The sequence below is a fragment of the Polynucleobacter yangtzensis genome (assembly GCF_027924165.1).
GTDB classification, from domain to species: domain Bacteria; phylum Pseudomonadota; class Gammaproteobacteria; order Burkholderiales; family Burkholderiaceae; genus Polynucleobacter; species Polynucleobacter yangtzensis.
The window spans coordinates 286,051-399,755 of sequence record NZ_AP026973.1; the positions used below are offsets into that span (position 1 = coordinate 286,051).

At 42.1% G+C, this 113,705-nt stretch carries 121 protein-coding genes and 1 pseudogene (2 of these 122 only partly in view); 83 read left to right on the forward strand and 39 right to left on the reverse strand.

Going from position 1 to position 113,705, the window contains the following annotated elements:
• From kdsB to QMF28_RS01575, 5 genes are all read right to left on the reverse strand, one after another.
• Positions 1-451, reverse strand: partial view of a 3-deoxy-manno-octulosonate cytidylyltransferase gene (gene kdsB, locus QMF28_RS01555; protein ID WP_281742851.1) — the 5' portion only. The gene continues 314 nt to the left of window position 1, outside the view; 451 of the gene's 765 nt are visible here — the first part of the coding sequence; its start codon is at positions 449-451; its stop codon lies off the left edge, out of view.
• Positions 452-472: 21 nt separating this feature from the next.
• On the reverse strand, positions 473-652 hold the full coding sequence (locus QMF28_RS01560; protein ID WP_281742852.1) for a Trm112 family protein: 180 nt from the start codon (positions 650-652) through the stop codon (positions 473-475).
• A 61-nt stretch (positions 653-713) separates the two neighbouring features.
• Positions 714-1,805, reverse strand: a complete 1,092-nt coding sequence (lpxK, locus tag QMF28_RS01565) for a tetraacyldisaccharide 4'-kinase (protein WP_281742853.1) — start codon at positions 1,803-1,805, stop codon at positions 714-716.
• A gap of 25 nt (positions 1,806-1,830) precedes the next feature.
• Positions 1,831-2,307, reverse strand: a complete 477-nt coding sequence (locus tag QMF28_RS01570; protein WP_281742854.1) for an ExbD/TolR family protein — start codon at positions 2,305-2,307, stop codon at positions 1,831-1,833.
• Entirely contained in the window at positions 2,304-2,945 is a 642-nt protein-coding gene (locus QMF28_RS01575) for a MotA/TolQ/ExbB proton channel family protein (protein ID WP_281742856.1), read from the reverse strand. The genes QMF28_RS01570 and QMF28_RS01575 overlap by 4 nt, the downstream gene beginning before the upstream one ends.
• 314 nt (positions 2,946-3,259) lie before the next feature.
• On the opposite strand from QMF28_RS01575, the gene xseA reads away from it, so the two are divergent.
• Both xseA and QMF28_RS01585 read left to right on the forward strand, forming a co-directional pair.
• Positions 3,260-4,480 (forward strand): exodeoxyribonuclease VII large subunit, encoded by a 1,221-nt coding sequence (gene xseA / locus QMF28_RS01580; protein WP_281742857.1) that lies wholly within the window; start codon positions 3,260-3,262, stop codon positions 4,478-4,480.
• Positions 4,481-4,548: 68 nt separating this feature from the next.
• Positions 4,549-4,725, forward strand: a complete 177-nt coding sequence (locus QMF28_RS01585) for a hypothetical protein (protein WP_281742858.1) — start codon at positions 4,549-4,551, stop codon at positions 4,723-4,725.
• A 12-nt stretch (positions 4,726-4,737) separates the two neighbouring features.
• Here QMF28_RS01585 and murB read toward each other — a convergent pair whose 3' ends face one another.
• Entirely contained in the window at positions 4,738-5,775 is a 1,038-nt protein-coding gene (gene murB / locus QMF28_RS01590) for a UDP-N-acetylmuramate dehydrogenase (protein WP_281742859.1), read from the reverse strand.
• A gap of 119 nt (positions 5,776-5,894) precedes the next feature.
• Here murB and QMF28_RS01595 point away from each other — a divergent pair, with 119 nt between their 5' ends.
• The 8 genes from QMF28_RS01595 to QMF28_RS01630 all read left to right on the forward strand — a co-directional run bounded on the left by QMF28_RS01595 (position 5,895) and on the right by QMF28_RS01630 (position 10,977).
• Positions 5,895-6,380, forward strand: a complete 486-nt coding sequence (locus QMF28_RS01595) for a YajQ family cyclic di-GMP-binding protein (RefSeq protein WP_281742860.1) — start codon at positions 5,895-5,897, stop codon at positions 6,378-6,380.
• Positions 6,373-7,296: a site-specific tyrosine recombinase XerD gene (gene xerD, locus QMF28_RS01600; RefSeq protein ID WP_281742862.1), complete on the forward strand. Its 924-nt coding sequence runs from the start codon at positions 6,373-6,375 to the stop codon at positions 7,294-7,296. Before QMF28_RS01595 ends, xerD begins: the two co-directional genes overlap by 8 nt.
• A gap of 64 nt (positions 7,297-7,360) precedes the next feature.
• Complete coding sequence (plsY, locus tag QMF28_RS01605; protein WP_281742863.1) at positions 7,361-7,993, forward strand: glycerol-3-phosphate 1-O-acyltransferase PlsY; 633 nt, start codon at positions 7,361-7,363, stop codon at positions 7,991-7,993.
• 28 nt (positions 7,994-8,021) lie between these two features.
• Positions 8,022-8,393 (forward strand): MAPEG family protein, encoded by a 372-nt coding sequence (locus tag QMF28_RS01610; RefSeq protein ID WP_281742864.1) that lies wholly within the window; start codon positions 8,022-8,024, stop codon positions 8,391-8,393.
• Positions 8,394-8,479: 86 nt separating this feature from the next.
• Positions 8,480-9,259, forward strand: a complete 780-nt coding sequence (gene folE, locus QMF28_RS01615; RefSeq protein WP_281742865.1) for a GTP cyclohydrolase I — start codon at positions 8,480-8,482, stop codon at positions 9,257-9,259.
• Positions 9,260-9,263: 4 nt separating this feature from the next.
• Positions 9,264-10,202 carry a hypothetical protein gene (locus QMF28_RS01620; RefSeq protein WP_281742867.1) on the forward strand — a complete coding sequence of 313 codons (939 nt, stop codon included), beginning with the start codon at positions 9,264-9,266 and terminating at the stop codon, positions 10,200-10,202.
• A 2-nt stretch (positions 10,203-10,204) separates the two neighbouring features.
• A complete protein-coding gene (locus QMF28_RS01625) occupies positions 10,205-10,426 on the forward strand; it encodes a hypothetical protein (protein WP_281742868.1) in 222 nt (73 codons plus the stop codon).
• Between the two features lie 242 nt (positions 10,427-10,668).
• On the forward strand, positions 10,669-10,977 hold the full coding sequence (locus QMF28_RS01630; protein ID WP_281742870.1) for a high-potential iron-sulfur protein: 309 nt from the start codon (positions 10,669-10,671) through the stop codon (positions 10,975-10,977).
• 78 nt (positions 10,978-11,055) lie between these two features.
• Here the strand turns inward: QMF28_RS01630 and QMF28_RS01635 are convergent, their stop codons facing one another.
• Positions 11,056-12,537: a flippase gene (locus tag QMF28_RS01635; RefSeq protein ID WP_281742871.1), complete on the reverse strand. Its 1,482-nt coding sequence runs from the start codon at positions 12,535-12,537 to the stop codon at positions 11,056-11,058.
• A gap of 196 nt (positions 12,538-12,733) precedes the next feature.
• Between QMF28_RS01635 and QMF28_RS01640 the strand changes: the two genes are divergently transcribed.
• Together QMF28_RS01640 and QMF28_RS01645 are read left to right on the forward strand one after the other, a co-directional pair.
• Positions 12,734-13,276 carry an HPP family protein gene (locus QMF28_RS01640; protein WP_281742872.1) on the forward strand — a complete coding sequence of 181 codons (543 nt, stop codon included), beginning with the start codon at positions 12,734-12,736 and terminating at the stop codon, positions 13,274-13,276.
• Between the two features lie 130 nt (positions 13,277-13,406).
• Positions 13,407-14,312 (forward strand): glycosyltransferase family 2 protein, encoded by a 906-nt coding sequence (locus tag QMF28_RS01645; protein ID WP_281742874.1) that lies wholly within the window; start codon positions 13,407-13,409, stop codon positions 14,310-14,312.
• A 37-nt stretch (positions 14,313-14,349) separates the two neighbouring features.
• On the opposite strand, the gene QMF28_RS01650 is transcribed toward QMF28_RS01645, so the two are convergent.
• On the reverse strand, positions 14,350-14,496 hold the full coding sequence (locus tag QMF28_RS01650) for a hypothetical protein (protein ID WP_281742875.1): 147 nt from the start codon (positions 14,494-14,496) through the stop codon (positions 14,350-14,352).
• A 135-nt stretch (positions 14,497-14,631) separates the two neighbouring features.
• Here QMF28_RS01650 and galE (QMF28_RS01655) point away from each other — a divergent pair, with 135 nt between their 5' ends.
• The 10 genes from galE (QMF28_RS01655) to QMF28_RS01700 all read left to right on the forward strand — a co-directional run bounded on the left by galE (QMF28_RS01655) (position 14,632) and on the right by QMF28_RS01700 (position 28,588).
• On the forward strand, positions 14,632-15,636 hold the full coding sequence (galE, locus tag QMF28_RS01655) for a UDP-glucose 4-epimerase GalE (RefSeq protein ID WP_281742876.1): 1,005 nt from the start codon (positions 14,632-14,634) through the stop codon (positions 15,634-15,636).
• Between the two features lie 19 nt (positions 15,637-15,655).
• Positions 15,656-16,987 carry an undecaprenyl-phosphate glucose phosphotransferase gene (locus QMF28_RS01660; RefSeq protein ID WP_281742878.1) on the forward strand — a complete coding sequence of 444 codons (1,332 nt, stop codon included), beginning with the start codon at positions 15,656-15,658 and terminating at the stop codon, positions 16,985-16,987.
• A gap of 197 nt (positions 16,988-17,184) precedes the next feature.
• Positions 17,185-18,663 (forward strand): mannose-1-phosphate guanylyltransferase/mannose-6-phosphate isomerase, encoded by a 1,479-nt coding sequence (locus QMF28_RS01665; protein ID WP_281742880.1) that lies wholly within the window; start codon positions 17,185-17,187, stop codon positions 18,661-18,663.
• A 35-nt stretch (positions 18,664-18,698) separates the two neighbouring features.
• Complete coding sequence (gene gmd / locus QMF28_RS01670; protein WP_281742882.1) at positions 18,699-19,826, forward strand: GDP-mannose 4,6-dehydratase; 1,128 nt, start codon at positions 18,699-18,701, stop codon at positions 19,824-19,826.
• Between the two features lie 17 nt (positions 19,827-19,843).
• Entirely contained in the window at positions 19,844-20,821 is a 978-nt protein-coding gene (fcl, locus tag QMF28_RS01675) for a GDP-L-fucose synthase (protein WP_281742883.1), read from the forward strand.
• A 132-nt stretch (positions 20,822-20,953) separates the two neighbouring features.
• On the forward strand, positions 20,954-21,910 hold the full coding sequence (locus QMF28_RS01680) for a glycosyltransferase family 2 protein (protein ID WP_281742885.1): 957 nt from the start codon (positions 20,954-20,956) through the stop codon (positions 21,908-21,910).
• A complete protein-coding gene (locus QMF28_RS01685) occupies positions 21,910-22,728 on the forward strand; it encodes an ABC transporter permease (protein WP_281742887.1) in 819 nt (272 codons plus the stop codon). The genes QMF28_RS01680 and QMF28_RS01685 overlap by 1 nt, the downstream gene beginning before the upstream one ends.
• On the forward strand, positions 22,718-24,064 hold the full coding sequence (locus tag QMF28_RS01690; protein WP_281742888.1) for an ABC transporter ATP-binding protein: 1,347 nt from the start codon (positions 22,718-22,720) through the stop codon (positions 24,062-24,064). The genes QMF28_RS01685 and QMF28_RS01690 overlap by 11 nt, the downstream gene beginning before the upstream one ends.
• Entirely contained in the window at positions 24,061-27,765 is a 3,705-nt protein-coding gene (locus QMF28_RS01695; protein WP_281742889.1) for a glycosyltransferase, read from the forward strand. Before QMF28_RS01690 ends, QMF28_RS01695 begins: the two co-directional genes overlap by 4 nt.
• 22 nt (positions 27,766-27,787) lie before the next feature.
• Positions 27,788-28,588, forward strand: coding sequence for a 2OG-Fe(II) oxygenase (locus QMF28_RS01700; protein WP_281742890.1), 801 nt, complete (start codon positions 27,788-27,790; stop codon positions 28,586-28,588).
• 64 nt (positions 28,589-28,652) lie between these two features.
• Here the strand turns inward: QMF28_RS01700 and QMF28_RS01705 are convergent, their stop codons facing one another.
• The 4 genes from QMF28_RS01705 to QMF28_RS01720 are packed head-to-tail and all read right to left on the reverse strand — an operon-like array spanning position 28,653 to position 32,097.
• Positions 28,653-29,069, reverse strand: a complete 417-nt coding sequence (locus tag QMF28_RS01705) for a WbuC family cupin fold metalloprotein (RefSeq protein ID WP_281742891.1) — start codon at positions 29,067-29,069, stop codon at positions 28,653-28,655.
• Positions 29,070-29,079: 10 nt separating this feature from the next.
• Positions 29,080-30,207 (reverse strand): UDP-N-acetyl glucosamine 2-epimerase, encoded by a 1,128-nt coding sequence (locus tag QMF28_RS01710; protein WP_281742892.1) that lies wholly within the window; start codon positions 30,205-30,207, stop codon positions 29,080-29,082.
• The gene (locus tag QMF28_RS01715) at positions 30,200-31,210 is read right to left on the reverse strand and encodes a polysaccharide biosynthesis protein (protein WP_281742893.1); all 1,011 of its coding nucleotides are present in this window, start codon (positions 31,208-31,210) and stop codon (positions 30,200-30,202) included. Before QMF28_RS01715 ends, QMF28_RS01710 begins: the two co-directional genes overlap by 8 nt.
• 17 nt (positions 31,211-31,227) lie before the next feature.
• The gene (locus QMF28_RS01720; RefSeq protein WP_281742895.1) at positions 31,228-32,097 is read right to left on the reverse strand and encodes a dTDP-4-dehydrorhamnose reductase family protein; all 870 of its coding nucleotides are present in this window, start codon (positions 32,095-32,097) and stop codon (positions 31,228-31,230) included.
• 160 nt (positions 32,098-32,257) lie between these two features.
• Here QMF28_RS01720 and QMF28_RS01725 point away from each other — a divergent pair, with 160 nt between their 5' ends.
• The 4 genes from QMF28_RS01725 to QMF28_RS01740 are packed head-to-tail and all read left to right on the forward strand — an operon-like array spanning position 32,258 to position 37,309.
• Positions 32,258-33,274 carry a glycosyltransferase family 2 protein gene (locus QMF28_RS01725; RefSeq protein WP_281742897.1) on the forward strand — a complete coding sequence of 339 codons (1,017 nt, stop codon included), beginning with the start codon at positions 32,258-32,260 and terminating at the stop codon, positions 33,272-33,274.
• Positions 33,271-34,446 (forward strand): glycosyltransferase, encoded by a 1,176-nt coding sequence (locus QMF28_RS01730; protein WP_281742899.1) that lies wholly within the window; start codon positions 33,271-33,273, stop codon positions 34,444-34,446. The genes QMF28_RS01725 and QMF28_RS01730 overlap by 4 nt, the downstream gene beginning before the upstream one ends.
• Positions 34,446-34,811 (forward strand): SMR family transporter, encoded by a 366-nt coding sequence (locus tag QMF28_RS01735; protein WP_281742900.1) that lies wholly within the window; start codon positions 34,446-34,448, stop codon positions 34,809-34,811. The genes QMF28_RS01730 and QMF28_RS01735 overlap by 1 nt, the downstream gene beginning before the upstream one ends.
• Entirely contained in the window at positions 34,796-37,309 is a 2,514-nt protein-coding gene (locus QMF28_RS01740; RefSeq protein WP_281742901.1) for a DUF7657 domain-containing protein, read from the forward strand. The genes QMF28_RS01735 and QMF28_RS01740 overlap by 16 nt, the downstream gene beginning before the upstream one ends.
• 20 nt (positions 37,310-37,329) lie before the next feature.
• Here QMF28_RS01740 and QMF28_RS01745 read toward each other — a convergent pair whose 3' ends face one another.
• Both QMF28_RS01745 and QMF28_RS01750 read right to left on the reverse strand, forming a co-directional pair.
• Entirely contained in the window at positions 37,330-38,388 is a 1,059-nt protein-coding gene (locus tag QMF28_RS01745; protein WP_281742902.1) for a ComEC/Rec2 family competence protein, read from the reverse strand.
• Positions 38,385-39,902, reverse strand: a complete 1,518-nt coding sequence (locus tag QMF28_RS01750; protein ID WP_281742903.1) for a hypothetical protein — start codon at positions 39,900-39,902, stop codon at positions 38,385-38,387. The genes QMF28_RS01745 and QMF28_RS01750 overlap by 4 nt, the downstream gene beginning before the upstream one ends.
• Before the next feature lie 405 nt (positions 39,903-40,307).
• Between QMF28_RS01750 and galE (QMF28_RS01755) the strand changes: the two genes are divergently transcribed.
• The 31 genes from galE (QMF28_RS01755) (at position 40,308) to QMF28_RS01905 (ending at position 71,924) form a co-directional block, all read left to right on the forward strand.
• Positions 40,308-41,318: a UDP-glucose 4-epimerase GalE gene (gene galE, locus QMF28_RS01755; protein WP_281742904.1), complete on the forward strand. Its 1,011-nt coding sequence runs from the start codon at positions 40,308-40,310 to the stop codon at positions 41,316-41,318.
• Between the two features lie 85 nt (positions 41,319-41,403).
• The gene (locus QMF28_RS01760) at positions 41,404-42,246 is read left to right on the forward strand and encodes an ABC transporter permease (protein WP_281742906.1); all 843 of its coding nucleotides are present in this window, start codon (positions 41,404-41,406) and stop codon (positions 42,244-42,246) included.
• Between the two features lie 18 nt (positions 42,247-42,264).
• Positions 42,265-43,548, forward strand: coding sequence for an ABC transporter ATP-binding protein (locus QMF28_RS01765; protein WP_281742907.1), 1,284 nt, complete (start codon positions 42,265-42,267; stop codon positions 43,546-43,548).
• Between the two features lie 27 nt (positions 43,549-43,575).
• Positions 43,576-44,568, forward strand: a complete 993-nt coding sequence (locus QMF28_RS01770) for an NAD-dependent 4,6-dehydratase LegB (RefSeq protein ID WP_281742908.1) — start codon at positions 43,576-43,578, stop codon at positions 44,566-44,568.
• Positions 44,561-45,280 carry a nucleotidyltransferase family protein gene (locus QMF28_RS01775; RefSeq protein ID WP_281742909.1) on the forward strand — a complete coding sequence of 240 codons (720 nt, stop codon included), beginning with the start codon at positions 44,561-44,563 and terminating at the stop codon, positions 45,278-45,280. The genes QMF28_RS01770 and QMF28_RS01775 overlap by 8 nt, the downstream gene beginning before the upstream one ends.
• Positions 45,270-46,136, forward strand: coding sequence for an NAD-dependent epimerase/dehydratase family protein (locus QMF28_RS01780; protein WP_281742910.1), 867 nt, complete (start codon positions 45,270-45,272; stop codon positions 46,134-46,136). Before QMF28_RS01775 ends, QMF28_RS01780 begins: the two co-directional genes overlap by 11 nt.
• 11 nt (positions 46,137-46,147) lie before the next feature.
• Positions 46,148-46,924: a hypothetical protein gene (locus QMF28_RS01785; RefSeq protein ID WP_281742911.1), complete on the forward strand. Its 777-nt coding sequence runs from the start codon at positions 46,148-46,150 to the stop codon at positions 46,922-46,924.
• The gene (locus QMF28_RS01790) at positions 46,921-48,033 is read left to right on the forward strand and encodes a class I SAM-dependent methyltransferase (protein WP_281742912.1); all 1,113 of its coding nucleotides are present in this window, start codon (positions 46,921-46,923) and stop codon (positions 48,031-48,033) included. Before QMF28_RS01785 ends, QMF28_RS01790 begins: the two co-directional genes overlap by 4 nt.
• Before the next feature lie 13 nt (positions 48,034-48,046).
• On the forward strand, positions 48,047-48,883 hold the full coding sequence (locus QMF28_RS01795) for a PIG-L deacetylase family protein (RefSeq protein WP_281742913.1): 837 nt from the start codon (positions 48,047-48,049) through the stop codon (positions 48,881-48,883).
• Positions 48,867-50,093 carry a glycosyltransferase family protein gene (locus QMF28_RS01800; protein ID WP_281742914.1) on the forward strand — a complete coding sequence of 409 codons (1,227 nt, stop codon included), beginning with the start codon at positions 48,867-48,869 and terminating at the stop codon, positions 50,091-50,093. The genes QMF28_RS01795 and QMF28_RS01800 overlap by 17 nt, the downstream gene beginning before the upstream one ends.
• 29 nt (positions 50,094-50,122) lie before the next feature.
• Positions 50,123-50,956 carry a phytanoyl-CoA dioxygenase family protein gene (locus QMF28_RS01805; protein ID WP_281742915.1) on the forward strand — a complete coding sequence of 278 codons (834 nt, stop codon included), beginning with the start codon at positions 50,123-50,125 and terminating at the stop codon, positions 50,954-50,956.
• A 32-nt stretch (positions 50,957-50,988) separates the two neighbouring features.
• A complete protein-coding gene (locus tag QMF28_RS01810) occupies positions 50,989-52,503 on the forward strand; it encodes a hypothetical protein (protein ID WP_281742916.1) in 1,515 nt (504 codons plus the stop codon).
• 13 nt (positions 52,504-52,516) lie between these two features.
• Positions 52,517-53,224, forward strand: a complete 708-nt coding sequence (locus QMF28_RS01815) for a sugar phosphate nucleotidyltransferase (RefSeq protein WP_281742917.1) — start codon at positions 52,517-52,519, stop codon at positions 53,222-53,224.
• A complete protein-coding gene (locus tag QMF28_RS01820; protein WP_281742918.1) occupies positions 53,221-54,612 on the forward strand; it encodes a GHMP family kinase ATP-binding protein in 1,392 nt (463 codons plus the stop codon). Before QMF28_RS01815 ends, QMF28_RS01820 begins: the two co-directional genes overlap by 4 nt.
• The gene (locus QMF28_RS01825; RefSeq protein WP_281742919.1) at positions 54,609-56,501 is read left to right on the forward strand and encodes an N-acetylneuraminate synthase family protein; all 1,893 of its coding nucleotides are present in this window, start codon (positions 54,609-54,611) and stop codon (positions 56,499-56,501) included. The genes QMF28_RS01820 and QMF28_RS01825 overlap by 4 nt, the downstream gene beginning before the upstream one ends.
• Positions 56,498-57,619 carry an O-antigen ligase family protein gene (locus QMF28_RS01830; RefSeq protein ID WP_281742920.1) on the forward strand — a complete coding sequence of 374 codons (1,122 nt, stop codon included), beginning with the start codon at positions 56,498-56,500 and terminating at the stop codon, positions 57,617-57,619. The genes QMF28_RS01825 and QMF28_RS01830 overlap by 4 nt, the downstream gene beginning before the upstream one ends.
• A 31-nt stretch (positions 57,620-57,650) precedes the next feature.
• Positions 57,651-58,253 carry a D-sedoheptulose-7-phosphate isomerase gene (locus QMF28_RS01835; RefSeq protein WP_281742921.1) on the forward strand — a complete coding sequence of 201 codons (603 nt, stop codon included), beginning with the start codon at positions 57,651-57,653 and terminating at the stop codon, positions 58,251-58,253.
• Complete coding sequence (locus QMF28_RS01840) at positions 58,250-58,993, forward strand: cytidylyltransferase domain-containing protein (RefSeq protein ID WP_281742922.1); 744 nt, start codon at positions 58,250-58,252, stop codon at positions 58,991-58,993. Before QMF28_RS01835 ends, QMF28_RS01840 begins: the two co-directional genes overlap by 4 nt.
• Positions 58,994-59,104: 111 nt before the next feature.
• The gene (locus tag QMF28_RS01845; RefSeq protein WP_281742924.1) at positions 59,105-60,094 is read left to right on the forward strand and encodes an aminotransferase class IV; all 990 of its coding nucleotides are present in this window, start codon (positions 59,105-59,107) and stop codon (positions 60,092-60,094) included.
• The gene (locus tag QMF28_RS01850; protein WP_281742925.1) at positions 60,091-60,933 is read left to right on the forward strand and encodes a sugar phosphate isomerase/epimerase family protein; all 843 of its coding nucleotides are present in this window, start codon (positions 60,091-60,093) and stop codon (positions 60,931-60,933) included. Before QMF28_RS01845 ends, QMF28_RS01850 begins: the two co-directional genes overlap by 4 nt.
• Positions 60,923-61,687, forward strand: coding sequence for an SDR family NAD(P)-dependent oxidoreductase (locus QMF28_RS01855; protein ID WP_281742927.1), 765 nt, complete (start codon positions 60,923-60,925; stop codon positions 61,685-61,687). Before QMF28_RS01850 ends, QMF28_RS01855 begins: the two co-directional genes overlap by 11 nt.
• Before the next feature lie 16 nt (positions 61,688-61,703).
• The gene (locus tag QMF28_RS01860) at positions 61,704-62,546 is read left to right on the forward strand and encodes an SDR family oxidoreductase (protein ID WP_281742929.1); all 843 of its coding nucleotides are present in this window, start codon (positions 61,704-61,706) and stop codon (positions 62,544-62,546) included.
• Positions 62,540-63,352 carry an FkbM family methyltransferase gene (locus tag QMF28_RS01865; protein WP_281742931.1) on the forward strand — a complete coding sequence of 271 codons (813 nt, stop codon included), beginning with the start codon at positions 62,540-62,542 and terminating at the stop codon, positions 63,350-63,352. Before QMF28_RS01860 ends, QMF28_RS01865 begins: the two co-directional genes overlap by 7 nt.
• A 5-nt stretch (positions 63,353-63,357) precedes the next feature.
• A complete protein-coding gene (locus tag QMF28_RS01870; protein ID WP_281742932.1) occupies positions 63,358-64,224 on the forward strand; it encodes a class I SAM-dependent methyltransferase in 867 nt (288 codons plus the stop codon).
• Between the two features lie 2 nt (positions 64,225-64,226).
• Complete coding sequence (locus QMF28_RS01875) at positions 64,227-66,455, forward strand: glycosyltransferase (protein WP_281742933.1); 2,229 nt, start codon at positions 64,227-64,229, stop codon at positions 66,453-66,455.
• A complete protein-coding gene (locus QMF28_RS01880; protein WP_281742935.1) occupies positions 66,456-67,304 on the forward strand; it encodes a glycosyltransferase in 849 nt (282 codons plus the stop codon). It abuts the gene before it with no gap.
• A 19-nt stretch (positions 67,305-67,323) separates the two neighbouring features.
• A complete protein-coding gene (locus QMF28_RS01885) occupies positions 67,324-68,085 on the forward strand; it encodes a DUF268 domain-containing protein (protein WP_281742936.1) in 762 nt (253 codons plus the stop codon).
• Between the two features lie 61 nt (positions 68,086-68,146).
• Positions 68,147-69,037 carry an alpha-1,2-fucosyltransferase gene (locus QMF28_RS01890; protein WP_281742937.1) on the forward strand — a complete coding sequence of 297 codons (891 nt, stop codon included), beginning with the start codon at positions 68,147-68,149 and terminating at the stop codon, positions 69,035-69,037.
• Between the two features lie 252 nt (positions 69,038-69,289).
• Entirely contained in the window at positions 69,290-70,105 is an 816-nt protein-coding gene (locus QMF28_RS01895; RefSeq protein WP_281742938.1) for a glycosyltransferase, read from the forward strand.
• Positions 70,102-71,235 (forward strand): glycosyltransferase family 4 protein, encoded by a 1,134-nt coding sequence (locus QMF28_RS01900; protein ID WP_281742939.1) that lies wholly within the window; start codon positions 70,102-70,104, stop codon positions 71,233-71,235. The genes QMF28_RS01895 and QMF28_RS01900 overlap by 4 nt, the downstream gene beginning before the upstream one ends.
• A 128-nt stretch (positions 71,236-71,363) precedes the next feature.
• The gene (locus QMF28_RS01905) at positions 71,364-71,924 is read left to right on the forward strand and encodes a sugar transferase (protein ID WP_281742940.1); all 561 of its coding nucleotides are present in this window, start codon (positions 71,364-71,366) and stop codon (positions 71,922-71,924) included.
• On the opposite strand, the gene QMF28_RS01910 is transcribed toward QMF28_RS01905, so the two are convergent.
• Positions 71,921-72,055, reverse strand: coding sequence for a hypothetical protein (locus QMF28_RS01910; protein WP_281742941.1), 135 nt, complete (start codon positions 72,053-72,055; stop codon positions 71,921-71,923). The genes QMF28_RS01905 and QMF28_RS01910 overlap by 4 nt on opposite strands.
• 102 nt (positions 72,056-72,157) lie before the next feature.
• Between QMF28_RS01910 and QMF28_RS01915 the strand changes: the two genes are divergently transcribed.
• A complete protein-coding gene (locus QMF28_RS01915) occupies positions 72,158-74,050 on the forward strand; it encodes a polysaccharide biosynthesis protein (RefSeq protein WP_281742942.1) in 1,893 nt (630 codons plus the stop codon).
• An 82-nt stretch (positions 74,051-74,132) separates the two neighbouring features.
• On the opposite strand, the gene QMF28_RS01920 is transcribed toward QMF28_RS01915, so the two are convergent.
• Positions 74,133-74,534 carry a hypothetical protein gene (locus QMF28_RS01920; protein ID WP_281742943.1) on the reverse strand — a complete coding sequence of 134 codons (402 nt, stop codon included), beginning with the start codon at positions 74,532-74,534 and terminating at the stop codon, positions 74,133-74,135.
• A 68-nt stretch (positions 74,535-74,602) separates the two neighbouring features.
• On the opposite strand from QMF28_RS01920, the gene QMF28_RS01925 reads away from it, so the two are divergent.
• Positions 74,603-76,342, forward strand: a complete 1,740-nt coding sequence (locus tag QMF28_RS01925) for a hypothetical protein (protein WP_281742945.1) — start codon at positions 74,603-74,605, stop codon at positions 76,340-76,342.
• A gap of 251 nt (positions 76,343-76,593) precedes the next feature.
• On the opposite strand, the gene QMF28_RS01930 is transcribed toward QMF28_RS01925, so the two are convergent.
• Both QMF28_RS01930 and QMF28_RS01935 read right to left on the reverse strand, forming a co-directional pair.
• Complete coding sequence (locus tag QMF28_RS01930) at positions 76,594-76,956, reverse strand: hypothetical protein (protein WP_281742946.1); 363 nt, start codon at positions 76,954-76,956, stop codon at positions 76,594-76,596.
• A 5-nt stretch (positions 76,957-76,961) separates the two neighbouring features.
• Positions 76,962-77,462, reverse strand: a complete 501-nt coding sequence (locus tag QMF28_RS01935) for a hypothetical protein (RefSeq protein WP_281742947.1) — start codon at positions 77,460-77,462, stop codon at positions 76,962-76,964.
• A gap of 200 nt (positions 77,463-77,662) precedes the next feature.
• Between QMF28_RS01935 and QMF28_RS01940 the strand changes: the two genes are divergently transcribed.
• The 4 genes and pseudogenes from QMF28_RS01940 to gspI all read left to right on the forward strand — a co-directional run bounded on the left by QMF28_RS01940 (position 77,663) and on the right by gspI (position 80,578).
• Positions 77,663-77,788, forward strand: coding sequence for a hypothetical protein (locus QMF28_RS01940; RefSeq protein ID WP_281742948.1), 126 nt, complete (start codon positions 77,663-77,665; stop codon positions 77,786-77,788).
• 15 nt (positions 77,789-77,803) lie between these two features.
• A pseudogene (gene gspG, locus QMF28_RS01945) lies at positions 77,804-78,208 on the forward strand (type II secretion system major pseudopilin GspG); the annotation flags it as partial.
• On the forward strand, positions 78,183-78,839 hold the full coding sequence (locus QMF28_RS01950) for a prepilin-type N-terminal cleavage/methylation domain-containing protein (RefSeq protein ID WP_281742950.1): 657 nt from the start codon (positions 78,183-78,185) through the stop codon (positions 78,837-78,839). The pseudogene gspG and the gene QMF28_RS01950, both read left to right, overlap by 26 nt.
• Before the next feature lie 56 nt (positions 78,840-78,895).
• The gene (gene gspI / locus QMF28_RS01955; protein ID WP_281742952.1) at positions 78,896-80,578 is read left to right on the forward strand and encodes a type II secretion system minor pseudopilin GspI; all 1,683 of its coding nucleotides are present in this window, start codon (positions 78,896-78,898) and stop codon (positions 80,576-80,578) included.
• A gap of 24 nt (positions 80,579-80,602) precedes the next feature.
• Here gspI and QMF28_RS01960 read toward each other — a convergent pair whose 3' ends face one another.
• Positions 80,603-81,178, reverse strand: coding sequence for a hypothetical protein (locus QMF28_RS01960; protein WP_281742954.1), 576 nt, complete (start codon positions 81,176-81,178; stop codon positions 80,603-80,605).
• Positions 81,179-81,256: 78 nt separating this feature from the next.
• Here QMF28_RS01960 and QMF28_RS01965 point away from each other — a divergent pair, with 78 nt between their 5' ends.
• Positions 81,257-82,042, forward strand: a complete 786-nt coding sequence (locus QMF28_RS01965) for a hypothetical protein (protein WP_281742955.1) — start codon at positions 81,257-81,259, stop codon at positions 82,040-82,042.
• Here QMF28_RS01965 and QMF28_RS01970 read toward each other — a convergent pair.
• Positions 82,039-83,058: a calcium:cation antiporter gene (locus tag QMF28_RS01970; protein ID WP_281742956.1), complete on the reverse strand. Its 1,020-nt coding sequence runs from the start codon at positions 83,056-83,058 to the stop codon at positions 82,039-82,041. The two genes, QMF28_RS01965 and QMF28_RS01970, sit on opposite strands and share 4 nt — an antisense overlap.
• A gap of 82 nt (positions 83,059-83,140) precedes the next feature.
• Here QMF28_RS01970 and QMF28_RS01975 point away from each other — a divergent pair, with 82 nt between their 5' ends.
• A complete protein-coding gene (locus QMF28_RS01975; protein ID WP_281742957.1) occupies positions 83,141-83,503 on the forward strand; it encodes a sirohydrochlorin chelatase in 363 nt (120 codons plus the stop codon).
• On the opposite strand, the gene cobA is transcribed toward QMF28_RS01975, so the two are convergent.
• The 3 genes from cobA to QMF28_RS01990 are packed head-to-tail and all read right to left on the reverse strand — an operon-like array spanning position 83,426 to position 86,615.
• On the reverse strand, positions 83,426-84,262 hold the full coding sequence (gene cobA / locus QMF28_RS01980) for a uroporphyrinogen-III C-methyltransferase (protein ID WP_281743589.1): 837 nt from the start codon (positions 84,260-84,262) through the stop codon (positions 83,426-83,428). The two genes, QMF28_RS01975 and cobA, sit on opposite strands and share 78 nt — an antisense overlap.
• A 56-nt stretch (positions 84,263-84,318) precedes the next feature.
• Positions 84,319-84,894, reverse strand: a complete 576-nt coding sequence (locus tag QMF28_RS01985) for a DUF934 domain-containing protein (protein ID WP_281742958.1) — start codon at positions 84,892-84,894, stop codon at positions 84,319-84,321.
• The gene (locus tag QMF28_RS01990; RefSeq protein WP_281742960.1) at positions 84,891-86,615 is read right to left on the reverse strand and encodes a nitrite/sulfite reductase; all 1,725 of its coding nucleotides are present in this window, start codon (positions 86,613-86,615) and stop codon (positions 84,891-84,893) included. The genes QMF28_RS01985 and QMF28_RS01990 overlap by 4 nt, the downstream gene beginning before the upstream one ends.
• A gap of 185 nt (positions 86,616-86,800) precedes the next feature.
• Here QMF28_RS01990 and QMF28_RS01995 point away from each other — a divergent pair, with 185 nt between their 5' ends.
• The 3 genes from QMF28_RS01995 to QMF28_RS02005 all read left to right on the forward strand — a co-directional run bounded on the left by QMF28_RS01995 (position 86,801) and on the right by QMF28_RS02005 (position 89,305).
• On the forward strand, positions 86,801-88,078 hold the full coding sequence (locus QMF28_RS01995) for a serine hydrolase domain-containing protein (protein WP_281742962.1): 1,278 nt from the start codon (positions 86,801-86,803) through the stop codon (positions 88,076-88,078).
• A gap of 594 nt (positions 88,079-88,672) precedes the next feature.
• Complete coding sequence (locus tag QMF28_RS02000; RefSeq protein WP_281742964.1) at positions 88,673-88,921, forward strand: type II toxin-antitoxin system Phd/YefM family antitoxin; 249 nt, start codon at positions 88,673-88,675, stop codon at positions 88,919-88,921.
• 3 nt (positions 88,922-88,924) lie between these two features.
• Positions 88,925-89,305, forward strand: coding sequence for a type II toxin-antitoxin system death-on-curing family toxin (locus tag QMF28_RS02005; RefSeq protein ID WP_281742966.1), 381 nt, complete (start codon positions 88,925-88,927; stop codon positions 89,303-89,305).
• 27 nt (positions 89,306-89,332) lie between these two features.
• Here the strand turns inward: QMF28_RS02005 and QMF28_RS02010 are convergent, their stop codons facing one another.
• The 4 genes from QMF28_RS02010 to QMF28_RS02025 all read right to left on the reverse strand — a co-directional run bounded on the left by QMF28_RS02010 (position 89,333) and on the right by QMF28_RS02025 (position 91,891).
• The gene (locus QMF28_RS02010; RefSeq protein ID WP_281742968.1) at positions 89,333-89,704 is read right to left on the reverse strand and encodes a hypothetical protein; all 372 of its coding nucleotides are present in this window, start codon (positions 89,702-89,704) and stop codon (positions 89,333-89,335) included.
• A 3-nt stretch (positions 89,705-89,707) separates the two neighbouring features.
• Complete coding sequence (locus QMF28_RS02015) at positions 89,708-89,932, reverse strand: hypothetical protein (protein ID WP_281742969.1); 225 nt, start codon at positions 89,930-89,932, stop codon at positions 89,708-89,710.
• 65 nt (positions 89,933-89,997) lie between these two features.
• Complete coding sequence (locus QMF28_RS02020) at positions 89,998-90,825, reverse strand: amidohydrolase family protein (protein ID WP_281742970.1); 828 nt, start codon at positions 90,823-90,825, stop codon at positions 89,998-90,000.
• Positions 90,826-90,895: 70 nt separating this feature from the next.
• Positions 90,896-91,891: a Bug family tripartite tricarboxylate transporter substrate binding protein gene (locus QMF28_RS02025; RefSeq protein ID WP_281742971.1), complete on the reverse strand. Its 996-nt coding sequence runs from the start codon at positions 91,889-91,891 to the stop codon at positions 90,896-90,898.
• Between the two features lie 90 nt (positions 91,892-91,981).
• On the opposite strand from QMF28_RS02025, the gene pcaD reads away from it, so the two are divergent.
• The 4 genes from pcaD to QMF28_RS02045 are packed head-to-tail and all read left to right on the forward strand — an operon-like array spanning position 91,982 to position 94,725.
• Entirely contained in the window at positions 91,982-92,797 is an 816-nt protein-coding gene (gene pcaD / locus QMF28_RS02030; RefSeq protein WP_281742972.1) for a 3-oxoadipate enol-lactonase, read from the forward strand.
• A 52-nt stretch (positions 92,798-92,849) separates the two neighbouring features.
• Positions 92,850-93,428 (forward strand): HdeD family acid-resistance protein, encoded by a 579-nt coding sequence (locus tag QMF28_RS02035; RefSeq protein ID WP_281742973.1) that lies wholly within the window; start codon positions 92,850-92,852, stop codon positions 93,426-93,428.
• A 42-nt stretch (positions 93,429-93,470) separates the two neighbouring features.
• The gene (locus QMF28_RS02040) at positions 93,471-93,647 is read left to right on the forward strand and encodes a hypothetical protein (protein ID WP_281742974.1); all 177 of its coding nucleotides are present in this window, start codon (positions 93,471-93,473) and stop codon (positions 93,645-93,647) included.
• Between the two features lie 16 nt (positions 93,648-93,663).
• Positions 93,664-94,725 carry an acyltransferase family protein gene (locus QMF28_RS02045; RefSeq protein ID WP_281742975.1) on the forward strand — a complete coding sequence of 354 codons (1,062 nt, stop codon included), beginning with the start codon at positions 93,664-93,666 and terminating at the stop codon, positions 94,723-94,725.
• Positions 94,726-94,750: 25 nt separating this feature from the next.
• On the opposite strand, the gene yjgA is transcribed toward QMF28_RS02045, so the two are convergent.
• Genes yjgA through QMF28_RS02060 form a run of 3 tightly spaced genes read right to left on the reverse strand, consistent with a single transcriptional unit; the run spans position 94,751 to position 95,970 of the window.
• A complete protein-coding gene (yjgA, locus tag QMF28_RS02050) occupies positions 94,751-95,278 on the reverse strand; it encodes a ribosome biogenesis factor YjgA (protein WP_281742977.1) in 528 nt (175 codons plus the stop codon).
• 31 nt (positions 95,279-95,309) lie between these two features.
• Entirely contained in the window at positions 95,310-95,627 is a 318-nt protein-coding gene (locus QMF28_RS02055; protein WP_281742979.1) for a helix-turn-helix domain-containing protein, read from the reverse strand.
• Between the two features lie 40 nt (positions 95,628-95,667).
• Positions 95,668-95,970 carry a type II toxin-antitoxin system RelE/ParE family toxin gene (locus tag QMF28_RS02060; RefSeq protein WP_281742981.1) on the reverse strand — a complete coding sequence of 101 codons (303 nt, stop codon included), beginning with the start codon at positions 95,968-95,970 and terminating at the stop codon, positions 95,668-95,670.
• Between the two features lie 115 nt (positions 95,971-96,085).
• Here QMF28_RS02060 and QMF28_RS02065 point away from each other — a divergent pair, with 115 nt between their 5' ends.
• The 6 genes from QMF28_RS02065 (at position 96,086) to QMF28_RS02090 (ending at position 103,660) form a co-directional block, all read left to right on the forward strand.
• The gene (locus QMF28_RS02065) at positions 96,086-97,711 is read left to right on the forward strand and encodes a GMC family oxidoreductase (RefSeq protein ID WP_281742982.1); all 1,626 of its coding nucleotides are present in this window, start codon (positions 96,086-96,088) and stop codon (positions 97,709-97,711) included.
• Between the two features lie 22 nt (positions 97,712-97,733).
• Positions 97,734-98,621 carry an EamA family transporter gene (locus QMF28_RS02070; RefSeq protein ID WP_281743591.1) on the forward strand — a complete coding sequence of 296 codons (888 nt, stop codon included), beginning with the start codon at positions 97,734-97,736 and terminating at the stop codon, positions 98,619-98,621.
• A gap of 144 nt (positions 98,622-98,765) precedes the next feature.
• Positions 98,766-99,950 (forward strand): ABC transporter substrate-binding protein, encoded by a 1,185-nt coding sequence (locus tag QMF28_RS02075; RefSeq protein ID WP_281742984.1) that lies wholly within the window; start codon positions 98,766-98,768, stop codon positions 99,948-99,950.
• Between the two features lie 144 nt (positions 99,951-100,094).
• Positions 100,095-100,973, forward strand: a complete 879-nt coding sequence (locus QMF28_RS02080) for a branched-chain amino acid ABC transporter permease (RefSeq protein ID WP_215400875.1) — start codon at positions 100,095-100,097, stop codon at positions 100,971-100,973.
• Entirely contained in the window at positions 100,973-102,901 is a 1,929-nt protein-coding gene (locus QMF28_RS02085) for a branched-chain amino acid ABC transporter ATP-binding protein/permease (protein WP_281742988.1), read from the forward strand. The genes QMF28_RS02080 and QMF28_RS02085 overlap by 1 nt, the downstream gene beginning before the upstream one ends.
• A gap of 30 nt (positions 102,902-102,931) precedes the next feature.
• Positions 102,932-103,660, forward strand: a complete 729-nt coding sequence (locus QMF28_RS02090; RefSeq protein ID WP_215348454.1) for an ABC transporter ATP-binding protein — start codon at positions 102,932-102,934, stop codon at positions 103,658-103,660.
• Positions 103,661-103,717: 57 nt separating this feature from the next.
• On the opposite strand, the gene QMF28_RS02095 is transcribed toward QMF28_RS02090, so the two are convergent.
• Positions 103,718-104,218 carry a hypothetical protein gene (locus QMF28_RS02095; RefSeq protein ID WP_281742990.1) on the reverse strand — a complete coding sequence of 167 codons (501 nt, stop codon included), beginning with the start codon at positions 104,216-104,218 and terminating at the stop codon, positions 103,718-103,720.
• A 59-nt stretch (positions 104,219-104,277) separates the two neighbouring features.
• On the reverse strand, positions 104,278-105,096 hold the full coding sequence (locus QMF28_RS02100) for a sulfite exporter TauE/SafE family protein (protein ID WP_281742991.1): 819 nt from the start codon (positions 105,094-105,096) through the stop codon (positions 104,278-104,280).
• Between the two features lie 91 nt (positions 105,097-105,187).
• Here QMF28_RS02100 and QMF28_RS02105 point away from each other — a divergent pair, with 91 nt between their 5' ends.
• A complete protein-coding gene (locus tag QMF28_RS02105) occupies positions 105,188-106,060 on the forward strand; it encodes an MBL fold metallo-hydrolase (RefSeq protein ID WP_281742992.1) in 873 nt (290 codons plus the stop codon).
• A gap of 1 nt (position 106,061) precedes the next feature.
• Positions 106,062-106,373 carry an ArsR/SmtB family transcription factor gene (locus QMF28_RS02110; RefSeq protein WP_068321975.1) on the forward strand — a complete coding sequence of 104 codons (312 nt, stop codon included), beginning with the start codon at positions 106,062-106,064 and terminating at the stop codon, positions 106,371-106,373.
• A 5-nt stretch (positions 106,374-106,378) separates the two neighbouring features.
• Here the strand turns inward: QMF28_RS02110 and QMF28_RS02115 are convergent, their stop codons facing one another.
• From QMF28_RS02115 to QMF28_RS02135, 5 genes are read right to left on the reverse strand one after another with little or no spacing between them, the layout of a single operon-like run.
• Complete coding sequence (locus QMF28_RS02115; protein ID WP_281742994.1) at positions 106,379-106,804, reverse strand: hypothetical protein; 426 nt, start codon at positions 106,802-106,804, stop codon at positions 106,379-106,381.
• Positions 106,801-107,625: an FAD:protein FMN transferase gene (locus QMF28_RS02120; protein WP_281742995.1), complete on the reverse strand. Its 825-nt coding sequence runs from the start codon at positions 107,623-107,625 to the stop codon at positions 106,801-106,803. Before QMF28_RS02120 ends, QMF28_RS02115 begins: the two co-directional genes overlap by 4 nt.
• Positions 107,622-108,194, reverse strand: coding sequence for an FMN-binding protein (locus QMF28_RS02125; protein ID WP_281742996.1), 573 nt, complete (start codon positions 108,192-108,194; stop codon positions 107,622-107,624). Before QMF28_RS02125 ends, QMF28_RS02120 begins: the two co-directional genes overlap by 4 nt.
• A gap of 8 nt (positions 108,195-108,202) precedes the next feature.
• The gene (locus QMF28_RS02130; RefSeq protein WP_281742997.1) at positions 108,203-108,382 is read right to left on the reverse strand and encodes a hypothetical protein; all 180 of its coding nucleotides are present in this window, start codon (positions 108,380-108,382) and stop codon (positions 108,203-108,205) included.
• A gap of 12 nt (positions 108,383-108,394) precedes the next feature.
• Entirely contained in the window at positions 108,395-109,309 is a 915-nt protein-coding gene (locus QMF28_RS02135) for a DUF6662 family protein (protein WP_281742998.1), read from the reverse strand.
• Positions 109,310-109,460: 151 nt separating this feature from the next.
• Between QMF28_RS02135 and QMF28_RS02140 the strand changes: the two genes are divergently transcribed.
• Complete coding sequence (locus tag QMF28_RS02140) at positions 109,461-109,703, forward strand: DUF3820 family protein (protein ID WP_281742999.1); 243 nt, start codon at positions 109,461-109,463, stop codon at positions 109,701-109,703.
• Here QMF28_RS02140 and QMF28_RS02145 read toward each other — a convergent pair.
• The gene (locus tag QMF28_RS02145; RefSeq protein WP_281743000.1) at positions 109,695-110,720 is read right to left on the reverse strand and encodes a DNA/RNA non-specific endonuclease; all 1,026 of its coding nucleotides are present in this window, start codon (positions 110,718-110,720) and stop codon (positions 109,695-109,697) included. The genes QMF28_RS02140 and QMF28_RS02145 overlap by 9 nt on opposite strands.
• 532 nt (positions 110,721-111,252) lie before the next feature.
• On the opposite strand from QMF28_RS02145, the gene QMF28_RS02150 reads away from it, so the two are divergent.
• Positions 111,253-112,221 (forward strand): transglycosylase SLT domain-containing protein, encoded by a 969-nt coding sequence (locus QMF28_RS02150; protein WP_281743002.1) that lies wholly within the window; start codon positions 111,253-111,255, stop codon positions 112,219-112,221.
• A 69-nt stretch (positions 112,222-112,290) separates the two neighbouring features.
• On the opposite strand, the gene QMF28_RS02155 is transcribed toward QMF28_RS02150, so the two are convergent.
• A complete protein-coding gene (locus QMF28_RS02155) occupies positions 112,291-112,638 on the reverse strand; it encodes an FKBP-type peptidyl-prolyl cis-trans isomerase (RefSeq protein ID WP_072583173.1) in 348 nt (115 codons plus the stop codon).
• An 87-nt stretch (positions 112,639-112,725) separates the two neighbouring features.
• Between QMF28_RS02155 and QMF28_RS02160 the strand changes: the two genes are divergently transcribed.
• Positions 112,726-113,705: the 5' portion of a DUF6352 family protein gene (locus QMF28_RS02160; RefSeq protein WP_281743004.1), read on the forward strand. 37 nt of this gene lie beyond the right edge of the window; the window shows 980 of its 1,017 coding nt (coding positions 1-980); it begins with the start codon at positions 112,726-112,728; its stop codon lies beyond the right edge, outside the window.

The following is a 113,705-nucleotide window of genomic DNA, read 5'->3' on the forward strand; positions in this document are numbered from 1 at the left end:
TCACTACGTTTGGATTGTTTATTTCATTGACATCGGTAATGGGAACCGCAACTGTGGAGATGGCGCACTGCTCATGTTTGGCTAATGTGCGTGCAACTTGATTAATAAGTTCTGGTGGAATCAGCGGCTCATCACCTTGAACATTCACAATCAGAGCGTCATTCGGAAGTTTTAATAGTTGTGCAACTTCAGCAATGCGGTCGGTGCCAGTTGGATGATCTGCGCTCGTGAGTAAGCACTCAATTCGATGCTCATCACAAGCTGCCTGTATTTCTGTTGAGTCTGTTGCAACAACTACGCTCTGCGCTAGTGATTGCTTAGCGCGCTCTGCTACACGAATCACCATCGGCTTACCACCAATGTCTGCTAATGGCTTGCGCGGCAAACGAGTAGACCCCAGTCTTGCTGGGATCACTACTAAAAAATCTGGCGCCTTGGAGTCAACGTTCATGGGAAGAGGGTGTGTAATAAATTAAGCGATTTCATCAGCACTCAGGTTGCGTGCTTCATCTACTAGCATTACTGGAACGTCATCCCGAATAGGGTAGGCCAAGCGATCCGCTTTGCAAATGAGCTCCTGTTTATTTGCATCCAAATGCAGTTGGCTTTTGCACAAAGGGCATACCAAAATATCGAGTAGTCTTTTATCCATGATTTCTTTAAGGGTGTTTCTAAATAAGTGTTGAGACAGTGTAGTGCTATGTCCGTCAAAACTACAAGGTATAGCGATAAGGGTCGGGCCTTTGCAGAATCGATTGCAGCCATTCTGCGAGGCTGTCAGGCAAGGTGAGTGACATTGGCACTACCCAAATTCGCTCATCTGTAATGCCTGAGCATTTCACAGCATCTTTTTCGGTAATCAGAATGCACTGCGCATTGATACCATTAAAAAACTCACTGGTATAGCTAGCATGATCAGGTAGTGGAATTGTTTTGCCGGCAATCCCTTGTTTTAAGAGGTCGTCAAAAAAACGTTGTGGATTACCAAGGGCAGCAACAGATGTAATCTTGTTCGGCAGGAAAGCATCCGCAATCTCAGCGAAGGTCTGTTTATTACTTGGGTTGATTAGTTGGTATGGCTTACCGAGGTTGCCTACTAATGAGAAAGCACGGCGACCTAAAAAGTATTCATCATGGGCACCACTTCTATTGGAGCTATCTTTTTGTGGAGATGTAAACAAAGTCGCATCCCGCTCTCGAGTAGCAGGTTCGCGTAAGGGACCAGCAGGCAATAGAAAGCGATTTCCTTCGCCACGCCCATCACGCACTACAAATTCGATATCGCGACCACCTTCACGGGCAGGCCAGCGGGCTAAACCGGTGTGTTGCAAGCCATCGTCGCTAATGATGACGTTGACATTAGGATCTTGTTTCAGCAGCGCACGAATGCTGCGTTGGCGTTTTGAGAAAACCCAGATCGGAAATTGGTCATGTGTGCGTTTGGCAATCAACACTGGCTCATCGCCAACTAAAGCTGGATCGGAATTGCTACTTACTTGGAGGGGGGCGCTTTGCGATGAAGCACCGTAGCCTCTGCTGATAATTCCGGGCCTCCAACCAAGTTGACTTAAGCGTTCTGCAAGCGCAATCACGATCGGAGTTTTACCTGTACCACCAACACGAATATTGCCCACAATAATCACAGGCACTGGCGCCGGACGATGTTTAATGAGACCAGTCTCTTGTACCAATTTTCGTAAACGCAAGACTGCGCCATACAACCAGGATAGTGGCCAGAGTATTAAGCTAGTCGGCCCACGTCTTTCCCAAAATTTAGGCGCTTTACGGAAAAAAGAAAATGACATGAGTGGTAGTTTCTTTATTTGAAAATTATTTCTTAGCTTGGTTATTAAATTGGCTACTAAATACAATATTGGATAGATTGGCATCGCGAGCCGCTTCTAGAGCGCTCATCACGGCTTGATGGGGCGCTTTAGCATCGGCATCAATATTGACTTGCAGTGAACTGGCGCCTTCCTTTTGATTGCCTTGTCCGCTGAGTTGATTGAGTACAGCGCTCAACTGTGAGCGATCTGTAACTTTGCCATTAATTGCAAATCGACCATCGCGACTCACGGCAATATGAATTTGCTTCATCTCTGCTTGACTCTCGCTACCATTTGCGGTGGGCAGTGTGATGGCTAACTCCTGAAAGCGCGTGAAGGTGGTGGAGATCATTAAAAAGATCAGCACCACTAAGAGCACATCGATAAAAGGAATGAGATTAATTTCCGGTTCAATAGGTACAGAAGTTGGCCCGAGCGAAAATGGTTTTCGTCCCTGTGAGTGCGTTTCAAGCCAACTCATTTTGCCGAGTCAGTTGGGTAAAGTTTTTTAAAGATTTGACGCGTAAATTCTTCGCACTCGCGCTGGCGTTGATTGGCTATTGCACGCAAGCCACGCCACGCTGCTAGTGCAGGAATGGCAATAAGCAAGCCAAATGCGGTGTTGTACAGCGCTACAGAAATTCCATGTGCTAATTGTTGCGGGCTGCCAGCAGAGCCATTAATAGCGCCTTGACTACCGAAGATTTCAATCATGCCCACGACTGTGCCAAACAAACCGAGTAGCGGTGCAATGGTGGCAATCGTTGCCAGAGCACCCAAATAGCGATCAAACTTTTGCCAAGTTGCTTGGGCGCTTGCTTGTAATTCTTCAAGCGCTGCTTCAGGGCTATTTCCATTTAACTTTTCTTTAAGAGCGCAGGCTAAAAGTGGGCTGGCAGGGGAAATGTTCGCCAAGTCCATCACTTGTGGCTCAGAAACGGCTGATTTGTCCTTAACCATCTGATTTGTCAGGGAAAAGACGCTTTCTAGGCAATTTTTAGGAAAAATATGGATTTTTCGCAAATACCAGCTGCGTTCCAAGACAATAGCAAGACCAATAATGGAGATGATTAATAGGGGCCAAATAGGCCAACCTGCGGATAGTAAGATGGAGTACATAAGCTCAGTACTTTAGCTGAATTAAAAAGCCCTTTTGGGAAAGCTAGCCTGTGGATAACTCTGTGCAAAACTTTTCTTGTATTTTCCTGTAAGTCCTTGATTGATGGTGGAATGCCGCAGAAATGGGGTACGAGGGCATATAGGAGTGTGAATAATTCATTATATAAATCAATGGGTTAGTATGTTGTTGTTGGATTTATGAGACGTTTTGGGTCAGTAATTACTTACTTATGAGTGTTCGACCAAGAGTGAATAAGCTTCTGTGGATAGTTATTGCCTTCTAAGGCTTGTGGCAGTGTGAACAAAGAGAAAAAATGTCGGAAATATCAAGAGAAATCCTTACTGTTGGCGATCTAAACCGCGCTATTGCAGCCTCCTTGGAGGATCGCTTTGACACGGTTTGGGTTAGCGGGGAGATTTCCAATTTCAAGGCTTACGACAGCGGGCATTGGTACTTCTCATTAAAGGATGAAGAAGGTCAAATTCGCTGCGTTATGTTCCGTGGTCGTAATGGCCAGGTTGGTTTCATGCCGCAATCAGGTGATTTGGTTGAAGTAAGCGCCAGCTTAGGCATGTATGTGCCCCGCGGCGATATCCAGCTCACCATTCAGACATTGCGTCGTGCAGGTATGGGCGGCTTATATGAAGCTTTCCTAAAGCTCAAAGCTAAATTAGCAAAAGAAGGTTTGTTCGACGAAGATCGTAAACGCGAAATCCCAACGCATCCACGTGCTATTGGCATTGTTACTTCGCCACAGGCAGCTGCATTAAAAGATGTGTTGAGTACATTAGCAAGGCGCGCACCACACATCCCTATTGTGATTTATCCGACATTGGTTCAGGGGCCAGATGCACCAGCCGGAATTATTGCTGCACTCAAAGCAGCCGAAAAAGAAAATGCAGTCGACGTTATTTTGATGGTGCGTGGTGGTGGCAGCATTGAAGATCTCTGGGCATTTAATGATGAGCATTTGGCATACGCAATTGCAGATTCTTCTATTCCGGTGGTCAGTGGTGTTGGTCATGAGACAGATTTCACGATTGCTGATTTTGTTGCTGACTTGCGTGCACCGACGCCTACTGGGGCAGCAGAACTTGCTGCGCCACGAAGAGATCAAATGCTGCAAGAGCTCGATGCCATCATGCAAGCGCTTTTGCAGCGCGTTAACCAACGTATTGAGCGTGAAGCACAAACCTTGGATCAATTAGCCCTCCGCCTAAGCCATGCCTTGCCTAATCCAGTTCGTATGCGTGAGCAAATTGCTAGCTGGCAACAGCGCCTTAATCAGGCTTGGTCTGTGCGAATGGAGAATTGGAAGCGCAATCAAACTCACTATCAGTCCCAGTTAGAAATGCTTAATCCGCAAAGAACGCTTGAGAGGGGATATGCGGTCATTCTCAATAAAGAGCATGATCAATTGCAGGCAGTGCGCAACACTAAAGAGTTGATGCTTGAAAAGACATATCAGGTGCGTTTGGCAGAGGGTGAAGCAGAAATACAATTTTCAAAAGTAACCCAGGGCGATAACGCATAAGGTAACAAAAACTCATATTTGCCTCAGTGTTTGCTCTCTAGTGATAATCAGCTTCATACTTGCCACCAATGCGATTAACTTCGGTGAATGCGGATATGGCCGGAAATATTTGGGCGGCAAACAATTGGAAGCCATCTGGTTTAAATGACTTGCTCTTAAATCCCGGTGGTGATGGCATGGTCATTTTTGTTGGTGTTGCTGCACCTACTAAAGCGCCAAGCTTAGGGCCAGTGCAATCACCATAAATCTAAATGGCATTACAAAATATTGGGCTCTATCTGCAGAGTGACACCAAATTTGTCATGCACTTTATCTTGGATGCATTTGGCTAGGCCTAAGATATCTTGGGCTGTGCCGCCCCCATGATTTACTAGAACTAATGCTTGGTTTTCATAAACACCAACCGCTCCCATGCGTTGACCTTTAAAACCACATTGATCAATTAACCATCCTGCTGCGAGTTTTCGTTTGCCTGGTATGTCTGGATAGGAGGCTAGATCAGCATAAGTTCTGAGTAGCGTCTCGTACTGTTCATTGGGAATGATCGGGTTCTGAAAGAAACTTCCTGCATTACCAATGACTTTAGGGTCTGGCAATTTATGAGTACGAATTTTACAAACCGCTAAAAAGATATCTTCTGGACTTGGATTGGCATCAGTAGAAAACTGCTTAGCAAGATCGGCGTAATGAATGCGAGCCTGCCATACTTTTGGCATTTTAAAAACGACCTTTGTCACAATAAAGCGTCCGGCATTTTGCTTAAAGTAGCTATCGCGATAAGCAAAGCGGCAGGCATCTTTCTGGAGTGTGACAAAGGCATGGTCTTTTACATCAAAGGCTTCGATGTGATCAATGTATTCACCGATCTCAACTCCATACGCGCCGATATTTTGAATGGGGGCTGCACCTACTGTTCCTGGTATGAGCGCAAGATTTTCAAAGCCAGGCAAATCGTTCTCTAAGGTCCAGGTAACCAGATCGTGCCAAATGACTCCGCCTCCAACTGATAAATAAGCAGCCTCTTGATCGGTTTTAATAATTTCCTGTCCCAGAATATTCATAAGGAGGGTGGCGCCAGCTAAGGTGTTAGGCAAAATTACATTGCTACCACCGCCTAGTACCCGCCAAGACATTTTTTGCTTTGCAATCTTAGACATCACTTCTGGAATTTGCTCGGCTGCGGTAATTTCATAGGCGAGCTCCGCTACAGCGTCTAAGCCAAAGGTATTGTGGTCCTTGAGTCCAAGATTTGGGGTCAATTTTGCAGGGTTGGGCGCATTTTGAGCACGAGTCATGCCACAATCTTATTCGTAAACGAATCTAGGGCGAAGATTTTGTGTTTCCGTTAAAAAATGGTCGCAATTTCCCCTTGTAATTCGTATTAATAGAATTCAAGCTTAATTAAGGAGTAGAAATGCCTTCATTTGACGTAGTGTGCGAGCCAGACATGATTGAGCTCAAAAATGCCATCGAACAATCCAATAAAGAAATTACCAATCGTTTTGACTTTAAGGGTTCCGATAGTCGCGTTGAACAAAAAGATGAAGCCTTAATTCTATTTGGCGATGATGACTTTAAATTGGGTCAAGTGCGTGATGTATTAATTAGCAAAATGGCTAAACGTAATGTGGATGTACGTTATCTCAAAGATGATAAAACTGAAACTATTGGTGGCGACAAGCGTAAGCAAACTATGAAGATTCAAAAAGGGATTACTTCAGAGCTGGCTAAAAAAGTCGTGCGCATTATTAAAGACAGCAAGATCAAAGTGCAGGCAAGTATTCAGGGTGATGCAGTGCGAGTCACTGGCGGTAAGCGCGATGATCTGCAAGAAACAATGGCCCTCCTTAAAAAAGAAGTTACTGAAGCGCCATTAGGCTTTAATAATTTCCGTGACTAATGTTGCACCAGCAATAGCCCCAGCAAGCCAAGAGGCCATTGAGCGCTTCTGCGACGCTTGCTGGTTGGAAGATGGCCTAGCTCAAAACAGCTTGGCTGCATACCGTAGAGATTTATTGCTATTGGCTCAATGGCTTTATAAAGATTCTGGTGGTGACTTATACGGTGTTACAGAAAAAGATCTCACTGCTTATATTGCTTATCGCAGAGCTGATAAAGCAACTACGGCAAATCGCCGCTTAACGGTATTCAAGCGCTTTTATCGTCATGCCTTACGGATGAATTTAGTGAAGAGCGATCCATGCATGGGCTTACGAGCAGCAAAGCAAGCACTGCGTTTTCCTAAGACCTTGAGTGAAGATCAAGTTACCGCATTACTTAATGCGCCAGATATTGAAACGCCTTTAGGTTTGCGTGACCGCACCATGTTGGAATTAATGTACGCCAGTGGTTTGCGTGTCTCGGAAATCGTCTCCTTAAAAACTGTCGCCTTAGGTTTGAACGAAGGTGTAGTCAGAGTGGTGAATGGTAAAGGCGGAAAAGAGCGCTTAGTACCTTTTGGGGGTGAAGCAGGGCAGTGGTTAAGAAAGTACTTGGCCGAAGCGCGCACTCCTTTGTTGGAAGGCAAAACTACAGATGCTGTCTTTGTGGGTCGCCATACAGGCACTGGCTTAACAAGGCAGGCATTTTGGGCCCTCATTAAGCGCTACGCCACAGTAGCCAATATTCCTGTTGCGCTTTCACCGCACACACTACGCCATGCTTTTGCTACCCACCTGCTCAACCATGGGGCTGATTTAAGGGTAGTGCAGCTACTTTTGGGGCATGCGGATATCTCTACGACCCAGATCTATACCCACGTGGCCCGAGAGAGACTCAAATCAATCCATCAGCAACACCACCCACGCGGCTCATAGTTGCCTGATCTCAAACAAAGGGCGCTAGAGCTACTTCCAGCCCATAAGTGTATAAGATAGCGGTATGGAATTGACTCTAGATCTATTACTTATCCCAATTGCCTATTTAATAGGCTCTATTTCTTTTGCGGTGGTGGTGAGCAAGTGCATGCGCTTGCCTGATCCTCACTCATACGGTTCTGGTAATCCAGGCGCAACGAATGTCTTGCGTACAGGAAATAAGTTGGCTGCGGTACTCACATTAATTGGTGATGCGCTCAAAGGATATTTCGCAGTGATGCTCGCACGCGCACTTTTAGGCGATGAGTCTTTAACTTCCACATTAAATTCATGGCTTTTATGTGGTGTGGTGATCGCTGTATTTTTAGGTCACCTCTTTCCGATATTCCATGGCTTTAAAGGTGGCAAGGGCGTTGCAACAGCTTGCGGTATTTTGTTTGGTATTAATTGGATCTTAGGGTTAGCTACATTAAGTACCTGGATCATTGTTGCTATGTTCATGCGCTACTCATCTTTAGCTGCATTAGCTGCTGCAATCTTTGGCCCGATTTATTTTGTTTTCTTGTTTGGCTTTCAGCCAATGGGTATTGCACTCCTAATTATCTGCTTCCTACTCATTTGGCGCCATCGTAGCAATATTCAGAATTTACTGAATGGCAAAGAGAGTCGTATCGGCTCTAAAAAGCAGTCTTCATAATCAAAATCCATCAGGAAAGAATTTCATCATGACCATTGCATACGCTTGCATTCTCTTTATGGGCCTTCTGCCTTATGTAGCAGTAGGCATTGCTAAAAAAGGTTTTGAGGGCTACGACAATGCGATGCCAAGACAATGGCTGGCCAAACAAACGGGTTTTAGGGCGCGCGCCAATGCTGCTCAAGCAAACCTATTTGAGTCTTTGCCATTCTTCTTTGCTGCAGTAATCATTGCCTCTGTTGCACATGCTCCGCAAGACAGAATTGACTTGTTGGCAGTGGGTTTTGTACTTGCGCGTATTGTCTACCTTATTTGCTATATCGCTAACTGGCCAACTACTCGTTCGATTGTTTGGTTGTTTGGAATCATCTGCGTTGTGAGTTTATTTTTCCAGATTTAAATTCATCAATAAAACAAAACACATCAAGCTTTTAATTCATTTATTAACAAACAAGAACAACTTAATTTCGAGACACAAGACTGCTCATGCCAACTAAAAAACCAACGGTAGCAAAAAAAATACCAACAAAAAAGACAACAGTAAAAAAAGTAGCCAGTCCGGCAAAGAAAGCCTCCAAGAAAGATGATGCTGGTTTACCTTTGTCGGTTGTCATTCGTCGCCGTATTGAGGCGCAAAAAGCCCGCTTTCATGCCAATGACAATATTTCTCAGTTCATTCAGCCTGGAGAGCTGGAGGGTTTAGTGGATGAAGTTGCTGAGAAGATGCAAGCAGTTCTAGAAAGCTTGGTGATTGATACTCAAAACGACCACAACACTAAAAACACGAGCCGTCGTGTAGCGAAAATGTATGTCCAGGAAGTCTTCAGTGGCCGTTATGTTGAGCAGCCAACGCTAACGAAGTTCCCGAATGTCAGTCGCCTAAATGAGTTAATGATTATTGGGCCAATCACAGTGCGCAGCGCGTGCTCACATCATTTATGCCCTATCATGGGTCGTATTTGGATCGGTGTATTGCCTAGCAAAGAGTCTGCTCTGATTGGTCTATCTAAATACTCACGTTTAACTGAGTGGGTCATGGGTAGACCGCAGATTCAGGAAGAGGCTGTAGTGGAATTAGCCGATATGCTGGAAAGAAAGATTAAGCCGATTGGCGTCGCAGTAGTCATGGATGCCGATCACTTTTGCATGCAGTGGCGTGGAGTAAAGGATCGTGATTCAAAAATGATCAATAGCGTGATGCGTGGAGCTTTCTTAAAAGACTCTAATTTACGTCGTGAGTTTTTGGCACTAATTGATCGAAAATAGGGCGATGAAAAAAGTTCTCATCCTTGCAGTATTGTTTGCTGTCGGTTGTACGTCTGGGCCAATGAGACAGAGTTACCAAACAAAGATGACTGAAGAAGTAGAGTCACCATTTTTTTACATTCCACCACTGAACCAAAAAGATTACGAAACTCGTACATGGATTTTATTGGCCGAATCGAAATCCAAGGTTTGGTACTACGACCCATACACACTCATCCAGAATGAGGATGACATTCTCACTTTTGATGCTTTCTTTTCTCCCAGAGAAATTAATAAGTTTACGCCTTTCAACTCAACCATGGTTGGCCCTTATCGTCAGAAAATAGATTGCTTTAGCAATCATCAATGGTCTGAAACTTTGTATACCAAAAATATGGTTGCTAAAGCACCTTTAGTCGGCGAAACCAAGCCCGTTAACGGCTCTGGCTGGGTGAAGATTGCCCCAAGAACAGCAATGGCCTATGTGCGAACTCGCCTTTGTGGTAGAAAGTTTATTGACAATCAAAATGTTAATTACTTTCTATATCAAGATGGTGCATTACCCGCACCAATTGCCCAGAAGGCACCAGTAGAGGTGTTTGATGAAAAGCAAAATAAGCAGCTTCTCATCGCCAAGCAAGAGGCAGTCCTTGATCCCGTCAATACAAAACCGCCTACTTTCTATGATGTTATCAATAACGAAATTACTATTATTGATAACAAAAAAAATATTCGCCAAATGAGCTTAAGTTCATATACATTGGGTAGGGATTTGATCAAACAAGAGGATTATATTTTTACGGCTTATTGTCAGGAAAATTCATACTCATTGGTTGCCCAAGGTCAGAGTTCAAAATCTAATTCCTCTATTGGTGCCAGAGAATCAATGCCTGCAGTTGCATTCAATCGGGCATGCGGCAATCATGGCGCTTATATGAAGTTGTTAAATAAGAGCGGGAAGTAATTATGCATAAACTAAGCCCACTTTTTAAAGCCCTTAGCATTCTCTTATTTATTTCTATTGCTGGATGTGTCAGTCTGCCAACTGAGAATCAAGATCCCTCCAAAAACAACAAGGCCACCTACAACAAAGATTTGAAAGAATGCAAAGAGGATTACCCAGAGGCAGGCTCTGGCGTTCATCTTCGCCAGTGGATGGGTTGCATGAATCTCAAGGGCTGGAAGTAGCCACTCATTCAAAATCCAGCTGTTTTGTTTTCATCGACTCGTTCTTTGCTTGAGCCAAGCTTTCAATTGCAGTGTTTAATTCTTGAGAACAATTCTCATCTATATATCCATATAAATCATTGACTTACGGAGTATGTGGAAACATTAAATCATCTCGACTATGATCAATTCTAGTTTTTAAACGGGCGCGTTGTTAATAGATGCGCTTACACATTTATTACTGATTTATTTTTGGAGAATCCATGAAAAATAGTCGTCGCCAATTTATGATTTTGTCTGCTGCTGGTGCCTGTACATTGGCATTGAACGGTAAAGTTCAAGCTCAAGCAATGGTTGCTGAAACTGATCCACAAGCTGCTGCATTGGGTTACAAAGCGGATGCCTCTAAAGTAGATAAAGCAAAATATCCTAAGTACGCTGCTGGTCAAAAATGTGACAACTGCGCACTTTATCAAGGTAAGGCCGGATCTCCAGCTGGTGGTTGCTCATTGTTTGCTGGTAAGCAAGTAGCAGGCCCAGGCTGGTGCTCTGCATACGCCAAGAAGGCTTAATGATTTTTTAGTTAATCATGTATTTATGTAAGGCCACCTATGGGTGGCCTTATTTATTTATAAATGGTTTTTAGCAGCTTAGGTAGACCTCTTCGATCTCAATGCTTGCATGATCTTTTCCAGCATCCCATCAGCTTTAAGCACCTTTATCAATATCAAAAGATACATAGTGAGGATCAAAAAAGCTTCGATGAGCCTGATTTGAAGTGATGCGTTAAAGACGGACGGAATGAGAAGGCCTACAGACAGTAAAAGCGTCCACAAAGGGAGGTGAAGGACCTTGAAATTATCGGGATTGATCTTTTTGGTGAATACCAATAACCCAATTAGGTCAATACTGACTCTAATACACCAAGCGACCGCCGCCCCTGCAATACCCCACCAATATAAGCAGGCATAAAGAAGACCCAGATAAGGTAGAACTTCGGCAAGATGAAGTTTGGCAGTCCAATCGGAGCGCCCCGAACCTTGGACTTTTGCAAAGACAATTTGGGCGGTACTGTTAATTAAGACGCCAATCGTTAGCCAGCACACTACTAGCCTGGCTTGTTCTGCAAATTCAGGTGTGAGCCAAAGGCTAAGCCAGTCAGTTGCAAAAAAGACTAGCAATACTGAGGCGGGAAATAGTAACAACAGCGTATATAAAAAACCTTGCTTCAGTAAATGGGCTGTGTGAATCGGATCCTTTTGCCATGTCTTAGAAAATAAAGGGAAGAGTACTCCAGCAATAGATCCAGGGATTATGAAAAGCTTAAAAATCACCTCAGTAGGCCCAACGTAATAACTTGTTGCGACTACACCCAAAATACTGGCAATCATGAAGCGATCCATATACTCCATGAGGGGGCTGATGATATTGCTAATAGTCATCCAGCCGCTAAATTGAAGTAGTGATTTAAGTTGTTCTAAGTTAAATAATTTTGTTTTGAAAATAAGAATTTTTGAGTGATACACGGCGTATAAATAAAGCAACCATGTAATCAAGCGGGTGATGATGAGTGAGATCACGGCGCTGGTCAGTGTTGGCGATACAAGGGATGCCAGGTAAGGCGCTAAAAAAGTTCCTACCCCCAAGACGGTTCTAATAAGGCTAGTGGATTTAAATAGATGAAGGGCATCGAGCACGGCGCGTAGCCCTGCCGTATGAACTACTAGTGGAATAGATAGTGCAAGCAACCCAAATGCTTGCAGGCTGTCAGCTTGCAGCGCATCTGAAATCTTGAGGAAGTGATTCAATATAAGTGGTGAGCAAAGCCACAGCACTAAACCACCAAGAATGCCCAAAAGCCACATTGAAATAAACCCAGTACGAATGAGTTGGGCAATCTCTTGCGGAGATTTATCTTTCGACATGTAGTCGGAAACTTTTTGGGTGAGGGCGCGAGATAGCCCCAAATCAAATAGGCTGAAGTAGCCAATAAAGGCCCAAGCTAAGGTCAGTAGACCAAATTGCTCCAAGCCGTAGGCTGCAATAATTTTGGGAAATAAAATTAAACCAGCGAGCAGAGGTGATACGTTAGAAGATAAGCTCCAAGCAATATTCTTTTTAACTGAGCTCATTCAGGGGTAAGCCTTCATTTCTTTATGTTGGGGTCCGGGCAACTTCTATGTGATTCTAGTCTTTTACTAGCTGCACCTGTCTTGCCAATGTATTGACCTTTTAATCATTGGGGACCCTATCAATGGATAATCTTCTAAATAAAGCAAAATTGAGAAAACCATTAAACGGGCTTAGAGGAAAAGGCAGGCGGCAATCATGAGGTATTTCTTCAAATCTTTACTTAAGCATTACGCCTTCTATTTGGGTGGAGACCAGCCAACTGTTGCCTGGGTGGAGCGCTGGCGCTCAGTTTTTGGGGCTTTTATAGGACTCTTGTTAGTGTTCACTACCGCTAAGTTCCTTGGTGAGCTTGGTGGTATAGGTGAATGGCTAATGGCTTCTTTGGGCGCGAGCGCTTTATTGGTATTTGTTTTGCCACAGAGCCCTATGGCTCAGCCTTGGGCTGTGATTGCTGGGAATACTCTATCTGCATTGGTTGGCATTTTGTGTTTTCAACTGCTGGGGGATGCGCTCATTACCTTGCCTTTGGCGGTGGCTCTCTCTATTTTGGGCATGTTCATATTGCGTTGCTTGCACCCGCCAGCTGCCGCCGTGGCGCTCATCGCTGTTTTGGGGCACGTAGGACATTACCGCTATGCTTTTTTCCCGGTGATGGTCGATTCGATTTTATTAATCCTGGTCGGCGCCATATATAGCAACTTAACAGGCAAGTCTTACCCTAATAAACCTCTCAGATAGTGGGTCTGGTGCAAAATCCACCATCTGGCCAAGTTAAAGATAATGCTTTTTGTGCGAATATCCTTTTAAATACTAGAATTATTAGTACTATTATGTAGTATCAATTTTTTTCATAAGCTCAATACCCATTTTGAATTCTCCCAAGATCATCGCTGTTGTTGTCACCTATCACCCTCAATGGAGTGACTTGTGTGCTCTATTGAAATTGACATTACCGCAGGTCGATCAAATTATCATTATTGATAATGGCTCGAGTAAGAAGGCCATTAAGGAGATTTCCGAGTTTTCAAAAAAGCACTCAATTGAGTTGCATTGTTTAGGCCAAAACTATGGGATTGCCGCAGCGCAAAACAAAGGCATGGTTTTGGCCAAGTCATATGGGGCGCAGTATGCCGTGCTATTTGATCAAGACAGCCTTCCAGCACCTGATTTGGTTAGTAAGTTACTAGAGGCTAGCGTCAGTAAAGAAGCCTCTGGTATCAAAGTAGCGGCTGTTGGACCATTCTATGAGGACCCGCGCCGCTTAGTACCTTCTCGTCCATTTGTTAGCCTTCATGGCTTGCGTTTAGTGCTGCAGAATAATCAGGGCCCTGAAGAAATTATTCCAGTGAGCTATCTTATTGCGTCAGCATCATTGATTTCTATTAAAGCTTTTGATGCAGTGGGACCAATGCAAGAGGAGCTGTTTATTGATTATGTTGATATTGACTGGGGCTTAAGAGCTCGTCAATTAGGCTTTCAATCTTTTGGGGTTCGAGATGCTTTGTTAGAACATAATCTTGGCGAAAAAATCCGCTTTATCTTTGGTAGAAGCTTTTGCTTTCATAGCCCGCTTCGTCACTACTATCAGTTTCGTAATGGCCTATGGCTTTATCGTCAACCCTATCTCTCCGCCAGTGAGAAGATAGGCGGCTATGGACGTCTATTGAAACGCTTTATAGCATGTGCCTTATTTTTTAAACCACGTAAGAAGAATCTCAGGATGATGTTTGAGGGATTGGTGCATGGGTTCAGTGGACGACTTGGCAAGCATTAAAAATAGCAAATACTTGCCAAGGCATTAACCCAGTGATTTATTTGATCTTGCTTGCTGCAATCGAAACAATGCAATCCTTAATGGCGTAGTTTTGATACTTTCCTGCATTTTCTTTGCGCACGGACTTGCCGCATTCGGTCACGGAATTACGTAAATTGATCTTAGGTATATTGTTTGTAGTCATTTTGCCTCCTTCTGGTTTATGTCTTAGCGGCCTTAAATGCAGCCGAGAACCATTTTAATGAATTTGCCAACAATTTGCGTCTGACGGCGTGCTCTGGAATCCTAAAAAGCCTCTATACATGGGTAAAATGTGCCCATGACTATTCTTATTACTGGCGGCCTGGGTTTTATAGCAAGCCATGCGGCTGCAAGCTTGCTTGAAAGTAATCAAGAGTTGGTGCTTTTGGATAACCTTTGCAATAGTCAAGAAAGCGTCCATCAGAAGCTTGAAAAACTCACTGATCGGAAATTCCCTTTTTACCGGGGCGATGTCCGCGATAAAAAATTACTCCGAAAGATTTTTTCAGATCATTCAATTACTGCAGTCATGCATTTTGCGGGCCTTAAATCCGTGGCTGAGTCTGTTAAAGACCCATTACTTTATTTTGATAATAATGTGGGCGGTACGATTACCTTATTGGAAGTAATGCAAGAGCTGGGTGTGTATCAATTTATTTTTAGCTCTAGCGCTACGGTCTATGGTGTGCCCGAGTACTTACCGTATGATGAATCACACCCTACTAAGCCTATTAACCCCTATGGGCAAAGCAAGTTACAGGTAGAAGCAATTCTCAAAGATTTAGCTGCATCCGACAGTCGTTGGGCAATTGCATGCTTGAGATACTTTAATCCTGTAGGCGCGCATCCAAGCCACTTGATTGGCGAGTTGCCTAATGATCAGCCCAATAATTTGATGCCTTTTATGATGCAAGTTGCAGCTAAGCAAAGACCTTTTTTAACGGTATTTGGCAATGATTATGAAACGGCTGATGGCACGGGAGAGCGTGACTATATACATGTGATGGATTTGGCCGAGGGCCATGAAAAAGCCTTGGCTTTAATTCAGAAAACCCCAGGGATGCATATTATTAATTTAGGTACAGGCAAGCCTCATAGCGTTCTAGAGTTAGTGCGCACCTTTGAAAAAGTTACCGGAGAGTCAATCCCTATGCAGATTGGCAAACGCCGCGATGGTGATTTGCCGGTTTATTACGCTAGTGCCGACAAGGCTAAAGACGTTTTGCAATGGCAGGCGACTCGAACTTTGGCTGATATGTGCCTCTCTTCTTGGCAATTTCAGTTGCAGCATTTATCTTCCTAGGTTTCTTAAATTCAAAAGCATGGCATTTCCTAAATTTTTACCTTCCACAATCGCTCGTATGGTCGATCTGTTGGTATTTGTAATTTGTGGGTTTCTCGCTTTTTATTCCTATGACGCGTACCAAGATGCGCATCTCGATATTGGGCGCTATGCACTGCTCATATTCTTAGGCGCATTAACTTTTATCTTTTTAAGTAACCGCCTGTATCGCTCATGGAGGAGCGAGGGATTTTTTAAGCTCATTCAGTCTATCGGCACAGTGATTGCTAAGACATGGATTTTGATTATCTTTGGCCTGTTCTTCACCAAGACAAATGATTACTATTCGCGCACTTGGATTGTGGCTTGGGCAATTTATGCTTTCTTTGGCTTGCTGATTGCACGCTACTTGATGTATGTGGTTCTGGGTAGATTGCGCATTCTTGGGATGAATCAAAAGCACGTAGCCATTATTGGATCAAGCGGTACGGCTAAAGAGTTGCAAGAGCGCATTGCCCGCTCACCCTGGTCAGGCTTCAAGGTGGGAAGATTTTTAACCAATCCTAAGCAAGAAGACCTAGATGATTTGGCCAAAGAATCTTTTGATGAGATTTGGCTGGCCCTAGCAATGGATGAACAGCATCAGATTGGCGTATTGATGGAAGGACTTAAAAATAGCACCGCCAATGTGCGCTTAGTTCCCGATTGGTTCTCCTATCGCTTAATTAATCACGGGGTCTCTGAAGTATTGGGCGTAGAAATGGTTGATTTATATGGCACCCCAATGACTGGTTCCAATCTCTTGGTTAAAACAATTGAAGACATTGGGCTGTCGCTCTTCATTGTGATTTTGTTGTCCCCGGTGTATTTAGTGCTGGCGATCATGGTTAAGGTCAGTTCGCCAGGCCCCATTTTTTATCGACAGCCTAGGGTGGGTTGGAATGGTGAGATTTTTGAGATTCTTAAATTTAGGACCATGCCTGTTAATACTGAGAAAGAGGGCATTGTTTGGGGTAATTCTGCACAAAAGGCAATTAGCCCAATCGGTCGCTGGATGCGTAAAACCAGCTTAGATGAGCTACCTCAGTTTTTCAATGTCCTAAAAGGGCAGATGTCTATCGTCGGACCAAGACCTGAGCGCCCCGAGTTTGTGGAAAAGTTTAAAAACGAGATACCTGGTTATATGAAAAAGCATCTCGTTAAGGCTGGTATTACAGGCTGGGCTCAAATCCATGGGTGGAGGGGCGATACGGACCTGCAAACCCGCATTGAGTATGACCTGTTTTATATCGATAACTGGTCATTAATGCTGGACCTAAAGATCATTTTCTATACCCCTTGGCGTGGTTTAGTGAATAAAAATGCCTATTAAGCTCATTAATTGAGTGTTACATAAACCCAAGAAGTGTTACGTAGTTTTACACCCTCTATTTTGATGATGGCGGCGTAGTCTCAGGCTAAAATACCTTTAATTATTAAAGCTTTAGCTTACCGATCGAATTTAAGTTTGCACTAGACATGAGATTAGTCAAGGCATGCAAAACTTAAACGCTTAATGGGGTTATCTGCATGGCATATGTTGTACCGGTCATTTTGTGTGGAGGGTCAGGCACTCGTCTATGGCCTTTATCTCGCTCGGGATTTCCTAAGCAGTTTTTAGTACTATCTGGGGATAGCTCCTCGCAAAGTCTTTTTCAGCAGGCGATTGAGCGCATTCGTTCTGTTGGTGCTGCTGATATTGCCCTTGGCAAAACTTTGGTTGTCACGAACGAAGATCATCGTTTTTTAGTATTGGATCAACTTCGAGATCTCAAGTCTATCGATGCCACTTTATTGCTCGAACCAGTTGGCCGCAACACGGCACCTGCCTTAACCGTGGCTGCGTTTTGTGCGGCTCAAAACTCCAACGAGCAAGATCCAATTTTAGTAATTACGCCTGCAGATCAAACTATTCAGAATCAAGGTGCATTTTCAAAAGCATTACAAGATTGCATTCAAGCAGTGCAGAGTAACCCACAAACGATTGCTATTTTAGGTATTAAACCTACAGCGCCTGAAACTGGCTATGGCTATATTCAGCGTTCAGGCACAAAAGATAAAAACAATGCTTATGTAGTAGATCGCTTTGTTGAAAAGCCCGATAGCAATACTGCTAAAACTTATTTAGCGAGTGGAAATTACCTTTGGAATAGCGGCATGTTTGTGCTCAGGGCCAGCACTTGGCTATCGGCCCTAAAAGAATATCACTCTGATATATTATTAGCCTCAGAAAAAGCATGGCAAGCAAAGACTGAAGATGGTTCTGGTGGTATCGGATTTATCCGCCCTGGCAAGCCAGAGTTTGAGGCTATCCCTAGCGAATCGATTGACTATGCAGTCATTGAAAAATGTCCAGGCAGCCAATCATTTCCAATCAAGATGGTCGAGCTCGATGCCGGCTGGAATGATCTTGGAGCATGGGATGCTGTATGGCAAGTAGGTCAACGGGATCAAGATGGCAACATCACTTCTGGCGATACTTTAATCACTAATACTAAGAATTCTTTAGTGCACTCAAGTAGTCGCTTAGTCAGTGCGGTCGGCGTTGAAAATTTAGTGATTGTGGAGACTGCTGATGCGGTCTTAATTGCCAATCGCAATAATAGCCAAGACGTAAAAAATATTGTCAGTCAACTAGAAGTCCAGGGGCGCGAAGAAAAGAATTTACATCGCAAGGTCGCTAGGCCTTGGGGTTGGTATGACAGTGTTGATGAGGGTGAGCGCTTTAAGGTCAAACGTATTCAGGTAAAGCCGGGCGCAAGTCTTTCGCTCCAAATGCATCATCACCGAGCAGAACATTGGGTTGTGGTGAAAGGTACCGCAGAAATTACCAATGGCGATCAAGTGATCACGCTCACAGAAAATCAGAGCACTTACATCCCACAAGGACAAGTACATCGCTTAGCAAATCCTGGAAAAGAGCCATTAGAAATTATCGAGGTTCAATCGGGCGTTTATTTGGGCGAAGATGATATTGTTCGTTTTGAAGATAGCTATGGCAGAAGTTAATTTACTGAATAGAAAGAAGACATAGAAGAGTCAATATGAGTAAACAAAAAGTCGCCCTCATTACTGGTATTACCGGTCAGGATGGATCTTATCTGGCAGAATTTTTATTGGAAAAAAACTATATCGTTCACGGCATTAAGCGTCGCGCCTCTTCATTTAATACTGAGCGTATTGACCACATTTATCAAGACCCACATATCAATCATCCTGATTTAATTCTGCATTATGGCGATTTAACTGATACAAGTAATTTAGTGCGTATTATTCAGCAAACTCAGCCTGATGAAATCTATAATCTTGGTGCACAGTCACACGTAGCAGTCTCTTTCGAATCTCCAGAATATACTGCTGATGTTGATGCTATTGGACCTTTGCGTATATTAGAAGCCATCCGTATATTGGGGTTAGAAAAGAAGACCCGTTTTTATCAAGCATCTACTTCTGAATTGTATGGCCTCGTGCAGGAGATTCCGCAAAAGGAGACGACTCCTTTTTACCCAAGAAGTCCGTATGCAGTAGCGAAACTTTATGCTTATTGGATTACTGTGAACTATCGTGAGGCCTACGGTATTTACGCTTGTAATGGTATATTGTTTAACCATGAATCTCAGCGTCGTGGTGAAACCTTTGTAACTCGTAAGATTACCCGTGGACTTGCTAATATTGCCCAAGGTTTGGAGGGATGTTTATTTATGGGCAACATTGATGCATTGCGTGACTGGGGTCATGCAAAAGATTATGTACGCATGCAATGGTTAATGCTGCAGCAAGAAAAACCAGAAGATTTTGTGATTGCAACGGGCATGCAGTTTACCGTTCGGGAATTTATAGTTCGCAGTGCCAAGCAACTCGGAATTACCTTGAAATTTGAAGGATCTGGCGAGAATGAAAAGGCTATAGTCACAGCGATTGAAGGGGATAAGACGCCCGCCTTAACAGTTGGAGACACCATTTTGCGAATTGATCCTCGCTATTATCGCCCTACCGAAGTAGAAACTCTGCTGGGTGACCCAGGCAAAGCTAAGGCAAAGCTGGGATGGGTGCCCGAAATCACACTCGATCAAATGATCTTCGAGATGACGAGCAATGATTTGGACCAAGCAAGACAACATGCTTTACTTAAAAAGCATGGGTATTCAGTGTCTGTTGGCAAAGAAAATTAATTTAACTCCTTAAAAGTATGGATATTGATTTCAACAGCAAGATTTATGTTGCCGGACACCGAGGAATGGTCGGCTCTGCAATCGTTCGAGATTTGCGGGTAAAGGGTTATCAAAATATTATTACCCGTACGCATGCAGAGTTAGATTTAACTAATCAAGCTGCTGCTCAGGCCTTCTTTGAATTAGAGCGACCCGATCAAGTTTATCTAGCCGCTGCAAGGGTTGGCGGTATTCATGCGAACAATACTTTTCCGGCTGAATTCATATATCAAAATTTAATGATGGAAGCCAATGTGATTCATCAAGCTTTTGTAAGCGGAGTAAAAAAACTCCTCTTTTTGGGTTCGAGCTGTATTTATCCAAAATTAGCAGTGCAGCCAATGAGCGAAAATGCTTTGCTAACTGGAAAGCTGGAGCCTACAAATGAGCCGTATGCTATTGCAAAAATAGCGGGCATTAAGTTATGCGAAAGTTATAACCGTCAATATGGTCTGTCTCATGGAATTGACTATCGCTCAGTAATGCCAACCAACTTATATGGTTCTGGCGATAATTACCACATTGAAAACAGTCATGTGATACCGGCCCTAATTAGAAGGTTTCATGATGCTAAAGTGAATCATTTGGCAGAAGTGTCAATATGGGGTACTGGAACCCCAAAACGAGAATTTTTGTACGTTGATGATATGGCTGCAGCCTCAATTTTTGTAATGGATCTGGATAAAATAATTTATGATCAATGCACAGAGCCAATGCAAAGTCATATTAATGTCGGCTTTGGGTCAGATATAACTATTGCACAATTAGCCGCAGCCGTTGCTCAAACTATAGGATTTAAAGGAAAGATCATTTTTGATCTCACTAAGCCCGATGGCGCACCACGTAAGCAGATGGATTCATCCAGATTAAATAGATTGGGATGGGCGCCTAAGGTTGATTTGACAGAAGGTTTGCAGCTAGCCTATGCAGATTTTTTGTCTAACAAGGCGCTATAGACTATCTAGGCGCATGTAAACTAAGTTAGGCTGCTTTCATTGCGCTAAAGAGAAGGCTTTAAAGCTCAGATTTGGCTAAATTGAGCTCATATTTTTGGCAAAATAATTTCTGTCAAAAGTTATAATTACGCAATGAGCATATTGGAGTCAACATACCCGAAAAGCAGTCTATCTGTTGCCATATTACTAGCCACATACAATGGCGAGAAATATCTGCGCGAGCAGCTGCAATCGATAGCGGCACAGGATATGACTAATTGGGGCCTGTTTGTTTCTGATGATGGATCATCTGACGCTACCAAAAAGATATTGGCAGATTTTGCTGATGAATATGCAGATCATGAGGTAAAAGTTTTTGACGGCCCCAAAAAGGGCTTTGCACAAAATTTTCTCTCTCTTGTTTGTAATCCAGATATCGGGGCAAACTTTTTTGCTTATGCAGATCAAGATGATGTTTGGATGAAAATCAAATTGAAAAAGGCGGTGCAGTGGCTTGAGAGCGTACCATCTGACTTACCGGCGTTATATTGTTCTCGAACCGAATATGTAGATGAAAACTTAAAACACATTGCGTATTCTCCTGATTATGGGCGGCCGGCAATATTTGCAAATGCTTTAGTTCAAAATATAGCCAGCGGTAACACCATGGTATTTAATGCCGCTGCCCGTCAATTACTACAGAAAGCTGGCAAAGATGCCGATATACCTTTGCATGATTGGTGGACTTATATGCTTGTCACGGGTGCTGGTGGCGTAACGCATTTTGATAAATCCCCCACAGTTTTTTATCGCCAACATAGCAATAACCTCTGGGGCATGAATGCTGGTTGGCGCGCTAGCCTGAGTCGAATTCAGAAATTATTTGAAGGTCGATTTAAGGGTTGGAATGAGCGCCATATTATTGCCTTGAACGGTGTTACTGGCTTACTTACAGCCGATGCTAAAAAAAGAATAGATCTCTTTTCTCAATGCAGGGTTAGCAGTGGACTTGTTGAGCGCCTTATGAACTTCGAAAAATCAGGTGTCTATAGGCAGACATTTATAACGAATTTAGGTTTGCGAGTAGCCATCCTATTTAGAAAAATCTAATGCAAAACTTTTCAAGCTCACCCTTAGCAATCCTCAAAAGCTTGCATAAAAATCAGGGCCTAATACATTCTTTGATCATGAGGGAAGTTTTAGGCCGCTACCGAGGTTCAGCGCTTGGTATTTTATGGTCTTTTTTTAACCCACTTTTAATGTTGCTCGTATACACCTTCTTCTTCAGCATTGTGTTCAAGGCCCGCTGGGGCGGTGAGGGTGAGTCAAAAGCAGAATTTGCTTTGGTGCTATTTGTGGGATTGATTGTCTTTAATCTGTTTGCAGAGTGCATCAATCGTGCGCCCGGCATCATATTGGCTAATGCAAATTATGTAAAAAAGGTAATATTCCCTTTGGAAATTCTTCCTATGGTTAATCTGGGAGCTGCTTGCTTCCACATGTTAATAAGCTTTTTTGTATGGCTACTTTGCTATTGCATCTTTTTTGGTATTCCTGCGCCAACAGTTTTGTTGTTTCCTATTATCTTGTTGCCGTTCCTTCTTTTAATTTTGGGCATCTCTTGGTTCTTGGCTTCCTTAGGCGTGTATTTGCGTGATGTTTCACAAGTTACGGGCTTGGCAGTAACGGCATTGATGTTTGTCTCGCCAATTTTTTTCCCAATTACCTCATTGCCGGAGCAATATCAGCGTATTTTGATGTTCAATCCATTGACTCTGGAAATTGAGATGATGAGAGGCGCTTTAATTTTAGGGAAAGCTCCAGATTGGCTGAACTATTTTCAATATCTGGCTATTACAAGTTTAATTGCATCTATCGGATTTGCATGGTTTCAGAAAACTAGAATAGGATTTGCTGATGTCATCTAATCAGTTTTCGATCGCGGTAGAGGGGCTAAGCAAGTGCTATGAGATATATGATCACCCTCGTGATCGTTTAAAGCAATTTTTCTTTCCTAGAATTAAATCCCTTGTTGGCGCCAATCCTCATCACTACTTTCGGGAATTTTGGGCGCTAAAGGATATTTCTTTTTCAGTACCCAAGGGTGAGACTGTTGGTGTTATTGGAAAGAATGGTAGTGGTAAATCCACGCTGCTTCAGATGATATGTGGCACCTTAAGTCCAACCCTAGGCTCGATTAGAACTCATGGCCGAATCGCCGCTCTTTTGGAGTTGGGGTCTGGGTTTAATCCAGAATTTACGGGGCGCGAAAATATCTACCTAAATGCAGCAGTACTGGGATTATCTAAAGAAGAGATTGACGCTTGCTATGACGATATTTTGGCATTTGCAGATATTGGGGAATTTGTTAACCAGCCGGTGAAGACATACTCAAGTGGTATGGGTGTGCGCTTGGCATTTGCAGTTCAGTCTCAGATTAATCCAGACATTTTGATTGTTGACGAAGCGCTATCCGTTGGTGATGTTCGTTTTCAGGCTAAATGCTTTGAACGTCTTCGCCAGCTTAAAGATAACGGCACTAGCATCTTATTGGTGACGCATTCGAGTGAGCAAATCGTCTCCCACTGTTCGTCGGCCATATTGCTGAACGAAGGTAGGCAAATTGAGCTTGGTGAGCCGAGAAAAGTAGTCAACCGATATAACGATCTTCTATTTGGAAAAGAAAAAAAATCATTAGAAGTTTCCATGCCGCCAGGCAAAGATCTCAGTCCGGTTACAAAAGAAGATGAATTTCAATTAAATTTGATAGAAGATGTTTTCAGTACGCATGTTGGGTTTAATCCGCATGAGTATCGTTGGGGCGACGGCTCAGTTTCTATCCTTGATTTTTATCTGTCTGCAGATGGAGTCAGCTATCCCAGCGCAATTGAGTCGGGCCAAGAAATTCTTTTAGCCCTATCAATTAGATTCACAAATGAATTGGTGCGTCCCATCCTGGGGATTACCATCAAGACAAAAGAGGGTATTACTGTCTATGGCGCTAATTCTGAAACCTTGGATTGTGAGGCAATATATGAGTCTGGTTCTAAAGGCTCGGCGATTGTTGTCAAGGCAAAATTTAAGGCAGATCTAGCCCCTGGAGATTATTTCATCTCCTTGGGGGTGGTAACAAAACAGGGCGAAGATCTCACGCCACATGATCGCCGCTATGACTCGATACATCTAGCAGTAAGACCAAATAGACAATTTTTTGGATTAATTAATTTAGCTATGCAATTAGAAGTAAGTGCCACTTCATTATGAAAAATACTTTAAAGAATTTGGGATATCGGTTTGATGACGAAAGAGCTATTTGGAGACATCCTGAGTATCGAGGTATTTCATACAACGATGGCGATGAGATTGAAACAAGAATCGGCGGCATTATTGCATCTAGCGAGGATATTTCCGTGCTCTCAACGGAGTTGCGCGGCAAAGTGACCGATTGGGCCTCCCTCTACCATCTATCTAGTGTGCGCTCTAATATCCTCAGGCCTTATCAAAAGATATTCAAAGGCGATGTATTGGAAATTGGTGCCGGATGTGGAGCGATTACTAGATATTTAGGTGAGCAGGGTGCAAACATATTGGCATTGGAAGGGAGTCCTAGGCGAGCAAGCATTGCGCGTTCTCGTACCAGGGACTTGGAGAATGTAACTGTTTTAAGTGAAAGGTTTGATCAATTTAAAACTGACCAAACCTTTGATGTCATTACCTTAATTGGTGTGCTGGAGTATGCTAATTTATTCACGCCCGGTGATGAGCCGGCGTTGAATATGTTAAAGCGCGTTCGGCAGCTTCTGAAGCCAACGGGGCAGCTAATTATCGCAATTGAAAATCAACTGGGATTAAAGTATTTTGCTGGTGCGCCTGAAGACCATTTGGGCACTCCAATGTATGGTGTGGAGGGAAGGTATCAGAAGGACCAACCTCAAACCTTTGGAAAAAAAGTGCTAGAGGAAATGCTTGTTAAGTCTGAGCTTTCTCATTCCCAATTTATGGCTCCGTTTCCAGACTATAAATTGCCTACTTCGATCGTGACTGAAAGCGGGTTTAAAAGCCCAAATTTTGACGCAGCCGCCTTTGCATGGCAAAGCGTTAAAAAGGACCACCAGCTGCCACCCTGCACCCATTTCTCATTGGAGCTAGCTTGGGCTGATGTAGTTAAGAATGGATTAGGTCTTGATATGGCAAATTCATTTTTAATTCTTGCCTCCCCAGCTGCTGCGGGAGTTCCGTCAACTGATATTTTGGCTTATCACTACAGTGCAGAGCGTTTAGCTTCTTACTGTAAAGAAACTTTATTTATTTCAAAAGATCATGACGTTGATGTAGTTCACTTCCCGCTAAAAACAAATTTTAATAAAATAAGTGATTTGGATGGACCTGTAAATTTTCTATTTCCAGAGAGTCAGAAATATAGCTTGGGTAAAACGCTCTCATGGGAGTTCATTCAAATCGTTAGTCGAGATGGATGGACTTTTGAAGAGGTTGGAAAATATTTCAAAAGATATGTACGTATTTTAGAGGGGCTTATCTCAAAAGATGGAGGATTGGCTGAACTAAAATCATGCCAAGATTTGGTTCCTGCGAAATATTTTGATGGCATACCTCAAAATATTGTCATCACCCCAGAGGGGGCGCCCATCTTCTTTGATACGGAATGGGTTTTAAAAACTGATATAGAGCTAGGAAGGGTGTTGTTAAGGGCAATACTCAATCTCCTTCCATTGGTAAGTAGATATGGAAAAAATATTTCTTATGATGAATTAACACACCGTCAATTCATTGAACAAGTATTTTCTTCGGTTGGCATTAATGTTAGTGACGATGACATTAATTACTACATACAGCAAGAATCAGAAGTGCAAAATCAGATTTACGGCAGACCGCTTGAGAAGCCAATGGAGTGGGGCTTAGGCAATCACCTTAATTTTTTAAATACATATTTGTATTCGAGAAAGAAAGATCAAGAAGTAGTGCAAAATGTACATACCATTAGCCAATTGAATGATGCAATTAGGATGTATGAGAATTCTAAAAGCTGGATCTTAACAAGACCTCTCAGAAAAAGTGTAAAGCTTGCAAAAAAGATATCGTCGTTCATAAAAAATTTACCAAATACTATTCGCAATAAATTACATTTAGAAAATGGGGTTCAAGCTCAAGTAAAAAGTTGGTTAAAGATTTTGCGTGATGAAGGTTTTGTTGAATTTCTTAAGGCAATAAAAAAATTCATTCGTCGGATTGGCACAGAAAAACAAAGCGCTTTTTCAATTTGGCTGGATCAATATTCAGCCTTATTCAATTCTGCGGAAGAGAATCTTAATTCTAAGTCTAAGGATTTTGAGAGGACCCCACTGATTTCTATTGTGATGCCAGTCTATAAAACGAATCATCAATGGCTTAAAGAGGCTATTGAATCGGTGATTCAGCAAAGTTATCCGCATTGGGAATTATGTATTGCTGATGATGCATCTCAGGATGGTAAATTGCGAGAAATACTTGAGAGTTATGCGGCAAAAGATGCCCGCATAAAAGTATATTTTTCAAACATAAATGAACATATTTCTGCAGCCTCAAATCATGCGCTAACTTTAGCTACTGGGGAATGGGTTGGTCTCTTGGATCACGATGATCTTTTGGATAAAAATGCCCTTTTATGGATTGTTGGGTCGATTAATGAAAATCCTAATGCCAGTCTTATTTATTCGGATGAGGCAAAGATTGATGAGGTTGGTAACAAATTTGCGCCATATTTTAAGCCCGACTGGAATAGAGATCTTTTTTATTCTCAAAATTATATCTGTCACTTTGGAGCCTATAAGACCTCAATTCTTAAAGATGTAGGCGGATTTAGGCTTGGCTTTGAGGGGGCCCAAGACTATGATTTGGCGTTAAGATTTATAGAGAAGATTTCAGATGGCGATATAGTTCACGTGCCACGACTCTTGTATTATTGGCGCGCCCATCAATTGAGTACCGCTCAATCGGGTTCAGCTAAGAATTATGCAAAAGATGCGGGTAAAAGGGCGTTACAAGAGCACCTCGATCGAATAGGCATTAGAGCTAATGTAAACTCAACTATTGACGGATATCGCGTAAGTTATGCGTTGCCAAAAAACTTGCCATTAGTTAGTTTAATTATCCCAACAAGAAATAGTAAGGCACTTGTTGAGCAGTGTATTGAAAGTATCATTAAAAAAACTAAATATCAGAATTATGAAATTATCTTAGTTGATAACGGTTCTGATGAAAATGAAAGCCTCAATTATTTCAAAACAGCTGAAATCGAGTATGGAATTAGGGTTATTAAATATGACGGTGAATTTAATTATTCCGCTATAAATAATTATGCAGCTTCTGAGGCTAAGGGAGAGTTGTTATGTTTAGTAAACAACGATATTGAGGTTATAAGCCCTGAGTGGCTCGGCGAAATGGTTTCCTTGGCCATTCAGCCAAGGGTTGGGGCGGTCGGCGCGAAACTACTGTATTCAGATTCTTCACTTCAGCATGGGGGGGTGGTTTTGGGTGTTGGCGGAGTGGCTGGGCATAGTCATAAATATCTTTCGGATGGGGGGGCAGGTTACTTCAACCGCGCAAATCTTATTAGTTCCTATTCGGCAGTTACAGCAGCATGCCTCTTGGTTAGAAAAGAACTTTTTCTAATGGTTGGCGGGTTGAATGAATCTAATTTAAAGATAGCTTTTAATGACGTTGATTTTTGTCTAAAACTTCAAGAGGCTGGGTATGCGAACGTATGGACACCTTATGCAAAGTTATTTCATCACGAATCAGCAACGCGTGGCCCGGAAGATAGCCCAGAAAAAGTTAATCGATTTAACTCTGAGGTGGAGTATATGAAAAAACGTTGGGACAGCATCCTTGGAAAGGATCCTGCATATAACCCAAATTTAACATTAGAACGTGAAGATTTTAGTTTGGCTTTTCCGCCAAGAATGTAATGTGATTTTTTGGAGATAAACTATGAATGAAGTACCAAGTATTGAGACTTTAGTCTCCCTTATTCTGGAGAGGCTTAAAAAAGCTGAATCCGAAATACTTGAGCAGTGGGAGAATCCCAAGGGGACTAAAACTAAGCACTTTTTTATTGATAATTTCCTCCCCCTGGAGATTGCAGAGTCAATATATGAAGGGTTCCCCAAAAATGCCTCTGGCTTTCATGATCGTGAGTCTTTTAGGGAGAAAAAGAGAACTTCAGCAAATTTATCCGATCACCCTCAAATTCTTGGCAATATTACTTATGCCATTCAAGATCAAAGAGTTGTCGATTGCATAGAGAAGTTGGTTGGGATGAGCGCGTTAGAGCCTGATCCAAGGCTATATGCTGGTGGGTTGTCAATGATGTTCAAAAGCGACTTCTTGAATCCACATATTGATAATAGTCATGATGGCCAAAGAGATCGCTATCGTAGATTAAATTTGTTGTACTACGTAAGTCCTGATTGGGGCTTTGAAAATGGTGGGAATTTTGAGCTATGGAACTACGATAGAACTATTCCCAAGACTATAACTTGCATGTTCAATCGCTTTGTTGTTATGGAAACAAATAAAGACTCTTGGCATTCTGTTAGTCCGGTTCAGGTTGATAGGCCAAGATGCTGCGTTTCAAATTATTTCTTCTCCGTAAATTCGCCTGATGCAACTGAATATTTTCATGTCACATCATTTGATGGCAGGCCACAGGAAAAATTAAAGCGCTTATTTGGGCGTATTGATAATTCGGTTAGAAATTTTATATCTAAGGCCATTAAGCTTAAGGGATAGCGCTGGAGTTTAAGATTAGTTGATTGAGGTATCTTTTGGATTCAGGGGTGCCCTCCTCTGGAGCTCATGGCGCGAGTTCTTTGGCGTGGATTGGATTGAATGGCCCCTCTTTGATTTCTAGCAAAACAGAGCCTGGCGATTTTGAGAGGACTGTATGCCAGGATGCCGGAGAAACCTCCGCCCCTAAGCAGGGGTCGAGATTTGAATCGGCACCAAAATTTATTATTTGATCTATATGCCCAGAATTATCAAATATAAAAAGAGAAAATGATCCCCTTATCGCAAGGAGCAACTCTTTTTTGCCATCAATGCTATGGCGATGCGGTCTAATATAGCTATCTGGTTCAATGCCGTTAAATAATCTTTGGCATAACTCATTATGATTAGTGTGAATATTTAAATGCTGCCTTAATCTTGGGGAGAGCCTTGCTTTTCTGGATAACTCATCCAAATCTAGGTGTTTTAATTCAAGCTCATTCATACGATTAGAACTATTTTTTCCAAACTTTACTATTAACAAAGTCAGTGTAGCTTTGGATAATTCTTAAAACTTTATCAGAGACGTTTTGCGTTTCATAATCCTTCACCATATAAATATCTCTTTTTGACCCTCTGCTTTGGCTCTCTAAAATTTCAAGACATTGCAAAACCCTGTCGACGTTTAGACCTGAAAACATTACTGCTGCCTCCTCGAATCCCTCGGGTCTTTCATGCACTTCTCTCAAATTTATCGCAGGAAAGTTAAGAATTGATGATTCTTCCGTGATTGTGCCGCTATCTGAAAGAGCTGCTTTTGCATTCATTTGTAAATGAACATAATCTAAAAAGCCAAATGGCTTATGAAAAACTACCAGTGGATCTATATCGATCTTTAATTCATCAAGTTTTTTTCTGGTGCGGGGATGGGTTGAAACAATTACTGGGTATTGATATTTTTTTGCAATAGCATCAAGGATTTCCAGTAATTTTTTCAGGTTATTCTGTGAGTCAACGTTTTCCTCCCGATGGGAGCTAACGATAAAGTACTTTTCTTGTGAAATGCCTAATTCTTTCAAGATGTTAGATGAATTTATTTGCGGCAAGTAATATTCAAGAACTTCTCTCATTGGACTTCCTGTTTTGATGACTTGGTCAGGTGGAAGCCCTTCTCGGAGAAGGTAGTCTCTAGCTATTTCACTATAAGTTAAGTTGATGTCAGAGGTGTGGTCAACAATCCGTCGATTGATTTCTTCTGGCACTCTAAAATCAAAGCATCTATTCCCTGCTTCCATGTGAAAAATTGGTATCTTTCTGCGTTTGGCGGAGATAGCTGAGATACAGCTATTTGTATCTCCTAGCAGTAAGATGGCTTCTGGTGAGTAGGTTTCCATGGCCTTATCTGCGGAAATAATGACCTTTCCTATTGTTTCTGCTGCATTTACACCGGCTGAATCTAGAAAACTATCCGGCTTCCTGATACCTAGCTCCTTGAAGAAAACCTCATTTAATTCGTAATCATAATTTTGGCCGGTATGTACTAAGGTGTGGTCTGTAAATGCATCTAATTTTGGAATGACGCGAGAGAGGCGAATAATTTCTGGCCTAGTGCCGATGATGGTCATTATTTTTAATTTACGCATTTACTGCTTTCTGTACCCAGTCAAGTTTAAGCAAAGTTTTTTTAACGCCCGGTATATCTAGCCTGTCGGTATTGTGTGATGTGTAATCATCAATTCTAGAGACTTTTGTTTCTCCTTCGACAAAGAATTTGCTGTAATTAAGATCTCGGGTATCTGCTGGTATACGGTAATAGTTGCCCAAATCCTCTGATCTTGCCATTTCCTCGCGGGACACTAGTGACTCATAGAGTTTTTCGCCATGACGCGTTCCGATTACTTTAATTTCTGTATTAGACTTTAATAGCTCCTTGATTGCCGTTGCTAAATCTCCAACAGTAGAGGCTGGTGATTTTTGAACGAAAATATCACCTGGTTTTGCGTTCGTGAAGGCATAGATTACAAGGGCAACTGATTCCTCAAGTGACATCAGAAATCGAGTCATAGTGGGGTCTGTAATGGTGAGTGGTTTTCCTGATTTAATTTGATCTATAAACAGGGGTATAACGGATCCTCTGGATCCCATTACATTTCCATAGCGGGTAGCACAAAGAACGGTTTTATTTGGATCGCAAATCCGAGATTTGGCTACCATTACCTTTTCCATCAGAGCCTTGGAAATACCCATGGCATTAATCGGATAAACCGCCTTGTCAGTACTTAGGACAACGCAGCGCTTTACCTCATGTTCAATTGCTGCGGCCATTACATTTTCAGCGCCAAGAACGTTCGTTTTTACTGCCTCCATTGGGTAAAATTCGCATGAAGGCACTTGCTTCAGGGCAGCAGCGTGAAAAATGAAGTCAACCCCGCGAACTGCATCGCTTACGCTGCTGTAATCTCGTACATCACCTATATAAAATTTAAGCTTGTCATTATTTAGGGCAAGACGCATCTCTTCTTGTTTTTTTTCATCTCTACTGAAGATCCGAATTTCTCGCAAATCAGAATCTAGAAATTGCTGAAGCACAGCGTTCCCAAAAGAGCCGGTGCCGCCAGTTATAAGTAGTATTTTATCTTTAAACATTATTTGCCTTAGTGCGTCTATCCAAAATTTTTCATGCTTAATATAAGATCCGGCCAGCCGGGGGGGGAATATCCTGTTGCCGCTTGAAATCGAGATGAATCCAAAGACCTATCTATTTTTAGTTTGTCGGTTGGGATAATATTAATTTCTTTCCCATAGATATTCTTAGTTAGCTCTAGTAGATGAAACTTGTCTATAGGATCGCTGGAAATATGGTACACACCACGCATAGATTTATTGGGTATTACATAATCTCGAATTACTTTAGAGAGTTCAATGGTTGGCAGACCAGAAAATATTGCTTTCGTAAACCCCTGAATTTCACCGGATTGGGATAAGAACCAATTAATTAAACTTTTATTGGAATGCATTTCATGCCCAATAATTGATGTGCGGAGGGTGATGGTATTAGGGTAATCGACTTCCCCGAGATATTTGCTTCTTCCGTATAAATCATTCGCGTCTGGAAAGTCGGACTCTGTATATAAGCCTTTATTGCCAGAAAAAACACAGTCTGTACTTAGGTGAATAAGTCGCGATTGGTGCGATAAACAGATTTTGGCTAATTGATGTGGAAGCAGGGAATTGATAGGGATTACTTGCAGTGGATCATCCGCTTCAGATAATTGTTTGACTATTCCGATGCAGTTAACTACAACATCAGGCTTAAGGGTTTTGATAATATCGGCCAATTGGGCTAAATTACCTACATCCAGGCCACTTAGGATCTGCTGCGCATCTTCCGCCTTGAAGCGCTTAATATCACTTGAGTTGCGAATGGTTCCGTAAGAGATAAAACCTGGGCTCTGATTGAGATATCGAAAAAGTGTATTCCCCATCATGCCAGTAGCGCCAAGAATCAATGCAGTGGTTGGTTTTAGTGTCATTTTTATCAGCATTTACCTTAAATACAGCAAATACTTACTAAGCAAGTAAGAGTGGCTCTAATTATTAAGGCGTTATAAAATAATCGATACATATAGTCCTTAAATTGATAGGGCTAAATATAGTCTATGTGAATATACAAACATTTTAATCGGGAATGCTTTGCTAAAAGCCAAAACTAATAATAGTTATTCAATTGCGGTTGTTATACCTTGCTATAAGGTAACCAAGCATATTTTGGGGGTAATAGGCTCAATAGGGCCGGAAATCGACCATATCTATGTGGTTGATGACGCTTGCCCGGAGAATACGGGCAAGATGGTGCAGAAGGAGTGCAATGATTCTAGAGTATCGGCGATTTTTTCTAAAAAAAATCAGGGCGTTGGAGGCGCTGTAATGGCGGGATACCAGGCTGCAATAGATGCTGGGTACGACATCATTGTTAAATTAGATGGTGATGGTCAAATGGATCCCAATTTAATTGAGCAATTTATTGAGCCAATAATGTCGGGAACGGCAGACTATACCAAAGGTAATCGATTTTTCAACCTCGAGGAAATTTCAGCGATGCCAAAAGTCCGTCTTTTTGGAAATGCTGGACTTTCCTTTTTAACTAAGATTTCTTCGGGTTATTGGGATCTATTTGACCCCACAAATGGCTATACTGCAATTCGCTCAAGCGTAGCCAGTATTCTGCCCTTCAAAAAAATTAGTAAAAGATATTTCTTTGAAACCGATATGTTATTTCGCTTGAATATTGCTCGCGCTGTTGTGGTTGATGTTCCTATGAATGCGCGATATGGGGATGAGATCAGTAATTTAAAAATCTCAAAAGTAATTGGCGAATTTTTTATTAAAAATATAAAAAATTTCATTAAGAGAATTTTTTATAATTATTACCTAAGGGATATGTCTATAGCTTCACTTGAGTTACCCATCGGTCTTTTCCTTCTGATTTTCGGCGGTGTTTTTGGTGTCTCAAATTGGATTTCTTCTGCTCGAGCTGGAGTTGCAACCTCTGCTGGAACTGTAATGATAGTAGGAATGTCTTTGATTATGGGGCTTCAATTGGTTTTGGCCTTTTTTGCCTATGATATTTCTACGGTCCCGAGGCGTCCATTAGGGGGGCGAAAATCTCCTTTGGCAAGCTCTTCAAAAAGCGACTCTAAGTCTATATGAAGATTTTTGTTATTCACGAAGTAAGTTATGTTGAGAAGCCAGTCTACGAGTATCAAGATTTTGCGGAGCGATTAAGTTCGCGCGGTCATGAAGTAACGGTGATAGATTTTTGTGAGCATCAGACTTCAAAATTAAAAAAAAGTTTAGTCAGTAAAACGGGTCTTTCAAAGATAAGACTTGTTAACTTGCCAAATAACGGCATTCCCTTAATTAAGTACCTGACTGCAAAATTATTCTTTCCCATTCGGTTGCGGCGTTTAATTAAAGAATACCAGCCAGATGCAATTCTTCTCTACTCTGTTTTTATAAATGGAGTGGGGGCAGTTAGGGTGGCACAAAAAAAGAAAATTCCCATTGTGTTTAGAGTGCTCGATGCCTATCACTTGCTGAGAAATAGCCCCATAGAATCACGGTTATTAAAGTTGAGCGAAAAATTTATTTATCAACACGTAGATAAATTATCAGTAACCAATGCCAAGATGGGCGACTATGTGAAACGATTAGTTGGGTCTGAGGCTCCATTGCCAGATTTAGATGTTCTTGATCATGGCGTTGATACGACTCACTTTAGACGCTTAGCCAAGGACGAGTCTATGGCTAAGCAGCTAGGGGTGCTGAATGATGATTTCGTATGTATTTTTTTGGGTACTACATATGAATTTAGTCGGTTAGATAAGTTAGTGGAGGCAATCCCCTTGATTCTGAAGGCGGTTCCAAATTTTAAGTTGTTAATTATTGGGGCTGGTGAACTCGATGACTCTATTGCAAACGCAGCAAATCAGCTTAATGTAAATGACCGCGTTATTCAGGTTGGAATGATCCCCTACCAAAAATTGCCGCAATATTTAAGTCTTGGAAATATAGCTATAAATCCGTTTGAAATAAATTCTATTACACGCGATATTGTTCCAATTAAAATACTTCAGTACTTGGCCTCTGAATTGCCTGTAGTATCGACCCCATTGCCTGACCTGGTTTTAAAGATACCCTCAACTTCAGGTGGTATATGGTTCTCAGCTAGTGATCTGATGACAGATTTTATTAGTACTCTATTGAAGGTCATTGAGTTGCAGAATCTTTCTAAAGCAGGCGAGCAAGCGAGAAGTTTTATGGAGTTAAATTTTTCAATCAATCACGCAGTTCAAAAGCTTGAGAAGGCATTAGGCGGCTAATGGAATATTTTTTAATTATAGTTGTTACATGTATAACCCTTGGGAGTCAATTGCTTTTAAAAAAAGCAATTGGTGCGATAGGTCCCTTAGCCGAAATTAGCGCATTTAAATTTTTATTTGCTGCGCTTACCTCACCCTATGTGTTGACGGCTATTGCACTTCAAGGCATTGGTTTTATGCTTTGGTTTTTTGTTTTAAGCAAAGTGAAGCTCGGAGTTGCTTTCGCAATTTCTGGTGCTTTTTTTTATGTGCTAATTGCAATCTCCACTTGGATCTTCTTTGGGGAGAAATTAACGCTGACCCAATGGATTGGGTTAGTGCTAATTAGCTGTGGCGTTATTTTGCTCTCTTGCTTCCAAAGCTAATGGTATTACAAAGATACGCCGCTAGAATTTCTTTTCTACTTGCCTTATTGGCGCTAATTTTATTTTTTTCTGTTTCTCTAAGGACCTACTCTAGTTTTTATATCGACCTTGCAACAAATAATGTTGATACCATCACCTTCTCAGTAGAGAAAAATCGCTCCGAATTGGTTTTGGAAAAGAACTTGAGGGTTAATCCTGATAATCTACTTCATCGCTATGCCATTGATTTTCCCTCTGCAGCTCCCAGGGCTATAAATTTAACAATTGAGTCTGGTGAAATTAGGGATGTAAAAGCCTTTTTTGAGAGCTTGTTAATTTCTGTAAGTTACTCATGTCCGTCGATTTATTTGAAAAAAGAAATCGTTCAATCAGACTCAGTTCCTGCCAACTGTAATGTGTATCAGAATAATGGGAAATCAAATATTGTCTTTCCCGTTATTCAAAAATCTGGTCTACAAGAGGTAAGGATTCATTGGCAAGGTTTTTTTTCGGGTCTGATATTTTCTATAGCTACATTTTTCATGGCTATGTTTATGTTCCGTATTAATAGCTCGAAACTGCTCAAATCTCGTGGAGTGCTCCTAAACGCAAGGTCATGCAATCTCTATCTGTTGGCAGCATATTTTTTCATTGCCTTTTTGTCATTTAATTTGCACTCATCATCAATAGGTGTTTGGAAAGCCTACGTACCTTCCACACCAACAAATGGCGTTCTTCTTGGTGAGCCAAGGGCAATCCGTTCTGATGAATGGCTAGTACAAACTCCCTTAATAGCCTCAGAGGTAGAGCATGATTTCAGGTTGAGCAATCCAGCACTGGGGGCAGATGGAAGCTCCTTGGTTGCAGGAGTTCCGGTGAATGGGGTTCATGCATTTTTTCAGCCCAGATATTGGGGTTTTTATTTATTTGGCTTTGAAAAAGGCCTTTCCTGGCTTTATGCATGGAGAATATTTGGGCTTATATTGACTGGTTTTACCCTATTTTCCTTAATTACGCGCGGGGATTTTTACTTATCCCTTGTTGGGTCTTTGTGGATATTTTTATCGCCATTTACGCAATGGTGGTTTGGGACTAATTTGCCAGATATGTTGATAGGAATGATGGGGGGAATTTCTTCACTCTATTTCTTATTTTTTGCTAAGAAAATTAGCAATCAAATTATTGGCGCAATATTTTTTCTATTATTTTCTATATCGTTTGTATTTGCCTTATATCCTCCATTCCAGGTGCCACTGATGTATTGTGGGGTATTCATACTGCTTGGGTTAATTTTCAGAGATATATCTTATTACCCCAAGATGACCAAAATGACTGGAAAGATCGCAACCCTTTTCTTGGCGTTGTTAGCCATTTTTTCAATTTTATTAATTTGGTATTTACAGGCAAAAAATATCATCAGTATTGTTCAATCTAGTGCGTATCCAGGAGCAAGGGTTTCTTTGGGCGGTGACTTTCCCGCAAATAGATTTTTTGCAGGGCTATTTGGGCAATTTTTATCGGAAAATAGCTATCCATTGTCCTTGGGAAATGTTTGCGAGGCGGCTAGTATGTTGTTATTGTTTCCTGTGGCGTGGGTGGCTCTCATCTATAGGTGGAAGGGGGTGAAAAAGATTGATGCATTATCTTTTTTCTTATCACTCTATTTGCTATTGATGATTGTATGGATGTTTGTTGGTTTTCCAAATTTTTTAGCTTTAGCTACTAAATTTAGCTTATCGCCTCCTTATAGATCCTTCGTGGGAATTGGTATTGGAAGCATCTTCTTGGTCATCTCAGTTTTTTCTTTGAATGCCAGCCTTCATAAAGCAATTTACCTAAAAGATCGATTCTTTTGGTTGGCTTTCCTTTTTAGTGCAAGTTTGATACTTGTCTCGTTATATTTTTTATATTTATCCTTTCCGGATTTCTTAACGCCATTTCGCACTGGTTTGATTTTGCTTACCTGTCTAGTCTTGATCTATGCACTTCTTTCGAGCAATAAGACGCTATTTATTATTGCAATCATGTCGTTTTGTATTAACGGGTTATGGGTTAATCCCATCTCTTCTGGGGTTAATGTACTGAGGAATTCTGAATTAAAGGTGTTAATTCATGAGGAGCAGGCTTCTGGTAACGGTATGTGGTTGGTATCGCCCGGGACAATTTACCCCCAATATTTCAAAGTTTTGGGTGCAAATGTATGGAATGGGGTGCGTTTTATTACCAGCCCCGGGGATATGTCATCGCTTGACCCAGATGGAAAAAATCGAGATATTTGGTACAGGTATGCACATATCTCAGTTGATAGCCTTCCGAGCGGCAGTCAACCAATTTTTAAATTAAAGCAATCTGACTTATACGAGCTTTCCCTCGATCTATGCTCTAAAGGAGTTCAGGAGATGGGTATCACAAACTTTGTTTTTGTTGAGAAGCAAGAGGCCATGAAAGTGCCGTGCCTTGAATTGGTAAGGCCATTTCCGGTAAGTGGGTTCTGGATTTACCGGCGAAAAATCGAATAAGTTAGCTCATTAAGCTGCATTTACTGCTTGCATATTGATGGATTTGGATTTTGGACATCAAAAATCGGTTTATGATTTTCAAAATGATGAATAATTATGTCTCCATGAAATCCAGATATGAAAGTTTTTGTCTTGTGATCGGAGAAATACTCCCTGTATCGTTTGCTTCTATCGCTGCACCAAAGTTTTTGAGGTGATGGAACTATCGCATAACTTGCTCCAACTTTATCTAAAAACTCATTAGTGGCTACACCTTCAGTTCCGTGATGCGGAGCTTTTAAGAAATCAGAACTTAGATCTAATTCATTTAAAGCCAAGTATTCAGAGAGTGGTTTATTAAGATCTCCTGTAAACAAATAACTAAAGCCATTAGTTGTTAGTTTCATGATCATGGATAAATCATTAATATCCATTGGGCCAAGCGAAGGGTTAATGGGTGATGATGCATACAGCAACTCTAGTTTGTTATGGGCATCCTGGAATAATATTTTTTTCTGATTTACGTCTTCTAAAATTAATGACTCTAAGATAATGCCCTTTGATTTAATGAGATTTGTTAGGTCAACTATTTCTTTGTAGTTACAACCCCATGGAATTTCTTTGTCGCAGATTTCTTTGTTTGGAATATTCATCCAAATTTTTTTAACCGGGAAGTTATTGTTAATTAAGGCCCACAACCCACCATAATGATCCTGATGGGGATGGGTAATAAAGATCTCATCAATTTGAGAAATGCCTCGAGACTTCAGCCATGAAATTAACTTTTCATTTGCTTGGTCAGTAAAGGCGGCATCAATCATTACATTGTAGGATTCTTGAGAATTTCCTTTGCGAAACTGTAGGACGTGAATGTCTTCTTGTTTATCGGTGTAATTAAAGTTGGGAATAAGAAGGCGGAAATTTTCTTGATGCGCATAAGTGATTTGATTAACCTTAGTTGCGTCTGTAGTTGCATCCTGACTCAGAATTATTGTGTTGTCACGATTTGATTTGTATAAATATTTTTGGATGGCAAAAGCAGCTCCAAAAAGCAAAAGAAATGCAAAAAAAATAAAGAGGGGTTTTTTATGTCTAATCATAGTGGCCGACCATCCTTTAGAGATATGACCCTAGAGCCTTCGAGTCTCGTTGTTTGATTATTGTAAGGCTCTGGCCGTAAAATAATTTTTTGCTCATCTGGTAGTTGATGAAATAGGAGTCTTATTTGCGTATGGTTTGAGTCTGACACCAGCAATGGACCGCTCATGATAAATAATCCTAGAAAAGCACCTATCGCAAATATTTTGATTAAACGATTCCATGCCGAGCTCAAAATCCAATCAACTAGAGCCATGACGCAAAGAAGGAAGGGGCAAACAAACAGCCATCTCCATGCAAAACTTCCTGCAGAAAATTGAGCCATAACCGCTGAAGATATCGGAATCAACATGAGGGTAATGCACGCTGCTAAATAGGCTCTCATCAGATTTCGGGCTGGAGATTGGGGGAGTACAAATGGGGCAAGAACTAGCGCTAGTAATGCAAGCCAGAATCGCTTAGTGTCGCCCAGGACGAAATGAAGCATCTCCCAATTAACGAGGTAATCTGAAAGTCTATTGAGCTGGCGAATGCCGACGCTAGAGTGGATGCCGCTGCTATGGTAATTAAAGTATTTGCTAATCAAGAGACCAAGCATTAAAAATCCTATTAGCGAGATGCTTAAAAGAAGGGTTCGCCCCAGAAATGCCTTTTTGCTCTTGACCTGCATTAAACCGGAGATAAAAAATAAAAAGGCCATTAGAATGGCGATTGGGATTCCAGTGGGGCTAAATCCTACCCCGCAAATTGCAGCTAAAAACAACAGGAGAAGTGAGTTTTTGTTGCGCGTTATTTCAAAATTAAGCCAATAAAAAAGCATTGCTGGAATAGCAACCCAAACTAACGCGCCTTTCCCTTGAAAAAATTTAACGTAACCTAGATTGGCGGGAGAGCGATGCACATCGCCCCAAGCTAGCATCACAATGAAAAAAACCAGGAATGCGAGTCCAATGTACTTTATTGATAAAAGCTTAAGTAGACGCCATTGAAAAATAATCACAAAAATAGAAATAATAGCCGGCCCAAGTGAATAGAAGACATATAAAATTGGTATGCCGGTGTAATAGCTCAGCGCAGCCCTAATGAAGTCGTAGCTAGTTAGGGCATAGCCTGTACTAATTCCCGTAAGGGATTTCATCTTCTCAAAAGTAAAATCTAAAGCCAAAATCGCATGACCTAAATATTGCTCATCATCAGAATCGGGTCTATAAAGGAGTACTGCTAATAATGAACTTAATAGGGCGCAGGCCCACACCACGCTAGGGCCCAAAAATACGGGTTTACCCTTAAATTTCAAGGTGCAAAAACAGTTGGCAAGAACTCCAATGCAGGAGAAAAAAAAGGCAAAATTCCAACTTTGATGGAAGGAAAGCCCTGCAAAATAGCTTAATTGGTGAGTTAAAGTCCAAACCCCAAAGAAGACTATGAATGCATCGCCCAAAGCACCCAGCAAGTCAACTTCGATGGGCTTGTTTGGGATAAGGTTGGGGTATTTAGCGGTATGTGAGGGGGGCATATTGGATTAAATTGAGCCCTTAATTCACCTTATCTTAATGGCTTTGTGGTTGGTTATGTTGCATTCGCTTAGTTTAATGGCCTAATTGGAAATAAAAGTCTTTATTGTCCGGTTGATCTTCCAAGGGTTATCGATAAATATCTCTTCGATAGTCTTAATTTTTTAAGGGTTTTTAAAGGTAAAATACGGGGATAAATAGTTGCGCATGTAGCCTTTATTTATAGGTTGCCTTGAAAATTTATTGGACTTAATTGCATTTATCTGATTCTGTTAATTTAATGCTTAAGCATTCCTTTTGCTAGAGGTTTGTAGTGATTTGTTTGCTCACTTTAAAATATTTAATAATTTTTTAAAGTGAGCGTGTTAAAAAAACAGCTTTTATAGCCATCAATCAAAAGTATCTTTGTGAATATTTTGTTAACCGGTGGTGCCGGATACATTGGCAGTCATACCGCGGTCGTTCTCACGCAGGCAAACCACGAGGTTGTGCTTTTGGATAATTTTTACAATAGCCATAAAAGAGTACTTGGGCAATTACAAAAGATTTTAGGCAAGAATTTACATTGTGTTGATGGTGATGTTCGGAATACCACACTAATTACTAAAATATTGCAAGATTGCAAAATTGACGCCGTGATTCACTTTGCAGGATTAAAGGCGGTGGGTGAATCTGTCCAAAACCCGATTGAGTATTACGCTAACAATGTACAGGGTGCGATAAGTCTTCTTGAGGCCATGAAATTTGCCAATGTAAAAACCTTGCTATTTAGTTCTAGCGCCACCGTTTATGGCGATCCCCAATATTTGCCAATTGATGAGAATCATCCTACTGGTCCAACCAATCCTTATGGCAAAAGTAAGCTCCATATTGAAGAGATGCTTAAGGATTTAACTAATTCGGATAATGAATGGAAAATTGCTTGCTTGCGCTACTTTAACCCAGTTGGTGCTCATGAGTCAGGGCTGATTGGAGAAAATCCTGCTGGAATTCCGAATAATCTTTTGCCTTATATTGCTCAAGTTGCCGGAGGGATGAGGTCGGATTTAGCTGTTTTTGGGGATGACTATCCCACAATTGATGGTACGGGTATTCGCGATTACATCCATGTCATGGATTTAGCTGAAGGACACGTCAAAGCCCTTGAATTTTTAGAAGTAAATAATGGATGGCACGCCCTTAATCTTGGGACCGGTAGGGGATATAGTGTTTTTGAAGTAATCGAAGCATTTGAAAAGGCTAGCGCGAGGAAAGTGCCTTATCACGTAGTGTCGCGCCGCCTAGGTGATGTTTCTGAATGCTATGCAACACCTCAAAAAGCTAAAGTCGTAATGAGTTGGAGTGCAACCAGAAGTCTTCATGAAATGTGTTTAAGTGCCTGGGATTTTCAGAGGTTAAATAGCGTTGCCGCGCCATAAATGAGGGGATTCTCTAGCGTATTAGATTTTATGCAAATTCTTTTATGTTGCATACTCAACTTGTCGTTGCATCGAATTATAAAATATGAATAAAAAAATAGCCTCCTATGAACCTCTCATTATTGAGGCTGGCTTAGCGGAGCGAAACTATTGGGTGGATATCTGGAAGTACCGAGAGCTATTTTTTGTTCTTGCATGGCGAGATATTGTTGTCCGTTATAAGCAAACTTTCATAGGTTTAGCGTGGGCAATTATTCAACCACTTTCAACTATGTTAGTTTTTGTTGTTATTTTTGGGCGAATGGCAAAATTTCCTTCTGACGGAAATATTCCATACGCAATCCTTGTTTTTGTTGGTCTCTTGCCATGGCAGCTTTTCTCTACAGCCCTAATTGGGGCATCAGGCAGTTTAATCGGAAATGCGAATTTGATAAACAAGGTATATTTCCCAAGGCTGATTGTTCCAGCGGCGGCGGTAGTAGTGGCCTTGGTAGATTTTTTAATAAACTTCATTATTCTTGTTGTATTAATGGTTTGGTATCAAATTCTTCCTGGATGGCAGATTCTGACATTGCCTCTATTTGTAGTAATGGCACTTCTAGCTACACTAGGCCCAGGATTATTGATTACTGCTCTTAATGTTAAGTTCAGAGATTTTCGTTACATCATTCCTTTCATTGTGCAGTTTGGCTTATATGTGTCTCCTGTAGGCTTTAGTTCATCCGTGGTACCAGATAGCTGGCGCTTAATTTATTCGATTAATCCGGTGGTAAGTGTTATCGACGGATTTCGTTGGGCCATTCTCGGTGGTCAAGCCCAGCTCTACATGCCAGGTTTCTTGCTTGGCTGGTGCGTCATTCTTTTCTTTCTCTTTTTGGGTTTGAGACAGTTTCGAAAAATGGAAAGGAGTTTTGCTGATCTTATTTAAATAGGATTGGCAATAAATATGTCTGATACAGCCGCTATTTCCGTTAGCAATCTTGGAAAGTCTTATCTTGTAGGTCACCAGTCAGTCAGTTCTGAAGGGTACACATCCTTGAGGGATGTGATGGCAAAAAACACTAAAAACTTGTTTAGGAAAACATATGACATGCTTCAGGGTCGCCCCATTGTAGATGGAGATGAGGTTGAAGAATTTTGGGCTTTAAAGAATATTGATTTCGAGATTAAGCAGGGCGATCGAGTGGGGATAATCGGTCGTAATGGCGCTGGTAAATCCACATTATTAAAGATCCTGAGCAGAATTACAGAGCCCACTAAAGGCCGCATATCTATTAATGGTCGGGTAGCTAGCTTGCTTGAAGTTGGAACTGGCTTTCATCCTGAATTGACGGGTCGAGAAAATATTTTCTTGAATGGAGCCATTCTCGGTATGAGTCAAAGAGAAATTCGTCGGAAGTTTGATGAGATAGTAGATTTTGCAGAGGTTGAGAAATTTTTAGATACACCGGTGAAGCGCTACTCTTCGGGAATGTACGTACGCCTAGCGTTTGCAGTTGCAGCACATTTAGAGCCTGAAATACTGATTGTTGACGAAGTTCTAGCCGTTGGCGATGCACGTTTCCAAAAAAAATGTATGGGACGCATGGAAGAAGTGGGGAAAGAAGGTAGAACAGTTTTATTTGTTAGTCACAATATGGGGGCCATATCCGAGTTGTGTAATAGAGCTATATTGTTAGGCGATGGCCAGATTCTATTGGATGGCAACATCAATGAGGCTATCAGCAGATATTCGGAGGCTGAAGGGGCGGCAGGAACTATTACGCTTTCTAAAAAAAGTAAGTACCCTATTTATGTGACCCATATGCGTTTGTTAGATTCGCTTAATAAGGCCGTAACCAAATTATCCTTAGGCGAGGATGCAATTTTAGAGTTTGGTTTCAATATTGACCACCCTTCAACTGGTATATCAATCGCCATACTTCTCTCACGGGCGGGCACGCCATTAATTTACTCTCATGATAATGACATTCATTCTGAGTTACTTGACGCATATCGCGAGAGTGGAAGCTATGTGGCCCAAATTAAGCTACCGCTCGGAAAATTTAAAGAGGGAAACTATACGCTTGAGGTGCAGATGGGTGTTGGTGCGACGAACATGACAGATAAAGATGCGGTCATATCCTTTTTAATTGAAAACCATGAAATCAATACTCAGAATAAGGGTTACAGAATTGATCGCCCAGGTCAGTTGTATTGGCCTCTAGATTGGGACATCAAATCCTCTTAATAGGATATTTAAGCAAAGGAAACGTAGATGAATTTATCCTCAAATAGGGTGCTTGTAACAGGGGCAGATGGTTTTATAGGCTCCCATTTGACTGAAATGCTTGTAAAGCAGGGTGCTTCTGTACGAGCATTATGTCAATATAACTCTTTCAACAGCTGGGGTTGGTTAGAAGGATCTTCCTGTATCGATGCTGTGGAGGTGGTAACAGGCGATATTAGAGATCCAAATTTTGTGGAGTCCATCACAAAAAATGTGGATACCATCTTTCATTTGGCTGCATTAATTGCCATTCCTTATTCTTATGTTGCGCCAGATAGTTATGTGCAAACAAATATTTGCGGCACTTTAAATGTTGTCCAATCCGCCCTCAAAAATAATGTGAAGAGGGTGATTCACACATCAACCAGTGAAGTGTATGGTTCTGCACAATACGTGCCAATTAATGAACTGCATCCACTGCAACCACAGTCACCTTATAGTGCAAGCAAGATTGCTGCAGATGCAATGGCGCTGAGTTTTTATCATTCATTTGAATTGCCTGTAGTTGTTGCTAGGCCTTTTAATACTTATGGGCCAAGACAGTCTGCGCGAGCTGTAATTCCAACCATTATTTCCCAAGTCCTTGCCGGTCAGAAAACGTTGAAGCTTGGCAATCTTTCGCCTACAAGAGATTTTAATTATGTAGAAAATACATGCGCTGGAATGCTAGCGCTAGCTGGTTGCAATGAGGCAATTGGACAATCCTTTAACATCGGTTCCGGAGCTGAAATATCTATTGGTTCTTTAGCGAGCTTAATAGGGGAATTAATAGGGTCCGATATTGAAATTATTGAAGATGGGCAAAGAAATCGACCCAGGGGTAGTGAGGTTGAGCGCCTTGTATGTGATTCTTCGAAATTATTACAAATGACTGGGTTTTCTCCAAAGGTAGACCTTCGTCAGGGGTTACAAAAAACTATTGATTGGTTTTCTGTACCTGAAAACCTTAAGCGTTACAAGGCTGGTATATACAATGTCTAATTGCAAAGAGGCAGTAATTTTGGCCGGTGGAAAGGGCACACGATTGAGGCCTTATACGGTAGTTTTACCAAAGCCGCTCATGCCAATTGGGGATATGCCAATACTAGAAGTCATTATTCGGCAGCTTGCCAAACATGGCTTTTCAAAAGTTACTTTAGCGGTCAATCATCAGGCTGAAATTATTAAAGCATTTTTTCACGATGGTGAAAAATGGGGTATCAAGATTGAATATTCTAACGAGGATCGTCCATTAGGTACTATGGCTCCGTTGAGAAATATTCAAGGTTTACCTGAAAATTTTTTGGTAATGAATGGAGACATTCTGACTAATCTTGATTATTCAGAATTTTTTGATGAGCATGTATTAAATAAAAATATTTTTACTATTTCTTCTTATTCAAGAAAGCAATCGGTTGATTATGGCGTGCTCGTGCCTAATGAAAATCGCTTACTTCAAGACTTTATTGAAAAACCAACTTATTTTTATGAAGTGAGTATGGGCATCTATATGATGAGTAGATCGGCCCTTAAATTTATACCCCAGACAGGGGAGTATGGTTTTGATAAATTAATGTTGGATTTAATTGCGGCTCAACAACCTGCGGCTGTTAGAAAGTTCGATGGCTATTGGCTAGATATCGGTCGCCCCGATGATTATGCTCAGGCAATTGATGAGTTTGATAAGTTGCGGGAGTCTTTCATTGGCGAATAGGGTATTAATAACTGGTGGAACTGGTTTTGTTGGTAGGCCATTGATTGAGAAATTAAGGATTGAAGGATTTGATCCAATTGCTCTTGGTTCCTCTGATGGAGATATCGCAACACTTGATTTTCAGAAATTCAAACACGAAAGAATTGAACGAGTTGTTCATCTGGCGGGGAGAACATTTATTCCAGAAAGTTGGCAAAACCCATTAGAGTTTTACAGAACAAATATTCTGGGTACAGCAAATGTTGCAGAATTTTGTAGGCATGTAGGCGCATCTTTGACTTATATAAGCGCATATGTTTACGGGAGTCCATCAACCCTTCCTTTAAAAGAAGATGATCCCGTAAATCCAAATAACCCTTATGCCTATACAAAATTGCTTGGTGAGGAAGTATGTTTGCAGTATGCCGATCTATTTGCCGTGCCCGTAACTATCCTAAGGCCATTTAATATTTATGGCATGGGGCAGTCAAACTCGTTCCTTATACCTAAAATTATCCACCAAGTTTTACATGAGGAGCGGATAGAGCTGGAAAACTTAAATCCATGTCGCGACTATATTTATATTTCTGATTTAGTGGAGGCAGTCACGCTATCATTTCGAGATCAAAATAAATGCGCTACCTATAATTTGGGCTCAGGTGTATCGATCAGCGTTGCAGAGGTTGTTGACATTATTCAAAAAGCCGCAGGAACAAATAAACCGGTTATTTCAAAAAATATTGTGCGCGATAATGAAATTATGGACGTGATTGCTGATGCTTCTAAATTTACAGAAATGTTTAACTGGCGGCCGAAGTTTGATTTCGCTAGTGGCATTGAGAATATTTTTTCATTTCGGAGAAAAAATGATCTCTAGGGGAGAGTATTTTGGCGATTGAGCTTGCTGATTTGCGAGAAATTCTTCTCTCTCTTAAGGGGGTGGAAGAATATGTAGGTGGGAATCTACTGATTCTTGGGAGTGCAGAAGTGCACGTATCTGCGGATGAATACAAAGCATTAGTCGCAGAGACGGGTTTTTTGAGCCACTCTTTCCCGGATAAGTTAACCCCTTTTTCACTTGGCGAGGCCTTGGGCTTCAAACTCACAGAAACATTAGACATTAATGGTGAGGCAACTATAACTCATGATTTGATGCTTCCTACTCCTACTTCTTTGTGTGATAAGTACCACATGATCATTGATGCAGGGGTATTGTTTTGGTGTTTTAATCCAGGGCTGGCATTAAATAATATTTATTCAATGTTGAGACTTGATGGGATTGCGGCGCATATTACAGCGGTTTCGGGATTTTATGGCAGGGGCTACTACAATATCCATCCAAAATTACTGGATGATTTTTATCGCTTAAACGGTTGTAGATATATACGAGGCATATATAGACAAAGGCAGATTTCAATCTCAAGGTGGGATAGGGTTAAGCGCCGTATTTTCCTTATCTTCGGTTATCACACTACACCTCGCTTTATTGATCCTCCGGATAAGTTTGGGTTCGTAAACTTATCCTTTCTTGCCGGAGAGGGCTACACTTTTAGTGAATCAGGCAATGATTTATTGTCTCCCATTTTTATTCCAAACGATGTAATAGGAGCTCTCATTTTTCAAAAGGGATTGCATCCCACGCTAGTTGAGCCAGCATTAATATGAAAAATTCAATTTTAGGAAAGAGATTTTTCAATGATGGCCATGAGATTGTTGTATTGACCGATCTTCAGAGGAGGGCTCGAGATTCGATATACGAGAAGATGCTTGATGGTAGATATGTGAGCGAAGTAGTGAAATGCCCATTATGTGATGGCAATAGTCACATAACGCTTTCGGAAAAAGATTTTTATGGGCTCCCTGTGAAGACGGTCATTTGCCGCAACTGTTCGATGATCTATGCTAACCCTAGATTATCTAGAGATGCTCTAGTGGGAATGTATGCAAATGAATATCGTGATTTAGATAGGGTACATCCGACAAGCGGCGAATACTTCGAGCTTGAGATTAAAAAAGCAGAGCGTATAGCAGAATATTTAACAAAAAATGGAGTGCTGTCAAAGTTAAATGACAAGCTAATTATAGAAATTGGATGCGGCGCTGGAGGGGCGTTACATCACTTTAAAAAGCTTGGATTTAATACGATGGGCTGCGACCTTTCCCCTCGAAATGTTGAGTATGGGGTAAGCCGTGGGCTAGATATAAGGTATGGCGATATAGATGCGCTTATGCTATCGCTCGACTTCAATTTTAAAGATATTGGCCTGGTGATTTATGAGCAGGTCTTTGAGCATTTAAGTGAGCCCAAGTTAGAGCTGGAAAGATTGCATGGCTTATTGCCCAAAAACTCTTTTCTTTATATTGGTGTTCCAGGCATCAAAAACATTGCCAATCACTATGGATCTGACTTCCTTCGCTTTCTGCAATTGCCGCATTTATGTCACTTTGAGCTACGCACTTTGGTAAAACTAGTTCAGAGTACAGGCTTTTCCTTTTTATGTGGGGATGAGTCTGCAAGGGCCATATTTAGTCGGAGTGGCGTGCGGAGTTTATTGCCAGTAAGCGACAGTAATTATTTGGCGACCATAGAATATCTTCGTATTCTTGAAATCCGAAGGAAGGTGGCCGTTCCATTTCGACGCCTGAAAGAAGTCCCTATAATTTTAGGAATGGGATTGGCTAGTAAAATTCGTAATTCTCGTTTTATACCGCAACCAATTAAGTCTGCGGCAAGTCGATTTTTAAAATTCGCATATCACCAATTTTTTAAATAGGGTAATTTTTAAGATGATTTTGGTGATTGTTTGCCATCCCGATGACGAGACGCTTTGGTTTGGTGGATCGCTAAATGCTTTGGCCAAACTAAGCTCAAGTAAAGTCTGTGTTCTATGCTTATCGGGAAGGGATGCTAATTCTCTCCGTGAAAAAGAGTTTCATGCAGCAATGTCCGTTGCAGGATGCTCTAAGGGTGTTGTTCAGGGATTTCCACTTAGAGATGCTCATCAGGCTTTGCCAAATATCTCCAAGACGGTAGAGCAAGGTTTAGTTGAGTTGGGGTATGACACATCAGATATTGAGCTATTAATTACTCACTCCCCATATGGAGATGAGCATCGTCACCCTCATCATGTGCAAGCCTACCAAGAGCTTTTTAGTTGGACTAAAAAAAGGAAAGTGCCATTAGGATTCTTTTCAACGATACCCTTGCCGATTGGTAGTATTAGAAGTTGCTTGCATAACTACCAAAGAAAAGATCAGGTGCATCTTAATTTTTTTGGACATTGCACCTATAGCCTATTAGACATTCTCAAGGCCAATTTTTTTTATGGCAGAGGCTGGATGCCTAAATTTTATTTTCAGTGGCAAATCAATTCATCCATCAAAAAAGCCATGCTCAACTGCTATGAGTCAATCAATTTGAGGCAGCATGAAGAGGGTTATGCCATGTTTACTTCTGGTGTTGAGTCATTCTATTTGTGTGATGAGGCGGGATTAAATGCAATAAAGGCCCTTATTGAGAAAATGGATGTCCCTGGAGCTTCAGATCTATTCGATTTACCCTCTCGCCCCAGAGTATTTGCCTCTAAAATTTATAGAAAATTAAAAAATGCCTTGTATTCTTAAGCAACCAACCTCTGAGTCGCCAGGAATCATTACTTTTACACATGGAGAGGCATTATGGGGGCTTCCAAAGCGATCCAAACGGGTAAAAAACTTCTTACTAGAAGCTAAGCGCAGTGGCAAATGGATATTTGGGATTCACATTCAAGGCGACTGCTCATACTTGGAAAAATGGCCAATGCCTGAATGGCAATCATTTGTAATGTGGCCAAACCAGCAGGCCAAATTTTTACATAATCTACCAAGTGATCAGTTTTGCAAATATACCTGCGTTAATTTCTTACCGAAATTTTTGGCTATAAAACCAGTAGAATTCAAAGAGTGGGATATTTGTGTTATTTCTCGGGCCTCATCAATCAAGAGAATAGAGGAGACATTATTATTATTGAGGGCTTTATTAGATCGGCGACCTGAAACAAAGATTGTCTGTATCGTTCCAGATTCTAGACATTTACATCTTGGCAATAAGTCTTATGCAAAGCAAAGTATTGATAAGAGTTATTTTGAATTACCAAGAAACTTATTTTCTGCGCGTGAATTAAAGAATATTTCCTTTATTTCTAGCTCTCAGGATGCGTTTGGGAATTTTCCATTGGCGGATAGTTTAGTTGCAGACATACTGATTAAATCAAAATTTATGATGCTGACATCACACTCGGAGGGTGTCCCGCGGGTTATAGCGGAGACTTTGCTTTTAGGCACGCCTTGTATCGTGTCAGAAAATTTAAGTTCTGGGTTAAATGAGTCATTAAACAAAGAGAATTCACTCAAAATTGTTGATGATCCTCTGGGTGCCGCTCTTCAATTAAACCTAGCATTAGAAAATTATGAAAAATTTTCAGTCAATAGACATCAAGCAATGTCTTTATTTAGTGAAGCAGAGCATTTGAATGCGTTTAAAAAATTCTTATCCGACAAACTCATTGCGATGGGATCAAAAGATCAGGGAAATTGGTACTTGGAGGATTTGCATCTTAGGCTGGCATGTCATGGACAAAAACAGCAGTCCCAATTTTTTTACAATGAGAAAATATTTTTTAAATGGCTTGAGCGGGCATCTGCATTGCAAGGAACTTATGCAGACGAAGATTTTTTAACGAATCTCGATGGACTGAAGGATAGTCCTAATGCTCGGCAAAAGTTGAGATCGTATCTTGGCACAATAAGAAGATGGCTAAAAAATAATTTGAAAGCTCTTTATGCTAAATATTAATTTTTATCAACCTTTAGGGGTGATTAGAAATGACTAACAATTATTTACAAAATTTTCTAACGATAAGTAAATCTACCTTATTTTTTAATCTTAGAAAATTTAAGCGTAGAAAGAATTTTAATGCTAAAAAAACTGATGAAATTAAGAAGCACTTAAATAATCTAAGGGCGCATGGTTATTCTATAGTTGAAAATTTTCTTTCCAAGGAAGAGTGCGCTAGCATGATCAAGTCAATTGATCATGCATTTGAAGTCTATCCGGAAGCAACTTGGACAGGCCTTAAAAGTGCAGATCGGCGAATTTTTGGGGCCGAACATTTGGGTGGTTTATTTAATGAGTTTTTTAAGAATGATTTTATGCATCAGGTAGGCTCACAATATTTTCGCGGTCTCCTAGGAAATTTACAGACCTTAGCAGGTCGTATAGATGCAGTGGAGGGAAATATAGGATCGGGTGAAGGCTGGCATCGCGATGGAAATAATTTCCAGTTTAAATCTTTGGTTTATCTTAGCGATGCAAATCCTGAAAACGGCCCCTTCCAGCTGATACGAAACTCCCATCGCCTCTCTCAGATCCTTAAAGATAGTTATGTATTAAATTTGCAGAATCCACTAGGTACCCGTTTCACAGATGGGCAAATAAATACCTTGCTAGCCAATGACCCCGATCGATTAATTACTTTATCCGCGCCTGCTGGAACAATGGTTTTGGTGGATGTTAGTGCAATTCACAGAGGCTCTCCAGTTGAAGTGGGGCGGCGTTACGCAATGTTCAACTATTACTATCCTTCTTATGACCTTACTGGACGCCTTGAAAAGTTTTTGCCTCGCCTAACTCCTGAGATGGTTATAGCTAATATCTGATATATGGCTTTGCGCCCCTTAATGTATCTAGCATGAAATCAATTAATTACTGGACGTTCGAAGAAAGTCTCAATGAGGCAATTGAGACTTTATTGTTTAAATGCCGATCTGCCGACTCTGGACTTGGTTCTAAATTTTCCAATATTGATTATGGTGGCGCTATTGCAAGACTTCTATACACCTCGGCTCACAATGATGACTTATTGCGCCGTTATTTTGAAAGAATAGTTGAAGGGGGAGGAAAGCCTTTATGGGCTCTTGTGCCTTCGGATTTATCTGCACTTGCTCGAGAATTACTGCCCATTTGGGGGGCATCAAGTACTGTTGTTATAGGCATACCCACAAAAAGACAACTGCATCGATATTTGTTTTACTTCCCTTGGCTTTTGAATATTTGGATACTTCTGAAGCGCTTAATGAATCCGAGCTTATATTCATCTAACGTTTTAAAAGTAGACCCTTCTATCTTATGCTTTGCCCATCATAAAAAATTTGTGGGTCTTATTAGACCTATTGCGTCTAAAACTGGTAGTAGATATGCATTTTTAGTTCGGGATAAACGGCAACAAGCACTTCTAGATCTGAGGGATGATGAGGTCGTATACTTATCATCAAGCCCTTACCAGCAGATTAAAAGTGGATTCAAATCTAAATGGCCAGATGTTTTAAATCTAGCATCCAGGTTTGACAACATACTATTTAAAATCAAGCCAAAAATGCTGATTTATTGTGAAGGGGATGCATGGCCTCAAGATTTATTTGCCCACACTGGAAAAAAAAATTTAATTCCAAGCATATGCATGCAGTGGGGTGCATATCCATCGTCAAGACCTCGAATTGGATTTAGACACATGGGGTGTACTGCGTTCTTGACCTGGGGCGATTACTTTGGCGACCAGTTAAAGTCATATAACACCGAGACACAGTTTATTTCTGTTGGTCATCCTGGTTTACAGTTAGGGTTGCCAGAAAAAATTAATAGAAGGATCATTTTTCTTTTAAATACAGATCCCAATGGCAAAGTTACTGGCTTAGATGCATTTCATGAGCAATTTTGGGCTCTTTTGCAATGGGTTGCCGAGAATGCTGATGGCTGGGAGATAATAGTTCGCATGCATCCGATGATTCCTTTGTCGATTGCAGAGCGAGATTTATTATCTCGTTTTAAGTGTATTCAACTTCACGACCCTGCTAATAAAACTTTAATGGAAAGTCTTAATAAATGCGATTTGGCTTTAACGGTTTCTTCGTCTTCAGTAATTGAAGCTGCAGCTTGTGGGGTAATTCCTTTTATTCTGAATCCGGCGCCTTGGAGTTTTAAGCCGGAATTCTATGCTCATCGAGCTGGTTTTGAATTTGATAATGTACCCCTTGCAATTGAGAGGCTAAAAGCCCTCATGTTAAATCCCGGAGACCTTTTAGAAATTCGTGGCAATCTTATTGAGTTTAGAAAAAAGTTATTTTTGACTGTTGGTGATTCTGCATTAAATAATATAGTGGCTGCTATTAATTCCTTAATAATATCTAGTAAAGCTGGTAGGAACTGATGGATTTATTGTTATGAAAATGTTGGTTCTAGCGGGTGGAATGGGCTCTAGATTAAGTCCCTTAGCTTTAGGAGTTCCTAAGGCACTGGCTCCAATAGGGAGTACGCCATTTTTAGATTTACAATTACAGCAATGGCGTAAGCAAGGCATTCGAGAATTTATTTTTTTACTTCACCATCAATCCGACCAATTGGTAGCATTTCTTCAGAAAATAATAGATCAAGATTTAGGCGATATTTCAATACGATGGATTGTGGAGCCAACCCCATTAGATACTGGTGGGGCAATTGCTTATGCAGTTGATCGGATGTCTCTTGGTGAAAGCTTTTTACTCACTAATGCTGATACTTGGCTTGAGGGTGGCGTTCAAGCCTTAATAAATAGTCAAGATCAATCTATAGCAGTTGTTGAGGTAAATGATGTAGGGCGATATGGGCAGATAATTTTCAATAATAAATTTAAAATTACTGCTTTTTCAGAAAAAAATAGCATTGAAAAAAATGGGTGGATAAATGCTGGCTTCTACCGTTTATCACCCTCATTATTTCAAGGGTGGGATGGTTTACCTTTTTCCCTTGAGAGAGATCTATTTAGGCGTCTTTTGAAAGAGGGCGGGCTGATGGCTGTCCCACTTAAAACTGATTTCATAGATATTGGGATACCCGACGATTACTATCGTTATTGTCACTGGATTGAGTCTGGAAAGGCCGCAAAATTATGAAGCTAGAGTTTTTTCTGGTACCCATAGATGAAACTTTACGAGGTGCTTTAGCGCATGTCGAAAAAAACCATCATGGAATTATTTTTTTTATAGATGAAGCAAAAACTGTCGTTGCTCTAGCTACTGATGGGGATATTAGAAGGTGTCTTCTCAATGGAGGCGGGCTAGATGATCCAGCAATAATATGCGCAAACTCAAACTTTGTTTGGGCGCCGCCGGATACCAATCGAGAATTACTGCTTAAAAAGCTAGATCATCATATTCGTGTAATTCCGCTGCTAGATGAGTCGCGTCGCTTAGTTGGTATAGTCTCTCGTGATCAATTACCCCTAGAGGCCGAGGGATCTGTTTACGCTCGTGCTCGTGCCCCGGTCCGAATTAGTTTTGGTGGTGGAGGATCAGATGTGACGCATTATTTCTCCGATAATAATGTAGGCGCTGTTATTAATACCACTATTTCACTTTATAGTCACGCCACCTTACGTTTAAGAAATGACGAGGAGGTAATTATCCAATCTTTAGATTTGAGAGAGTTGGTTCGATCAAAGAATTTAAAATCATTTTTAGCGGAGCCGGGATCTTTTGGTTTAATTCAGGCACTATTAAAGACAATTAATCCGGACTTTGGATTTGAGTTATATCTACATTCTGATTTTCCTATGAATTCCGGATTAGGCGGATCGGCTGTAGTTTCTGCAACAGTATTGGGATGTTTTAATCAATTCAGGCGGGACCGTTGGGATTTGCATGAGTTGGCGGAAATTGCATACCAGGCTGAGCGTCACCATTTAGGAATTGCTGGTGGATGGCAGGATCAGTATGCAACAGTGTTTGGGGGATTTAACTTTATGGAGTTTCGAATGGACCAAAATATTGTCCACCCCTTGCGCATACCACAAGATACTCTGCTTGAGCTTGAAGAGAGCTTGATTTTATGTGATACGGGCACAACTCATGATTCGGGAGATATTCATTTGGATCAGCAAGAAAAAATGCATTCTAAAAGTGTGCGTGAGTTGGTTGGTGAAAATGTAGATTTATCTTATGAGATGCGCAATACTTTGTTGCGTGGACGTCTATTAGATTTTGGCCGATTGTTAGATAGAGCTTGGTATTTTAAGAGGCAAGTTAGTGAAAAAATCAGCAACACTCATTTGGACCAAATTTATGAGGGTGCAAAAAAGTCAGGCGCTGTAGGGGGTAAATTATTGGGTGCTGGCGGAGGCGGATTTTTCTTGTTTTATGTCCCACCCTTTAAAAAGCACGAGTTAATACAGCACTTGCAAAGTTTGCACTTAAATGTAAGGCCATTTAATTTTGAGCCAAAAGGCTTACAAGCTTGGACGGTTCGAGAGCGAAATAATCATACAGAAAGTAACTCCTTATGAGTTTTAAGATAAATAATTTTGAGGTTGGTAGCAGTCGCGCTTTTGTTATTGCTGAGATTGGTAACAATCACAATGGTAGTTTTGATCGGGCTATTGAAATGGTGGACCAAGCTCGTCAGGCTGGAGCTGATTCTGTTAAGTTTCAGATGAGGCACTTAGAAGAGGTGTACCGAAATCGCAGCCTCACCAAGGGCGGGGAAGATCTTGGTACAGAGTATGTGATTGACTTACTGCGCCGCTTTGAATTAACCGTAGAAGAGCATCGGCAATTGTCTGAGTATTGTACTCGTCAAGGAGTAATTTATTTATGTACGCCCTGGGATTCTAAAAGTATTGATGTTCTTGAGGGTTTTGGAGTGCCCGCTTATAAAGTGGCCTCTGCTGATCTCACAAATTTACCGCTATTAGATAAGCTTGCTAAAACTGAAAAGCCATTAATCCTTTCAACGGGGATGAGTAGCGTTGAAGAGGTTCGCAATACGGTCGAATTTTTAAATAAGAGATCTGTGAAGTTTGCGCTACTGCACTGTAATAGTACATATCCCGCACCCCTTCATGATATTAATTTGCGATGGATGTCTGGTCTCCATCGAATTCATCCTTTGGTTGGCTATTCGGGACATGAGCGTGGTATTAACATCTCTTTAGCAGCAGTTTCATTGGGCGCCTGTATTGTTGAGCGACATTTCACTCTGGATCGCAATATGGAGGGTCCTGATCACGCTGCCAGTCTCACGCAGCCTGAGTTTGGGCGTATGGTTGAAGGCATTCGAGAAATTGAGCAGGCACTCGGTAGCGGAGATACTAGATCTATATCTCAGGGGGAGATGATCAATAGAGAAAACTTGGGCAAAAGTTTAATAGCTACTATGCCACTTTCTCGGGGCACTATTATTGGTCCTGAGCATATTAAAGTTCGAAGTCCAGGTCAGGGGTTATCACCACAGGCCTATGAAAAATTATTAGGTCGGGTTTTAACTCGAGACATTCTGGAGGAAGATTTTTTCTACCCATCAGATATTGGGGGTGGTCGAATTGAACCAAGGGCCTATAAATTTGCTCGTCCATGGGGTGTGCCAGTCAGATACCATGACTTTAATGAGTATGCTCAGCGTATAAAGCCGGATCTTTGGGAGTTTCATTTATCTTTTTCCGATATGAACCTAGATCCATCGAAGTTTTTAAGTGGAACATATGAGCAAGATTTTGTTGTTCATGCGCCTGAATTATTTTCAGGCAGTCATTTGATGGATTTAGCTTCGCCAGATGCACAATATCGCGAAGAATCTCTTAAGGAGACACAGCGCGTAATAGACATTACCAGGTCGTTAAAAAGCTACTTTCCAAAGTCCGAAAGACCTATGATTGTTGCGAACGTCGGTGGTTTCACGATGGATGCACCCCTATTAAGTGATGATATTCAAGCTTACTATGAGCGCTTTGAGGATAGTTTGAGTAAGCTAAACATGGAGGGTGTGGAATTAATTCCCCAGACCATGGCTCCCTTTCCCTGGCATTTTGGTGGTCAGAGATACCAGAATCTGTTTGTTCAGATCGACGAAATTATTGCCTGGTGTGGCAAATTAAAGCTACGTATGTGTTTTGACATTTCACATTCTCGCCTGACTTGTAATCATTTTGGCCTGGACTTTTATGAGTTTTCTCGGAAGATTGCCCCTTTTACTGCGCACTTGCACTTGGGTGATGCTATGGGTGTGAATGGTGAGGGCTTGCAGATAGGTCAGGGCGATATTGATTTCAAGCGCCTAGGGAATATCCTAAATGAGGGCTGTAAAGAGGCATCATTCATTCCGGAGATCTGGCAAGGTCATAAGAACGGAGGCGAAGGTTTTTGGATTGCTTTTGAAAAATTAGAAAATTGGATATGAAGGCCATTTATGTGACAACGAAGATTAAAGAAAATATATCCACTTTAATTCTATTGGCGCTTATATTCAGCCTTCCATTTTGGGGAATCGTAAATACAGGTTGGTTGATAAGGCTCGAAGTGGTTTTTACTTTATTGACAGTTGTTTATTTTTTTTTAATTAATGGCGCTAATTGCTTAAGAGATAGCTCTTTTTTATTTTATCTGTTGGTGTTGTTTTTATGTGGATTAAAGATTTATCCAATGGCGGCATTAATTCCTCCTGCAGGGCTAATTTTTGGAAAATTTTTAATTTCATTAAACATTAAATGGAAACCCATAAATAAAACATTATTGATTTTTATTATTGGCGCCATAATTTATTTTGGAAAGGAAAATGAGTTAGACACTAATTTTCTATCCTTTTATATCGCCTGCTTATTTGTGTGCGCAGATTGGACGAAAAACAAAAGACAATTTGTAAATAATATTATATATATTTTAATATGTGTAGTTGTGGTTTCGTTGCTTAATTCGAGGGCTTTTACTTATGCGTCCATTATTTTGTTTATTGCACCATTTTTTAAAAGATACATATCTAAATTTAATTTAGCCGCTACGATTTATTCATTTATTTTTTTATCATTAATATTAACATTTTCTATAACTTTTAGTGATGGTGAGGTGGTTAAGCTTTATCGACAAGGCCAACCTGATACGGAAATTTTTTCTGGTATATCAAAGCCTTCGGAGGGTCCAAATTTCATAGAAAAAATATCCAATATTTCTGATAAAAATAGATTCAGAATATCCAGGATGTGGGTAGAGGAGTATTTATTAGATAACCCACAAAATTTTTTATTGGGACTGGGGAAAAATTATCCTAAAATTATCTCCGATAAGCTTTATTATCCTGCGCATAACTCATTTATTGAAATGGCTATTTATTTTGGATTTCCATACCTTTTAATATTCATTTTTTGTTTTTATAAATCAATATCAAAAATAGATTTTATAAATTATAAAATAATTTACATTATAAGTTTTGGAATGGTTTTGCATGGAATATTTTATATTTTTTTAATACCTTATTATTTTGTACTTTGCAAAATATCTGAAGCTGAAAAGAATCTAGGCTAGAATCACATATTAGAATATTATTTCAAAAAATATGCACGATATCTTAGATGCAGAAAAGCTCATAAAAAAATACATTCAAGAATCTATTGATACAAAAAGAGCTATTTTAGGTAACCAGAAATTGATGGCGCAGATTTCTGAGTTGTCTAATAAATGTACTGCAAGCCTTCTCTCGGGATCGAAGATTATTTTTGCTGGAAATGGGGGTAGCTTTGCTGACGCCCAGCATTTGGCTGCGGAGTTCATTTCTAAATTCATGCTTGATCGCCCTCCTTTGCCGTCCTTGGCCTTGAGTGCGAACAGCTCGGTGATGAGTGCAATTGGCAATGATTATGGTTATGAAGAGGTTTTTGCGCGGGAGCTGGAAGCTGTTGCTATGCCTGGGGATATATTTATTCCTATATCCACTAGTGGTAATAGCCCCAACATCTTGGCTGCCGTTAAAAAGGCTAATGAGCTCGATATAGTTGTGGTTGCGTTAGCTGGACAAAGCGGTGGCGCATTATTTTCAATGTGTGAGTGCCTGTGCATCCCATCTATAGATACGGCTCGAATACAGGAGTCTCATATTATGGTCGGGCATATTGTTTGTGGCTTGGTTGAGCAGGCAATTTTTAAATCAAAAAAACTATGAATCAACGTAGCGTACTAATAATTCAAGCCCGAATGGGGTCAACTCGTTTGCCCGGTAAATCGATGATGGATTTAGCGGGAGAGCCCTTGGTTGGCAGAATTCTGGAAAGAGTAAAGCGTTGCGTAGCATTTGACGATATTGTTTTGGCTATCCCAGATACAAAGCAGGATAGAGTTTTAATTGAACTTGGCGAAAGTTATGGAATAAAGGTATTTGCGGGGTCTGAAAACGATCTGTTGGATCGCTATTATCAGGCTGCCGTCTGGTCTAAGGCGGATATTGTAGGTCGTTTGCCTGCTGATAACGCAACGCCGGAGCCTTCTGAAATTGATAAGATTTTGAGACATCATTTAATGCTAGGCCGACGTGGTTTTTCGTCTAATTTGTCTGTGATTAATAACTCAGGTTATCCCGATGGAATAGGCGCTGAAGTCTTTGACTTCTCCCTATTAGACGAAGCTAGGGCTCGTCATACTGATGCTAATCTACGTGAGCATGTGCATTTAAATTTCTTTAATTACAGCTCTGGTGAGGCGGTTAAAGAAAGCTGGTGCCCGATTAGCACTCTTGAGTGTCCAATAGAATTCCGACGCCCTGATTTGGTTTTGGATGTCAACACACAAGAGCAGTATGAGTTTATGAGTCAGCTGTACCAATATCTGTATCCCAAAAACTCTAACTTTCATATTACCGATACTATTAAATGGTTTGACAATATTTATCTACCTGGGCGCATCTAGATAGAGTGAGTTTTAGTTTTTTACGGCTAGTTGCCTAAGTTGTCGCTTGTGGATGATTGGCATCAAAGCGCAATTAATAAATTTATGTTTTTAAATTGAGGATGAATTTAGATGCAAAAAACACATCGACTTGTATACTTTAATGGTCAATTGGTTCCGGAAACGGAGGCAAAAATTTCCATATACGACTCAGCCTTGATGTTTGGCGATATGGTTTTCGAAATGACCCGCTCATTTAATAAGCAACAATTTAAGTTGCGAGAGCATATTGAGCGCTTGTACTCCGGTTTAAAGATTTTAAGAATTCCTCTTGAAATGACGCCCGCAGAAATGGAGGCGGCTTGTTATCAAACTATAGAAGCAAATGAGCATTTATTTCAATCTGATGATGAGCATCGACTCATGATTGATGTTTCGCGAGGTTTACTTGGCATCTATCAAGGTATTGAGGGGCTGCATAAGGGGCCAAATGTCATCATTGCGGATTTTCCACTTCGTTGGACTGTAGCCACAATGGGCGCCTTATTTGATAGGGGAATCAACGCAGTGATTACATCTCAGCGCGCTATTCCTGGTACTTTGCTTGACCCCAAAATTAAAAATCGTAGTCGCATACATTATTTGATGGCTAATATTGAGGCGGGGCAGATAGAGGGGGATAACAACTGGGCCCTTTTAATAGATCCAGATGGATTTATTGCTGAAGGAACGGGCGATAACTTTTTTATTATTAAAGATGGTGTTGTCATTACTCCAGAAGGTCGAAATATTTTGCGCGGCATTTCACGAGATTATGTAATGCGCGAATTGTGCCCCCAATTAGGCATGCCAATAGTTGAGAAAAATATTGAGGCTTACGATGTATTTACTGCTGATGAAGCCTTTATGACGGGCACCCCATTTTGCATGCTTCCGGTAACGTCTTTAAACGGCAATCCAATCGGTAATGGTTTAGTGGGTGAGGGGTTTACCCGCTTGCTTAATCAATGGAGTTTAAATACTGGGACTGATATTGTTGGCCAAATACAAAAATGGGATAAAGAGCGCGGCAATAGTACTACAGGAGATGCTCCAACACCTTATCGATTTAAAACAAAATGAAATATTCAATAGGCTTCATGCAAGGGCGCCTCTCGGAAAAGGTTGATGGGAAGATCCAAGCGTTTCCTTGGAAGAACTGGGAGAATGAATTCTCAATAGCAAGCAGTATTGATCTTCATTTAATGGAGTGGACCCTTGATCAGGAGCGACTTTATGAAAATCCATTAATGATAAAAGAGGGTCAAGCGAGGATCAAAGAGCTTTGCCTACTCTTTGATTTAACTATCCCATCCTTGACTGGGGACTGTTTTATGCAGGCGCCATTTTGGAAGGCCGGCGACCTAGAGTGCGAAAAATTAAAACAAGATTTTTTACAGATCGCAGATGCCTGTGCTTTTATTGGTATCAAGATGTTAGTAGTGCCTTTGGTTGATAGTGGTCGGATAGAAAATTCTCGTCAGGAAGATTTTTTGGTTAATTTTTTGCTTGAGCAAGAGGAGTTTTTCACTCAAAGAGGGTTGAGAATTATTTTTGAGTCTGATTTTTATCCTAACGAAGTTGCGCGCTTCATTGGACGCCTACCTTCAGATCAATTTGGCATCAATTATGATATTGGTAACAGTGCAGCATTAGGATTTGATCCGGTTGAAGAATTTTCTAGATATGGTCATCGTATTCAAAATGTTCATATTAAAGACCGTGTTTTGAATGGAACGACAGTAGCGCTTGGCCAGGGAAATGCTAATTTTAAAAAAGTGTTTGAGTTACTTAAAAGCCTGAACTATTCCGGAAATTACATCATGCAAACAGCTCGTGATGAGAGTGGTGATCATGTTGGTGCATTAAAGCGCTATCGAACAATGACTGAATCTTGGGTTGGGGGAGTTAATGGAGCTTGATCTAAAAGGAAAAACAGCGCTTATTACTGGTTCAAGTTCGGGTATTGGTTTGGTAATTGCTAAAAAATTTCTTGAAGAGGGTTGCTCGGTCGTTATAAATGGGCGCGATCTTGATTCCTTAAAGAATGCTGCTTTGGAGTTGGGAGAGAAAAATATTGCATTGGTCGCAGGGGATGTTTCCAATCCTAATGAGGCGGCACATGTAGTGAGTCAGGCGATTGAATTATTGGGTGGCAGTCTGGATGTTTTAATTTGCAATGTCGGGAGTGGAACATCAGTGCATCCTGGTGAGGAAACATTTAATGAGTGGCAAAGAGTGTTTGCTGCTAATCTTTGGAGTGCAACGAATACTATTGAAGCGGCAAAGCATGCATTGATCGCTAGCAGGGGCTCTATTGTTTGCATATCATCAATTTGCGGAATTGAGGTTATCCCAAGTGCTCCCATCACATATTCCGTAGCCAAAGCCGCTTTAAACGCCTATGTTCGTGGTATTGCTAGGCCGCTAGGTAAGTATGGGGTCCGTATTAATGCTGTAGCTCCAGGAAATATATTGCATGACGGATCCGTTTGGTCTAAAAAGATAAGTGCCAATCCAGAAGCTACCATGTCTATCATTGAGCGTGAGGTTGCTTTGGCGGTACTTGGTGAGGCAAAAGATGTGGCCAATTGGGCAGCATGGCTAGCATCACCAAAATGTAATTTTGTCACGGGCGGTATTTACGCTGTAGATGGCGGGCAGCTACGCTCTTGATCTGTTAAGATTTTTTATGACTTTAAAACTTGAAAAATATAATTTATCGGGAAAAAAGGCGCTAATAACAGGCGCAGCTGGATTGCTAGGTATGCAGCATGCGATTGCTCTTATTGAGGCTGGGGCAAAAGTAATTATTACAGATGTCAACCAAAGTGCTTTAGTGAAAAGTAAGGAGCTTCTAGTTGGACATTGTTTCGACGAATTTCAGGTTGAAATTATACCGTTAGATGTAACCAATCAGGGTTCCGTACAAAGTGTGGCTAGACAAATTTTAAATTCTGGCGAGCGATTAGATATTTTAATTAATAATGCCGCAATTGATCCAAAGGTTAAGAATGCAGACGGACTGAGCGAGGCCTCACGACTGGAACATTTTTCTTTGGAACAATGGAACCAGGAGATAGCGGTTGGATTAACGGGTGCTTTGTTATGTAGTCAGATCTTTGGTGCTGCTATGGCTAATGATGGAAAAGGTGGGGTGATCCTTAATATCGCCTCTGATCTTTCCGTGCTCTCTCCTGATCAACGACTGTATCGAAAAGATGGTTTTCCCGATGATCTTCAGCCTGTTAAGCCAGTCACATACTCTGTTATTAAAGCTGGCCTCATTGGCTTGACACGCTATCTTGCAACATATTGGGCTGATAGGAGCGTTCGCTGCAATGCACTGTCTCCTGGAGGAGTATTTAATGGGCAGTCAAGCGAATTTGTCGATCGCTTAACTGGCCTTATACCTATGGGAAGAATGGCGAATCAAGACGAATATAAATCTGCTATACAGTTTTTATGTTCCGACGCTTCTGCCTATATGAATGGCCAAAATATTGTTATGGATGGCGGTAGGAGTGTATGGTAGACGCACTGACACTCAAAAATTTATTACGAAAATGCCGAGGCGCACTTCGAATTGGGAAAAAAGATTCAACATCTCAACTGATTAATTTAATTAATGAAGATTATCTATTGGGCAGCAATGAGCTTCTTCGTCTAGGTACAAAATATGGCGGATGGCTACTGCCTAAGAATGTATCTTTAGATCAGAATAGCGTGTGCTATCTTGCTGGCGCTGGTGAGGATATTAGCTTCGATTGTGACCTTGCTGAAAAATTTGAATGTAAAGTATTGATAATAGATCCTACCCCTAGGGCAATTGCCCACTTTCAACATCTGAGTAATGCCGTGAATAAAGGGGAGAAGTTTCCAATAAATGGAAGCAGGGAATTATTTTATAAAATTGACCAAAATAAATTTTCAAAAATACAATTTCTTCCTTATGGTCTAGCAGGTGAAGATGTTGAAATGAAGTTCTTTATGCCAAAAGATCCAAGTCATGTTTCATGCTCTACTTTGAATCTTCAGCAAACAAATGCTTGGTTTACAGCGCAATGTTTTAGATTATTAACACTGATGCATGATCAAGGGGATCACTCGATCGATCTATTAAAGATGGATATAGAGGGCGGTGAGTACGCGGTTATTGATAATTTTGTCGTTGAGGGCCCCCTCCCCAGTCTTTTACTCATCGAGTTTGATGAGGCCCATACACCGTTAGATGATGGTGCTCTAAGTCGTATACAAAATAGAATTGAATCCCTGCAAAAAGTTGGTATGCGTTGCATTGCTGTAGAAGGATGTAATATGACTTTTCAGCGTCAAATATAAAGTATATGAGCACTTCTTTATTGCATAAGACTATTTCTAGAGTGCGCTGGGAGTTATCTATGCGATATGGGATATTGTCCGACGGGCCAGCAATTAAGAATGAGGTATTGCGCAGGCAGAGAAATCAATCCCCAATTTTCCTAAATTTAGGATGTGGAACTTGTGCGCATTCAGATTGGGTAAATATTGATTTTCGTGGAGATGGCATTACAACTTTTTCTTGGGATCTCCGCAACAAACTTCCTCTCGATGATCAAAGTTGCGATGTGATTTATGCATCACATGTCCTGGAGCATTTTGACTGTGATGCAGCTCGAAAATTGCTATTAGAGTGTCGAAAACTATTGCGCCCCGGGGGATGTATTCGATTAGTGGTTCCCGATCTGGAGGCTATTGCAAGAGCCTACTTGTTATCGCTAGACGAAGCGCGTCTAAATAAATTAGGGGCGGCGTCCCGTCATGAATGGATGGTGATTGAATTGCTTGATCAATTGGTGCGCCATCAGTCAGGTGGTGAAATGATGAAATATTGGTCTCAGGAAAGTGTTCCTGAAGAGTCTTTTATTACAGAGCGTGTTGGCGCAGAATATACGCACGCCAGAAAATTTTGCAGGACAAAACCAGCAACTAAAGTTGCAATCGGGAATGCAAAATCAGTTGGAAAGTTTAGATTGGGTGGCGAGGTGCATTTGTGGATGTATGATGACTTTTCTCTTGCCAGTCTACTTCAAGATTGCGGGTTTATAAATCCTACAACTTATAAAGCATCAGAATCGTCTATTAAAGGGTTTGTAAATTTCCATCTAGATACATTATTAGATGGGTCAGTTCGAAAACCGGACTCTTTTTTCATTGAGGCTTACGTGGTTTGAAGATGGATGAGCAATGTGCACCAATCGCTCTTTTTGTTTATAACCGAGCGCAACATACGAGAGCTACGATTTCTGCTTTAGCAGATAATGTCCTAGCTAAAAATAGTGATTTATTTATTTTTTGTGATGGCCCAAAGAGTGAAAAAGACGTCTTAGCTGTTGAGGAAACTCGTAAGATAGTAAGACGAGTTGCTGGTTTTAAGAGTGTTACATTAATCGAAGCAGATAGTAATAATGGCTTAGCAAGCTCCGTCATTCAAGGCGTTTCTAGAATGCTAGATCAATTTGAGCGTACTATTGTTTTGGAAGATGACCTTGTAACCTCCAAGTACTTTTTGACGTTCATGAATAATGCACTCAAATACTATTCAAATGATCCAAAAGTGTTTTCTGTCACTGGGCATACATTTCCTGATTCTATTTTTCAAATTCCAAAAAACTACTTATACGATACCTATTCAGGATATCGCTGTTCATCTTGGTCATGGGGAACTTGGCGTGATCGGTGGGAAAAAATTGATTGGGGGATGAATTATTATCCTGAGTTTATTGCGGACATGAATCAGCAGACTGCATTTAATCAGGGTGGCGAGGACTTAACACCAATGCTATCTATGCAATATGGACAAATGATAGATTCTTGGGCAATACGATTTTCATTTGCGCATTTTATTAATGACTGCAGGTGTATTTACCCAACTAAGACGCTTGTGCGAAATATTGGGCTAGATAATTCTGGTACTCACACTCGTTTAGATAGGCGATTTTTCCATGCGTCAGTAGATTCGAATTGGCAGCCTATAAAATATTGCAAGGCAGATCCGGTTGATATTGAAATAGTAGAAAAATTCAGAAAAATATTTATTGATGAAAAGGTATCTGTTTATGCTCGTATAAAAATAAAAGTGCTCCGTGCCCTAAAAATGTTCCAGCTGAGGCTGAGGAGCATATTAGATCATCTTATGCGGCCATCAACAGTAATGGTCCAAAAGACTGATATTTTGATGATAAATACTATTCAACTTCAAGGTGGGGCTGCTCGAGCTGCATTCCGTTGCTTTAATGGTATGCGTAACTTATACCCTAATGCTGGATATCTCAGTCTATTTGGTGAGCTTTCGCAAAACCAGCTCTATTTTCTCGATAAGACGTCATTGATTGGTAAATTGACTAGCCGCTTCTCTGTGCTAGATAGATTGCAATTGCTACTTTATCCAAACCGTAAAGCTGTTATTTTTTCGCCTGGACTTTGGGCAAACCCTAGAAGAATTCGTGCGAATTCTTTTTCCCCAAAATTGATTCATCTTCATTGGGTGAGCTATGGAATTCTTAATATAAATGAGATTTCCGATTTCAACATACCCATAGTTTGGACCTTACATGACGAGTGGGCATTTACAGGCGGATGTCATTATGCTGATAGCTGTAGAAGATTTGAAAATCAGTGCGGATGTTGCCCATTACTTGGTAGTGATAATCCGTACGATATCTCCAATGAATTATGGTTGCAAAAAATGGTTGCCTATAACAAGTCCAATATAGTTGTTGTAGCGCCAAGTCGCTGGATGGCTAGTGAAGCTAAAAAAAGTAGTTTATTTTCTCATAAGCGAATTGAAGTTATTCCCAATGGTTTGGATGTTGATATTTTTTGCCCGATTGATCGTGATGAGGCTAGTAAATTCTTTAACATTGAATTGACTGCTCCTATTTTGTTATTCGGTGCAAATTTAGTCTCAGATGATCGTAAGGGTGGAGATTTACTGCTTAAGGCGCTCAATATGATTAACTTCTCCTGCACGCTGTTAGTTTTTGGTGAAGGAGATATTGGATTAATTTCTAATTCGTATGTAAAACTGCATAGAGTTGGAAATATTGAAGATGACCATCGGTTAGCAATGATGTATTCCCTGGCAGATGTGTTTATATGTCCGTCTAGGATTGATAATTTGCCAAATACTGTAGCAGAGGCAATGGCTTGTGGCGTGCCATGTGTAGCCTTTTGCATCGGAGGTCTGCCGGATATGATCGACCATATGCAGAATGGTTGGCTTGCTCCTCCATTTGACGTTGCTGATTTATTTAAAGGCATTAAGTGGGTGCTTGAGCATGAGCGGCCATCCTCTCTTAGGCAGTCTGCTAGAGGAAAAGCATTGTCTGAATACAGTTTATCCGTGATGAGTAGGCGCTATGAAAGTTTGTATGAGAATTTGCTTTCCATGGAAGGGAAATAAATGTTGCCCGCTAATCAATTAAGTAACAGTTTTGTTGTTGTTACGCCAAATTTTAATATGGGATCTTATTTGGCCGAAACTATTGAATCTGTATTAAGAAATATACGACCTGGCGATGAGTACTACATCATTGATGGTGGATCAAGCGACGAAAGTGTTGAAATTATCAAGAAATATGCCCATCGCTTAACTGGTTGGGTGAGCGAAAAAGACGATAGTTATGCTGACGCAATTAGCAAAGGATTTATGCGTGGCACAGGTAGATATCAGTGTTGGATAAATTCTGGAGATTTGCTTTTAAATGACTCACTCGATCTTGCGCGTAAGCTTCTTGATAAATCCAATGCAGATATGATATTTGGAGACGATTTTTATATTGATTGCAATAGCAATGTTTTGGCGTATTCACGTGGTGCTTGTCGAAATTTGCGATTGGCTATGCTCTACGGTGCATGGACTCCACTTCAGGACGCATGTTTTTGGCGGTCGGATTTATATAAACGTGTTGGCGGTCTTAATAAATCCTTGCAAAATGCGGCAGACTATGATTTATTTGCTAGATTCGCTGTGGATGGAAACGTTTGTTATATGCCATATGCATTTAGCGCATTTAGAAAGCATGATGGACAACATTCTATTGCGCATACAAAAAGTTATCAAAGAGAGAAAAACGACATTCGCTGTAAACTTGTCGCTAAGAGCGATGAGAGTTTGCTAAAAAAAATCTTTCTAAGGTGTTATTTCTTTATGGCTGTTAGGTGGCGTGTTTATGTAATGCAGCGCATATGGGATAAGTCTAGATTGCACTTTAAACCAATAAATCAACTAAAGGCAACTCGTTATTGGTAAATTAACTAACTTAATATTTATGAATTCTTATTTACAACGTGCAATTAAAAAGTTATCAGCAATTTTTATACAGGGGTTTATTTTTCTTCCCCAATATTTTCTATTAAAAAGAAAGGGTCAACTAGGTTCCCGATTTAACCTGAGCGTACGAAATCTTAAGCCATGTCTAGGAGATGCTACCGCTACAACAGGATTTGATCGCCATTATGTTTTTCACGTTTCTTGGGCAGCGCGTACTTTAGCTCGAACACTGCCAAAAGAGCATGTTGATATATCAAGCAGCCTTTTTTTTTCCTGTTGCGTATCTGCATTTTTGCCCATCACTTTTATAGATTATCGGCCTGTAAAGCTTAATCTGCCCAATCTTAAAGAGCGATCTGGGGATCTCTGCAAATTAACTTTTTCAGATAATAGCCTCGCCTCCCTTTCGTGTATGCATGTTGTTGAGCATATAGGTCTCGGACGTTATGGCGATCCGTTGGATTACGATGGGGATATAGCCGCGTGCTCTGAGTTGAAAAGAGTTTTGGCTCCAGGGGGAAGGTTGCTTTTTGTTGTTCCGGTGGGTGCAAAAGCGATCATTATGTTTAATGCGCACAGAATTTATACATATTCTCAGGTTGTAGATATGTTTGATGGTCTTGATGTGGAGGAATTCTCCCTCATTCCTGAAGATCCATTGGATGGGGGGCTTGTATTGTGGCCAAGCAAGGAATTATTGGCGAGACAATTTTATGGGTGCGGCTGCTTTCTGTTTAGGAAGCCTCAATCCCCTACCTAATCCTTGGGTAACTCAATAGCTTACGCGGTAGATAATAACTTTATTTTACATAGGGAATCTCTTGATTATCGTCCGACTAAATGGTGGCCTTGGGAATCAATTATTTCAATATGCCGCAGGAAAATCTTTGTCAATCATCAATAATGATATTCTAAAGCTTGATGTTGCTGACTATTATTCAAAAATTAATCAAAAGCAGATTAATAGAAGCTTGGATATAACTGATTTCATGATAACGGCTTCACAAGCAGACTCGAGTGAGATTTTTCGTATTAAATATCCGTATGGAATTTTATCCAAAATTATTAGAAATATTAATCAAAAGTTTTTCTCTCGATACTATGTCGATTGGCATCCACAAATATTGCAGCAAAAAGGGGATGTATATTTAGATGGTTATTTTCAGACCGAAAAATACTTCTTTCAAAATAACAATGAAATATTAAAAGAATTTATTTTAAAGCCTGACTTTAGCCGGGGAATTGAGCCCCATCTGAATGTCATCAAGGCTACGAGAACTCCTATAAGTCTTCATATTAGAAGGGGTGATTTTTATGACAACCCCAAAACAAGAGAGCATCATTTGGTCTGTGATGTCAATTTCTATAGACGAGCAATTTCTTTTATGCAGGAAAAATTCCCAGGTCTTCACCTTTTTATTTTTTCTGACGATCCAGGCTGGGTTAGGGAGAATCTTTTAATTTCGGTACCATATACAATTGTATCGGCTGAGCGAGGTGCTGAAAATTCACTTAGAGCTTCACAAGAGCTTGTACTCATTTCAAAATGTAGCCACCATATACTATCCAATAGTTCCTTTAGTTGGTGGGGGGCATACTTAAATAAATCAGAAGCTAAAATAGTTTTGGCTCCAAATATATGGATAAAGGGACCTATTTCACAGCCAAATATACTTGCTCAAGGTTGGGTTCCCTTTTCAATATCAGAATGAAAAAAAGGGCAGATAAATTTAATCTATCTGTGTTGATGCAGTAGCCTTAACCGCTTTATTATGTTGTTTAAAGTGTATGGTGTATTCTGCGCATATTAAAAAAACAATCACTCGATGTTGCTTTTGGATGGCAGTCTAATACTGAATTTCAAAAATATTAAAGCTAATGTTTTGTTAAAAAATAAACCCTAAAATATAGTGAGAATTAAGTAACTATTAGTGTTGTATGTATAAAGGTGAAATCAGCGATAAATGAAAAAGCCATTAGTTTCAGTTTTGCTATGCACGAATCAAGTTAATTATTATCTTAATATGGCTATAGATTCAATTTTGAATCAGACATTCGATAGTTTTGAGTTGATAATAATTGCTAATGGTCTTGCGGATGATCAGTTTGATCTCCTCGGGGGGGTTACAAAAGATGAGAGAGTTAGAATTTACAGAACAAGTTTTTCGGGTTTAACCTTTAGCTTGAACTTGGGACTTCATTATTCAATAGCTCCTTTTGTTGCTCGAATGGATGCTGATGATATTGCGTATCCAACTCGATTGGCCAAACAATATGAGCTATTAAGAACCAAAGAGTCAATTTGTGTTTGTGGTTCATGGATAGAATTAATTGACCCTAATCACAAACCGATAAGGGTTGTTAAATACGCTGTGAATGACGCGAAATTAAAGCAAGCACTATATTTTTCTAATCCATTTTGCCATCCCTCGGTAATGGTTAGAAAGTCTGCAATTCAAAGTTGCGGAGGGTATATGGGTGGTACATATGCCGAAGATTACGATTTATGGGTTAGATTGGCTCGCGATAAGAAAAACTCTTTTGCAAACATACCGGAGGTTTTGCTGGGCTACAGGGCTCAATCTATTGGGTATGCGCGCGGTTCTGCTCAGGCATATGCTTCAGTTTCTGGTTCTCAGTGGTCTGAATTTGTATTTGGTGGAAATGTGGTTTGGTTTTTGGCATCTTGTTTGACCCTACTTAAGCGAGTCTTTGTTTTGCGACGCCTCATGTCTCGCGATGCTTTTATGCGGGCTTTGAAAAATTTTAATAAGTCATGAAAAAAATTTGTTTTGTATCTGCCACGCCGCTTTCAATACACTTTTTTCTAAAGCCTCACATACGAGAATTATCTAAGGAGTTTGATGTTACGTTAGTTTGTAACTTTGGTGCAGATTTGTATATTCCCGATATAGGGCTACCAACCAAAAAGGGAGATATTCGCATTGAACGCAACATATCTATCGGAAGAGATGTTATTGCTCTTTTAAAGTTGATTCTTTTTTTTAAGAAAAATTCTTTTAATTTGGTTGTTAGTGTTTCCCCGAAGGCTGGCCTACTTGGAATGTTAGCGGCATTTATTGCAAGAGTTCCCAATCGGTTGCATATTTTTCAGGGCGAGGTATGGGCGTCAAAACAAGGTGTTAAAAGATTCATCTTGAAATTTGCCGACAGGGTAACTGCCTATTTTTCCAATAAAATAATTGCTGTTAGTCGCTCGGAGAGACTATTTTTAATAGATGAAGGGGTTTGTGAGTCTAAAAAAATTAGAGTCCTAAATCATGGATCTATCGGTGGGGTGGATCTTGAGAGATATAAGCCGGATCATCAAATGCGTGACAAAGTTCGATCCCAATTGAAAATTCCTGCAGATGCGGTTGTGGTGATATTTGTTGGTCGACTGAATCCCGATAAAGGTATTTATGAACTGGCAAACGCTTTTCGATATGTTTTTGAGGAATACCCTGAGGTTTATCTTCTTTGTGTAGGGCCTGATGAGGGGCAGGTTTTGGGAAGAGTTCGATCTATGCTTGGTGCAGCGCTAACTAATGCAAGGTTTATTGGGTTTTCTGACAAGGCTGAAGAATTTATGATGGCTGCAGATTTTTTATGCTTGCCCAGCTACCGAGAGGGGCTTCCAGTGGTGGTTTTGGAAGCCGCTGCACTCGGCTTGCCTGCAGTTGCCTCCAATATTTATGGTATCTCAGATGCGGTCGTAGATGGATATACTGGGATACTAGTTGAACCCAGGAATTCAGTACTTTTGGCTGCTGTATTAGAGTCTTTAGTAATCAATCAACCAAAGAGAATTTTTTTGGGATTGAATGCACAAAAACGAGTGAGGATGGACTTTGCAGATGTTAATGTCGTGTCTTCCTATGTTAATTACATTCGAGGAATATTAGAGTGAGGAGTATTGTAGAGGAGACTTCTTGACTATCATCGAATATGTTATCGGTTTTTTGTCTAATAAAGTTACAACTCCGTGCTATTAATTAAATTAAAAGAGCGCTTACTTCTGGAGCAAGGCTATTTCTAATGAAGAGAATATTTGATATTTCAATGAGCCTTTTTTGTATGATGATTTTGTCCCCTCTTATTTTTTTAATTTCTTTGATGGTTGGCTTGTCGTCCAGAGGGTCAGTTTTGTACTGGTCAAATAGAGTAGGCAAAGACAATCATTTTTTTAGAATGCCAAAATTTCGCACCATGCGAATGGGTACACCTACCGTAGCAACTCACATGCTTTCTGACTCGCTGAAATACTTGACTCCCGTTGGACCTTTTCTGCGAAAATCGAGTCTTGATGAATTGCCCCAGCTCTGGAGTATTTTTATTGGTGATATGAGTTTTGTGGGGCCACGCCCAGCACTGTTCAATCAGGACGACTTAATTGCTTTGAGAACCCAATATGGGGTTGATATGTTACTGCCAGGATTAACCGGCTGGGCACAAGTAAATGGCCGAGATGAGTTATCTATTTCAATCAAAGTGCAATATGATGTGGAGTATCTTAAGAAACAGTCTTTCTGGTTTGATATGTACATATTGGGGTTAACTTTTTTAAAGGTAGTTCGGGGATCTGGGGTTTCTCATTAATTTTTAATTGGTAATCCCCCATCTTTTAGGATCTCCAATGATTCTGGGTGAATGGCTTGTAGTCCGCTACTTAATCTTTTAAATAAATTTTTTTGATGGGGGAGTTGCCAATCCCCTCTATTAGCATTCATTTACCCTCTTTTTGCTATGTAATTTATAATTAGTTTGTGCCCATTACCGCAACAAAACAGTCTCTATTAAAACTACCTCGCCCAGTTAAGCGGGGCTTGGTCATGTTTCTCGATGTTTTTATTTGTGGAATTAGTGTTTGGCTAGCATTTGGACTTCGCTTGGATCAGTGGGGTCATTTTGAGGTTGAACAATGGTTAGTTTTTATTGTCGCTATTGGATTTTCATTTCCCCTCTTTATTTCTTTCGGCTTATACCGAGCTATTTTTAGGTATATTGGTTCAGCTGCGCTTGCCTCAATGGCGCGCGCTTTTATTCTTTATTCAGGCTTATTCTTTTGTCTTTTTACGCTGATTGGGGTGGATGATGTGCCTCGCTCAATCGGAGTCATTCAACCCATTTTATTATTTATCGGAATTGGTACAAGTCGCTATTTTGTGCGTTACTGGTTGGGGGGTATTAACAATGTACAAAAAGCATTTCATAAGGCTTCGCCTATTGCCTTAATTTATGGGGCAGGCTCAGCAGGCCGTCAGCTGGCGGCAGGCCTTAATAGCAACAAAGAAATGTTAGTCAAAGGCTTTGTTGACGACGACCCTCGCTTGCAGGGAAGTACTATTAACGGAATTGCTGTCTATCCAAATAGTGGCTTGCGGGATCTGATTTATCGACTGGGTATTACGGACGTATTGCTTGCCATTCCCTCTGTGAGCCAAGGTCGTAGAAGTGAAATCATTTCATCATTAAATGGGTGCGGCGTTCGTGTGCGTACCTTGCCAGGACTCATTGATCTGGTCGCTGGTCGAGTCAGAATTTCTGATTTGCATGATTTGGATATGAATGATCTCCTCGGAAGGGCAGTTGTGCCGCCTGAAGTCGGGTTGCTGGAGAAAAATATTCTAGATAGAGTGGTTTTAGTAACTGGGGCTGGCGGCTCAATTGGTAGTGAGCTATGTCGCCAAATTATTAAATTTACTCCTAAATCATTAATTCTTATCGATAGCAGCGAGCACTCTCTTTATTTAATTTATGAAGAATTAAAAAGAGCGCTTATTGAATTAGGTTTTGATCGTACGTCAGCATCCGAAAATGATCAAAAATTTTCAGCCCCACAGAATTTGCCAATAAAAATAGTGCCATGCCTTGCTTCGGTACGCGACGATGATTTATTGCGTAAAATTTTTAGGGTCCATCGACCGGCCACAGTATTTCATGCTGCAGCATATAAGCATGTTCCGCTGGTCGAGCAGAATCCTGCTGAAGGAATTCGTAATAATGTTTTTGGTACATTCATATGTGCAAAGGCAAGTTTAGAGTGTGGCGTTTCGCAATTTATTTTAGTTAGCACCGATAAGGCGGTTAGGCCAACCAATGTCATGGGGGCCAGTAAGCGCATTGCAGAAATGGTTTTGCAGGCCATGGCGGAGTTGGCTGCTAAGGAAGGGCATGCAACCAATTTTTCCATGGTGCGATTTGGTAATGTACTTGGCTCATCAGGATCCGTAGCACCACTTTTTAGTGCACAAATTGCTGCGGGTGGGCCCATAACCCTGACGCATTCTGAGGTAACTAGATATTTCATGACAATACCCGAAGCGGCGCAGTTGGTTATCCAAGCTAGTGCAATGGCTGTGGGAGGGGACGTCTTCGTATTGGATATGGGTGAACCTGTTCGAATCCATGATTTAGCAGTCAAGATGGTTTATTTGTCTGGCCTACTAGTTAAGGACGAAGAACGCCCTCATGGCGATATTGAAATTAAGGTTACAGGCTTACGTCCAGGCGAAAAGCTTTATGAGGAGCTCTTGATTGGCGATAACCCACAGCCAACAGCTCACCCTAAAATTATGAAGGCGCATGAAGAATTTTTATCTTGGAACCCTTTGCAGCAAGAGCTTGAAAAGCTGAACTTGGCATTGGAGTCATCTGATATTAGATTGATTAGAGAAATGCTAAAGAAGTTGGTGCCTGGGTATGTCCCAGATGGACGGGTTTGAAAAGAAAAGCCTGCTTAATGTGGGCTTTTGGTTGGGTAATTACAGCTGTTAAAGCCTCACTATTGCCACCTTTTAGTATTTTTTATAGCAATGGATTTTGTCTATAGGAGCCATCTTCACTAATAGCGCCATAGACTTTATCTAGTTCATCACCGGCAAGATCTCTTGCCACTAATTCGGCCACGTCATCTTTCTGCGTTGTTGTGAAGGATGGGGTAATTAGATTTCTGGAGGCCTCAAAGACCTTGCCGATGGATTCAATGGAGTAGCCATGTCTTTGCGCCGCTGGTTTGAATCTTAACACCATCATTCCTGATGGATGAACCAGGGTTATGTGCCCCAAAATTTCGCTTGCATAGATAAATATAGTCTTTAGAAGATTTATTTTAAGGGTTAACCCTTTTTTAGTGCGCGCCCTAATTTTGGGTAAATTGCCGGCATTTTTGTTCTGAAGAATATCTCTATTAATACTAATATTTGTCATTAATTTAATAATGACCAAAATTAACCATGAAAATACATCTCCCCCTAGTTTCTTTGTTAATTGTATGTATGGTGCTTCTTTCAGGATGTGGAGGGGGTGGAAGTAGCACATCTGCTGCTGCCCCGACTCCAGTCACAACTGCTCCCGCTGTCGCAACCGCCTCCAATCAGCTTGCAACATCGGTATCCGTCTCTGGGTATAGTGCGCTTTCAATTGCAAGCAAAACTTCTAGCACCATGCAGACTGCTGGCATTAAAGGTTTATTTCAAAACCTGCTGGCTCGTTTAGTCACCCCCGCTTATGCCGCTACATGTACAACAGATGCTTATAAATTAGTTGGCGTTAATGCAGACGGTACAAGTACGCCAATTTCAGTAACCGCTGGTGGTGTTGACCAATGCGGTGTTGGCTTTAGAGGAATGTTTGATGCTGGTAACTATATATTACTTACTGGCGATAGTATTTATAAAGATGACTTGACTTGTAATTTAGTGTTCTTGAATAAAACAAGCGGTGAGTTGTTTTGCGTGGGCGAAACCAGTCCAGCGAAATACGACATCTTAGGTCAATCCTCATGGAAAAATTATCCTCGTCTTCAGCTGAGCGCAGATAAAAATTATTTATTTTTAGAAGCTGCCGCAGTTATCTTTGACTCTAATAATCAAATTACCGGTAAAAAGACTAAGTTAATGCGTTTTAATTTGTCTGATTTAGACAAAGGCCCCCAGGGTACCGTGTTGGTAGAAGGTTTTCAGAACTCTTGGCTCAATACTGCTGGGAGTGGTTTTGCCGGGGATGTGACGCAGTTTGAAGGATTTGATCTAAATAACTATGCTGGTTTAGATAATGGCGATGCCATGGTGATGTACAACCGCTATGTCTATTCTGTTGGTGGCATGGCTGGATCCATGACTCCTTTAAGTCGCCAAAATAACTTTTATTATCGTTTTGAGCCTGATGGCACTTATAAGCGAATAGAGGTTGATTCAACATCAGTAGCCAATTTGGTAACTGCCGAAATGAATTCTACTGGTAATGGTGGCTCCTATGGAACTGGGGCAATTGGTCAGATTCCTTGCTACTTTAAATCCCCTGATAAAGATAAGTTTTATTTTGCAATTCCCTTTACCAGTGGTTACGGTGGTGGCGTTGGTTTTGTAAATCGATCTCTAATAGTTTCTGCTACAAGACCATCTGCAAGCGCTGCAACATTGTTAGTGAGTCGCTACACAACATCTGCTATTTGCGCAAATACATGGGGGTCAACAACCCCATTTCAGGTTATTAATGGCGTGTACTACAACATTGACTCCAGCTGGGTCTGGAATCCGACCACTAACACTAGCGCTCAGAAGACTACCTTAATTAAGAAAGACTTTGGGTTTGCTACAGAAACACCTCAAGCTGACGTCTTTTATACAATTGATGCTAGCAATAATTGGATGGGTGGAAGAACCTTCTACGTAAGCAAAGATTATTTATATCTAAAGACTCCATTCACTGGTCCTTGGTCTATGGGAGTTACTCCTGGCGACGGCTTACAGCGTTTCGATCCAGCAACTTTTGATAATACTAGGCCTGTAGGGTCTCAACTGGGCACGCCTATGGATATCATGACAAGTTCTGAAAATGTGTCCATTCAGAGTATTGCATCTACTTCTAGCGATAATATTTTGAAGGTTGTAGGTCGCAGAACTGATGATGCAGATCTTGTTAAGGTGTATGGAACAGTGGATGATGCAGGTTTATTGAGTTGGGCTGCGCAAAAATCTACTACCTATTCACCGGTGACAATTGTTAAGCTTTAACTAAATAGCAATTTAGTATTTGCAAATAAAGCTCTCAAATGAGGGCTTTATTTTTGTTCGCTCTGTTCAAAAACTTTTAGCTTCAGTTGTAGCGCTATCGCCCCGTGTACCCGATCTCCAATGGTCGGAATGACAAATACGTTCGCTCCCACCTAATCACCTTCCCAAGTCAGTGCAGGCATTGCTGCAGCAAACCAGCCACCATTATTGGTGGAGGGGTAGCTGTTGAAGCCACCTACTACTGCGCCAACCTAGATGGAGCCAATGGCTATGGGCTGGTAATACACACCAGCGTAATTTGAGTAATCCCTGTCGCCGTTATAAAAGTGACCGGCAGTTAGAGATGCAACGGTATTAAATCGATACTCCAAGCCTGCGCCCCAATTACGATTATTGAAATTCTTATCCTGCTGAAAGTGATATGACACCATTCCAGGATTAATCCAGAGCTGGCTTTTAGTTTGAGTGTCAATGATTTGTACTAAGCTATTGGATTCACTGGCCAGGGCTTGATTGAGTAGGGCAGGGAGCGTTAAGAATGCTGCAAGTGCGTATTTGATTACACTTCTGCTTGCATCACTTTTGTTTGATGAATGCTTGTTGCCGGTACTCATAACACTTACTTCTTAGCTGAGTCACTCTTACTGTTATTCTTATTGCTGTCAGATTTGTCTTTGCTCTTATTGAGCTTGAAGTTCAGTTTTTGTCCTTGATAGAGCAAGGTAGCAGTTTCATCGCCAATGCTTTGCAGGCTTAAGCCTTTGCCAATCGTTTCGCCAACGCTAATGGCGTTAGTTGGTTTGCCGTCAATTTCAAAGAGAGCAAACCCATCTGGTGTCCCGTCAGGATTTTTAGAAGTAATCACAACACCACGTAAGTAAATATTTTCTGTAGCCAATGGCTTGCTGCCAAAAAGAGCGTAAGCAGCACTGGCATCCTGATTGGAATACAGAGTCATGCCTTTCGTAATGCCATTTGCTGGTTGACTTGGTGTTCCTGGTATCTGAGCAATCTTCATTATCCAGAAAGTGACTGAGAGCCCGCACAACAGCATCAATCCATAGGTCAAGCCTTTACTACTAGATGTTGGGGTTAGCCATCCCAATAGTATAAAAGGCATGCTCAGAGCTCTTTGTGCACGCCCTTGACTTGCTTGGTTGGTGGATACATCTGCGCCTGACTTTGAGTGCGTCATTGAGCTTTGCTGAAGGGCTTGTTTAGAGCTCTTCAGGCTGTCCTGTATTCGTTTGATAAATTCGCTCAAAGTGACAAAATACCTATAAAATTTAATTCAGTTTAAATCATTGAAAGCGCCACCACATGTCTCAGTTTTTTGCTCTGTCCGTTGCCCGCTTCATGTCTCGCTTTGCACCTATTAGCAAGCCTGCGTTTTTGGATCAAAAGTCGCCTAAAAAATCCATGGGATTTACTGGAGTGGTCAATTGAGCCCCCAAAGATGCGGGTTTCACCTTAATCGAGATTATGGTGGTGATTGCCATTATTGGTATTTTGGCGACCTTAATTGTTCCGAAGATCATGGGGCGCCCTGATGAGGCTCGTGCAACGGCTGCAAAACACGATGTGGGCACCTTGGTGCAAGCATTTAAGCTTTATCGTCTCGATATCGGTCTTTACCCAACGACTGAGCAAGGCGTTAAAGCTTTAGTAGAAAAGCCAACCTCAGAGCCAGTCCCGCAGAACTGGAAAGCAGGCGGATATTTGGATTCCATTCCGAAGGATCCGTGGGGTAATCCATATCAATATGCCAACCCAGGTATTCGTAGTGAGATTGATGTCTATAGCTTTGGCGCAGATGGTAAGCCAGGCGGAACCGGAAACGATGCCGATATTGGCAATTGGCAGTAAGCGTATCAAAACTTCTTGCGCTCCTTTCTTAATTAAGAGAGTGCCAGTCGCTGTAAATGCTGAACACAAAAGTGATGCTGGCTTTACCTTAATTGAAATGCTCGTGGCGATTGCTGTGATGGCAGTCATCTTGGCAGTTGCCGTATTAGCCATTCCAAGTCATGATGATCGTTACTGGCGAGACAATCTTGATCAATTGGTTTCTTCTCTCAATTTAGCGCAAGAAGAAAGTGCTATGTCTGGCACGCCGATGATTGCGCAAATAGATTCTGCAGGCTGGCGATTTTTTATTCCTAACGCTAATAGTGGTGCAAATACTTCTTATGGCAACGCATCTATGGGGCAGTCCGGCAATGCCGTAGCTCTTGGTGGATCTGCTAATGCGCCTAGCCCTATTACTGCGAATACCTCTGGCCTCATGCCCGATGTGTATAAAGCCCAGTCTTGGTACAAGCCAGTTGATATGGCGCCAATTCAGCTTACGTTGGGTGGCGAACAGGTGGCACAAGTATTGCAAATTCCGATTAAGCAAGTAAATACTCAAGCAACTTTACAGTCCAATTCGCAATCAGGCGCACAAGCGATATTGATGCGTAATAGCAATGGTCGATTTAGTTGGACAAGGTTGTGAAGTTATCCTTACTCCAACATTTATTAAATAAAAGAGTTCTATTAAAGATCTCTTTTATGAAAGTGTTTTTTCATAAACCTAGACTCCAAAATGGTTTTGCACTGATTGAGGTATTAGTTGGTCTTGCTGTATTGAGTATTGCCATGCTGGCTGGCTTGCGTGCAATCGCTAATGGTGCCGATACACAACTTGCCGTCTCCCAAAGAACAATGGCCTTATGGAGCGCAGACAACACACTCATTAATTTACGCACCAGTCGTGCTTGGCCTGAGCTAGGCACAACAACATTTAGTTGCCCACAAGCTAGTTATGTCTTTGTGTGTCAACGTAAGGTGCTAAGCACACCAAACCCTGCTTTTAGAAGGGTTGAAGTCACAGTTTATCTATCCAGCTCAAATCCGAATGGAAATTTATCAGTCACTTGGAATGACGTTGGTGAAAGTGGCACTTTATATAGTGCTGGGACTATGACCGCATCGAGTGATGGCTTTACCATGAATAGCAAATGGAGAGAGTCTTCATCTAGTGCTTATGCTTATGATCGGATGTACTTGTCTGGTACTACTTCGTCTGCAAGCGGTGCTGTTAGTTACGAAGATGTTAATGGCTCCAGTAGTACCCAGTATGCAAGCAGTATGGGTATAGACAACAACACTTACTGTCGCGCTCAAACCATTCCAACTGCGTCAACTAGATGTTATAGCCGTTCCAAGAGCGCTGCAGGAGCGAAACGTTTTTCTTGGCGGTATGGCGTCTATGATGCGCAGGGCAATCGCTTTGATTTACCCAGCCCAGGATTTAATCTGAGAGGTCCTGATGGCTCATGGGGAAGTGCAAATCGCTGGGGTATTTGGAGTGGTAGTTCTGTCTGGGCTAATGGATCGACAGTAACTCAGGTAAGCGGTCAAAATATTGGAAAAACATATACCTACTTTACCTATCCAGGCCGTTTGGAGAGAAGTTCTTCGGATGGTCGCTCATCTGTGTTGGTAGCTCCATCTAGTACGCCGCTGACCTTAACCTGTTCGTCTAACTGCCCTACTGCAGCTAGTATTGCTGCTTGGGATGTGAATAACTCTTCTTCATCACCATATCTAAGCGCATCCCAGGTCTACACTTATCAGGATGGGGTGTTAAAGGATGCTGCTAATGGCGTAGTTACTACAACAAAGTCGAGCAGAAATCGAGATGGGGTTTGGATTAGTTTATCCTCAGGTGGAAATAACTATTGGTATAACTCTGGTCCAAATAACTGGCAACGATTTACTGGTCTCAAGGATGCCGGTCAGTTTATTGCGTTTAGTGAGCCTATTGCATTTACCTATAGAGATGCAAACTCAAGCTCTGCAGATACTTTGTATTTTGACGGCTTTGGAAGTAATTTAAGCATTCCAAATAAAGTTTATTTGCGCTCAGATGGCTCTGAGGTTGATCAAACTATTTCCAACTGGAACCAAAATATTTGCAATAGTGGATCATTATGTCAGTGGGTGCCAAACTACCTCATTGAGGACAAGGCTATTACTTTAAATGGCGGTGTTTATTATGTTCAATGGTTACAGTCGGAGTTATCACCAGCTTATGTGGGCTCCACAGTTCCATCAACAGTAGTTTTGGGTGATATTAGTAGGTTGCCTGCAGGCGAGCCTGAGTCTAATGTAAGGGGCATCATTGGAACAATGCCATCTTTACCATCAACCACACCGGTAAAAGTAAAGGATGGAGTTTATCAGCAGTAATCTTTCTAAATAATTTGCCTTAATTTAGAAATGGCACGCCTTGGCGTGCCATTTGTTTTCAATCGCATCAATATCAATGCAGCTTGGCATGGGCGTTTCAGAAGAGTTTTCAATCTGATTTAAAAGTTGCGCAATTTTTTCAGACTGCATAATGTCGATAGAACCCTTGCATATAAATAGGCGCTCAAGTCCAGATCGTTTGCATTGCAGGCTTGAGGTTGGCTCAGCAATCAACTGTTGAAGAGTATTTTCAACTTGAGTAAAGGCTGTCAATGGGGGTTGATCTCCAAAATTTCTAGATCTGTTCTCTGCAGGCCTACGTAGCCATGGAGATCCACGCAGCAGAGAGGGTGGAGGCAATGCCTGAGAGGGATTGATTGTCTCAAAATTTTCCTTATTAGAGGCATCAGCAACATTGTTTTTTGATAGTGCTAATGATGGTTGATTGTCAGAAATTTTAGCCACAATGGCTGGTGAAGTATTTAAAGTGCTACTACTTTCTAAATGCTTAATTCTCTGAAAAATAGGCAATGATAATACCCACCTATGTAATGCGATTGAGGCGATAATAAAAAGGAGAAGTGGTTTTATTTTTGGCATGCACTAAAGTGACTAGTTACTTAATGAACATCATAAATGAAGAAGATGCGAAAAGAATCTAAAATAATCCCTTGGGTAGTGGCAATATTCACTTCTGTTACTTACGCCCAAGACTCTTCAATCACGATTGCCACTCAAACTGGTAATACCCTTGGCTTAACCTTTTCTGGTTATCAATATAAAGAGCCAAGCTTAGATGTAGTGATTAGCGCACCCTTGCTTGGGGTCGATTACACCGGCACTTATGCATTTGGTAATGATTGGTTTGCTAAAGCGGATGCTCGTTATGCATATGGCTTTGCTAAATATAGTGGCAGCGGTACACAAAATAATATTCCATATTCTTACTATGATTTGCGCGGTTTAGTTGGTTATGACTTTAACTTTACTGAGTTAGGTGGCTTTGTTCTTGCTCCTTTCACGGGTATTGGCTATCGCTATCTCTTTGATAACCAGGGAGGACAAACAACATCAGGCGCTAACGCCTACAATCGTTCAAGCACTTATGTGTATCTGCCTATTGGTGTGACACATCGCATGAAGGTAAATGACACCCATAAGCTGGAAACCGTTTTTGAGTATGACTATTTAATTCAGGGGACTCAGGTTTCTCAGTTGTCTCAAGCGGCACCTTATCTTCCGAATTTCACAAACCAACAGACTAGTGGTTATGGTTTGCGCCTATCATCCATGTATCAGTTTGATGCATGGTCAGTTGGTCCATATGTCACTTACTGGAATATTCAGAACTCTAATACAGTGACTCAAACTATTACCGTTAATAGAGTGAACTACCGATTGACCGCTTATGAGCCAGCCAACAATACTATCGAGGCAGGCATCAAGGTTGCTTATTCGTTCTAGGGAACGAGACTTAAGAACAAATACTCCAAGAAGATGATGATGTGAACTATCCCTTGCAAGAGGGTGGTTCTGCCAATGGCGAGTGTGAGTGCTCCAATAAAGAATGACAAATACATCAGCGTCATATTGAGGTCGCTAATACCTAGGCTGAGCGGAAGATTAAAGAAGATCGCAATAGCTGCCACCGTAGGAATGGTTAATCCAATACTGGCTAAGGCGGAGCCTAGAGCTAAGTTCAAACTACTTTGCAAACGATTGGCCTTTGCTGCTCTCACAGCTGCAAACCCTTCAGGGAGAAGCACCAGCAAAGCAATAGCAATACCCACAATAGTCTTTGGGGCGCCCGCAGCAGCAACACCTCTTTCGATTGCTGGGCTGAGCAATTCCGCGAGACCGACGACAGTAATCAGTGACAGGATCAATAAAACGGCACTAACGGCAGTCTTGAGATTGCTGGGCTTTAGTGCATGCGCATTGCTATCGGTTTTCTTATCTTCTGTTTTCGGTAAGTAGTAGTCGCGATGGCTTACTGTTTGAAAAAATAGAAACGCAATATAGAGCGCAAATGAAGCAATCCCTGCAAAAGCGAGTTGGCTTTTTGTAAAGTCTGGACCAGGTGTGCTGATGGTCACCGTGGGCATTACCAAAATAAAAGTTGCCAAAGCAGTGAGTACTGCTAGCGCTGAATTCGTACCTTCATTGCGGAAAGTCATTTCATGATGGGTAAGGCCACCCATAAAGATACAAAGGCCAATTACACCGTTAATGACAATCATGACGGTTGCAAATACAGCATCACGCGCAATAAATTCTGCCCCCTCATGACCCGTTAGCATCATCGAGATAATGAGTGACACCTCAATAATTGTCACACTTATGGATAGCACCAGCGTGCCATAAGGCTCACCAGTTTTGTGAGCGATTACCTCGGCGTGATGAACTGCGGCAAGAACGGCGCCAATCAAGGTGACACTCATCAGGGCAATAAACCAAGTTTGGCTCAATAAGGCAGTCATAGATGCAATCTAGAAAATAAGGTTAAGCTAGCGGGTGAAGACACCCAAAAAACCATTGATTACTGAGAGTTTAAAGCCATCCATGAAAGCCATTATCTTATTTGGACACGGAGCAAGAGATGCCCGTTGGCGTGAACCATTTGATCGCTTGGCAGGATTATGGCGTGATCAGAACCCTCATACTCCCGTTGAACTCGCTTTTTTAGAAATGATGCAACCTTCGCTAGAAGAGGCGGTCGCCGCTTTAGTCTCTAAGGACGCCAGCGAAATTATTGTGGTGCCGGTGTTCTTTGGGCAGGGCGGTCATCTCAGAAATGATTTCCCAGTGTTGCTAGAGTCCTGCCAAAAGCAGTTCTCTGGGGTCAAATTAAGCGCTACGCCGGCTGTTGGCGAAGACTTGGCAGTCTTGCAAGCTATCGTTGATTTCGGAGCTAGAGCTCTTTAAAGTTTCGCTGGTTTGACTTTCGTTTCTTAAGGCTTCACCAATCATGATGAGTGCTGGCGAGCTGCTATCAAACCAAGCATCCGCTTTACCTGCCGCTAATTCTGCCAATGTGCTTGTCCATTGACGCTCACGTGTGGTGCTGACTGCTTCCAGTATTTGCACCGGTGTATCCGAGGTATGTTTGCTGAAGCCCTGGGTATTTTGCTCAATCAATTGTTTAGCAATACGAGCCGCATCTTTACGACCCATGTAGTACACCAGGGTGTCTGCATTTGGATTGCTTATTGGCGAAGTCGAGTTTGCTTCAGGTACATTCTCAGCGCCTTGCGCAAGCGTTACAAAGGCAACACTGCGAGATACTCCGCGTAGCGTTAACGATTGCTGAATACTAGCTGCGCCTGCTAATGCAGCGGTAATGCCTGGAACAATAGAAACTTCTATGCCCGCAGCTTTCAGGGTCTGAATTTCTTCATCGGCACGACCAAAGAGCATTGGATCACCACCCTTAAGGCGCACAATCACCTGATGCTTATGTGCGGCATCTACTAGGCGCTTATTAATAAATTGCTGTGCAGAAGAAAGCTTGCCGCAACGTTTACCAACAGCTACCTGAATTGCTTTTGGGCAGAGCTCTAACATGGCTGGATCAACTAAGGCATCGTAGAACACGATGTCGGCCTGTTCTAGAAGCTTGGCACCGCGCACAGTAATGAGATCAACCGCACCAGGGCCGGCACCTACTAGGAAAACCTTACCCAGTGTATTGATTGATTGTTTAGATTGATTTGATAGATTAGACATACGTTCTACTTTTCTTAGGCGCTGAGTGTGGCGCGCGTAGTTCTGGCTCCACGCCAGCTATTTTGAGTAGTCACGCTGTATAAATCAAACTGCTTTAGGGCAACATCCAGATTTTGATCAGGGCGCAAAGCAAAACTATCAAAACCAACACGTGCACCTTGTAAAAGTTGATCGATGAGTACGTCGCCAATCGCACGAATTTCACCCGACCAAGCAAACCGACTACGCAATAGCGCTGCAGTACTAAAACTTCTGCCATCTCTAAAAATAGGAAAGTGCGCAGCCACCAAAGGCCAGACAGTTTTACCTGCTTCGATGACATCCGCATGCTTCAGAATGTCATCATCGGTTGCGAACCAAACACCGATCTGACCATCTTTTGCTTTAGCAATGACATCAGCTTCATGGTGGTGAGTGATCCACCAGGTAAATGGCACCAGCACTTTATGGGCGCCGTGCTCTAGGTCAGGCAGACCACCTTCATCTTGGCTACCCCCCCAGATTTGCCATTCATTTTTGGCTAAAGTGGGCTTGCCATCTTTTGGAAAATGCACAATTTCTTGATGGGAGGTGATATTCAATTGACTCATGTCGCACTTCCTTCAATTGCTTTCTCGGTCTTCTCTTTTTTCTTGGCGTTTTCGTTTTTATCTTTATAGGCAGCTTCTTTGAAAGGAGTAACCCCTAAGCGACGATAGGCCTCAATAAAAGATTCATGTTCGCTACGTTCTGCAACATAGGTGTTGATGATGTTAGTCATCACATCCGGTATTTCATCTGCATAAAAAGACGGGCCAATGACTTTGCCAATGGCGGCATCGTTGCCTTGCTCGCCACCTAAAGTGATTTGGTACCACTCTTCGCCGTCTTTATCTACACCGAGCACGCCAATATTGCCTACGTGGTGGTGTCCACAAGAGTTAATACAGCCAGAGATGTTGAGGCTAATGTCACCTAAATCAAATAAGTAGTCCAAGTCATCAAAGCGCTCCTGAATGGCTTTGGCAATCGGCAGGGATTTAGCATTGGCGAGCGAGCAGAAGTCACCGCCAGGGCAGGCAATGATGTCAGTAAGTAAGCCAATGTTTGGTAGAGCTACTTTTTGCTTTTTAGCTTCTTGCCACAGTTCATATAGCTTGGCTTGCTCTACATCCGCTAGTACTAGGTTTTGTTCGTGGGTCGCGCGTAATTCTCCAAAGCTGTATTGATCGGCCAAATCAGCGATTGAATACATTTGTGCTGTAGTTGCGTCACCAGGGGCAACTGTGCCATGAGGCTTTAGTGACAAAATCACACTTGCATAACCTGCCACTTGGTGTGGTTTGATATTGCGCTCTAACCAACGTGCAAAAGCAGCTCTATCAGCTTCGCTAGCCGTATTAATGACTTGCTCATTTGTTAATGCTGGCAATGTTTTGTACGCAGGCTTTGTGAAATGCTTAGCAACGCGATCCCACTCAGCTTGAGTGAAATTGTCATCACCATCTTTAATGTGAATCCATTCACCCTCTACTTGGCGGGCAAATTCTTCTGGTCCTAAAGCCTTCACCAAAATCTTGATGCGAGCCTTATAGAGGTTATCTCTTCTGCCAAAGCGGTTGTAAACGCGTAGCAAGGCAGTGAGGTAGCTTGGCAGCACATTCCAAGGAAGGCCTTGTTTAATGAGTGAACCCAAAATAGGGGTGCGTCCCATGCCGCCACCAGCGTAAATATCAGCAGTCAATTGACCGGCAGAATTGTTCTTGAGCTCAATCCCTACATCATGACAAAGCAATACAGTGCGATCTTCTTTCGCACCATTTACTGCAAATTTAAATTTACGTGGCAAGTGGGCAAACTCAGGGTGCAGTGTTGACCATTGACGTAGTAATTCACAAATGGGGCGAGTATCGACATATTCATCACCAGCAACGCCAGCAAATGCATCGCTCGTAATATTACGAATACAGTTGCCTGACGTTTGGATAGCGTGCATTTCAACTTTGGCAAGCTCAGCCAAAATATCTGGAGTATCTTCAAGTGTTACCCAGTTGTATTGGATATTCTGGCGTGTAGTGAAGTGGCCATAACCACGGTCATACTTTTCAGAAATCAGGGCCAAGGTGCGCAACTGTTTTGAGCTAAAGAGACCGTAAGGAATGGCAACGCGCAACATGTAAGCATGACGTTGGTGGTACAGACCATTTTGCAGGCGCAACGGACGGAATTCTTCTTCGGCTAAGCTGCCATCTAAACGGCGGGCAACTTGGTCGCGGAATTGGGCAACCCGTTGATCCACCAGGGTTTGGTCAATAGCATCATATTTATACATAAGGAGGCTATTGTCATATTTGATTGATATTTCCACAAATAATTAAAAATTTATTCTATATACCTAAAAAGATATAAACAGAGCAAATTTCAATATTTCATCAAAAGTCTGCTTCAATAGCTCTGGAGAGATATAAATCCTCTGGTAAAGCACCTAATAACAATAAATTGATAGTGAGACAGAAAATGAAAAAGTCACAGGCGATCAGCCTTATTGCTGGTTTACTAGCCAGCGCCACCCTATTTGCGGCAGATACCTCAAAAACTCCATTGCCCTTGAGCTCCACCCCAGGGCAGGGATTCAGCCAAGAGGGTCTCAAAAGGATTGATGCCTTTTTCGCGGATCAGATCGCAGCCAACAATATGTCTGGTGCAGTTCTCGCGGTTTCTAAAAATGGCAAGTTAACTATTTTCAAACCATATGGTTATTTAGATAAGGCTAATAACAAGCCTATGACCACCGATGCCATCTTTAACTTGGCATCAATGACTAAAGTGATGGCCTCTGTAAGCGCTCTCACTTTTTATGAAGAAGGCAAGCTTCCATTAAATGCACCAATCTCCAATTGGCTCCCGCAATTTAAGGATATGAAAGTTGGCCAAGTTGACGCGGATGGAAAGCTCAATCTAGTGCCAGCAAAAAATCCAATCACTGTCCAAGATTTAATGCGCCATACCAATGGCTTAACATATGGTGGACGTGGTGCAACCCCGGTGCATAAGATGTATCCAGCCGGCTCTGCCCCAGCGGCGATTCAATATAACTCTGAGGAATTTATCGATAAGTTAGCGAGTGCACCTTTGTTATATGAACCAGGCACTGCTTGGGACTATGGCTTTGGTATTGATGTGCTTGGCATTATCGAAGAAAAGATTGCTGGCAAACCTTTGGGCGCAGTGATGCAAGAACGCATCTGGAACAAGGTGGGTATGCCTAACACCACATTTGATCTGGCCGATAAAGATCGCCCTCGCTTAGCGCAACCTTTGCCAATAGATCCACTAACTGGCAAGCCTCAGAGAGTAGATATTCATACAAAGAAGGTGAAGTTTGATTGCGGTGGTTCATGTGCTTATTCAACAGCAGGCGATTACATTCGTTTTGGTCAGATGTTGCTCAATGGTGGAAGCTTAGAAGGCAAGCGTGTACTTGGACCGCAGACTGTTGCGTTCATGACTTCAAACCATCTAAACAAAGATATTAAAAACAATGTGAGCGGTACTGAACCTGGGCGCGTGGGTTATGGATTTGGCTTGGGTGTTGCGGTACGCACAGATAGAGGTTTAGCTGCCATTAACGGAAACGTTGGTGACTTCACTTGGAATGGTGCCTACGGAACAGTGTTCTGGGCGGACCCAAAAGAGCAGATGGTTGTAGTGATGATGGGCGTTGCTCCAGGAGAAATTCGCAAGGTACATCGTGAACAACTCAATGCCGTTATTTATGGAGCGCTAGAGAAGTGATTTATCTAGGCACCATTATTTGAGTGTGGTTTTTTCCGCTCTTTAAAATAAACGCAGTCACTAAATATGACTGCGTTTTTTATTGTTTAAATTTTTTCGAAGGAGATCGACATGATGTAACTAATTAATCAAAGTGTAAGGAGTTTGTTATGTCGAGAACTTTTAGGCGTAAAAATCAACAGCATGAATATGTTTGGGTGTTAAAAGATTGGGATACTTTTTTTAAGGGGGAACGAACGGTTCAATATAGCCCGAAATCTCCCGCTGGACGAAAAGCAATCGCGATCTTTCACTCAGATGCACAGGTCACCATGGCTAGTTCAGCACCCCGTTGGTATAGAAAGGTGTTTGAGCATCGACGCCGTACAAGAAATAACAGGGTAATGAGGCTTTGGCTTAAAGGCTTGGCAGATCCGGTTTTTGAGGTGCGCCATAGACATGATGCCAATTGGTCATGGTGGTAATTGCTAGCTCCAACCCCGCTTTAGGGTGTAAAAGTGCTAGTCGTAACCTTTTATGGGTATATGTTTGCATATGCCCATAATTAACATATAATTAAAAATGTATTTAAATATATATTTAATGGAGTAAATTGTGGAAAACCTCTTAACATCTCTCACCGCATCCCTTACCGAGTTAAGGGAGCCTAATAAGGTAATTGCCCGTGCGGGCAATCAACCTGTTGCTATTCTGAATCGAAATGAAGCTATTGGCTACTTTGTGCCTAAAAGTGCAGTTGTTGATGTTCAATTAGAGCTTGCCTCCAAAGATCAAGTGACCGCATTCATTAGTACTAAGCTAGCAAAGATAGATCATGTTATTGACTATCTGAAGGATAAATAATAAGTGGCTCAATTTGTTGTAATTGATGTTGAAAATGTCATATTGATCCACGATGCAGTTATCGGCGATAAAGAGTTGCAAGGCTTGGCAAAAGATAAATCTCTGGAAGCGACTCTAGGGAGAATCCATAATCGTTTGCAGTATGGGTTTATTTCGGATGTTTTTGATTTGGCAGCATGCTATGCGGTATTTCTTGCTAAAGCCCATTGCTTTAATGATGCCAATAAGAGAACGGCAGCTGCGACTTTATTTTTTATTCTCAATACTAATAAAGTTGAAATTAATTTCCCAGACTTTGCTTTAGGCGATTGGATTATTGATGTTGCATCAGATAAAAAATCAGAAATTGAATTGGCGCAGTGGTTAAGAAGCCAGGCAACTTAATCAAGATAACGGCCCAGTGTTTTGGCGTTAAAGCCCATTCTCGCGATAGTGTCTGTATAGATTTGCAATTGATGCAAAGCCAAGAACCACAATAAGTACGGCAAATAAGTATTCAGTGGTGAGGTAAGTAAATATGCCCGCCTGAATCAATATGACTGCGCCAATAAAGGCTGCAATAGATCCAAGTACAACGAGTTTGAAATTGGGGATAAAGGCGCCTAAAGTAATCGCAATAAATACAAGATACAGTTCAGAAACCAATTGATCGGCAGTTACGAAGATACCGTTAGTCAGTTCTGGATTGGTAAATTTACCGAGCACAGCAATAACTAGGATGGCAACCAAAATGGCAAAGTTAAGTTTCGCCTTAAGGAGAATGGTCTTAAATTGATCGGTCATTTTTTATGAAGCGCTACCGTTAAATACGAGGCTGATGCCAATCCATAAAATTACAAATGCGACTAAAACGGTTGACCCAATCTTTTTGAGAAAGTATTCCAAGCTATCCATATAGGCCTCATCGCCTCTTCCGAAGTAATGATCAAAACGTTTCCAAAAAAGGCGCCCTACAACTAGGGGCAGGAGTATTGCAACGATTCCTAAAATAACGGTGAGCGTGTTATCCATAATAATTTCTAATCTTTCTAACTAAATTCATAAATGTGGACCTATCTTTTGGGGATTTAGGTCTTCTAGCTTTTGAAGGCTGGAAAGTCATACAGAATACAGGGGTTATTGACCAATATCGCATTTCTGAGACTTTCATCTTGTACCCACTCCCCAAGGAGGTCGCACAGATCAGCGTCATGCGGCATTTGTTTTTTTACCATTACATGGGGCCAGTCGCTTCCCCAGATTAAGCGGTTGGGATTGGCCTCAATAACGGCATCGTTAAATGGACGCATATCCACATATGGAAGATCGCCATCGCAGATGCGATAAGGCCCCGTCATTTTGACCCAGGCATGCTGATGTTTCATTAAATCTAATAGCCCCTGAAACCCTTTGTCGACAACACCATGCTTTGCATGTGCGTAGCCAAAGTGACCAAATACTAAGTCCACTGGAAAGTCTTCAAAAGTCTTGGCAAGGTCGGGATACTCATTCACATGCATCAATAGTTCTAAGTGCCAACCAAATGGTTGAATGCGTTTTGCTAGGTTTCGTAATTGTTCAATAGGAAGTCCAGCGGATTTATCAGCGATATCAACAATATTGCAACGTAGCCCTCTTACCCCGGCTGCGTGTAAGTCAGAAAGCTTTTGATCACTCACTTCTTTAGGGTCGCTAGAAATAACTGCGACGCCTCTAAATTGATGAGGGTCAGATTTGAGTGCTGCAAGCATTGCTCGGTTGTCTGTGCCATAAACACTAGGTTGCACTAAAACTGCACGATTTATTCCGAGCATCCTTAAGAGCGCTTGATAATTCTCCAGGGTTGCATCCGGTGGTGTGTAGATGCGTTCTTGCGCATATGGAAATTGAGTAGCAGGACCGCATACATGGGCATGGCAATCCACGGCCCCTGCCGGAAACCTGGTCAGGGGTGAACGTAGCTCAATACTTGGGGCCTGGCACAGAGGCGCTGAATTACTGGGGCTCAATTGCTGCTTCTTTGGCAATCTTCTGGTACTTGCCCATTTCTTCGCGAACAAACTTGGCAAATTCTGCAGGGCTCATTGGGGTTGCCTTAATGCCTTTGGTTTCGTATGCAGTTTTGACTTCAGGGTCTTGCATTGCTTGATTAATGTCTTGGTTAAGCTTTTTCACAATAGCAGCTGGGGTTGCTGCAGGGGCCCAAACTCCAAACCACAAACCAATTTCAAAATTGGCATAACCTTGTTCTGCAACGCTGGGTATTTCTGGAACAGCTGGGTTACGAGCTTTACTAGTAACCCCTAGGGCACGTACTTTTCCGCCTTTGAGTTGACCAATTGCAGTGTCTAAAGGGGCCATGTAAAAAGCAGTGCGTCCGGACATCGTGTCAGAAATAGCTTCGGGTGATCCTTTATAAGGAACGTGAATAAGTTTGATGCCCATCACCTGATTGAAATACTCAGCAGCTAGGTGGGTTGAGCTGCCAACCCCCGCTGAAGCGAAAGTAATTTCATTTGGCTTAGATTTGGCTGCAATGACAAGATCACGAATGGATTGATAGGGGCCATCTGCCGCGGTAATCATGACATAGGGTGTTTGTCCCAAAATTGCGACATCAACCAAGCTCTTGAGTGGGTCATATGGAAGTTTTTTATAAATAGCTGGATTGGCTGCATAAGAGGCTGATTGCACTAATAGGGTATATCCATCGGGTTCAGCATTCACAACCACCCCAGTGCCAATAAGACCCCCCGCACCAGGCCGATTTTCAATAATGACGGATTGCTTCCAGGTTTCTGAAAGGCTTTTAGCCACTACGCGACCAGCAATATCTGCGCCAGAGCCTGTTGTTAAAGGAACAATCATTTTTACCGTGCGGTTTGGATAGCTTTGTGCATAACTCAGACTCGTGCCTAGGGCAAGACAAACCATCAGGATCAGTTGATTAAATTTATGGGTATGGCATCTCTGCTGTAGTGCAGTAAGCATATTGTCTCCTTAGTATTTTTATAGTTTCGTTGGATAATCTAACACGCTCTGAGAAATAGATAAATAGCGCTTAAGGTAAGGTGGAAATAAATGACTCAAATGCAAGATTACAAAACTGTCAATGTGAAGGGTGTCGATATTGCCTATCGTTTTGATGGCCCCAAAGATGCCCCTGTTTTGCTAGTGGCAAATAGCTTGATGGCAAATGGCAGTATGTGGGATGGCAATGTGCCCGCTTTAGCAGAGCGCTATCGCGTATTACGTTATGACAAACGAGGACATGGCGGCTCTGGCCTTAGCGCTGGTCCATACACTATTGCTCAATTAGCTGACGATGCGCTCGGATTGCTAGATGTCCTTGGTATTCAGAAGGCTCACTTTATGGGTTTATCCATTGGCGGCATGATTGGCCAACAATTAGGCGCACGTTTTCCTGAGCGAATTCTGTCGCTAACACTCTGTAACACCGCTTCAGAAATGCCGCCACGCAGCTTATGGGAAGAACGTTTTGAGATTGCGCGTACCCAAGGAATTGTTGGACTAGTGGACGGCACCATTAAGCGTTGGTTTACTGCGCCTTTTATCGAGAGCGCGCCTCAAGAAATCGAAAAGGTTCGCCAAATGATTTTGGGTACCAATGTTGACGGCTATATGGCTTGCGGTAGTGCTGTCCGAGATATGGCTCAAAGTACAATGTTGCTGAAGATTAAGATTCCTACCCTGGTATTGTCAGGTCGCGATGATCCGGCTTGTACTGTTGATCAAGGAATTGTTTTGCATCGCTTAATTGATAACTCAAAAATGGTGATACTTGAGAAAGCAGCGCATTTATCGAACATTGAACAGCCAGAAGCCTTTAATAAGTCCGTACGACATTTTATTGATTCTGTGGACGATGCTTGTTAACCGCTCTTTATGAGCGGATTTGTTAATAGATTTTTTAAAAGAAAGTATCCCTATGACCGAACTATCAACCGCTCAGATTCAGGAGCTCCGCACAAAAGTATTGGGTGCGGCTGCCAAAGTTCCAGGCGCATTAATTGGTCTTGGGATTTTATTTATCGTTCTGGGCATGATCGGAATTGCGGGTCAAACCTTATTCTCATTTATCTCAGTTAATGTTTTAGGTATTTTCTTATTTGCTGGCGGCCTTCTTCAGGGCGCTCATGCTTTGAAATCACAAGGCTGGAAAAGCGTAGGTGTACAACTTGTTTTGGCAGCTCTCTACATTGCAGCAGCAATCTTTACTTGGGCTTTCCCAATTCCTGCGCTGGAAGCAATTACTTTGTGGTTGGCCGCAATCTTTTTTGTAACAGGTGCTTTGCGTTTGATCTCAGCATTTCAGTACCGTCACTTCCGTGAATGGTTCTGGTTGGTACTGTCATCAGTCATTTCCATTTTGATGGGCGTACTGATTATGAATGGCTACCCAGAATCTAGCCTTTGGCTTCCTGGTATGTTGATTGCGATCGAGCTTTTGTTGCAAGGTTGGTCAATGTTATTTATGGGCTTAGCAGCACGCTCACTGATTAAATAACTCAGTAATTAGATTTAGAAAGCACAGCAAAGAGTCTTCATCATGGCAATGAAAAAAACCGATCTCTATAAGAATTTAGCTTTGAAAACGGCACAGGGAATGAAAAATGCTGCCAAGACTCCTAAGCTGGGCGCGGACGAGAAGGCAAAATCGAAAAAGGAATTAGCGAATGCTAATCCCTTGTTGGCTTCTTTGATGGGCAAAACCAAAGCTAAATAATATTTGTAACTATTACTTGAAACAAACAAGCCCGCTTTTTCTGATTGATTTCCTCAAGGTCTTTGCGGCCCTGTTAATCATCCTGCATCACCTCTCAAGCTATGGGCAAATTGCAGAAGATGCTCGTCGTGTTCTGCCAGGTCTAATGACTTGGCTATTTGAGTACGGGCGCTATGCAGTGCAAATCTTTTTGGTGATGGCTGGTTATTTAGCCGCTCAATCTTTGAGTCGTTATGCCAATCTCAAATTTAGCGCTAATAGTTTGCTCAAGCTAATACTGAATCGTTATCTACGTTTGTTTGCGCCGTATGCTGCCGCACTTATTTTTACTATTGTGTGTGCATACATTGCGCGCTTCTGGGTCAATGATGAATTTGTTGGCGAATCAGAAACACTATCGCAGTTTCTGGCGCATCTCTTTTTCATTCAGGGTATCTTAGGCTTAGATTCGATTTCTGCTGGCGCTTGGTATGTGGCGATTGATTGGCAGCTGTATTCAGTATTGGCGATCTTATTTATTTCTTTTCCGAGCTATCAAGCATTAATTTGGTTAATTAGCGTACTGGCTGTTAGTTCTTTACTGTTCTTTAATCGCTCATCCGAGTATGAGGCCTATTTCATTTATTTCATTGGCTCGTATGGCTTAGGGGTGTTAGCTTACTTAGCCAGCCGTTTTCAAAATATGGGTATCCAGCGCTTGGCTAAGGTGGCGTTGATTTTGATTGGTTTAATTATTGCGGCCGCTTCATTACAACAAGTTTGGCTCAGAAATTTCCTCGCCTGGTTTGTGGCCTTGGCCTTGTATTTATGGGGTGACACTCAATATCCGAAAGCCATTGCTCAGAAGGGGCTGGCAAAAGCTATTACCTGGGGAAGTCAGCGCTCTTACTCTGCTTTCTTAATTCACTTCGCATTTATCTTGTTGGCAAACACGCTCTATATTGCATCAGGTTTGCATGCTCACGAAAGTGGCACATTGGCTATTGCATTGATGTTGGGGGTTGTAACAACTAGTGTGATTGCGGCTAATTATGTTTATCGCTGGATTGAAGTCCCAGCGAACAAGCTTAAGGTTTAACGCAAAGCCTAAGGTATAGCTTAGTTTAAAGACCCATATCTTTGAGAACGCGGAAGATCTCACGATAAGCCTTGGGCGGTTTATTTTGCTCTTTTTCTTTGCGCGCATTCCTAATTAAGGTGCGCATATTCTGAATATCCATATCCGGATATTGCTCAATCATCTTAGTAAAAGCTTCGTCATTCGCAATCAGTCTGTCGCGATAGCTCTCTAGAAAATGTAACTTTGCAGTTTCTGCTTTGCTAACGCCTTGAATAGCATCCAAGCGTTTCTGAATCGCGTCCAACTCTTCCTCATCCAAAAAGCGCATGAGTTTGCCAAGATATTGCTTATGTCGACGAATCGCCTCAAAACTTTTGATCTTGTTGGTTTCTGCAATGGCAGCCTTGATAGCTTCATCCAAGGGAATCGTTTTCAAGGCATCGCTGCTGAGGGCTGCCAAAACCTCGGCCAGCTTCTGGCGCTCAGTCATTTGGCGCTTTAACTCTGACTTGCTTGGCCCTTCGTCGGCGTCAACCACCTTGGGAGTGCGATTTTTCTCATTAATATGCATTTAGCCATTTTAGACGGGTATTGAGCTTTAACTATTCTTTGTTGATTTTCTGCTTTAGTAGTTTCAGATCGGTGCTAGAAAATAACTGGCTTCTTCCAATGATTGAAGTGGGTTTTAATCTGCCAGCTTGCACATATCTGCGTAAAGTTGGCAGTGAGACCTCTAAAAATTCTGCAGCCTCTTCTGCTGAAAAGGTCGCATTTCTAAGATGTCCAAAAACTTGCTCATGCGTATATTCTGGCTCTTGAAAAGCATTTATCGCAATTAATGAGAAAAATTTAACTCGTTCTTTCGAGGGCATTTTTTGGACCTGAGCAAATAAATCCTCAGCAGTCATGTATTGAGTCATATATAGACCTTACTTTCCGTATTGAAGCAACTTGTAGTTTTCATTTGAATCGAATGGATTTTTTTAATTGTGTATAAAAATTTTCATGGGGCCCGATTTGACAAAATTCAATCCAAGTTATTTCTATTACTTCCGCAAAGTGATCATATTGATAAGCCATCAAATATTCCTGTGCATTAAACCGAAACTTATAAACAAATACCCCTTGAAGGTCCCCTAGTTTTTGCTGTCCTATCCTAGGGTTGCTACAAACTTCGGCAACTCTGATTTCAATTGCTAACTGCAAAGGCTTGGAGGACTTCTTTACAAATTGAGCAAATGCTTTTTTAAAGGTGGTTCTCATGATCTAATATTAGATCAAATTTGATTTTATAACAAATCAACAAAAATGCCAAGTAGTACCTAAATTTTTGTATTGGTAAATAATGGAGCTGAGACAATTCATTCAAAATAAGATCATGACTCAAGTAAGTACCTACGACTACATCATTATTGGGGCAGGAAGTGCGGGCTGCATGTTAGCCAAGCGCTTAACTGAAAACCCCAATAAGAAAGTTTTACTGATTGAAGCAGGCAAGAACGACAACTACATCTGGATTCATATTCCGGTTGGTTACTTATATTGCATTGATAACCCAAGAGCGGATTGGCGTTTTAAGACTGCAGCAGAAAAAGGTTTAAACGGTAGATCTTTGTTATATCCCCGTGGTCGTGTGCTAGGAGGCTGCTCATCTATTAACGGCATGATCTACATGCGCGGACAAGCGGGCGATTACGAATCTTGGGTACAAGCAACGGGTGATGATTCTTGGTCTTGGGAAAATGCACTCAAGCGTTACATGTCATTCGAGGATTATCACGGCGCTGCTAATCAATGGCACGGCAAAGGTGGCGAGTGGACCGTATCCAAGCAGCGTCTGCGTTGGCCCATCATGGATCGTTTTAAAGACGCTGCCGTACAGGCTGGCATTCCAGCATCTGATGACTTCAACCGTGGCGATAACTTTGGTGTGGGTTACTTCGATGTGAGTCAACGTGCTGGTTGGCGTTTAAATACTTCAAAAGCATTTTTAAGAGACGCTGCTAAGCGTAGCAACCTCACCATCATTACTGAAGCGGTAGTGAATAAACTGAAGATCGATCCTGCAACTAAAAATTGTTACGGCGTTGAATACATTAAGAATGGTCAAACATGTGAGGCCTTGTGTGCCATTGAGCAGGGCGGTGAAGTGTTGCTGAGTGGTGGTGCAATTGGAAGCGTACAAATTCTGGAGCGCTCTGGCATTGGATCGGCGGCGCACCTCAATCAATTGGGAATCCCAGTGATTGCCGATCTACCGGGCGTAGGTGAGAATCTACAAGACCATTTGCAGCTTCGCATGGTTTACAAAGTGAGCGGTATTAAAACCTTGAACACTAAAGCCAACACGCTCTGGGGCAAAATGATGATTGGCTTGGAGTATGTATTGAAACGCTCTGGACCAATGTCGATGGCGCCCTCACAGCTCGGTGCATTTGCATACAGTTCGCCTGACCAAAAGAGTGCGAACGTGGAATATCACGTTCAACCTTTGTCTTTGGAAAAGTTTGGTGAAGACTTGCATTCGTTTAATGCATTTACTGCGAGCGTTTGTAACTTACGCCCCACTTCACGCGGTAGTGTGCACATCAATTCAATTGATCCAGAAGCGCCACCAGTTATTAGCCCCAATTACTTGTCGACAGATGAAGACCGCAAAGTGGCAGCAGAATCTTTGCGCTTAACACGCAAGATTGTTGAGCAAGCTGCACTTGGCCCTTATGCTCCAGAAGAATACAAGCCTGGTGCGCAGTACCAAACCGATGAGGAGCTGGTAAAGGCGGCAGGCGATATTGGCACTACGATCTTTCATCCGGTGGGCACGTGCAAGATGGGGCGCGCAGATGATCCGATGGCTGTGCTTGACTCCCAACTACGAGTGAGAGGTATACATCATTTGCGTGTAGTCGATGCTTCTGCGATGCCGACGATTACTTCAGGCAACACCGCTGCACCAACCATGTTGATTGCAGAACGCGTAGCAGAACTGCTCACGCGTGAATAACATTCCGCAAAAAAGCTACTCATTGCCAGCGAGTCATTTATTGCTGGCGCTGGCCATTGTGGCGGTGTGGGGGACTAACTTTGTAGTGATTAAGTTATCCCTCCATTCTTTTCCACCGTTCTTGTTTGCTGCACTTCGCTACACGTTTGCTTTTCTGCCTTTGGCACTTTTCTTTCCTATGCCCAAAGTTTCATGGATCAATCTCTGTATTTATGGAGTTGCAGTGGGAGTGGGGCAGTTCGGAGTTCTGTACTTTGCGATCGATGGCCGCATCTCCCCTGGCCTAGCTTCATTGGTTATTCAGACACAGGTATTTTTTACCATCGGCTTTGCCATGTTCTTTGCCAAAGAGCGTTTGCGAACTTATCAAACAATAGCGCTGTTGGTGGCAATCATAGGTTTGGTAGTTATTGCACTGCACACTGATGCCAGCACTACTCTCGTCGGACTTGCCTTGGTCGTGTTCGCCGGCCTCTCCTGGGGGGTGGCTAATACAGTTAGCCGCAGGGCGGGCTCGATCAATATGCTGTCCTATGTAGTTTGGGCAAGTGGATTTGCTATTCCACCGTTATTTGTTATGTCCTATCTATTTGAGGGTGGCTGGAGTCATATGAGCAATTCATTAGCCTCGGCGCCAGCAGGGGCTTGGGCCGGTGTTTTATGGCAATCCTGGGCTAACACCCTCTTTGGTTATGGCGCTTGGGCCTGGCTGCTCTCCAAGCACCCTGCAGCGGTTGTGGCGCCTGCCCCCTTGTTGGTGCCTATCTTTGGTATAGGGGCAGCTGCTTATTTCCTGGCTGAACCATTACCCCCATGGAAGATCGAGGCGGCGGGGTTAGTGATCGCTGGCTTGATAGTGAATTTATTTTGGCCAAGCATTGAACTCAAACTCAAGCGGCATTTTTCTTAAGAGTTTCCTCCGTTAGAGGCTAATGTAAAACCCTAATAGATACCTCTTTTTTTGCCTTTGTATTAACAGTAAGATAACTGTTCGTTTGTGTTTTACCTATAAAAAAGTATTTATTCATTAGCAATTTTTAGTCATGGAGACTTTATGAACATTCGTCGTCACATTTTTGCAGTAGCTGCTACTGCAATGCTTTCAACCGGTGCTTACGCTGCCGACATCAAACTGGGTGTTTCAGGCCCTTTCACCGGCGGCTCCGCTTCTATGGGTGTGAGTATGCGTGATGGTGTGCGCCTTGCTGCAAAAGAGATTAATGCTGCTGGTGGTATCAACGGTAACAAAATCGTTTTGGTTGAGCGCGATGACGAAGCAAAAAATGAGCGTGGCGTGCAAATTGCACAAGAGTTGATCAATAACGAAAAAGTAGTTGCTACTTTGGGTTACATCAACACTGGCGTTGCATTGGCTTCCCAGCGTTTCTATCAAGATGCGAAGATTCCAGTAATGAACAACGTTGCTACTGGTTCTATCTTGACTAAACAATTCCCTAACGCACCAGAAAACTATGTTTTCCGTAATGCTGCCCCTGACAATATTCAAGCTCCATTGATCGCTAAAGAAGCGGTTGAAAAGCGTGGCTTGAAGAAAGTGGCGATTTTGGCTGACTCTACAAACTACGGCCAGTTGGGTCGTGAAGACTTAGAGAAGGCATTGAAGGGCTATGGCGTAACACCAGTAGCAGTTGAGAAATTCAACATTGGTGACGTTGATATGACTTCACAATTACTCAAAGCAAAAAATGCTGGTGCTGAAGTTATTTTGACTTATGCGATCGGACCTGAGTTGGCGCAAATTGCTAACGGTATGGCGAAGTTGGGTTGGAAGAAGCCAATGATTGGTTCATGGACATTGTCTATGGCCAGCTTTATTGATACTGCTGGTAAGAATGGTAACGGCGCAACAATGCCACAAACTTACATTCAGACTCCATCTACAACAGCCAAGCGTAAAGCTTTCCAAGCAGCTTACTTGGCCGAGTTCAAGCCAAAGAACAACAACATTGCATCTCCAGTTTCTGCAGCACAAGGATATGACTCTGTTTACCTCTTGGCAGCTGCTATCAAGCAAGCAAACAGCACAGAAGGACCAAAGATTGTTGCAGCATTGCAAGATCTGAAGACTCCAGTTGATGGTGTTGTTATTACTTACAACAAGCCATTCTCTGCAACTGATCACGACGCTATCAAGATGAAAGACGTAGTGATGGGTGTAGTTGAAAACGGTCGCGTTGAGTTCTTGAATGCTGAGGACGCAACTCCTAAGAAGAAGTAATTCAACTTAGCAAAGCGGGCAAAAATATCTTTATTTTGCACTGCAGCAATTGATAAAACAGAGCGCCGCCCAAAAAGCGGCGTTTTGCTTACAATGTCGGATTCGTTAATAAAACAGTTTTAAGTATCTTTTAGGCCAACAATAATGGACATGCTTGCACAAATCCTCTCAAGCGGTATCGCTGTGGGGATGATCTATGCGGTAATCGCTTTCGGTTTCCAGCTCACTTTTGCCACATCAGGCACTTTGAACTTCGGTCAAGGTGAAGCGCTGATGTTGGGTGCTCTCGTAGGTTTAACCTGCGTTGACACTTTTGGCATGAACTACTGGGTAATGATTCCAGTCGTTTGTTTATTCGGCATGATTCAGGGTAGCTTCGTTGAGTTAATCGGCGTACGTCCTGCGATCAAAATTAAATCCGAGTTTGGTTGGATTATGTCCACCATCGCTCTGGGTATTATTTTTAAGAACGTTGCTGAAAACATTTGGGGTCGCGATGCATTGCCATTCCCATCGCCTTTGCCAATGGAGCCAATGAGCTTCTTGGGCGCAAGTATTCTGCCAATGGAAATTTTGGTGGTGGTTGGTGCGTTGGTCATGATGTTGTTAGTAGAATTTTTTAACCGTAAAACAATTTACGGTAAGGCGGTTGTGGCAACAGCAAACGACCGCGATGCTGCTGGCTTGATGGGTATTAATACCAGCGTAGTGATTACCTTCTCTTACGCGCTCTCTTCTTTAACTGCAGCGTTTGCTGGTGTGTTGATTGCACCATTGACGCTGACTGGCGCAACTATGGGTGGCGCGCTGGGCTTAAAGGCATTCGCAGTGGCGATTATTGGCGGCTTGTCTAGCGGCATGGGCATCATTGTGGGTGGTCTGATTTTGGGTATTGTCGAAACAGCTACCGGCTTCTATGTATCTACTGGTTATAAAGATGTTCCAGGTTTGATTTTGTTATTGCTTGTATTGGCATACAAACCATCTGGTCTATTCGGCAAATCTGCAATTAAGAAAGTTTAATGATGAAGAAGTCTCTAATACCGCTATTAATTGCGATTGCGGCACTCTTTTGTTTGCCGTTGTTTGTCCATAACCCTTATTACATTCACTTAGTTGAAACCATTCTCATCTACACCATCTTGTTATATGGTTTAGACATTGTGGTGGGTTATGTTGGTCAGGTTTCCTTGGGCCACGCAGCTCTGTTTGGTATCGGTTCATACACCGCTGGTGTTTTGTACTTCCACTTTGGCTGGACAATTTGGGGAACGCTACCTGCGTCTATCGTTGTAACCTCTATCTTCGGCGGTATCTTGGCATTGCCAGCCCTGAAGGTAATTGGGCCGTATTTGGCGATGGTGACCTTGGCTTTCGGAACCATTGCGCAGATTCTCATTAATGAGATGACTTGGTTGACTGAAGGTCCATTAGGTATCAAGATTCCAAAGCCTGATTTAATGGGCGTGCCAATGACCAAAGCAGAGTACTTCTGGATGGTTGGCATCATTTTGATCCTTTCCATGATCGTTGTAGACCGTTTTGTAAAGTCACAAATTGGTCGCGCCTTTGAGGCTTTGCGTGATAGTCCGATTGCCTGTGACTGTATGGGTGTTTCCGTATATCGCTTTAAGGTGATCGCATTTGTGATCAGCGCTGCTTTTGCAGGTTTGGCTGGTTGCTTGTACGCCTACTCTGAGCAATATATTTCACCAAATACTTACAACAACGAACTTGCTGTTTTGTTCTTGCTCGGCATCATTATGGGTGGACGTAAGTCTCGTCTAGGCGCTTTGATTGGTGCAGCCATCATTGTGTTGTTGCCTAAGCTTTTGGACGATATCAACCTATTCCGTATTGTTGCTTCGATCATTGCAGTCGTAGTTCTGGTTGGTGCTGGCATAGCTTTGTCAAAGAAAACAACTACTCCGCGTCGCGTGGCTGTACCTATCGCTGGCGTAGTGGGCTTAGCAGCATTCTCATTCTGGCTCAATACGATTTCCGACTGGCGCTTGAGTATTTTCGGCTTCATGATTTTGTTGGTGGTGTACTACTTGCAAAACGGTATCGTTGGCTTTGTGAAGAGCTTCTATCAGTCAATCGTTGGCAAAGCTAAAACTACCCGTGGTGGTGATGCTGAAGCGGTGGATGACTCTATCAGCTTCATTAGCAATGTATCGAGCGCAAATGCTGGTGCTGAGCTCCTGAAGGTTGACTCTGTATTGATGCAGTTCGGCGGCCTCAAGGCATTGAATAATGTTGATTTGAGCATCAAACGCGGCACCATTCATGGCTTGATCGGTCCTAACGGTTCCGGTAAGAGCACGATGATGAACGTCTTGACTGGTATTTATGTGCCTACAGCTGGTAATGTGTTGTACGCTGGCGAAAGCGTTGTTGGTAAGACATCTTCCGATATCGCCTTATCTGGTATTGCACGTACCTTCCAAAACGTTCAGCTTTTCGGTGAAATGACTGCTATCCAAAATATTTTGGTTGGTTTGCATCACACCTTTAAGTCAAACATGGTGGAAATCGCTTTGAATCTGCCACGCTATAAGCGTGAAGAGGCTGAAGCTCATGCTCGTGCAATGGCACTCCTCAAGTTCGTTGGTTTGGATGACTTGGCTAATGAAGAAGCGCGTAACTTGCCATACGGTAAGCAGCGCTTGCTCGAGATTGCTCGTGCCTTGGCATTGGATCCTGAGTTGCTCTTGTTGGATGAGCCAGCAGCAGGCTTGACAGCTCCTGACATTAAAGAACTCTTGCGCATTATTCGTAAGATCCGCGATAGCGGTATTACCTTCATCCTGATTGAGCATCACATGGATGTGGTGATGTCAGTTTGCGATACCGTTTCTGTATTGGACTTTGGTCAGAAGATTGCAGAAGGTAAACCAGCTGAAGTTCAGGCAGACGAGAAGGTGATTCATGCCTACTTGGGTACTTAATCACTAGAACATATTGAATCGGTAAATACCATGTTATCTATTAAGAATCTTGAAGCAGGCTACGGCAAAGTCAAAGTCCTCCACGGCATCAATATTGATGTTCCTAAAGGACAAGTCATTACTTTGATTGGCTCAAACGGCGCCGGCAAAACAACAACTATGCGTGCCATCACTGGCATGATTAAACCAACAGCTGGTGAGGTCACTCTAGGCGGTGAAAAAATTGATGGTTACGACTCTCATAAAATCGCTCGCTTAGGTTTGGCACACAGCCCTGAAGGTCGTCGTGTATTTACGACCATGTCAGTTACCGACAATTTATTGTTGGGCGCATTTCCACGCTTTACAGGCAGCCGTCCAAAAGGCGACATCAAGAATGACTTGGAAAAGTCTCTCGAAATGTTCCCTCGCTTGAAAGAGCGTCGCAATCAATTGGCGGGAACGCTATCTGGTGGCGAGCAACAAATGTTGGCAATGGCCCGTGCAGTGATGCTCAATCCAGAGATTATTCTTTTGGATGAGCCATCGATGGGTCTGGCACCAATTTTGGTTGAGGAAGTATTTAAGATCATCTCTAACCTGAAGTCACAGGGTGTGACCATGTTGTTGGTTGAGCAGTTTGCTGCTGCAGCATTGAATGTGGCTGACTACGGTTATGTGCTTGAGAACGGCAAGATCGCTACTCACGGACCTGCTGCTAAGCTCAAGGATGATCCTGCTGTGAAAGCAGCTTACTTGGGTGGTGCTGGTGGCCACTAAGTAGTTATCCAAACTACCGGTAATAAAAAAGCCCTTAGTAATAAGGGCTTTTTCTTTTTAGCTAGCTAAAAGCTTTACCGCTTCTCGTATCAGCAGGGCGCGATACCCCATGTATATAGCTACTACAGTAAATCCAAACAAAAAGAGCTTGGGTACCAATGCGCCTTCAGCTACTAATTCACTATTGAGTAAGCCAATCGCTACGGCAAAAAAGAAGAGCGCTCCTAGTCCGAGGATGATCCAATTCTCATTGCTGCTGACTTGTTGAGTTTGGTTGTTATAGGCGAGAACCTGAAGGGACTCACCCTTTTGATATCCAGCTACTGTAATTTGATCGCCATCTGCAATCTGCATCGGTGCTGAAAACTTGGCTTCGATTGCCTTATCTCCCAAATTAAATTTAGAGATAAAAAAGCGCTTGTAGTAGACCGAGGAATGGTCGTGGGTGGGCTTTTCAGGGTTTACGTATTCGAGCAATTCATTATTAAGATTGCTCACCGTGCCAGAAATCGAACTTATAGAACTGGATAGCAAAGAGCTTGGTTTACTTATGGACATCAGCAGAACTCCCAGGAGACTGATTGCTAGTATATAGAGGAGGGATTGGATAGGCTTTCTCATAAGGCATTAATGCCCTTGATGGTAAGACTGATGGCAACGCCAAAAGTGAGTATGGCAAAGATTTGTTGCAGCCTTGGCCCGCTTAATTTTTTACCTAGCGCTCGACCAATCAGAAGACCGCATAAAGCCCCTAAAGAAAAGGGCGCTGCAAGTGATAAATCCAAATTGCCTGAGACGGCTGAAAAGACTACGCCACCGCTAGAGATGATAGCGAGGACGCCTAGCGAGGTGGCAACAATTGATTGCACGGGTAGGTCTGTATAGCGTTTTAATGCCGGAACAATAACAAATCCACCACCAACACCCAATAGTCCCGATAAGAATCCAGCCCAACCTCCGGCGAACATTAGAGATCTTGCGCAGGGAATATTCCAGCTTAATTTACCTACTTCTGGATTCAGTAGGCATGGAGGTGGCTTGCGCTTTTTCATGGGGAGATGAAGGATTTCTCTTCTAGCTTGAAGTAGTAAACGGGTTGAGACAAAAAACAGCGTGGCACTAAAAAGAATTAGTAGCGGAGCGTTAGGAACTCTTTGTGCTGCCCAAAGACCTAGTGGCGATAGGAGAAGTCCAAATAACGCCATGAAGCCAGCTGCTTTGTACCGCAAAATTTTATTCTTCAGTCCAAGTAGTGCGCCTACACCTGCAGAGAGTGCAATAGCGGAAAGAGAGACTGGCGCTGCCTCCGCTACTGGAAGATGTAAGACAAAAACGAGTAGAGGCACAGACAGAATGCCGCCTCCTGCGCCGGTAAGGCCCATTAATAAGCCTACGATAAGGCCTAGGGCGGGGCTGATGAAGATTGAGTAGTCCATTGCAATTAATTTTATATTAAGATAATATATAAATATATATATCAATTACTCCTTTTGAGCGGTAATGAAGGTATTTTTAGGAAGCTCTGATATGAACCCAAAACCAAGTGCTGACGTAAAGGCTTTCTTTGATCCAGAAACCTGGACTTTTACGTATGTGGTGTATGCGGGTAAGAAAAGCCCTTGCGTAGTCATAGATTCCGTATTGAACTACGACCCGAAGTCGGGCAGAACATCTACTCAGTCTGCTGATGAAGTCATTAGCTTTATTCAAGGCGAGCAATTGCAGTTAACTTGGATACTTGAAACCCATGCGCATGCTGATCACTTAACTGCAGCACCTTATATTCAGGATAAATTAGGCGGCAAGATCGTTATTGGCGATCACATTACTAATGTACAAAATGCATTTAAGTATGTCTTTAATCTCAACGAGCAATTTGCTATTGATGGATCCCAGTTTGATTACTTATTAAAGGATGGTGAGTCTTTGCAATTCGGCGCTCTCTCCTTAAAGGCTCTTTATGTGCCCGGCCATACGCCTGCTTGTATGGCTTATGAAATTGGGGATGCGCTATTTGTTGGGGACACACTCTTTATGCCAGATGTTGGCACGGCGCGTTGCGACTTTCCGGGTGGTAGCGCTCAGACTTTATATCGGTCTATTCAGAAAGTATTGGCTTACCCCGATGAGACAAAGTTATATATGTGCCATGACTATCCACCTACAGATCGGCCTGAAGCCTATTGCACAACGGTGGGTGATGAGAAGAAATCAAATATCCACGTTCACAATGGAATAACCGAGGAACAATTTGTGCAAATGCGCACTAAGCGTGATGCGACTCTAGATATGCCTACTCTGATACTGCCATCCATTCAGGTCAATATTCGTGCAGGTCATCTGCCTGAGCCAGAAGCCAATGGCAAATCCTATTTAAAAATTCCTTTAAACGCTCTTTAATATGACTATTACAAAATCCGAGCTAAAGAAAATGCAGGCGTCAGCTGCTGATGCTTGTAAGTTAATGAAAGTCTTATCTAATAGCGACCGTATGATGCTCTTATGTGAGATTGGCCAAGGTGAAAAGTGTGTCAGCGAGTTAGAAGCCGCTTTGGATCTACATCAGCCTACGCTATCGCAGCAATTAACCGTCCTTCGTAAAGAAAAGTTAGTAAAGACGCGCAGAGAGGGTAAGCAAATTTACTATTCTCTAGCTAGTGAAGTGGCTGTAGCAGTCATGAGTCTGCTTTACAAGCATTATTGCAAGAAGTAAGTTCTTTAGCTGTGCGGGTTGGTGCTACGCAGTTTTTGAAATGCATGTAACAAAAAAATAGCAAAGAAAAGTAAGCCGGTCATCCAGTGGGTATCGACCGTAACGTCACGAATCTCCTCGGGGCCGTAATACAGCAGTGCACTAGTAACAAGAAGCACAGCCAAAAAGCTTAATTGACTAAAGCCACTCCAGCGCTTCCTATTGGACTTATAGCCTGCCTTGAGATGAAATGGCAGTACCGAACCAAGGGCCAGGGTTGCCAGCATAGCGGCAATACCATGGGCCGCTAGGATGCTATGAGTGCCAAGAGTGGATCGCTGTATCTGAAATTGATGTCCTAGTAGATACATGAGGCCCGTAATAGAGCAAGTCATCATGCCGATAATCACGAACTTTCTTTGCCAGTTCGGCATTTTTCCAAGGCGGCTCATGCGGAAATTCTCAGGGCTTGCGCTGAAAAGCGCGTGAAACAGGGGTGATACTCATTATTGGATAAGGCTAGAACTTTGGTGAGAGCGTCTGCATAGACACACTCCTTAGCAAGAATTGAAAATGAGCCCAAAACCTCAGCGTGTACTTCAGAAAGATGCTGGGCTAGGGGATTAATGATGTGGCTTAACTGTTGATCTCTTTTTGCGAAGTAAAGACTGCTTGTTGCAATGGCGCCATCTTTCAAGGAACCAATCTCAATCAACTTTTCAGGAAGCTCTGGATCGCGGATCTGAATTGGTAGGGCAGTTTTTCCAAAGACCCGTAAGTCACCACCAGCATTGACGGAGCCCGATGTTATTCCCTCGGAGATTAAAACCCTTACTGCCATATCCACTGCAAACCCTTTGGCGATTCCACCAAGGTCCAAGCAGACTGGTCGATCTGATTTGATGAGATCGGGCGCCAAAAACTGAATATCTTCAATACCGCCAAGCTCATGGTTTGTGAAAGTAATGTGTCTTGGTAATAAGCCTGCAGCAACGAGGCGATGGCCAATGCCGCAATTGAATAGGCCATCCGAAGCCAAATACACCTCTTTGGCAATCTTGATTACTTGCGCTGTCCAAGGATGAACTTCAACAGCTTCTTTATGGGCAAGCTGATTGATGAGGCTGAGCTCACTCTCAGGATTATGAAATCCCATGAGGTCGTGGACTTTCTGAATTGCATTGAAGGCATTTTCAACTGCCTCCAATCCATCTTGATTCTCCCGAATGGAGATTTCCACAAAAGTCCCAAGTAAGGGTTTGCAACGAATCATTTTGTTTTGATAGTTTGGGTTTGGGCGCCTGGCGAAGAGGTGTTCTTCAGAGCTAACTCATACAAAACAGTAACTCGCTTCACGCCATCAGTGAGATGCTTGCAAGAGAGGGTGGCTCCCCCAATATTTTGAATGTCTTGATTGAGCTTAATAGGATCATTCACAGTCTTGCCAATAAATTGCTTACGCCATTGCGCCTCAGCCACTTCATAGCCATAAGACTCTACATACTCCAGTATTTCGATGCCGGAGATGCTGCCATTAGGATTGATGGCAACTGCATAGGTAATCATCTCGTGCTTGCCAACCACTTCATCAATGACTAGCCAACTCCCGTCAGATGCTCTCCAGATGCGATCTCCTTGAAAAGGGTGACGAATGCTGGATGCCGCTCGCATCTTGTCTTGCAGATCATCGGTAATGATGATGGGCGTTTTTGAGAGCGCTTTATTGGGAAGGAGAATCTTCTGCGCCTGCTCTACAGAAATATAAATTTTTGCATGGGCAATCATGGGCGCACTCATCATTGCTAGGCCAATAAGGGCCAATGGGTTGGGTTTCCAAATCATGATTTCTTTTATGCGGTAAGCAATTCGTTTGCATCATTGCAAAGTGCTTGGATTTCTGGGTTGACGCCTTGAAGAGTAGATAGCTTTTCAAACATCATGAGTGCTCGTTGCTTGGCAGTTTGGCATTGTGTCGCTTGAAATCTGACTAAGTGGGTGAGCGCTGCTACTAGTAGATTCTGAATTTCCATAAACTCTTTCTTTTAATTGAGGGGGAAGCCAACTTTGACGATGAATTCATTTACGGAGTGACTATCCCAAACGCGTGCGTTTGAACATTCCGCTTCACCACCACCCATACAGGTGCCACCTGCAAGTTGATAGCGCCATGCACCCGTTACCCACCAATCTTTTGCTGCATAGTGCAGATTGGGGCCGACGAACGTTGCTCTTTGCACTTGATTGCGTAAATTCAACTCGGAATAGTCATTATGAAAACGTGCTTCTACTCCGGCCGACCATTTGGGGGCGAAGCGATAGCTGGCGCCAACTAAGAAGTCCAGCATCGATTCAGGAACATTGCCGTTTTCAATAAACTTCAGACGTTCATTTGCAACCACAACGTTGCCCGCCAGAATTAAGCGATCATCAATAAAGTTTGATTGCAGCAAAAGCCTTGCCTCTAATTCGTCTTTATTTCTGCCCCAAGTAGGCTCAAGGTATAAGCCCACACCAACGGGTGCAGTTACTGGGTTGGTGATGCGATAAATTGCTTCAAGAGATCCACCCTCGATGCCACTTTTTTTATAGGATGTAGCAGGGTCATGTGAAGAAGGTACGCCATAACCACCCGTACAGGTTGGGGAGTCGCCACAGGCCTCTGGATTCGTGTAATTTTGATTGGCGCTGGTGTAGTAGGAGTTGATGTAGCCTGCTACTTGGAGATCATTAGTTAAGCCGTACTCCAATTCTGTTCTTGCGGTCCATGCATCGTAGGTGCCCGATGCCTGTTGCTTATTCAGTTGCAGTCTCTGCTCAAACTCGAGCTTTCCTTTGGGCTGCAAATCTAAGGTGTAAATCCAGCCGAATGCGCCCTCACCAGCATGGGCAAAAGAAAAATGAAGAGTGGCAAGGAGAAAGATGCTGAAAGCGAGAAGTCTATTAATGGTCAATTTCATGGTCATTTGAGGTTGATGGTTAAAAGTCTAAATGAGAACGGTTCTCAATATAACATTAAATGAGAATGATTCTCAACTAAATAAATGACCATTTCCTCAAAGATGGTGGAATATATAAGCTCATTCTTGTTTGCTTGTAAGATTTCTCTAGATGAACGCTGAGTCCCTGGAAAAACTGGTTTTGATGAAGATGCCTTTTGGTAAGTACGCAGGGCGTGCTTTGGCAGACTTGCCGGGGAGTTATTTGGCTTGGTTTGCGCGCGAAGGTTTCCCTAAGAGCGAGTTGGGTCAATTGCTAGAGTTGATGCATACCTTAGATCACAATGGTTTGCGAGGATTATTAGCGCCAATCCAGCGGGCCCATGGCCTTGCAGCTAAATCTAAATTACTTTGAGTGAATAATGAGGGTGACGCGATTGCGTTCGTAGGTCACCGTTGCAGACTCTGGTGGACTGCTTTGCATTAAGGTTGTCTTGAGATGGGTTTGAGATTCAATTTGCAAGACGATTTGTTTCGCCAGACTCTCATTGCGATCGTATTGAACTTGAATACTCTCCACCTTACCCGCCTTGATGTTGTCAATGACTCCATTGAGCTTGCTTGAGGAATACGCATCAAAAAATACTGGATACCAGCCACCTATGAATGGCCTCTGACCCTGTGTTTTCAATGGTTCTGGGGTTATGGCACCTGGCTTAACCGTATCATCAATCCCAGATAATTGAAAATCAATCCCCGTTTTTTGTACTAACTCTTTATAACTAATTGGAGGAGTCATATTGGCTTCATTGGTGTTCTCAATCCAATAAGTCCATGCAGTATTTTTGCTGGGGTCATAAACCAGTTTGAAGAGATGACTCGGAATTGTCACGCGACTTCTACCAATGCTGCCGCTATTGCCGGTGGAGCCAGTAAATACATAAACATCACCAGTAGCTCTTTTAACGTAGGCTCGTGTAGGCTCTTCTACATTTTTTGCCCAGATGCCCTGATTGTTTTGTCTCGCCTGGGGCATCATGTTTGCCAATGAGAATGATTGAGCCATAGAACGCTCGTTGCTCATATCGCCGGCAGGTGCGTTGTGACCGCGGTCATAGCCGCTACCACGGTAATCTGAGAGTAAGGCTCGTTCAGAGAAGGGTAATCTGGCCTCTTCGTAAAACTGATTACTTCTGCGCGGGTGCGGGGCAGAAAATTGTTCCTTGTTGAGTTTCTCAACCGTGTAGATAGGTTTCTTATCCTGGGGGGAGTAATAAATCGCGAAGCTGTCAAAGCAGAGGTCACGTCCAACTTGGGTGCTGACTGGTATTTGTTGGCGAGGAAAAAGATCCTTGCAGTCATCAAAGGCTGCAATAGTATTTAGTGAGATGGAGAGGGCTGCAAGGGCTAGCAGGCTGCGCAAAAACTTCATGGGTTCTAAGTGTAGGACTACTCCTTAAGGCGATACCAATTTTTTATCTAGAGCTAGCTCCATAGCTAATGGGAAATCTGGACATGGCTGCCGATATTCTTTGTCTTAAGAGGTGCTTATCGCTGTATCTGTCTTGGTTGATAGCTCATTGCAATAGGCCTTTGTCGCCTACTACCCGTAGAAAAAGAGGGGCTTGAAAACACTAGATATATGGTTTTTGAGCTTCCATTTTTTAGGAAAATCGCAAAAAAGTCCGGTTTTATGTATTTTTTTATAGAGTGAAATTAGCGTCTCCTAACTTTTATAAGTCATTGATTTTATTAACTTATATATGGTTTTTGGGGTGTATACACAGGAACTCTCGGATTTCTAGATTAATAAGTTATGGTTTATTACTTCTTTATTCTTGACTTGATATAAGAATCTTCTTAGGATGACCCATGTTTTTTAGATATTGCAATGCAGCATAAAACCGCAGTTCGGTTTTTTGAGGTCTTGCAAACAATGAATGAGTAAATGTTTATCTAACAATTTGAGCGATACGCAGAGCTCGCAGCCATCCATGTTGGTTGCTAAAGAGCTGCTAGCGCATGCCATGGCTCCGGTCTATCGAGTCATCAATGGCTTACTCGTTGTTACTGTATTTATGGTGGTTGGTCTTTGGCTTTCAGGTAACGGCACTAATGCTGGTGCTTTCGACCTAGCACGCATTCTGGTCCCGGATGAAGCCCGTCACATAGTTTGGAGCAATGGCTTTGGCATGCTCAGCCAATATAAAGAAGCCAATGATGTGGCTGCTGCACCGGCTGCAGATACCGAAATCGCAGCAGTGATCTATAACAAATCCAAGTTATCAGCCACTACCGGCCTAGCAAGTGCTAAGCAGCAAACGGTTGCTTTATTGATGCCTTCTGTAGCGCAAATGCAGGTGAAGTCGATTTCTCATTTGTCTGATCGCATTCCAACTTCCAAGATTGATCCCCAGGCTTTGGATAGCAACCTCATGGGTTCCCTACAGAACCAACGAGCGGTGGCGGATTTCTTTGAAAAGAAATACAGCCTCGATCGCTCCAAGATTGAAGAGTATGTTTCTAACACTATCTTGATTGCAAAAGAAGTCAACATTGATCCAGTTCTTTTGTTGGCGGTAATTTCTGTGGAATCCAACTTCAATCCAAATACCAAGAGTCATGCTGGTGCTGAAGGGTTGATGCAGGTGATGACTTCAGTACATAAAGATAAGTATGCAATTTTTGGTGGTACCTCAGAGGCTGTTAAGCCAGAGGTCAACATTCGTGTTGGCGCTTATATCCTGAAGTATCTGATTGCTACAGCGGGTTCATTACGCAATGGCTTGAAGTACTACGTAGGCGCTGCCAACGCTGAGGATGACGGTGGTTACGCTGACAAGGTTATGGCAGAAAGAAATCGCCTCATCAGCTTGTGCCAAAACCGCTCAACAAATCGCTTAACCTTGAATGGCAAAGATATCCGCTCTTAAGATTTCAGAATTACAAGATATAAAAAGCCACCCGAGGGTGGCTTTTGCTTTACTGCTCACTAAGATCTCTTAGTTAACGCCGTGTAATTCCACATCAAATACGAGAGTCGCATTTGGGGGAATAACGCCGCCAGCGCCGCGCGGTCCGTAGCCCATTTCAGAAGGAATGATCAAAGTGCGTTTGCCACCAATTTTCATACCCGCTACACCCTCATCCCAACCCTTAATCACATGGCCGGCACCCAATGGAAAGCTAAATAGTTGGCCGCGATCTAATGAGCTATCAAACTTTTGACCCTTGTGGTCAGCAGCTTTCTCGTCATATAGCCAGCCGGTGTAATGTACGTCCACATGATTACCTGCTGCAGCTTCTTTTCCTTCGCCAACAACGGTATCGATTTTTTTGAGTTCACTCATGATGTTTTCCTATTTCACGCAAATTGACTGGCTAGTATATTCTGAGCTTTATAAATTCTGATGGCACGCTAACTTTAGTTAAAACGTATGACAAATTATTGGGCAAATTCCGCATATAAGACTCTGGCAATCAGTCCCGATCGCCAGTTGCTGGTCACAGACGACTTTTTGCGCACATATATGGCAAGGCCTGAGCTAGCGCTAGTGCCAGAATCTTGCCCCGCTGAGCGGGCCTTACATCAGCGCCTGACAGATAACCCTCGCGTTGAAGTGGTTGAAGCAGATATTGCCGCAATGGCCGATGAGGACATTCAGGAAAACTATCGTGTCTGGTTGCGATATCGGGCGCGCCTACTGTCAGCTAGCTCTTTAGAGGCCTTTTATATGAGCCTCTTCAAAGGCGAGGGGGTGGATGTACCTCCTTTGTTCATATCTCTACTAGCCCAAATTTTTATCAGACATATTCTTGGTGATGAAGCGCATCCATTAGAGGTGCGCATGGGAGAGATCTTTTTCAGAAATCAGAAAATTACTGTCATTGAAGATGGCATCGTGATGGGCGCTGATGAAGAAGTGGTCGCTCGCAATGCCCAGGCTGGTGATACGGGCAACATCATGGATTTGCTAAAGGGCAAGTCGATGATCATGAGGTCCGCAGATCTAGATGTGCTCCATGAAGACAATGCGGATGAGTATTGGTCGCGTAATGAAGATTTTGATTTGGCAGTGCAACTCAATTTTGGGCACGAGCCTATTAATCGTTTTTGCCGTGTTTTAGAAAAATGGGTCAAGCATTTTTTGGGTGCCAGCGTTCGCATAACGCCTATGCAGCAAATTAGCGATCCCAAATGGTCATGGCATGTAGGCTTGGATGCGGCTGCAACTGAAATTCTGAATAAGCTCTATAACAAAGAGTTGGTTGAGGCGGATGAGCTGCAAAAAGTCATTTGCTTATTCCGGTTGGACTTTATTGACGAGGCTGCTGTAGCTAAGGCTCAAGCAGGCAAGCCGGTCTATATGGCCATTGCCATGAATGATCAGCAGCAGCTCAAGTTAAAACCTCAAAA

Excerpts from the sequence above, each read along its gene's own strand:
- QMF28_RS01560 (WP_281742852.1), bottom strand. The coding sequence starts at position 652 with ATGGATAAAAGACTACTCGATATTTTGGTATGCCCTTTGTGCAAAAGC.
- lpxK (WP_281742853.1), bottom strand. The coding sequence starts at position 1,805 with ATGTCATTTTCTTTTTTCCGTAAAGCGCCTAAATTTTGGGAAAGACGT.
- QMF28_RS01570 (WP_281742854.1), bottom strand. The coding sequence starts at position 2,307 with ATGAGTTGGCTTGAAACGCACTCACAGGGACGAAAACCATTTTCGCTC.
- QMF28_RS01575 (WP_281742856.1), bottom strand. The coding sequence starts at position 2,945 with ATGTACTCCATCTTACTATCCGCAGGTTGGCCTATTTGGCCCCTATTA.
- xseA (WP_281742857.1), top strand. The coding sequence starts at position 3,260 with ATGTCGGAAATATCAAGAGAAATCCTTACTGTTGGCGATCTAAACCGC.
- QMF28_RS01585 (WP_281742858.1), top strand. The coding sequence starts at position 4,549 with ATGCGATTAACTTCGGTGAATGCGGATATGGCCGGAAATATTTGGGCG.
- murB (WP_281742859.1), bottom strand. The coding sequence starts at position 5,775 with ATGACTCGTGCTCAAAATGCGCCCAACCCTGCAAAATTGACCCCAAAT.
- QMF28_RS01595 (WP_281742860.1), top strand. The coding sequence starts at position 5,895 with ATGCCTTCATTTGACGTAGTGTGCGAGCCAGACATGATTGAGCTCAAA.
- plsY (WP_281742863.1), top strand. The coding sequence starts at position 7,361 with ATGGAATTGACTCTAGATCTATTACTTATCCCAATTGCCTATTTAATA.
- QMF28_RS01610 (WP_281742864.1), top strand. The coding sequence starts at position 8,022 with ATGACCATTGCATACGCTTGCATTCTCTTTATGGGCCTTCTGCCTTAT.
- folE (WP_281742865.1), top strand. The coding sequence starts at position 8,480 with ATGCCAACTAAAAAACCAACGGTAGCAAAAAAAATACCAACAAAAAAG.
- QMF28_RS01620 (WP_281742867.1), top strand. The coding sequence starts at position 9,264 with ATGAAAAAAGTTCTCATCCTTGCAGTATTGTTTGCTGTCGGTTGTACG.
- QMF28_RS01625 (WP_281742868.1), top strand. The coding sequence starts at position 10,205 with ATGCATAAACTAAGCCCACTTTTTAAAGCCCTTAGCATTCTCTTATTT.
- QMF28_RS01630 (WP_281742870.1), top strand. The coding sequence starts at position 10,669 with ATGAAAAATAGTCGTCGCCAATTTATGATTTTGTCTGCTGCTGGTGCC.
- QMF28_RS01635 (WP_281742871.1), bottom strand. The coding sequence starts at position 12,537 with ATGAGCTCAGTTAAAAAGAATATTGCTTGGAGCTTATCTTCTAACGTA.
- QMF28_RS01640 (WP_281742872.1), top strand. The coding sequence starts at position 12,734 with ATGAGGTATTTCTTCAAATCTTTACTTAAGCATTACGCCTTCTATTTG.
- QMF28_RS01650 (WP_281742875.1), bottom strand. The coding sequence starts at position 14,496 with ATGACTACAAACAATATACCTAAGATCAATTTACGTAATTCCGTGACC.
- galE (WP_281742876.1), top strand. The coding sequence starts at position 14,632 with ATGACTATTCTTATTACTGGCGGCCTGGGTTTTATAGCAAGCCATGCG.
- QMF28_RS01660 (WP_281742878.1), top strand. The coding sequence starts at position 15,656 with ATGGCATTTCCTAAATTTTTACCTTCCACAATCGCTCGTATGGTCGAT.
- QMF28_RS01665 (WP_281742880.1), top strand. The coding sequence starts at position 17,185 with ATGGCATATGTTGTACCGGTCATTTTGTGTGGAGGGTCAGGCACTCGT.
- gmd (WP_281742882.1), top strand. The coding sequence starts at position 18,699 with ATGAGTAAACAAAAAGTCGCCCTCATTACTGGTATTACCGGTCAGGAT.
- fcl (WP_281742883.1), top strand. The coding sequence starts at position 19,844 with ATGGATATTGATTTCAACAGCAAGATTTATGTTGCCGGACACCGAGGA.
- QMF28_RS01680 (WP_281742885.1), top strand. The coding sequence starts at position 20,954 with ATGAGCATATTGGAGTCAACATACCCGAAAAGCAGTCTATCTGTTGCC.
- QMF28_RS01685 (WP_281742887.1), top strand. The coding sequence starts at position 21,910 with ATGCAAAACTTTTCAAGCTCACCCTTAGCAATCCTCAAAAGCTTGCAT.
- QMF28_RS01690 (WP_281742888.1), top strand. The coding sequence starts at position 22,718 with ATGTCATCTAATCAGTTTTCGATCGCGGTAGAGGGGCTAAGCAAGTGC.
- QMF28_RS01695 (WP_281742889.1), top strand. The coding sequence starts at position 24,061 with ATGAAAAATACTTTAAAGAATTTGGGATATCGGTTTGATGACGAAAGA.
- QMF28_RS01700 (WP_281742890.1), top strand. The coding sequence starts at position 27,788 with ATGAATGAAGTACCAAGTATTGAGACTTTAGTCTCCCTTATTCTGGAG.
- QMF28_RS01705 (WP_281742891.1), bottom strand. The coding sequence starts at position 29,069 with ATGAATGAGCTTGAATTAAAACACCTAGATTTGGATGAGTTATCCAGA.
- QMF28_RS01710 (WP_281742892.1), bottom strand. The coding sequence starts at position 30,207 with ATGCGTAAATTAAAAATAATGACCATCATCGGCACTAGGCCAGAAATT.
- QMF28_RS01715 (WP_281742893.1), bottom strand. The coding sequence starts at position 31,210 with ATGTTTAAAGATAAAATACTACTTATAACTGGCGGCACCGGCTCTTTT.
- QMF28_RS01720 (WP_281742895.1), bottom strand. The coding sequence starts at position 32,097 with ATGACACTAAAACCAACCACTGCATTGATTCTTGGCGCTACTGGCATG.
- QMF28_RS01730 (WP_281742899.1), top strand. The coding sequence starts at position 33,271 with ATGAAGATTTTTGTTATTCACGAAGTAAGTTATGTTGAGAAGCCAGTC.
- QMF28_RS01735 (WP_281742900.1), top strand. The coding sequence starts at position 34,446 with ATGGAATATTTTTTAATTATAGTTGTTACATGTATAACCCTTGGGAGT.
- QMF28_RS01745 (WP_281742902.1), bottom strand. The coding sequence starts at position 38,388 with ATGATTAGACATAAAAAACCCCTCTTTATTTTTTTTGCATTTCTTTTG.
- QMF28_RS01750 (WP_281742903.1), bottom strand. The coding sequence starts at position 39,902 with ATGCCCCCCTCACATACCGCTAAATACCCCAACCTTATCCCAAACAAG.
- QMF28_RS01760 (WP_281742906.1), top strand. The coding sequence starts at position 41,404 with ATGAATAAAAAAATAGCCTCCTATGAACCTCTCATTATTGAGGCTGGC.
- QMF28_RS01765 (WP_281742907.1), top strand. The coding sequence starts at position 42,265 with ATGTCTGATACAGCCGCTATTTCCGTTAGCAATCTTGGAAAGTCTTAT.
- QMF28_RS01770 (WP_281742908.1), top strand. The coding sequence starts at position 43,576 with ATGAATTTATCCTCAAATAGGGTGCTTGTAACAGGGGCAGATGGTTTT.
- QMF28_RS01775 (WP_281742909.1), top strand. The coding sequence starts at position 44,561 with ATGTCTAATTGCAAAGAGGCAGTAATTTTGGCCGGTGGAAAGGGCACA.
- QMF28_RS01790 (WP_281742912.1), top strand. The coding sequence starts at position 46,921 with ATGAAAAATTCAATTTTAGGAAAGAGATTTTTCAATGATGGCCATGAG.
- QMF28_RS01795 (WP_281742913.1), top strand. The coding sequence starts at position 48,047 with ATGATTTTGGTGATTGTTTGCCATCCCGATGACGAGACGCTTTGGTTT.
- QMF28_RS01800 (WP_281742914.1), top strand. The coding sequence starts at position 48,867 with ATGCCTTGTATTCTTAAGCAACCAACCTCTGAGTCGCCAGGAATCATT.
- QMF28_RS01805 (WP_281742915.1), top strand. The coding sequence starts at position 50,123 with ATGACTAACAATTATTTACAAAATTTTCTAACGATAAGTAAATCTACC.
- QMF28_RS01810 (WP_281742916.1), top strand. The coding sequence starts at position 50,989 with ATGAAATCAATTAATTACTGGACGTTCGAAGAAAGTCTCAATGAGGCA.
- QMF28_RS01815 (WP_281742917.1), top strand. The coding sequence starts at position 52,517 with ATGAAAATGTTGGTTCTAGCGGGTGGAATGGGCTCTAGATTAAGTCCC.
- QMF28_RS01820 (WP_281742918.1), top strand. The coding sequence starts at position 53,221 with ATGAAGCTAGAGTTTTTTCTGGTACCCATAGATGAAACTTTACGAGGT.
- QMF28_RS01825 (WP_281742919.1), top strand. The coding sequence starts at position 54,609 with ATGAGTTTTAAGATAAATAATTTTGAGGTTGGTAGCAGTCGCGCTTTT.
- QMF28_RS01830 (WP_281742920.1), top strand. The coding sequence starts at position 56,498 with ATGAAGGCCATTTATGTGACAACGAAGATTAAAGAAAATATATCCACT.
- QMF28_RS01835 (WP_281742921.1), top strand. The coding sequence starts at position 57,651 with ATGCACGATATCTTAGATGCAGAAAAGCTCATAAAAAAATACATTCAA.
- QMF28_RS01840 (WP_281742922.1), top strand. The coding sequence starts at position 58,250 with ATGAATCAACGTAGCGTACTAATAATTCAAGCCCGAATGGGGTCAACT.
- QMF28_RS01845 (WP_281742924.1), top strand. The coding sequence starts at position 59,105 with ATGCAAAAAACACATCGACTTGTATACTTTAATGGTCAATTGGTTCCG.
- QMF28_RS01850 (WP_281742925.1), top strand. The coding sequence starts at position 60,091 with ATGAAATATTCAATAGGCTTCATGCAAGGGCGCCTCTCGGAAAAGGTT.
- QMF28_RS01855 (WP_281742927.1), top strand. The coding sequence starts at position 60,923 with ATGGAGCTTGATCTAAAAGGAAAAACAGCGCTTATTACTGGTTCAAGT.
- QMF28_RS01860 (WP_281742929.1), top strand. The coding sequence starts at position 61,704 with ATGACTTTAAAACTTGAAAAATATAATTTATCGGGAAAAAAGGCGCTA.
- QMF28_RS01865 (WP_281742931.1), top strand. The coding sequence starts at position 62,540 with ATGGTAGACGCACTGACACTCAAAAATTTATTACGAAAATGCCGAGGC.
- QMF28_RS01870 (WP_281742932.1), top strand. The coding sequence starts at position 63,358 with ATGAGCACTTCTTTATTGCATAAGACTATTTCTAGAGTGCGCTGGGAG.
- QMF28_RS01875 (WP_281742933.1), top strand. The coding sequence starts at position 64,227 with ATGGATGAGCAATGTGCACCAATCGCTCTTTTTGTTTATAACCGAGCG.
- QMF28_RS01880 (WP_281742935.1), top strand. The coding sequence starts at position 66,456 with ATGTTGCCCGCTAATCAATTAAGTAACAGTTTTGTTGTTGTTACGCCA.
- QMF28_RS01885 (WP_281742936.1), top strand. The coding sequence starts at position 67,324 with ATGAATTCTTATTTACAACGTGCAATTAAAAAGTTATCAGCAATTTTT.
- QMF28_RS01895 (WP_281742938.1), top strand. The coding sequence starts at position 69,290 with ATGAAAAAGCCATTAGTTTCAGTTTTGCTATGCACGAATCAAGTTAAT.
- QMF28_RS01900 (WP_281742939.1), top strand. The coding sequence starts at position 70,102 with ATGAAAAAAATTTGTTTTGTATCTGCCACGCCGCTTTCAATACACTTT.
- QMF28_RS01905 (WP_281742940.1), top strand. The coding sequence starts at position 71,364 with ATGAAGAGAATATTTGATATTTCAATGAGCCTTTTTTGTATGATGATT.
- QMF28_RS01910 (WP_281742941.1), bottom strand. The coding sequence starts at position 72,055 with ATGAATGCTAATAGAGGGGATTGGCAACTCCCCCATCAAAAAAATTTA.
- QMF28_RS01915 (WP_281742942.1), top strand. The coding sequence starts at position 72,158 with ATGTTTCTCGATGTTTTTATTTGTGGAATTAGTGTTTGGCTAGCATTT.
- QMF28_RS01920 (WP_281742943.1), bottom strand. The coding sequence starts at position 74,534 with ATGACAAATATTAGTATTAATAGAGATATTCTTCAGAACAAAAATGCC.
- QMF28_RS01925 (WP_281742945.1), top strand. The coding sequence starts at position 74,603 with ATGGTGCTTCTTTCAGGATGTGGAGGGGGTGGAAGTAGCACATCTGCT.
- QMF28_RS01930 (WP_281742946.1), bottom strand. The coding sequence starts at position 76,956 with ATGAGTACCGGCAACAAGCATTCATCAAACAAAAGTGATGCAAGCAGA.
- QMF28_RS01935 (WP_281742947.1), bottom strand. The coding sequence starts at position 77,462 with ATGCCTTTTATACTATTGGGATGGCTAACCCCAACATCTAGTAGTAAA.
- QMF28_RS01940 (WP_281742948.1), top strand. The coding sequence starts at position 77,663 with ATGTCTCAGTTTTTTGCTCTGTCCGTTGCCCGCTTCATGTCTCGCTTT.
- QMF28_RS01950 (WP_281742950.1), top strand. The coding sequence starts at position 78,183 with ATGCCGATATTGGCAATTGGCAGTAAGCGTATCAAAACTTCTTGCGCT.
- gspI (WP_281742952.1), top strand. The coding sequence starts at position 78,896 with ATGAAAGTGTTTTTTCATAAACCTAGACTCCAAAATGGTTTTGCACTG.
- QMF28_RS01960 (WP_281742954.1), bottom strand. The coding sequence starts at position 81,178 with ATGCCAAAAATAAAACCACTTCTCCTTTTTATTATCGCCTCAATCGCA.
- QMF28_RS01970 (WP_281742956.1), bottom strand. The coding sequence starts at position 83,058 with ATGACTGCCTTATTGAGCCAAACTTGGTTTATTGCCCTGATGAGTGTC.
- QMF28_RS01975 (WP_281742957.1), top strand. The coding sequence starts at position 83,141 with ATGAAAGCCATTATCTTATTTGGACACGGAGCAAGAGATGCCCGTTGG.
- QMF28_RS01985 (WP_281742958.1), bottom strand. The coding sequence starts at position 84,894 with ATGAGTCAATTGAATATCACCTCCCATCAAGAAATTGTGCATTTTCCA.
- QMF28_RS01990 (WP_281742960.1), bottom strand. The coding sequence starts at position 86,615 with ATGTATAAATATGATGCTATTGACCAAACCCTGGTGGATCAACGGGTT.
- QMF28_RS01995 (WP_281742962.1), top strand. The coding sequence starts at position 86,801 with ATGAAAAAGTCACAGGCGATCAGCCTTATTGCTGGTTTACTAGCCAGC.
- QMF28_RS02010 (WP_281742968.1), bottom strand. The coding sequence starts at position 89,704 with ATGACCGATCAATTTAAGACCATTCTCCTTAAGGCGAAACTTAACTTT.
- QMF28_RS02015 (WP_281742969.1), bottom strand. The coding sequence starts at position 89,932 with ATGGATAACACGCTCACCGTTATTTTAGGAATCGTTGCAATACTCCTG.
- QMF28_RS02025 (WP_281742971.1), bottom strand. The coding sequence starts at position 91,891 with ATGCTTACTGCACTACAGCAGAGATGCCATACCCATAAATTTAATCAA.
- pcaD (WP_281742972.1), top strand. The coding sequence starts at position 91,982 with ATGACTCAAATGCAAGATTACAAAACTGTCAATGTGAAGGGTGTCGAT.
- QMF28_RS02035 (WP_281742973.1), top strand. The coding sequence starts at position 92,850 with ATGACCGAACTATCAACCGCTCAGATTCAGGAGCTCCGCACAAAAGTA.
- QMF28_RS02040 (WP_281742974.1), top strand. The coding sequence starts at position 93,471 with ATGGCAATGAAAAAAACCGATCTCTATAAGAATTTAGCTTTGAAAACG.
- yjgA (WP_281742977.1), bottom strand. The coding sequence starts at position 95,278 with ATGCATATTAATGAGAAAAATCGCACTCCCAAGGTGGTTGACGCCGAC.
- QMF28_RS02055 (WP_281742979.1), bottom strand. The coding sequence starts at position 95,627 with ATGACTCAATACATGACTGCTGAGGATTTATTTGCTCAGGTCCAAAAA.
- QMF28_RS02060 (WP_281742981.1), bottom strand. The coding sequence starts at position 95,970 with ATGAGAACCACCTTTAAAAAAGCATTTGCTCAATTTGTAAAGAAGTCC.
- QMF28_RS02065 (WP_281742982.1), top strand. The coding sequence starts at position 96,086 with ATGACTCAAGTAAGTACCTACGACTACATCATTATTGGGGCAGGAAGT.
- QMF28_RS02075 (WP_281742984.1), top strand. The coding sequence starts at position 98,766 with ATGAACATTCGTCGTCACATTTTTGCAGTAGCTGCTACTGCAATGCTT.
- QMF28_RS02080 (WP_215400875.1), top strand. The coding sequence starts at position 100,095 with ATGGACATGCTTGCACAAATCCTCTCAAGCGGTATCGCTGTGGGGATG.
- QMF28_RS02085 (WP_281742988.1), top strand. The coding sequence starts at position 100,973 with ATGATGAAGAAGTCTCTAATACCGCTATTAATTGCGATTGCGGCACTC.
- QMF28_RS02090 (WP_215348454.1), top strand. The coding sequence starts at position 102,932 with ATGTTATCTATTAAGAATCTTGAAGCAGGCTACGGCAAAGTCAAAGTC.
- QMF28_RS02095 (WP_281742990.1), bottom strand. The coding sequence starts at position 104,218 with ATGTCCATAAGTAAACCAAGCTCTTTGCTATCCAGTTCTATAAGTTCG.
- QMF28_RS02100 (WP_281742991.1), bottom strand. The coding sequence starts at position 105,096 with ATGGACTACTCAATCTTCATCAGCCCCGCCCTAGGCCTTATCGTAGGC.
- QMF28_RS02105 (WP_281742992.1), top strand. The coding sequence starts at position 105,188 with ATGAACCCAAAACCAAGTGCTGACGTAAAGGCTTTCTTTGATCCAGAA.
- QMF28_RS02110 (WP_068321975.1), top strand. The coding sequence starts at position 106,062 with ATGACTATTACAAAATCCGAGCTAAAGAAAATGCAGGCGTCAGCTGCT.
- QMF28_RS02115 (WP_281742994.1), bottom strand. The coding sequence starts at position 106,804 with ATGAGCCGCCTTGGAAAAATGCCGAACTGGCAAAGAAAGTTCGTGATT.
- QMF28_RS02120 (WP_281742995.1), bottom strand. The coding sequence starts at position 107,625 with ATGATTCGTTGCAAACCCTTACTTGGGACTTTTGTGGAAATCTCCATT.
- QMF28_RS02125 (WP_281742996.1), bottom strand. The coding sequence starts at position 108,194 with ATGATTTGGAAACCCAACCCATTGGCCCTTATTGGCCTAGCAATGATG.
- QMF28_RS02130 (WP_281742997.1), bottom strand. The coding sequence starts at position 108,382 with ATGGAAATTCAGAATCTACTAGTAGCAGCGCTCACCCACTTAGTCAGA.
- QMF28_RS02135 (WP_281742998.1), bottom strand. The coding sequence starts at position 109,309 with ATGAAATTGACCATTAATAGACTTCTCGCTTTCAGCATCTTTCTCCTT.
- QMF28_RS02140 (WP_281742999.1), top strand. The coding sequence starts at position 109,461 with ATGAACGCTGAGTCCCTGGAAAAACTGGTTTTGATGAAGATGCCTTTT.
- QMF28_RS02145 (WP_281743000.1), bottom strand. The coding sequence starts at position 110,720 with ATGAAGTTTTTGCGCAGCCTGCTAGCCCTTGCAGCCCTCTCCATCTCA.
- QMF28_RS02155 (WP_072583173.1), bottom strand. The coding sequence starts at position 112,638 with ATGAGTGAACTCAAAAAAATCGATACCGTTGTTGGCGAAGGAAAAGAA.